The organism is Shewanella sp. QJM3NY_23, from assembly GCF_056173105.1.
Genome location: NZ_CM149657.1, coordinates 3,978,690 through 4,083,072 on the forward strand (window position 1 = coordinate 3,978,690; position 104,383 = coordinate 4,083,072).

Consider the following 104,383-nt stretch of genomic DNA (forward strand, 5'->3'; position numbering starts at 1 on the left):
GCGATATTGCGGCGCTGACCAATATTCGCGCGCCAGAGCAACTGCATGCCGATAGCCGCAGCCGTGGGGAATTAGTGATCAAAGCGTTAAACGAACCGAGCAGCATTACCCATAACTGGCTCAGTGAGCATCATCAACGCTACAACCCATTCAACCTATTGTTTGGCCGCCACAATCAACTCTATTGTTACCACAGCTTAGATAACAGCCTTAAGCAACTCACGCCCGGCTTTCATGCCATCAGTAATGGGGCCTTAGACGATATTTGGCCAAAAATGGCTAAAGGCACCCGCGCCTTGGAGCAACAACTGTCGCAAACAACGCCCCCCGATATCGATGCCCTGCTCGCCATTATGACCGACCAAAGCCAAGCTCAAGACAGCGAACTGCCACAAACAGGCATCGCATTAGAGTGGGAAAGACTGCTGTCGTCTATCTATATTAAACACCCAGAATATGGCACGCGCTCGACCTCGATTATCTTGCAAGATAACCAAGGCAATAGCGAGTTTATCGAGGTACGATACGATGGCAAGGGGCGCAACCTAGGGCGGCAGCGCTTTACCCTTAGCCCAGAGATAACCGCTTAATCAGAGGTATGATCATGGGTGATCACCCATTTATCATCAATTTTTTCGACTAACAGGGTAAACACACCGTTGGGCTGATCTTTTGCCCGCGTCAACTCCCAGCGCCCGACCACTAGGGCAGCATAGTTGCTGAGCATTTTGATCTCGTTAATGGTGAATTTTAGTGTGCCTAATGTCGCCTTGTCTGGGTAGTTTTTCTTATAGGCCGCTAATGTCTCTTCCCAGCCATAACGAAATTTATTACCCGAGACAAACCGCACCTTGTCATTGTGCCAATAACCCTGCATATACGCATCTAAGTCGGCGCGATTCCATGCGTCCTGCTGCTCGGTGATCACCTTGGTGATCTCATCCGTAGGCACTGCCTGCGCCGGAAAGACCAACAACAGTACCAGCATTAACCATCCATTTTTAACCATGATGTACTCCATCGGGAGAAATTAAGGTGTAGTATATAATAAACTACTGTAAGACATTATCAGTTAACCAAAAAAACACCCAACTGCATTATTAAAAGAGCTTAAATTATGCTGCAAACCCTGTGTAAAACACTACTCAAGTTAATGGGCTGGAAAATTGATGGCGCCTTACCGACCACGCCGCAATACATTGCCATTGTGGCGCCCCACACCAGTAACTGGGACTTTATTATCGGTGTATTGGCCCGTGGTGCTCTGGGACACAACATCCATTTCCTCGGAAAACATCAACTCTTTATTCCACCTTGGGGCTGGTTGTTCAAGGCCATTGGCGGCACGCCAGTGGATCGGCGCAAGAATAACAATCTAGTGGACGCCGTGGCGCAACTGTTTAAAGCCGATGCCCACTTTAAACTAGCCTTAGCGCCAGAAGGCACCCGTAGCCCTGTCACGCGCTGGAAAACAGGCTTCTACCATATTGCACTGGCAGCCGATGTCCCCATTGTCACGGTCGCATTGGATTTTGCCCATAAAACCGTGGTGATCCCACCCGCCATAAAAGTCAGTGGTGACATAGCACAAGAGATGGGCGCTATCTTAGATTTCTACCGCACCATCAAGGGACGCTACCCTAAAACCATTCCCGATTACAGCGCGCAAAAATAGCCACGGGCAGGTTTGCTAAAGCGGGTCGCACTGGTTATAGTGCGGCCACTGCCCATTTTATCTACTAGCTTTACTATGAGTTTTGATACCTGGTTACTGTACCTGTTTGCCGTCTTATTGATTGCCATTTCACCAGGCACCATGGCAGTACTCTCGATGAGCCACGGTATCCATTTCGGTAAAACCCGCAGCTTGGCGACGGCGCTAGGCAGCGTCAGTTCAGCGTTACTCTTGATGTTAGCCTCTGCAGCGGGGCTGGGGGCACTGTTAAGTGCCACAGAGCATGGTTTCGCGCTACTCAAATACTGCGGCGCCGCTTATCTGCTGTTTCTTGGCATCAAACTCATCATGACCAAAGCCAGCGCTCAAGGGCTAGATTTGCAATATATCAAAGGCAAAGGATCGCCTAAGCAAATGTTTAAAGAGGCATTTTTAGTGGGTATTAGTAACCCCAAAGATCTACTCTTCTTCGGCGCACTGTTTCCACAGTTTATCGACATCAATCAGCCCCAAATGCCACAACTGGCCATATTGGCGCTCACCTGGGCAGTGATAGATTTTAGCTTTGTGATGATCTATGCCAGCATGGCTAATATGCTGGCTCCCAAACTCAAATCCAGTAATCGACTGCATTGGTTCGATAGAGTCAGTGGCGGCGTGTTTCTTAGCCTCGCCGCCATTTTAGTCACTAGAGAGTGAGCTTGAGGACTGAGTCTGACTCCCCGTCACACCTTAAGGCTAATGCTCGACCTTCAAACTACGAATATCGGCACCTGTGGGTGATTGGAACGCTCGCAGATTGAATTGCGGTAGTACAGCATAAATATGATCGAATATATCCGCTTGAATATCTTCATAAATAGCCCAGCGGGTATCGTTGGTGAAAATGTAGATCTCTATCGGTAAGCCTTCGGTTGTTGGGGCTAATTGACGCACTAACAGCGTCATATCTTGATGCACTTTTGGATGCTTGTGCATATATTCCAGTAGATAAGCCCTAAACGTGCCCACATTGGTTAGATTACGGCTGTTAACTGGCATATCACCATCTTCGATATGGGCGTTAAATTCGGTAATTTCAGCCTCTTTACGAGCCAGATACTCTTTTAATAAATTAATTTTACCTAAGCGTTGCTTCTGCTCTTCACTGAGAAAGGCTATCGAGTCGATATCGATATTTACCGCACGTTTAATGCGTCGCCCACCCGACTCTTGCATGCCACGCCAGTTTTTAAAGGCATCAGACACCAGCGCATAAGCGGGGATCATAGTGAGTGTGCGGTCCCAGTTACGCACCTTAACCGTGGTTAATGACACCTCTTCGACCGCACCGTCGGCACCATATTTGTCCATCTGGATCCAATCACCAGGGCTTACCATACGGTTAGCGGCAAGTTGGATACCCGCAACAAAGCCTAAAATGGTGTCACGGAACACCAACATCACCAAACCGGTGGCAACACCTAAGCCGCTAAGGAAGTACACCGGAGACTGCTGGGCCAACACAGAGATAGAGATGATGATAGCCACAAAGAACATAAACAGCTTTAGCAGCTGCACAAAGCTCTTAATCGGTAAGCGGCGGCTGATAAGGTTTACATCGGCAATCTCATTGAGTGCATCCAGAGCACAATACACCCCGCGCACAAACAAAATAACAATAGCGACATCCAGCAGGCGGTCGGCCAAGCTGCTCAGCAGTGGATGCCCCACTAATGCCAGTGGCAGTAAGATACTTAAAATCAAGGTCGGAACCAGCAAGGCAAACTTTTCTAGCACCTGATGGCGCATAAAAATGTCATCCCAAGTAACCTTAGAGCGCTGGATCACCAGATTCATGGCCTGCACCACACCACGTTTGACAATCAGGTAACCGATTAGCGCGATCAGTACGCTCACTAGCAACATAATTCCGGTAGAGACGCCATCGGCTGGGGTATCAATACCAAAGTGAGCCAGCCATTGCGACACATGTACGCGTAGTTCTTGATCCAAAATATTTATCTCCTGAGGCGAAATGTCTCGCGCCGCTAAACCGTTAACATCGCCATATCAGTGGCGGGTCATCCATGCGTATCTGCTTACTAACAAAAGTATTACAAATACTTATTTTTAAAGCTGTTTTAATCCTATTGCTCGACTGTAATATAAAGCCGAACAACAATCCATTTCTACGCCATAAGAATTGCTGCCACGACAAAGCTGGCCTAGGTTGCTTATTAAAGCGAGATGACACACATTAGCCGATAATCGTAAACCTCAGCCCTGAAAACCTAAACTCGCGCAGTGGGTTACCCTATCTGAGGCATAAAAAACCTATGTTGCTTGATATGGTGTATAAATTTTCTCTCAGTTTGTCTATGCTAGCCTACTTGGTAACCCTATTGAATCGGTTTAACTCCATGTATAAAGCACTACCCTATTATGCCTATGCCGCCTTGGCCATGATGCTGATATCGCTATCGACGTTCGCTAAGGATATGGCGCCAGAGCCAGTAGCCATTGTCACCCTTGAAAATGGCGCTAGCGTCAAACTCAATGATGACTTTACTTGGGAATATGTGTTTCTAGAAAACCAACCCACAGCACAAGCCCCAAAAGATACGCCTACAAGCCCAGCACCAAATACGCCCGAGTTCAATGCAGCGGCACAAGGTGCAACAGTCGCAACCGTCACCACCGCCGAGGTCGCCAATAGCTTAACCAGTCGCGCCATCGAACAGTCAGACCTGCTTAAGTCTACGGCAAAAAATGGAGTTAAAATTAGCTACCTGAATAGCCAATGGGACAGTAAGGGGCGCTTAGGGCTTAACTTCGAGCTTAGCAGTACCAGCCCAGAAAGTTATGTGATGATCGAGCTAGAAATAGGCTTATTTGCCGACTCTGGCCAGCTACTCAAAAAGGAAACAGTTGAAGTGTGGCAGGCCATTTTCAGAATGCCCGAAACCTATCTTCGCAAAGGCCAAACCCGCAAGAGCGACACGTTTTGGATTGAAGGGGTAGATAAAGCTCAGTGGAGCAAGCAGTTACTAACACTCAAAATGAAAGAGATGGACTCACGCTAAGCCAGCTTATTCACGCTCACATTAACATCACAGGTCTAGTTATTGATGAGACCAAAGAGGCTCAATCATCCGTGATTGAGCCTCTTTGGTTAGCACTTCACATTAAGATGCGATACAGCAAGTCACTTACATCATGGTCTCGGGCATCTTAACCGCCACCATATGACCTCTAGCACAAAGAGTTCCGCCAGCAGACAGTGAAATATCGACCACCACTTTACGCGGCGTCACCTCTTTAATCACACCAACAAGCGCTAACTCTACGCCCATTGGTGTAGGTGCTAAGTAATCAATATTCAGCGCCGCGGTCACAAATCGCGGCGGCTCGGCATCCGCTTCACCCACCTGTAGCAAGGCGCGCTGAGCCGCAGCACTGGCACTGCCGGTACCATGGCAATCGATAAGCGAGGCAATAAGCCCACCATAAACAAACCCCGGAATAGCAGTATGAAAAGGCTCAGGCATGAAGTGGGCAACGGTATTTTCTCCTTGCCAATAGCTCTTCAATTGATGCCCCTGACTATTGTTACGACCACAGCCATAACAGTGGCTTAAATCATCAGGATAGGCATCCTGAAACGCGACTCCTTGCTGCATCTACACACGTCCTCTATCAATAATGGCGAGTCACCACGCTATATCGATTCGCCCCCTTGAACAATACCAACTTAAGGCTTAATCCCAACTATCTACTCTTACCCGCTCTGGCACTCACAAGTGCAGATGTTCAAAGAGTATGAAGGCGTATTGACTGCTTCCAACTAAACGCCATCCAATAAAAAAGGGCCATTAGGCCCTTTCTGCGACAACTAAAGCGATACCATTAAAAGCTTGGCATAGTGCCCGCTGGCAGGTAAGCATTGAAGCTTGCGGTCAATAGCAAGCCTGTCGCCGCTTCGATATCAGGGCCAAAGAAACGGTCTTTATCGTAGTAAGTGACTAACTCACGCAGTTCCGCCTTGGCTTTGGCTACCGCGACACTGGGCTGCAATGGCGCTCTGAAATCAAGTCCCTGCGCCGCAGCGAGTAACTCCACCGCCAACACACCACGGGTGTTCTCTGACATATCACGCAGACGACGGGCCGCAAACGTTGCCATCGATACATGATCTTCTTGGTTAGCCGACGTCGGTAAGCTGTCAACAGACGCCGGATGCGCGTAAGTCTTGTTCTCTGAAGCCAACGCCGCTGCTGTCACTTGCGCTATCATAAAGCCAGAGTTTACGCCGCCATTCTCAACGAGGAATGGCGGGAGTTTTGACAGGTTTGAGTCGATCAGCAGCGCAATACGGCGCTCGGCAATCGACCCAAGCTCAGCAATCGCTATCGCCAAGTTATCGGCAGCCATTGCCACAGGTTCGGCGTGGAAGTTACCGCCAGAGATAATGTCGCCGGTATCTTGGAACACTAACGGGTTATCGGTCACGCCATTAGCCTCAACCGCCAGCACATCGGCAGCATGTCGAATTTGGGTCAAACAGGCACCCAGTACCTGCGGCTGACAACGCAGAGAGTAAGGATCTTGCACCTTCTCACAGTTGACGTGATCTAGACTGATCTCCGACTCATCACCTAATAGATGACGGAAAATTGCTGCCGAATCGATCTGGCCTTTTTGGCCACGCGCCGCATGAATACGAGGATCGAACGGACTACGACTGCCCATTGCCGCTTCGACACTCATGGCACCAATCACCGAGCTAGCGGCAAATAGATCTTCTGCGTTAAACAACCCTTCCAGTGCTAATGCGGTCGACGCCTGTGTTCCATTAAGCAGCGCCAAGCCTTCTTTGGCCGCCAACTCAATGGGTTTAAGACCTGCGATTTCAAGACCTTCAGCAGCTGAAATCAGCTCACCACGATAACTCATCTTGCCTTCACCAAGCAGCGGCAGACACATGTGTGACAGTGGCGCTAAATCGCCTGATGCCCCCACAGAACCTTTCTCAGGCACACAGGGGTAAACTTCGGCATTGACCAAGGCGATAAGAAAGTTAATCACCTCAAGTCGGATACCCGAAAAACCACGGCTAAGGGAATTAATTTTGAGCACCATCATCAAGCGCACGGTCGCATCGCGCATAGGTTGGCCGGTACCCGCTGCATGAGACAGCACGATAGAACGCTGCAACAACTGCAGATCATCATTACCTATTTTGGTGTTGGCCAGCAGACCAAAACCTGTGTTGATACCATAGACAGTGCGACCTTCATCGACAACTTGCTGCACCAGACTGGCACTGGTATTGATATCGGCAATGGCACTTGGACACAGCTCAAGACTCACTTTACTGCGGCTAATTTCGCGCAGTTGTTCTAGGCTAAGGGTGCCCGGTTTTAATACTAAATGATGCATAAATACGCTCTCTTATTATTGTTATTATTTATTTGCTGTGGTGAGCATGGGCAGATCTAAGCCCTGCTCGGCGGCGCATTGCTTAGCAATATCGTAGCCGGCATCGGCATGACGCATCACCCCTGTTGCAGGGTCATTCCACAATACACGGCCTAAACGCACGGCGGCATCATCGCTACCATCAGCCACAATCACCACACCCGAGTGCTGACTAAAGCCCATGCCGACACCACCACCATGATGCAAGGAGACCCAAGTGGCGCCACTCGCTGTATTGAGCAATGCATTCATCAAGGGCCAATCCGATACCGCATCGCTGCCATCAAGCATAGATTCGGTTTCACGGTTAGGGCTGGCAACAGAGCCTGAATCTAAGTGATCGCGACCAATCACAATTGGCGCCGATAGCTCACCATTTTTAACCATCTCGTTGAACGCTAACGCTAAACGCGCACGGTCTTTTAATCCCACCCAACAGATGCGCGCAGGCAAACCTTGAAACGCAATGCGCTCGCGCGCCATATCCAGCCAGTTATGCAGCTGCGGGTTATCAGGAATAAGCTCTTTGACCTTGGCATCGGTTTTATAGATATCTTCTGGATCACCAGACAGTGCCGCCCAACGGAACGGGCCAATACCTTCACAAAACAGCGGACGCACATAGGCAGGCACGAAACCGGGGAAATCGAATGCGTTCGCTACGCCCTCTTCGAACGCCATCTGACGAATATTATTGCCGTAATCGGTCGTAGCAGCACCTGCCGCTTGCAGCGCTAACATGGCCTTAACTTGCACCGCCATCGATTGCTTAGCCGCTTTAACTACCGCAGCTTCATCTTTTTGACGCATCTTAGCAGCCTGTTCTAGCGTCCAGCCTTGGGGTAGATAGCCGTTAAGTGGGTCATGGGCAGAGGTTTGATCGGTCACCACATCAGGGGTAATGCCGCGCTCGACCAACTCGGCAAACACATCGGCAGCATTAGCAAGTAAGCCGACTGATACGGGAGTGCCCGCGTTGTTCGCTGCATCGATCATAGCTAACGCTTCATCTAGGTTAGTGGCCTTTTTATCTACGTAGCGGGTACGTAGGCGGAAATCGATACGCGTCTCATCAACCTCACAAGCCAGCACCGAATAGCCCGCCATGGTGCCTGCTAAAGGTTGGGCTCCGCCCATGCCGCCAAGGCCGCCAGTTAAGATCCACTTTCCCTTCGACTCACCGCCAAAGTGCTGCTTAGCCATAGCAACGAAGGTTTCATAGGTGCCCTGCACTATGCCTTGGGAGCCTATATAGATCCAAGACCCCGCGGTCATCTGGCCATACATAGCCAAACCTTTTTTATCTAGCTCGTTAAAGTGTTCCCAGTTAGCCCAATGCGGTACTAGATTTGAGTTGGCGATGATCACGCGAGGCGCGTTGCTGTGGGTCTTAAATACGCCCACTGGCTTACCAGACTGCACCAACAAGGTTTCATCATCTTCTAGCCGCTGCAGTACTTCGATGATCTTGTCATAACACTCCCAGTCACGCGCCGCTCGGCCAATGCCACCATAGACCACGAGGTCTTCTGGACGTTCGGCCACATCGGGATGCAGGTTGTTCATCAACATGCGCATCGGCGCCTCGGTAAGCCAACTCTTACAGCTTAATGTTGTGCCGTGGGGCGCGATAATGCGACGGCTTGGGTCGTGTCTATTGGTCATGGGTTTTCCTCAATTTGTGTTATCTCATCACTTAACGCGATTGTTATATTTAATATTTTTGGTGTTACGCTCATTTCATCAGGCAGGGGTTAACGGTTAAAGGTCAAATGACCACCTAAACGGAAACGACTACCGGGGTGGATAAGCCGCGCAAAACTCACCACACCTTGGCGTGACCAGGTGCGACGTAAGATCTGCAAGCAGGGCTCACTGCCTTCAATCTGCAATTGTTGTTGCTGTGACGGATTGGCAAGGATCGCCTCGATGGTGTGACGTGCCTCGGTCAAGGGCGCCACAAATGACAGGTACTCATGAGGCGTTTGCAAAGTGTAATCTTGCTCAAGGTAATCAGGCGCCAGTTGCGGATTAACATAGCGCTCCTCAATTTGCAGCGGCAACGCCTGCTCGCAGTGCACTAACAGCGAGTAAAACACAGGGCAACCCTCTTCGAGCCCCAAGGCTATCGCTGTCTGCGCTTGCGCCTGAATCTGTTTTAGTTCAAGTTGCTGCACGCTATAGCCATGACCGCGGTCTTTGATCTCATCGGCTATATTGCGAATCGCCAGCATCGACGACTGCGACTTTAGCCCAGCCACAAAAGTGCCTAGCCCTTGAGAGCGCTCGAGCACGCCCGATTCAGTGAGCTCTGTTAACGCCCGTCTGGCCGTCATGCGACTACACTCAAACAGCTCGGCTAACTGATTTTCAGACGGCACGCGGCTATGTTGTTGCCACTCACCGGTTTCAACCTTGGTCAGAATGAATTGTTTAATCTCAGCAAACTTAGGCGTAGCCATCTAAGCTCCTTAAGCTTATGGTGATGACCCCATCATCTTGATGCAGACTGTGATAGGGCAATATCACTTTAAAAGTGATTAAATTAACCGCTATAATCCTAGCTTGTATATACAAGCAAGCACAAGCTAGCTCACACAAATTAATGATCGCGACATGTTTAGGTCGCACCTTGAGGGAAATATTATGTCTTGGGATCAGGTTTGGATTGACGTCAACATTGCGACAATGGATCCAGATATTTCAGTGCCTTACGGTGCAATCACCGATGCGGCTCTGGCGGTAAAAGAGGGCAAAATTGCTTGGGTTGGCCCACGCAGTGAGTTGCCACAATTTGACGTATTGTCAACGCCAGTTTACAGAGGTAAAGGCGGCTGGCTGACCCCGGGCATTATCGATGCCCACACTCATTTAGTGTTCGCGGGTAATCGTGCCAATGAGTTTGAACTGCGCCTGCAAGGCGCCAGCTACGAAGAGATTGCGCGGGCGGGCGGCGGTATCATCTCGACAGTCAAAGCCTGCCGTGACGCATCAGAAGCCGAGTTATTTGACCTTGCAAGGCAACGTCTCAATGCCCTAGCTAAAGAGGGAGTAACCACGGTCGAGATAAAATCAGGCTATGGGCTGGATACCGACACCGAACTCAAACTGCTGCGCGTTGCTCGTGAGCTTGGCAAGCATCATCATGTGGATGTAAAAACCACGTTTTTAGGCGCCCATGCGATCCCGCCAGAGTATAAAAATAATAGCGACGCTTATGTGGATCTCGTTATCGACGAGATGCTACCCGCGGTGATAGCTGAAAACCTTGCCGATGCCGTCGATGTGTTTTGCGAAAATATCGCCTTTAGCCTAGCGCAAACGGAGCGCGTACTCAGCGCCGCCAAAGCGGCAGGGCTGGATATCAAGCTTCATGCCGAGCAGTTATCTAATTTAGGCGGCTCGGCTATGGCCGCCAAGCTGGGCGCTAAATCGGTGGATCATATCGAATACTTAGATGAAGCAGGTGTAAAAGCCCTCAGTGAAAGCGGTACCTGTGCCACCCTGCTCCCCGGCGCATACTACTTCCTGCGTGAAACCCAGATGCCCCCCATCGACTTGTTGCGCCAATATCAAGTGCCTATGGTGCTCGCCAGCGATTACAACCCCGGCTCATCACCGCTGTGTTCGAGCCTATTGATGCTCAACATGGGTTGCACCCTGTTCCGCTTAACGCCAGAAGAAGCCTTAGCCGGCATGACACGCAACGCCGCCAAGGCGCTGGGTATTGAAGAGAGTGTCGGCGTATTACGCGCTGGCATGCAAGCCGACTTCTGTCACTGGGATATCACCACCCCAGCCGCACTGGCCTATAGCTATGGGGTTAATGTGTGTAAGGATGTGGTAAAAAAAGGCCGATTAGTGCATCAATAGCCTTGGCTTAGCCTAAGCGATGAGGCTGACTCACCGTTTAGGTTTGTTTACCCCAAAGGGATTTGATACTTAACCTGCGAATTTAATTACCATAGTTTTATGGTGTTCAATTGCTTGCCGCAGGTGCAGTATAGGGACATACCAATGTCGTGATCACATGGACGTGAAGAACGACCTCATGCGCAGATACGGTCTCGACACGCGGTAAATATGTCCCTATACGCTCCACCAAAACATCCATGTTTTCGAGGGTCTCAGCCGTATCTACACCTCGTCATTCGTCTCTTCGATTTAACTTAATATATAATCCTATTGAGGGTAATATTATTTTTAATTAGAGAACTTCTGTTCAACTATGCCTGTAATCTTCGCTTCATATTCATGGTAGCTATCTAGATACTGTGAATCAATATGGTATAGATCGTTAACTCGAATCTTAATCACATGCCCATCTAATTCTTTTCTCTTACCATTGGATTTAAAAAACCGTTCAAACATATTAGGAGAGGTAATCCCCCCGAAAAATAACAGCTGTTAAAAGTAGAGTTTTCTCGTAAGTTAAACGCAGGAGGTTCTATATGAAAAAGTCGCGGTACACGGATAGTCAAATTATGACGATTTTGAAGCAAGCTGAAGCTGGTACGCCCGCACCTGAGCTTTGCCGAGAGCACGGTATGAGCAGTGCAACGTTTTATAAATGGCGTGCTAAATATGGGGGAATGGATGCATCACTCATGGCTCGGATGAAAGAGCTAGAAGATGAAAATAGGCGACTTAAAAAAATGTACGCAGAAGAGCGTCTTAAAGCTGAAATCATTCAGGAAGCTATGGCAAAAAAGTGGTAAAGCCCTGTGAGCGAAGAGAACTCGCTCAGTTTGCGGTGGCTAACCACAACATCAGTATTAGTAAGGCCTGCTCGGCTTTCTTTATCAGTGAGACATGCTTTCGTTATCAAGCAAAATTATCGGCGGAAAATACACAGATTTCAAATTGGCTAATTAAGCTGACCGAAGATGAAAGTGATTGGGGCTTCGGTCTGTGCTTCGATTATTTACGTAATGTAAAAGGCAAGCCATGGAATCATAAGCGAGTGTACCGAATTTACTGTGAGCTAGCGCTGAACCTGCGTATTCGTCCAAGACGTCGACTCAAACGAAATGCACCGGAACCACTAAAAGAGCCGATAAAACCTAACCAAGTATGGTCTGTCGACTTTATGCATGACCAGTTATCAGATGGTCGAAATTACCGATTATTTAATGTCATAGATGATTATCGGCGTGAAGCTTTAGTGATTGAACCAGGATTTTCACTTCCTGCTGTAAGGGTTATTAGAGCGCTAGAGCAGGTATTTGAGTATCGAGCTAAGCCAACAGTTATTCGCTGTGACAACGGCCCTGAGTTTATCAGTACTGAGTTTACAACGTGGGCTAAATGCCAGAATATTCGAATTGAATATATTCAACCAGGTAATCCACAACAAAACGCTTATATCGAACGACATAACAAAACAATTCGGTACAGTTGGCTCAGCAAGTACCTGTTCGAATCAATTAAAGAGGTGCAGGACTATGCAACTAAGTGGTTATGGTTTTACAATCATGAAAGACCACATAAAGCTAATAACGGCAGGCCACCACTGATGGCTGCCTAACTTCTATTTTTAATTGCAGTTAAAAATGGGAGGATTACCGAGACACACCCTCAAATGGCACAAACTTCACTTTCCCATCTTCATAAGAATCTGAAATTGCATCTGAATGAAGCTTCAAAGCTAAGCTTTTCTCATAAGGTTCTATATAAACAACTTTTACAATTCCCGCAGCAACAATATGTCTAGCACAATTGTGACAAGGATATGTTGTTGCGTATAAAGTCGTATTAATTGTTGATTCAGAAGTTAAACGAGATAAAGAAACAATCGCATCCATTTCAGCATGAATCGCTCGAGAGTATTCAATTAAGGATTTTATTTTTGTCTTAGATGAAATCTGCTCACTTAACTTGTTTGCTAACACTTGGTCACCAAGTTCATCAACCAATAATTCAGCGATTTCATTTTTCAAAATGGATTTATGCTTATCATTCGAACATTGCCCATGATGTACACACCTGAAATCACTTTTAGAGTTTGCGGTGTAAAGCCCCCCCTTAAATTCAGGAACATCATTACAACCTGTAGCTATAACTCTACCAGATTGATCAAGTATCGCAGCTCCAACTTGCCTAGACAAACATGCTGACTTGAGTGACGCGGAATAAGCAGCGTGCATGCCGACTTCTTCATTCGTAGGAGTAATACCATTCACACCGTGTACTAATTTGATAAATCTACTAACTGAATTTTCTAAGAATTGACTTTGATTATGTGTATTACGAATAAAAAAGTCTGCACTATAAAGAGTTTTTTCTACCTGCTGCCCATAATCAACATCCCCTTTTCTATCTCGCCGAATTAATTCATCGACATCTGATGGGGATATTTTTTCATCCTCAAGATTATTAACCCTTTCCTTTTCAGTTCTTATTAACCCAACTAAATAAAAATTTTTAGGATAAACTTTTCGTAAAAGGCCAACCTCTGCAGGATGCTTCAGTTGGTCAACAACATAAGCTACTTTTTTATCTGTTTTAGTTAACTCTCCGGATTCTAAACCACTACCAAAAACTTCATCTCTTGTTATGGAAATATCACTAATAACACATGCTGCCAGTATATCTGGATCATACTTTTGTCTAAGAGAATCACCTTCGTTTTGTAAAGTTCGATACCTCTCACTCCCCGCTAACTCTCTATGCTGAAGATCAGTTTTATCAATAATAATATCACTAACTCTAATGTGAATTACCTCATATCCGGAACTTCTTAAATTAGCACATAAAGTATTTTTTAAAGCTTTTACTCCCGAACCAATTGCACCGCATAAACCGATAATTAATTCTTGTGAACGTCTAGAGTCTATCGTGTCACTCACGTTATTTTGATCCCCCATACCAGCATTAATATTTCGTAGTTTTGGGGCATTAGAACCTTTAGACATAAAAAAATCCTCAAGAATTAGTTTTGATAATTCTTGAGGATTTTTCCAACTAAATCAATAGTATTTTATTCTACCAATTAAGTTTTTCTGCAGCTTTCAAGATATTTCTCTTAGCTTTCTGAGCTGAACTTGTCTTGGTTGCAAAATCAACAACTTTACTTGTTCCAGTATTCATAGGGGCAGGTTTTTTTTTATTTTTATAATCAACCATATAAGAAACCATAGGTATCCTCTCCAATCCCAAACCACTAGATAAAAAAGCGAAAAATCCGCGTAATTCTACCTAGTTTTTTCCATCCATCAAGCAAAGATAATGTAATAACTCGCTTTTATCTATTTTTTTTTTATTTTTTGAGAGTTAAAACAAAAAAACAAAAAACATTTAAAATCAAGTAAATAAAAAAACCACTACTACATATGGTACAAAAAAAACAAAAAAATCTATATAGTGTGCCTTATCATACAACTTAACTGAGGTGTAGGTATGCCTGAGGGTATCGAAAACAAGGATGTTTTCGTTAAGCGGCCATGGATGGCTTTACAGCGGCCCGAAGACATACCTACACATAAGCATTCGTACAATCACGACATTCGCATATCCCTAGTCAACACCCACGGCCAGAGATTGATAACAGCGAAGGCAAGCATAATAGATGGCAGAGCTAAAACGCTTACCTACTGATGACCAATAATTCAGCTAATTCCTAACTAGGGACGTAAAAGCTCAAGCCATTCATCGGCATAGGCCAAAATAAATTTATAGGAGTGATCATCTGACAGGGTGATTTTAATGGCATCTGTGGTCACGGGAATAAAGCCGCCACCCGTCGCTACGCATTTCTCGACTTTAGATACCGATTGTCTATCGAGCTTATAGGGACCTAAGCCAAACTCTGTGTTGTACGGTTCAAAATGGATATCACTTTCGGTGACCCAAAACTTACCATCTGCGCGTGCGACGCCATTTTGAATGGTGGCATTTGACGACTTGATTACGGCTTGTTGCATGGCTTCCCTCTCCATAGGAAAGATTAAAGTACAGCATCAAAACTATAAAGCTTGCTGGAAGAAATCAATCGGCCAATCCAAAAAAATTTCTTATTACTTAGTCGCTTTAGCTTTACAGCAACCACTACCTTGCTGAATCGGCGGACACTTCACTGTGCCGTAAGAGCAGAACACGCAGCAATCACCCGCAAGCGGCTTAAGTAGTTGGTGACAAGCGGTGCACTCATAGAAAAACTGACAGGCATCGGTTGGCATGGTTTCTTGTGCATGCTTACCACAATAAGGGCAGGTTATTTCAGAAACTAACTCTATTGGGCTTAGTATCGGGTTCATCATGCCTCCACCTTTTATAGCGTACATGCAGCTCACATATAGCTCACATCGGTGTCGATAAGGTAAAAATCTATTCTAGTAAACTAAATGGCTTAGTTAAGGTGATTCGAGCTGTGCTGGGCAGGTTTGCCTAGCGACTAAGCAGCCTCATTTGCCGCAGCGCTCGAGGCTAACTCATCATTACGATCTTGGATAAAATCTTCCATAAACCAGGCACAGAAGGTGTGGCGACCATCGACATCGGCCTTGCTGTAAATAGAGGAAGCCTGCTGGCGTACGGTTTTCTCTTTGGTTTGCCTCACCTCGGCAATCTCTTTAAAACTTAAGCCTTTTAACAAGAGAAAGGCAACCTGTTGCTCGCTCTTAGTGAACCCCCAGGTCGTAAACTGACTAGAGACTGCCTGGCTATATTCTTGCCGAGCGGAGCGCATCTGGCTGGTCATGTTATCTATCTGCTTATCGGCTTTGGCTAGGCGCTGGGCTAAGGTTTTCACCTGCCGCGAACGGCGCATCAAGTCATGACTTAAGTAAACGGTCGCGATGACAGTAAGCAACACTAAAATCCCCTCTTGAGCTATATGCCAAGCAGGGATATCAAGCTGAAAGTCGGCGACAATATCAAGCAATTTAAACAGCATGATTAGCACCAACAACACAATAATGACGACATCCTTTTTCATGGGAACTTCTACTCCATCAGCAAGATCAATGACACCTAATAAGTTGATTTGATATCACATCTATTTAGGCTCTATTTCGCTACGAGCTGTACAACTTTCAACCTACCAGCAGCATAATGAGGCCTATGATGATAACCAAGCGCCTTATCGACGCAATTTGGGCACCACAAGGAAAAACAAATAAAATCATAAAATTAACTTATGGGACATATGTACCATAAGCGTTTTTATGATACATCTCCCCCAAGACATCAGTGTACCAAGCCTTAGACTAACAGCACACTTTAAAAGCAAAGAAATCGCGTATGTCTGTTGTAAAGTCTTGTATCAAGATATGTCTGTTAAGCGTGTTAAGTTGCACGAGTATTCTCGGCCATGCGGCCACAGGCGACACCCCACCAGAGCGCCCATTGTCCCCTCTGCTCCAGTTAAGCCAAACCAGATTACAAGCGTCACAGCTCAATAGCACAGCGCTTAATGATGAGCGCGCACTTGAATTAAGTGCATCTTCTTGGCTAAGCGGCCTACCTAGCATCAGCTTGAGCCATTTGGGCAGCCTAGATAATGGTAACAGTTACGAGCAAGAAGTGTCGCTCAACTTACCCCTTAAATCACCGGGCCAACACGGAAGTGATAAACGCTTAACGCAGCTGAGCCAAGCGATTCAGAGCCAGCAATCAGCCTTACAAAGTTTGTACCTATCGGGATTACTCAGGCAAAGCCTGTGGGCGCATCGCATTGCCTCTGTAAAGTTTAAGCAGTTAGCGCGAAAAACAAACTTACTGCAAAAGTTACACGCCCAGCAAAAACTGCTTACCGATGTGGGCGAGTTACCGCTGGCGAATCTGCTACTGCTTGAGCGCGAGCTGGTTGATATTGAGCTTGAGCAAATTGATATTCAGCAGCAACAAGATGAAGCCCATGCCCTCTATCGCCAACTGACAGGACAAAATGAGGTTCCCACCCAGATAGCCGAAAGCCAGCACCCACTAGCCAATGGCAATTCAGATTTAGCCCAGCATCCTCTATGGCAACTGCAAACGTTACAACAGCAGCAACAGCTGTTGATCATCAAAAGCCAGCAAGCGGGTGAACAAGACCCTTGGACTGTGTCGCTTACGGCAAAAAACACGTCTGACGATCAAGTCGATGACCAGCAATTGGGGTTAGGTATTACAGTGCCACTGGGCTTTAGTTCGGCGCTGTCACAAGGTGAGCTATCACAATGGCAGCAAGCACACACAGAGCAAAATCTGGCTCGCGATCGCACCTACCTAGAGTTAACGACCCAAATCAACAAGCTCACCCAGCAGCAAGGTAATTTACAACAGCAACACGCCCTTTTAAGCCGTGGCTTGTCATTAAGCCGCACCATTACCGAAGAGCTCGCTAAAGTAAAAGACCAAGATCAGGTGAGCTACGAGATCTGGCTGCGCCGTTATGTGGACGCTCTCGATACTGAGTCACGCTTAACGCTCAACCAAGTGATGCAACAACAACTTCATTCTCAGCAACTGCAAGCCTTAGGAATTTCATTATGATCGCCAAGTATGGCGCAAGCCTGTTATGTTTATCTGCCTGCCTATCCACCAGCTTGGTACAAGCCGAATCGTTAGCCCTAGCGGCTTTAGGCAACTTAGAACTGAGCTATACCCAACCGCAAAAGGTCGCGAGCTATGAAGGTAGCCCACTACCGGCACAAGTTGACCGTTTACCGGGTAACGATTACTGGGTGAGCACCCCTGAAAATATCCAGCAGGTCACTTTCTTGGTCGGTCAGGGACAGATTGTCACCAAAGGACAAGAGATTGTCAGGTTAACAGGGCCAGAAGTGTTTCATTATCTTGCACAATTTGAGGCCACCAGCAGTCTGTATCAGTTGGCTAAGCAGCGCTATGACCGTAATAAGCCGCTATTAAAAAATGGCAGTATCAGCGCCGAAAAGTGGCGTGAGATCAGCCAAGATTACTTTAGCAGCCACCTCGAATTTGAGCATATGCAGCACTTTATGGAGATGGTGCACAGTAAAGATGCCACTACCGAGTCGTTAGTGATCAGCGCCCCCGTGGCCGGTATCGTTAAACTAAACACGCTCAACAGTCCCTATATGGCTGACTCACAGCTGTTTTCACTGGTGCCAGCAGACAGCATTCGTGTACAAGTTAATGTACCGATGAGCCAGTCGACGTCACTCTCGGCCATCAATATTAACCAGTGCCATATCGCCATCGATTCGATGTCAGCCATCGCCGACGGTGCATTTGTGGGCGCATGGTCAATGCCGGTACCAAAAGAGTGTAACCTGCTGTTAGGCCAACAAATCACTGTGATACCCGAGTATCAAAAAGCGGTATATTTACTGCCGAAAAACAGCGTATTTAGCTGGCAGCAAGAGACCCAAGTGTTTACTCAAACCGCAGAGACACTCACGGCCATCAATATCGATATATTAGGCTCAACCCCACAGCAATACATAGTCGCCAGCGACCTAGACTTGAGCCAAATCCAAGTGTTATCTCAGTCGGTTGCCGCAGTAAAAGGCATAATGCTCGGCCTAGGAGGCGAATAATATGCTGACCTCTGTGATCCGTTTTTCGCTGACTCAGCGCCTGTTTGTGCTGATTGTGGCGCTGATCTTAATGTTAGCCGGTGCTCGCGCCTGGTTTGCCATTCCGCTCGATGCTTTTCCCGATATCTCGCCGACCCAGGTCAAAATTATCCTCAAAGCGCCAGGCATGACGCCTGAGGAGATAGAAGCGCAGATCACAGTGCCCATTGAAACCGAGTTATTGGGTATTCCTAATCAGGCGATCTTACGTTCGACCACCAAATATGCCATCAGCGATATCACCCTAGATTTCACCGAAGGTACCGATATCTACTGGGCACGCCAACAGGTGAGCGAGCGCCTTGCCGCGGTATGGGACAGCTTTCCCGAAGGCGTCTCTGGCGGCGTAGCGCCTATGAGCACCCCGCTGAGCGAGATTTTTATGTTCTCGCTAGAAAATCCGAATCTGTCGCTGATGGAACGCCGACAACTGCTTGAGTGGGAAGTGCGTCCGCTACTGCGCACTGTGGCAGGCGTGGCCGATGTGAATATTCTGGGCGGATATGCTAAAAGCTTTAGCGTCAACCCCAATCCTGCGGCGATGGCAGCAGCTGGAGTCAGCTTTGCTGCCCTGCAGCAGGCGATTATCGATAACAACCATAATGAAGGTGCGGGTAAGCTTACCATAGGCACAGACACCATTATTGTGCGTGCCGAAGGGCGTATCGACGATATCGACGAGCTGGCACAACTGGTGATTAAGGCCGACGATGCCAAGGTTTATCGCCTACAGGATTTAGCCGATATTCAGATAGGTCACCTTGCCCGCTATGGCGCAGTGACCAAAGATGGTGAAGAAACGGCAGAAGCGCTGATCATCGCGCTAAAAGACACTAACACCGCCGACGTAGTCAACAATATCAAAGCTAAGCTGGAGCAGATCAGTGCCAGTTTGCCCGAAGGGAGCGAGATCAACACCTTCTATGATCGCGCCAACCTGATCAACACCGCTATCGATACCATTTCTAACGCACTGTTCGAGGCGGTCATTTTAGTGATTGTGTTGCTGGCGCTATTTTTAGGTAATGTGCGCGCCGCGCTTGTCGTGTCGCTATCTTTGCCACTTGCGGCTTTAATGACCTTCTTGATGATGGACTTTTTCAACCTATCAGCCAACCTAATGAGCTTAGGCGGCTTAGTGATCGCCATCGGTATGTTAGTCGACTCATCTGTGGTGGTGGTCGAAAACATGGTCAACCTTATCGCCACCAAACAGCGTTTACCTCGGCTGCACCTCATCTTTCGTGCCACCAAAGATGTGGCGATCCCAGTGGTGTCAGGAACGGTTATCGTGATGATCGTCTTCTCGCCGCTGCTCACTCTTACGGGGCTTGAAGGTAAACTCTTCACTCCAGTGGCTGTCACCATAGTGTTTGCCATGCTCTCGGCGCTGGTCTTGTCGCTCACAGTGATCCCGGTTATCGCCTCTTACTTAGTTAACGAAAAAGCGGCGCAGGAGCCCAAGGCGATCGAAAAGCTAAAAGCGGCTTATCTTGCCAGCCTTAAGAGCACGATTGCCTACCAAAAGCCCTTTATGATTGTCGCTTTTAGCTTACTCATCATCAGCCTAGGTCTGTTTAGTCTGGTGGGTAAAACCTTTATGCCAACCTTAGATGAGGGTGACATCATCTTACAGTTAGAAAAATCACCGTCGATTTCGCTCGAGGCCTCTATCAATATCGATAAACAGATAGAGCACACCCTGCTAGCCAAGGTGCCCGAGATCAAGCAGATGGTGGCCCGTACTGGTGCCGATGAGATAGGTTTGGACCCTATGGGGCTTAACGAGACCGATGTGTTTTTAGAGCTAGCGCCGCGCAGCGAGTGGCGCTTTGACACCAAAGAGCAACTTATTGATGCTATTCGCAGCGAACTACTCAATTACCCAGGGGTAAACTTTAACTTTACCCAGCCCATTCAGATGCGGGTATCTGAAATGCTGACCGGCAGCATTGGCGATGTGGCAATTAAGGTCTTTGGCAGTGATATCGACACACTTGGCCAGCTAACCGGTCAAATTGAGCAGTTAGTCAGCGCCACCAACGGCAGCATAGATGTCAAAATGTCGATGATTGAGGGCAGCCCCTTTATCAACCTGACCTTAGACAACGAATTGGCCCGAGGCTTCGGCATGAGCACCATGGAGTTTGCGCGCTACCTTAAGAGCCAGCTCGAGGGCGTTATCGTGACCGAAGTGCTGCAAGGTAAAAAACGCACTCCAGTGTTGATGGCCAATAATCAAAGCAGTTTAAGCAGCATTAATGAGTTGCAAAATCAGCTATTGGTGATGCCAGATCATTCGCTTAGACGCCTGACCGATGTGGCGACACTAAGTTACAAAGAGGGGCCCATTTTAATTGAACGCGAGCAAGGCGATCGCTTTTCGGTGATCACCACCAATGTACAAGGTCGCGATATTGTGAGCTTTGTCGAAGAACTGGACGCTAAAATCGCCGAACAGGTTAAACTTCCCAGCGGCTACAGCGTCAGCTTTGGTGGTGAGTTTGAAAACCAGCAACGTGCCACCAACAACTTATTACTGATGATCCCCATTGCAATCGCCTTGATCACCTTAATTTTATTTACCACCTTTGGCTCATTGGCAAAATCGGGCTTGATCCTCGCTAACGTGCCGTTTGCCATGATGGGCGGTATTGTCAGCCTGTATCTGTCGGGTGAATACCTGTCGGTACCCGCCTCGGTTGGCTTTATCGCGCTGCTGGGGGTGGCGGTGCTCAACGGGGTCGTGATGGTCAGTTATTATGAGCAAACCAAACACCAATTTAGCAGTCTGTTAGTGCGAGTAGAGCAAGGCGCAGCGCGGCGCTTACGCCCGATCTTGATGACGGCAACGACTGCTATGTTTGGCTTAATGCCATTAGTGTTTGCCTCTGGGCCCGGCGCTGAAATTCAAAAACCCTTAGCCATAGTGGTGATTGGTGGCTTGCTCACCTCGACGATCACCACCTTATACCTATTACCAATCCTCTATTACTGGCTGGAGAAACGTCAATGAGCCCGAAGCAGATGTTAGTGCTGATCGCCCAAAACGAGATAAAAGACGATATCGTTGATACCTTGATTGAACTCGATTTTTTATCCGGTTTTAGTTTGGGCAATATCTGCGGTTTTAGTCGCGAACACAGCCACTTTAATATTAAGGAGCAGGTGGAAGGCTATCGAGAGTTTTGTAAGTTTGAAATTATGCATCCCTGCGAGCAACAAGAAGCGCTATTGGCGGCTATTACCTTGGTATGCAAACACAATCCATGCCGCTACTGGATAATGCCCATAACGCACACGGGCACCCTGTGCTAAACCAAGCTCGCCGCCCACGTCAGCTTAACAAAGCCTGCGTGGGCGGCGAATCCCCAACTCACTAAACACTATGTGTTGCCAGCTTAGCGTTAACAACGCTTAAGGCTTAGCGCTACCTTGCTTGAGCAATAGCTCGGCCTTAGCCCCTAGGTACACATAAATCCCCAACCCCACCAGCAAACCAACCACAGCAAACATCATCCAGATAGCGGGTTGAACATATTTCATCTCACCCAACGATGCCTTAAACATGGTCAGCAAGGCCTCGATAGAAATAGCAATTAAGATGGTGGAGATAAAACGGGTGATGGTGCGCCGCGTCGAGCTATGACGGAAGATATCTTTGTGCATCAACACCTCCTCTTCCAATATAGTTTTGCCCAAATCAAATACCGCCAGCGCCAAGGTGATAAAGATAATAATGCCAAAGGGTTTAATTGAGCCACTGGGTACTCGCCCGTCAGCTAACAGCGAGGCAATGTCCACCGCAGCCATACTGATCAGCACCATCACCATAATAAACAGTCCCAGCACCAGGGCGCAGTAGACACTTTTAAATAAAGGGGTGGCCTTACGACGAGCACTATCGCCCATCATAAATTCGATCAATTGAGTCAGATTCACATCGACCACGATATAACCTTGCTCGCCGTTATCCCCAATTCGGTAGGAAGCCGACAAACATAATTTACCACTGGCATTCGACAAGTAAGGATGGGTGATATTCAGCGTCTGTAGTGGTTGCGCCTTTGAAAAATAAGGCCGATGGCTGCGGTTTAAGTTACGCCCCACGGGAATAGCCTGCACGACTCGATTAACAATGGCGACGTTATCACTGATCTGCACTCCATCGGCATCTAAGATATACAGCAACTCGATGAAGGGGTAGCTGTTGGCCATTTCGGCCATAGCCCGCACCCGCATCCCAGGGTCCGACAGCATCACAGGATCGCTAATCCCCACTAAAATCGACTCCAGCAGCTCTTTCACCAACTGCTCATGTTCATGGTATCGCTCTATTACACTCAAATAGCTCATGGCTGCCATAGGTTGCTCCAATAATGATCACAAGCAAGGCCTTTGCAACTATGACGCCAATGACAAAGCGTCGACCATAACCATATGCGATCGTCAGCGCCAACCCCCAACAGGGGCGCTAGGCAATGGGCGGCCAATCATCAGACCCAACCAATAAGGCAAGCTAATCACGCCGATACTACTCATCGAAACGCACCGACTGAGCTCGTGCGCACCAAAATAGAGCATGGTTAATAGATGCAGCCTCGCTGACCACTAAGAGAAAAATGAACAATTAACGCCGCGCACAGTTCAAAGGTTTTGTCGCTGCGAACTAAGTGGGTCAATGACTTACACTGCAAGCTAATTTTACCTCTTGGACTCGCAGCGCTGGCCAAATAAGCTAGCCAAATTGGGGAAATCAGCTTAGGATCGGGGTAGCTATTGAGGCGATTAATTTTAATGCAATGTGGAGTAAGCCAACATTATGGGTATTAGAGCCATAGTTGTAGATACCGCGGGTACAACAACCGATCTTAACTTTATTAAAGACATCCTTTTCTCTTATTCTGCGAAGGCGCTTCCCGATTTTATTAAAGAAAATCAAAACAATGTGTTAGTTGATAACTGCATTAGCGATGTAAAAGATATCGCCTTAGAACCAGAAGCATCTCTGGATCGTGTCGTCGAAATTTTACAGCAATGGATAGATGAAGACCGTAAAGCAACGCCACTAAAAACCCTGCAAGGCTTAATCTGGAAACAGGGTTACGATAAAGGCGAGTTTAAGGGCCATATATTCCCTGACTTTATCGACGCCATTAAGCAATTTAAAGCCGAAAACCTGCGCGTTTACAGCTTCTCCTCTGCCTCGGTAGATGCACAGAAATTGCTTTTTAGTCATAGTGATGGCGGCGATCTGACCGAATATTTCAATGGCCATTTCGACACTCGTACAGGCCATAAGCTCTTTAAGCAGGCCTATAGCAATATCATCAACACCATCAGCTTAAAACCCAAGCAAGTGCTGTTTATCTCTGACTTGTTAGAGGAGTTAAAAGCCGCCGAACAAGCGGGGCTTCGCACGGTACAGATGGTACGCGACACCACCCAGCGCACTGGTGAGTACCCACAAATCACCAGCTTTGCCGAGCTAAAACTGCAAGACTAAACAGTGATTTTACCCAGCAAAAGGCATCGTTAACGATGCCTTTTTTGATCCACTCACTCCCCCTTGTTGCTGACTAAACATGCTGTTATGCTCAATTAAACAAGCGTTTTAATTTGAGTCCCAATAACAGCAACAGGAAGTAAGCCAAGTGGAACAATTTATCAAACAGTACCCCATTCGCAGTCAAATCAATGTCGCCTGGGGAGAGATGGATGCCCTACAACACGTTAATAATGTCGTTTATTTCCGTTATTTCGAAACCGCTCGAATTAACTTCTTTAATCGCTTTTTTCCGCTCGATGAGATGTATAAATCGGGGGTTGGACCTGTGATCAGCGACAATAGCGCACGCTATAAGCGGCCGGTGACCTTTCCCGACACCTTGCATGTTGGTGTGAGCATTAGCGATATACAAAGCGATAGATTTACCATGCATTACCATATTTACAGCGAGCAACAACAAGCGATTACGACTACGGGATCTTCAGTCGCTGTGATGTTTAATTTTCATAGTCAAACTAAAGCCGAGCTAACCCCTGAGTTACTTGCCGTGTTGCGTGAGCACCAACAAGACGCATAACACAATCACAGGCGCCTCGGTCGCAGCGTTAGTTTCATTTTAACAAACTAAAGCCGAGCTCAAGTTAAGCGAGCCCCTGAGTTACTTGCTGTATTGCATGAACATCAACAAGCCGCATAACACAACCACAGGCGCCTCGGTCGCAGCGTTAGTTTCATTTTCACAAACTAAAGCCGAGCTCAAGTTAAGCGAGCCCCAGAGTTACTTGCCGTGTTGCGTGAGCACCAACAAGCCGCATAACACAACCACAGGCGCCTCGGTCGCAGCGTTAGTTTCATTTTCACAAACTAAAGCCGAGCTCAAGTTAAGCAAGCCCCTGAGTTACTTGCTGTATTGCATGAACATCAACAAGCCGCATAACACAACCACAGGCGCCTCGGTCGCAGCGTTAGTTTCATTTTCACAAACTAAAGCCGAGCTCAAGTTAAGCAAGCCCCTGAGTTACTTGCTGTATTGCATGAACATCAACAAGACACATAACACAACCACAGGCGCCTCGGTCGCGATGTTGATTAGGCGCCCCGCGTGTAAATGAGCCGTTTATGTTCATCCAATTTAATCAGTAATTCATGTATTGAGGCTAACAATATGGGCTAATACAAGGTGAAAATAGCGATAATAAGTTAGGTTAATGTCAAAACATTGCCCACACAATACTGGCCCATTTTAGCTATCAAGCATGACCAGATAATCGATATGCGGGGTTTATAACGGCTCGTTAAACAGCAATATCAAGCCACCACCACTTAAGCCACTGTTAATATTAAGTGTGATGCCTAAACCGATATTATCGACCCAAGCCGCCAGTGACGGGGTTTCGATTATCCAGCCAGCCCCCAGCTCATAGTAATAACGCGTGCCCATTGGGTCGACCACATCACCACTTAAGTCAACCCGCTTAGCCTGCAATACCAGTTCATTACGACGCGCCCATACATTGGGTAGCCCATAATGGAACACCAGTGTATTGCTAAAACGACTCACCTCGGGCGACACTGACTGCGCGCCATTATCGGTCAATACTGTGCGGCCATAAGCATAACGAAACGCGCTGATAAACTCCCATTTGTGGCCAAATAAGTCACTGGTGTACGTCAATTCAACATTGGGGTCGACCATCACCGCGCCATAACGGGTATTCACTATCACGCCATCCAACTGCGGCCGCTGAGCGGCCAAGATAGGGTCGCGATATTCTAAGTTATTTTCTAGCCACAACAGCTGCCCACCCACACCAAAAACCGCCTGCCAGCGAGGAGTGAGTCGATATTGCCAGCGGTACTCGGCCGCTAACAGATAGCTGGTATCTTCTAATGGGCTGACCAACGACTGATCATCAACACCCAAAATATCTTCTGTGGCGTTAACATAGGAGAGTCGCACCGCACTCGATACCTGCCAGTCGCGATTAAACTCACTGGGCTTGCTTTCCCAGGGCAGAGAATAGTTGCGCAACTGACTGCGCCGGCGCAGAGAATCGGCATCACCGGCATTAATATCGCCAATCCCCCCTAAATCGATAAATGCATTAGGATCGAAGTCGACAATACCTAAGGTGATCAAATTCGCATCGGTGAGCACAATTGCGCTAGTGACATCGCCTTTGACCTTGGTTTCGACAGCCTGTCGCAATGCATCCTCAACCGCCGATACAGGGAGACTCCATCCGATCAAAACCAAACCGAGCGCCGATAAATAACGCAACATAATGCCCCCAGTTAACCATCGATGAATCAATTGCACCTCGCTAACTCTAACGCCATATAACTTTCTATTGATGAGATATTGCTCTCAGGCTCATACTTAATGAACCTGCACCATGGTAAGAGATAGCATAACCTTAGATAAAGTAGCCGCTGTGCAGTGATGACATCTCAAACTTGTCCTTGATGTTATTAACAAGGCGAACTCACACACAAATAAACAGTGTATTTTACTTTTAATACAAAATGTTAAGTATTGATGGCAGCTATTTGAGATACCTTGGTTATCCTGAGTTCAGATTACATAGCCCGATCGCTAAATACAACCAAGGCTCCCATGAAAAGGGATCGCCCAGATTGATAAGCACAACACAGGCATCACAGCACTAAACGTGCTAACGTCAGCAGAGCCAAGATATCAAGGGAATACACATGAGCCAGTCAACCATTTTACATCAGGCCGACAAACAGAGATTTGTGATTTTAATCGATGACCAGCAAGCACTGCTTGAATACCAGATTGAGGACGATCATATCGATTTTAATCGCACTTACGTACCCGATGCATTGAGAGGGCGAGGACTAGCCGAACGTTTAGTGCGCCATGGGCTAAAGTGGGCCAAGGCACAACCACTCACCATCAGTGCCAGTTGCTGGTATGTACAAAAATTCTTGCGCTAACCTACTGATAATAAATCGCCGTCGTGACCGCATAACCCCAGCGCACTCCTTGCTCGCGACGGTCAAGTTAAATCGCTTAATCTCCGGTGCGCAGCGCTAAGGCCTGCTTGACCATATTGGGGATCGGCACGCTCTGATTTGCGCCATAATCATAATGTACTAAGGTGGTTTGCGCCTCTGCGGTCTTTTTCTCCGCCTGCCAACATTGCTGCGTCACCTCAAAACTACTGTTACCAATACGGCTCACCCACGTTTTGACCTCAACAGGCTGACCAAAGAAGGTGGGCGAGGTATAGGCAATGGTGAATCCCGCCACAATCAAGTTCCACTCATCAAGATTCAGGCTAGGATTAAACAAGCTAAAAATAGGCTCACGCCCCACCTCAAACCAAATGGGGATCACGGTATTGTTGATATGCCCCAAGCCATCGGTTTCATTGAAACGTGGGTTAAGGGTTGCGCTAAAAAATGTCTCAGCCACTGAAGTATCCTTGTAAAGGTACGCTTATTATTGTGCTGCTGACGTTAACTGAGAAGATTGAACGATGCAATATGAACTTTAGGCTTGAGGGCTTGAGGGCTTGAGGGCTTGAGGGCTTGAGTGCTTGAGTGCTTGAGTAAGATTATCACCTCAACCTTGCATCAAGCCCTCTTTCGCACAAAGTCTTTAGCTATTTACCGTACATGGCATTAATTTCGGTAGAGTATTTATGATAAATCATCTTACGGCGTAGTTTCATGGTGGGGGTAATAAGCCCTGCTTCCATAGAAAATGCCTCGGGTAACAGAGTAAACTTTTTGATCTGCTCAAACCCTGCCAACTCAACCTGCAAATGCCTTAAGCGTTGTTCAAAATGCTCAATTACATGACTATGACGCAACAGTTCAATAGGTGACTCATAATGCAATCCTTTGTCTTTGGCCCAAGCTTCGAGCGAGGCAAATGCCGGCACGATTAAGGCGGTCACATAGTTTTTAGCATCGGCAATAATGGCCACCTGTTCGATATAAGGACAACAGCCCACCTTACCTTCGACACGTTGCGGCGCAATATATTTACCATTTGAGGTTTTCATCAACTCTTTAATGCGATCGGTAATAAACAGATTACCTTGCTCGTCGATATAACCTGCGTCTCCGGTTTTTAACCAACCATCTTCAAAGCTGGCTTCAGTCTCTTGCGGGCGGTTGTAATAGCCACGCATCACAGTATCACCGCGAACTAAGATCTCATCATCTTTACCTAACTTGATCTCCACTTCAGGCAGCACCTTACCGTTGGAGCCCGCTAAGCGGTTGGCTAAGGTATTACAGGTAACGGTTGCCGTGGTTTCTGTCATGCCATAGCCACATAAAACAGGAATATCAATAGCATGGAAAAAGCTCGCCACCGTTTTGTCGAGTGCCGCGCCACCACAAGGCATAAACTTTAAGCGCCCACCCAGTACTTGCTGCAACTTGCTAAACACTAATTTGTGCGCCAGTTTATGCTGTAAACCTAACCACACCGTGCCTTTAGCGCGCCCTTGGCTGACTTCAAACTGACGCTCACCGACTGACATCGCCCACGCAAACAGTTTTTGCCTTGCCGCTGGCGCCTTCGCCACTTTATCTTGCACTGCGCTATAGACTTTTTCGAGGAAACGCGGCACCACACACAGGGTATGGGGCTTCACATCGGCAATGGCTTCTTTGACCATCATAGGGTTTTGCAGGTAAACGTTGTGACCGCCACGGCATAGCACGTAAAAGCTCCAGCCACGTTCAAATACATGACTTAATGGTAAAAATGCCAGCGACACATCCCCAGGAGTAAAAGGTAAGATGGCGTCATGTTGGCGGATAACCGAGGCGATATTTCGATAATCAAGCATCACCCCTTTAGGGTCGCCCGTGGTGCCAGAGGTATAGATAAGGGTTAATAGATCATCAAGAGAGGTCTGGCTCAGTCGCTGCAACAACTCGACTTCAATCGCGGGATCCACCACCGGATTGAGCAAGCTATCGAAATGATAGTGCGCTTGGTCAATCAGGGTCACATCTGAATCAAATACCACAATATGGGTCAGCGTGGCGCAGCGCTTGGTGAGCTCGCAAGCCATCAGGTATTGCGCCGCATCACCCACAAAAATCAGCTTTGCCTGCGCATCATCTATGATGTAAGCCGCCTGATCTATGGTGCTAGTGGGATATATAGGCACCACAACCGTTTTGGCTTTTAAGGCTCCCACATCGGCGCAAGTCCATTGTGGAGAATTTTGTGACAGGATAACGACTCTATCTTGTAGCGCTAAATCGAAACGGATCAGCGCCTTAGCTATAGCATCACTAATATTATCAAATGCAGACCAGCTGATCTGATGCCAAGGTGCTGCACTACCATAGCCCTCGAGCGCAATGGCATCGCCCCGTTTAAGGCTCTGCTCCTGGATCAGGCGTATTGGATGATATTGCTCGAGTGACATAAGTTTTATAACCTTTTTAGCGTACAGGTGTACCTCTTTTAGCGCATTTTACTTTAACCTTGCCTAAAAAATAAGAGCTTTTGCTCCAACACTGTTAATTGGCGCACAAAACGGTAGCAAATGACACATGACTCACCCACTGTGATTATATTATTTTTATTTTATTACAGTGAATTAGGTGTAAAAACCAGACTCATCAGACCTCTTATAGATAACATAATTTAATTGAGCTTCATTCCATAGGCTGGCTGCTATAACGAATCAGTCTGTTGACACAATGTCGTTCTCGCATTAGCCTTTCAGCAGCTTATTAACCTATTGATAAAAAACTGAATTAACATTGTCGCAATATGCGCATTCAAGGGATGAATATCATGCCACAAGCCAACATTATGCACACGGCAAGCGATAAGGAACGTCAGACTCAGTTAGCACTGTGGCTGTTACTGCCGCTGGCTGCCATGCTATTTTCTCTTACCAGCCATGCCGAGACAGAGGCCGCGCCCACCAACGACACTTGTTATGTCGACGGTCTGCCAGATAGGCTGCGCTGCGGCTTTGTCACAGTGCCTGAAAATTACGCTCACCCCGAAGGTCGGCAGCTCAACATCCATTACGCGGTACTGCCAGCAATAAAACCGAGCTTTACTAACGAAGCCTTGCTCGCCATTGCCGGCGGCCCAGGGCAATCGGCAATTGAAAACGCGCCGACGTTCGATCGCATGTTAAGTAAAGTCCGCCAGCAGCGCGATATTCTGCTGATAGACCAAAGAGGTACAGGGCAGTCCAACCTATTACAATGCGAGGGCGAAGGCTTTGAAGGGGCGTTATCACTCAACGAGGATGATTTAGATATTGCGAGCGAAACTCAAAAGTGCCTCGACGGACTCGATGCCGATGTCAGCCAATATGGCAGTGAAATAGCGTTAAAAGATTTCGAAGCAGTTCGAGCCCACTTAGGTTACGACAAACTCCATGTCTATGGCATTTCATACGGTACGCGTATGGCGCAACTGTACATGCGTCATTACCCGCAAGTCTTGGCCACGGTGACATTAGACGGCGTAGTGCCGATGCAGCAAAGTGTGTTGCATATTGGTGATGCGATAGACAGAGCCATCGGCTTACTGCTCGATGACTGCAGCAGTAATGCCTTATGCCATGGGCAGTTTGCCGACCTTGAACAAGACTTGCAGCAGGTGAATACGCGCCTCGCCCAAGCCCCAGTGAGTAGCCAAGTTCGCGACCCGTTAACCAACGAGCCGCTCACGCTTGTGATGACCCGCGCTAAGTTTATGGGGGCGCTGCGTATGGCCATGTACACCCCTAATATCAGAGCGCTACTGCCCCACGCGATTCATCAAGCCGCGCAAGATAACTTCCAAGCGATTATGGGCTTATATTCCCTAACGATAGACAGCACAGGCATTGCCGCTGGTATGCACTCATCTGTGGTATGTGGTGAAGATTGGCAGCGCTTTAACCAAATCGAGCGCCAGCAAGCCGAGCAGAGCTACTTCACCCGCGAAATGGTTAATGCATTTGATCTTTCCTGCCCAATTTGGAATGTACCCGCCGTTGACGCCGAGTTTTCAGACCCGATTGCCAGTAATATTCCCACCTTGGTGTTATCGGGACAGTTAGATCCCGCGACGCCTCCGAGCTGGGGCGAGATGGCGATGGCGCAACTGAGCAATGCCAAGCATTTTATCGCCCCCTATGCCACCCACGGAGTAGCCTACCAATCCTGTGGCAACGATCTCATCGCCCAGCTTGTCAGCAGCAACAGCCTTGATGACATATCCGATGAATGCCTAAGCAAAGATGTTAGCCGTAATTTTTATCTCAACGCGAATACTGTCGAAGCGCTCCCTGCAGCCAAACAAGCCCGTTCATCGACATCCCATACTAAGGCACAAGGAGTGCGTCATGATTAAAGTAGCTAATCTTTCTAAGTGTATTGGTGACGTGCAGGCACTTAACGACTTGAGTTTCGAAGCACTCGATGGCCAGATAACCGGACTACTCGGCCCCAACGGTGCAGGTAAAACCACCTGTTTGCGCACAGTATTTGGTTTACTCAAACCCGATAACGGCACCGCCGAAATTGACGGTATCGATGTGGCTAAGTTTCCGGTCAAAGCCAAGCAGCAACTGGGGTTATTTCCCGATCCCTTTGGCCTGTATGAACGCCTTACCCCCAGAGAATACGTGAGCTATTTTGCCGAGCTCAACGGGTTACCGCGTGCACAGGCCAAAGCAGCGGCGGCAAGCGTGCTCAACAAATTACATATGGATGATATTGCCGACCGCAAATGCAAAGGCTTTTCTCAGGGACAACGAATGAAAACCGCCCTAGCCCAGGCCATAGTGCACGAACCTACCAACATCATTCTCGATGAGCCTACCCGAGGCCTAGATGTGATGAGCACGCGAGTACTGCGCGATCTGCTAAAAGACCTTAAAGCGGCCGGCCACTGCGTGTTGTTTTCTAGCCATGTGATGCAAGAGGTTGCCGCTCTGTGCGATAGGGTGATAGTGATGGCACAAGGCAAGGTGGTTGCCATCGGCAGCCCAGAGCAGTTATGCCAACAAACAGGCAAGGCCTCATTAGAAGATGCCTTTATCGCATTAATCGGCACCGATGAGGGGATTGCAGCATGATCAGCACCATTATAGCCATGGTTCGAAAAGAGCTGATCGATGCCGCCCGCGATAAACGCTCGGTCATGGCCGGCCTCTATTATGCTATCGGCGCGCCGCTGATGATGTGCGGCATGTTTATGCTGCTGATAGGCCAAATAACCAGCCCCGAAGCACTTAATATTACCATCACCCATGGCGAACGCGCCCCCGATCTGGTTAAGTTTCTTGCCAGTAACGATATTAGCCAAGGCGATAAAGCCGAGCGCAAAGAGATAGAGCTGATAATTAGCCAAGATTATGCCAGCAATATGGCCAAAAGCCGCACGGCCGAATTAACCCTTATTGCCGATAATTCCAACGAAAAGTTGCAATCCTCTATTCGGCGCATTGAAAAAAGCTTGCAAGAATACAGCGCCGAAATGGGTAGCCTACGCCTAATAGCCAGGGGGATTGACCCTAAAGTGGTGCAGCCGATAAAAGTGACGGTAGAAGATCAAGCCACCAGCGATTCTAAAGGCGGCATGATCTTAGGTATTGCGATATTTATGATGGTGTATGCGGTATTTATCTCGGGCATGAACCTAGCCATCGACACCAGCGCTGGAGAGCGCGAACGCAACTCGCTGGCGTTGCTGCTGAGCCATCCGGTATCAACGCGTGATATAGTGCTCGCCAAGGTCGCCGCGGTCACCATATTTGCCATGCTGGGATTAGTGTTGACCTTACTCATCTCAAAAATTGCCTACGGCTTTGTACCTTGGCAAGAGCTGGGCTTTAGCGTCAATATCACCCCTGATTTTATTGGGTTAATGCTGGTTATCGGCCTGCCGATCGCGCTCATGGCCGCTTCATTGCAGTTATTTGTGTCATTTATGGCAAAGTCATTTAAAGAGGCGCAGTCTTACCTGACGATAGTGCTCATCGTGCCCATGATGCTGTCGATGGCAGCCAGTTACAACATAGCGCCAGACACCCTACAGTGGCTACCCGTGTCCGGGCAGATGCAGGCACTTATCGCCTTTATTAAAGGCAAAGAGATACCGCTAATGCAGCTGCTACTGTCGAGTGCTACAACCTTAGCCATCACCTTTGCCCTAATGCTGGGCATGGAGCGCTCCCTCAAGAGTGAAAAGATTGTCTTTGGCTTGTAACGCCAAAAGGCGCTGAATGCATAGGCTGTAAAGCGCTGGTCAAAGGTGCTTTACTGTTTAACACCGCGCTGAGTATTTGCCATTAAAAAGAGCGCCTAATATGCGCTCTTTTTACATCAGTAAAAGGTCGACTGATATGGCTTATTTAGCTTTGGGTCTAAATGGCTTAATCACAGCTTCATCACACTCTAAGAAAGGCCCATCCATCAAATCGATACAATAAGGGATAGCGGGGAATACCGCATCGAGGCATTCACGGATTGATTTTGGCTTGCCGGGTAAATTAACAATCAATGAGTCACCGCGCAGGCCAGCGGTTTGACGCGATAAAATGGCGGTGGGCACAAACTTTAATGATTCGGCGCGCATCAGCTCACCAAAACCAGGCATCATGCGATCGCACACCGCTTCGGTGGCTTCTGGCGTCACATCGCGCTTTGCAGGGCCTGTACCGCCAGTCGTGACGATAAGGCTACAATTTTGCTCATCGGCCATCTTAATTAAGGTCGCTTCAATCACATCCTGCTCGTCAGGGATCACCTCGTAAACCGGTTGCCACTCAGAGGTCAGGTATTGGTTTAGCACCTCAATAATGGCCTTACCAGAAATATCTTCATACACGCCCGCACTCGCTCGGTCACTTACGGTCACTATGCCAATTTTTGCTATTGCCATTACACTTTCCTCTTTTAGCGCAGTCGATTGAGAGAATGCTAACCACTCTCGTTTAGCCGCTAAAATAACACATTTTACCTTGAGCTTGGCATCTATCGCACCAAATTGAGACAGCGGATGTAAGCCTCTGTCCCGCTAAGCCTGACATAAGCTTGCTCTGCGCATGCTAAAGAGCAACAACACACTTAAGGGCATGATACGGTTGGAGTAAATGGAATGACGTAGCCTGATAATAGGCCTGTGACATAAAAATGAACCACCTGCGTAGGACAATACCTATGCACCTTAGCCAACGGTAATGTATTGACCGTCATCATAATAGACAAGGCAATTACGCCCATCAGCTTTGGCTTTATAAACGGCTTCTTCGGCTAATACCAATAGATGAGAAAAGTCGGTCATTTGCGCATTGGCGACCAGTAAGCCAAAACTTCCGGTCACCATTATCCCCATCGGCTTTAGCTGCTGTAGACGTTGGCGCACACTTTCAGCTTTCTCACGAGCCTCTGTCATGCCAGACTCCATCAAAATAATAAACTCTTCACCGCCCATCCGCGCCACCATATCCTCCTTGCGAAAGCTATCTTGCAGCAGCTTAGACACGGCCTGTAATATTTTGTCGCCAACATGGTGACCATTAAAGTCATTAATTTTTTTGAAGTTATCCAAATCTAACATCACCACAGACAGTTCTGTTTGGTGGCGAGCCATACTCGACAGACTCTGAGCTGCCCACTCGGCCAAGAAGTGACGATTGTAGAGACCGGTCAACTGATCGTGCAACGCCATAAACTGTAACTTGTCGCTATGCTGTTTTAATTGCAAATGAGTCGCGACTCGAGCACGGACAATCGCAGGGTGAATAGGCTTGTTAATGTAGTCGACGGCACCTAACGCTAAGCCTTTTTGCTCATTATCATCGGCATCTTTAGCGGTAACAAAAATAACCGGAATATGGGCCGTGTCGGTATCAGCCTTCAACTGCCGACACACCTCATAACCGTCCATATCGGGCATGTCTATCGTTAACAAAATCAAGTCGGGTTGCTGCTTAGCCAAAGCTAAACACTCTTGGCCGCTTGCTGCGGCCCAAATTTGATATTGCCCTTTTAAACATTGCCTCATGATGAGCACATTGGTTTTTACATCATCAACCACCAGCACAACAGAAAGCGCTTCCATACTTTCCCCTAGCTTTCATCAGTCAATTAGATACAACTATTCAAATGGATAGCCTCAATTTAACAGTGTAGCAGATGCGCAATCATTCAAAGACGAAGATAAAAAGCACAATTAAAACAATAAATAGTCAGAGCCCATATTACCCGACAGCAATCACCTTAAAATCAATTAAAATGGCACCAGAGACAAGTTGGGGTGAAAACCGTGTAAACTAGCCCCCTTGTTCACCGCTGCCAGCAAGATAGCCGTGTACAATACAAGATGATTATCGTGATGCAGCACAGGCTCGAGCATAATAAGCAGGCGATATCTATATCAATCACAGGAACGCCCCATGCCCAATATCGGCTCGCCGACTGATACCAGCTTTGACGATTTTATAGTCCCTAAGTGCGATGATGTGGTCACGATTTTATATCAAGATGATGATATCTTATTGATCAATAAGCCCAGTGGTTTACTGAGCTTGTCAGGCAAACATCCCCTTAACCAAGATTCAGTACACTACCGCTTAGTCCATGGTCAGGCAGGAGTTAGCCCAGCATTTCCAGAGGCCAAATTGCCACATCGATTAGACTTTGGCACATCAGGCATCATGGTTGTGGGGCTGCATGCAGAGTCGACCCGACACCTCAATAAACAGTTTCAAGCGCACACCATTCACAAACGCTACATGGCACTACTACAAGGTTGGGTTACAGATGATAATGGCCAGATCACCGCGCCAATAGCAAAAGATAGGGACCACTTTCCACGAGTCAAAATTTGCTCCACCACAGGCAAGCCGGCCATCAGTGAATACATTGTCTTACAGCGCCTTGAGCAGCCCTGTCGCACCTTAGTGCAATTTACCCCAGTTACCGGCCGTACGCATCAACTGCGAATACACAGCTTGACCATGGGCCACCCCATTCTTGGGTGCGATCTGTATAACAGCAGCCAAAGTGAACAACTGGCAGAGCGCTTACAATTACACGCCAGTGACCTGTATTTTGAGCATCCAACTCGTGGCGAAACCTACCATGGCCAATGCCCTTGCCCCTTTTAAACCGCTAAATGTTCCAATACCGCTAGGCCATAGCAGGCCTAGCTACAAGCTGATATCGCCCAAAATACCATTACACCGCAAGACCGGCGGCTACGCCGGATGACCATGCCCACTGGAAATTAAACCCACCGAGCCAGCCGCTGACGTCCATGACTTCACCGACAAAAAATAACCCTGCGACCTTTTTACTTTGCATATCTTTAGACGATAACTCGTCGGTATCGACACCGCCAAGGGTCACTTCAGCCGTGCGGTAACCTTCGGTCCCGTTCATCAACAATTCCCAGCGGTGCAAGTCGGCAACCACTTTATCACGCTGAGCATGCACCAATTGATTTAGTGCCATATTGAGTAACGCCTCATCGAATAACACCTCAATCAGACGTTTAGGTAACCACTGGCTTAAGGTATTGCGCAGGCTTTGTTTCGGGTGCAGCTCGAGTGCCTCAGACAAACCCTGCGCCGCATCCATGTGCGGTAACAGATTGATAGAAATGGTTTCGCCCGGCTTCCAGTAATTCGATATTTGCAACACAGCAGGCCCTGAAAGCCCCCGGTGGGTAAACAGCAACGCTTCACTAAATTGTGTGCCATCCTGAGCGGTAATGGTACATGGCACAGCGATGCCAGATAATGGCTCAAACTTTTGCTTTTGCTCACTGTGCCAAGTAAAAGGCACCAACCCTGCGCAGGTGGGGAGTACTTTAAGGCCAAACTGTTCGGCCAACTGATAGCCCAATGGCGTCGCGCCCAATTTAGGCATAGACAATCCGCCGGTGGCCACTACTAACGAGTCACAACTGTATTCGCCTTTAGAGGTGTGTAATACAAATAGGCCGCTGTCATTTTTGCTTACAGAGATGATGTCGGTGCGCAGCTGGATGCGCGCGCCTGCCCATTCACACTCGGTCAGTAGCATGGTGACTATCTCTTTAGCCGAATCGTTGCAAAATAGCTGACCATGATCGCGCTCATGGTATTCAATACCATGACGTTCAACTAGCTCAATAAAGTCTTGCGAGCGATAGCGAGCCAATGCCGATTTTACAAAATGCGGATTTCGGCAGATAAAGTTAGCGGGCTCAACCTTTTGATTGGTGAAATTGCAGCGCCCACCGCCACTGATCAGAATTTTACGTCCCGCCTGCTTAGCATTATCGATAACTAAGACATCACGACCTCGATATCCTGCAGTAGCCGCACACATAAGCCCCGCTGCGCCTGCGCCGATAATGATCACATCATGATGTTCCACTTAGATTACCTCTTACTTTGAGTCATGGTTACGAGTTGCATAGGGCAAATGCCAACAATGCATGAGACATTTTAGCCCCAATATCACTCCCTTCATTACCATCCATGCGTTTCGGGGATAAATACCGACTGCATAAAAAAGGGCGCTATTTTAGCACCCTTTTATTATTTAGTATCACACAGCCTAGGCTTTAATCGCTTTCTGCCGTCTCTGATTTTTTCTCTCTACCCAGTAAAGCTTTTGCCGCTTCGTGGGGAGTGCCGCCCTGATACAAGACGCGATAGACTTGCTCGGTAATCGGCATTTCAACCCCTAAGCGTTTCGCTAAGGTGTAGACCTCTTTCGTATTGCGGTAGCCTTCAACCACTTGGCCAATTTCAGCTTGCGCCGTGTCGACATCTTTACCTTGGCCTAATGCCAAGCCAAAGCGACGATTACGCGACTGGTTATCGGTACAAGTCAACACTAAGTCACCAAGGCCCGCCATCCCCATAAATGTTGAACCTTGGGCACCTATGGCTTCACCTAGACGCGTGAGCTCAACAAGCCCGCGCGTAATGAGTGCGGTTCGAGCGTTGGCGCCAAAACCGATACCGTCAGACATACCGGCGCTGATGGCGATCACGTTTTTAACCGCACCACCCAACTGCAACCCGATAAAGTCATCATTGGCGTAGACGCGCAAACGACTCGGGCTGTGAAGCAATTCGACCAGATCATTAGTAAAGGTGTCATCAGTGCCCGCCACCGAGATGGCAGTAGGCATGCCCGCAGCGAGTTCTTTAGCAAATGTAGGCCCAGACAACACCGCCAGCGGATATTGGTCACCGAGCACTTCGCGTGCGACTTCTTGTAGCAAGCGGCCTGTTTCAGGTTCTAAGCCTTTGGTCGCCCAAACAATACGCGCATCTTGGCGCAGTAAAGGTTTAGCCTGCTTCAACACTTGACCAAATACATGGCTTGGAACAACCACTAGCACATTGTTAGACGCGGCTAATGCCGTGGCTAAATCAGACTCGGGAATGAGTAAATCGGGTAATGCAATACCGGGCAAAAACGCTTCATTAGCGCGATCGCGCTTAAGGTTTTCGATATGCTCAGGGTCATGTCCCCAAAGCAATGTTTTATGACCGTTACTGGCTAAAGAAATAGCAAGGGCGGTGCCATAAGAGCCCGCCCCCAGTACCGTAATATCGGCAGTATTTTTCATGCGTGATTAAGCGTTCGCTTCTTCTGCAGCAGGAGCGGCTTCGGCTGCGGCTTGACGCTGTTGCACGTATTGTGCAAATAGCGCATCAAAGTTAACTGGTGCTAGGTTTAGCTGTGGGAAAGTACCACGAGCCACTAGGCTGCCAACGGTTTCACGCGCGTATGGAAATAGTACGTTAGGACAGTATGCACCTAGAGAGTGAGCCAGTTGCTGCTCTGTTAGGCCGCTGATAGCAAAAATACCGGCTTGCTGTACTTCACATAAGAAAGCTGTTTCTTCACCGTTTTTAGCAGTAACAGTTAGAGAAAGTACCACTTCATAAACGTCATCAGCCAATTTAGCGCTGCGAGTATCTAGATCTAGCTTAACTTCAGGGCTCCACTCTTTTTGAAAAACAGCTGGGCTATTTGGTGTTTCAAAAGAGATATCTTTAGTGTAAACACGTTGAATGTTGAACTGTGGACCCTGTTGTTCGTTGTTTGCTACTTCAGCCATAATTTCCTACCTAATCAATTTATGTGATCTTCCAAACAGAAGAATCATCTTTAGGGCTTTTGTTACTCGAGTCCCAATAAGACCTCAGCCACCATCCCGGTTTTAGTTTTCCTTGAGGGATTATTGAGTAATCCCTCAAGCCATTTTTTTAAGAGATGACACTCTAATCAAAGTTGCTTTAAAAAAGCAAACCTTGCATGGGGTTTATCGCTTACTTTTGACAACGGGTAAATTACTTTGTTGCCATTCGCTCATACCACCTTTGAGATTATATACAGACTCAAAACCTGCTTTTATCATCAACTGAGCCGCTTGCGCCGAGGTCATTCCTGCGTTGCATACCATTATAATGGGACTGGCTTTAGCGTTTTCAAGTGCACTTAACTGATTATTTTTAATTTCCGATAACGGGATGTTAACTGCATCAACAATATGACCTTTTTTGAACTCTTCTTTAGAGCGCACGTCGACAATTTTGGCGTTTTGTTTATTAATTAACAAGGTCGCTTGCTGATGATCGACGGTTTTCACCTTAGAAAGACTAGACTTAAAAACGCTCACTAAAAGCGCAACAAGTAAACCAATCCAAGCAAGGCTAAGCATGGGATTGGCTTTTAAAAATTCGATATATTCTTGCATAGTTTACGGCCTACTTCTGTGGCTGGAGGTTCTGTCAGGGCCAAGAGTATAACCGATTGTCACCGCAGATTGCAGCAAGTTGTTAACCCTTAACAGGCTGACAGATGGTGACAATCGCGCCATCGGTCCAATGTCCGATGACCGCTATCGGAGTAAATCGCTTTTTGATCGCCTGCGTACGTAGTAATATTTAACCAATTTCGAATTGTAATCTTTGTTTCTTAAACTTAAAGGTACCACCATGACGACACGCAAACGCCCTCTGGCACTGCTGATCCTTGATGGCTGGGGTTATCGTGAAGACACCCATAACAATGCGGTATATCACGCCAACACACCAGTGCTCGATAGACTTTATCAGCAATATCCAAACAGCTTAATTTCAGGCTCAGGCCTTGATGTCGGGCTACCCGATGGTCAAATGGGTAACTCTGAAGTGGGCCATATCAATATCGGCTCCGGCCGTGTGGTTTATCAAGAATTGACCCGTATCGGCAAGGCTATCGAAGACGGTGAGTTTGACACCAACCCAGCCCTCGTCGAAGCCGTAGATAAAGCCATCGCAGCCAATGGTGCTGTGCATATCATGGGGCTATTATCACCTGGTGGCGTGCACAGCCACGAGAATCACATCGAAGCTATGTGTAAGATGGCGGTTAAGCGCGGCGCAAAACATGTTTATTTACATGCTTTTCTCGATGGCCGCGACACCCCACCACGCAGCGCAAAATCGAGCCTTGCCCATTTCAATGAGCTGTTTAACACCTTAGGCACTGGCCGTATAGCCTCTATCATTGGTCGCTACTACGCCATGGACAGAGACAACCGCTGGGATAGAGTGTCTCAGGCTTATGAGTTGATCACTCAAGGTAAAGCACAATACCAGTTTGCAGATGCTGTCGATGCCTTGGCTGCCGCTTATGCGCGTGATGAAAATGATGAGTTTGTCGCCAGTTCGGCGATCACCGACGCGCAGGGGCAAGTGGCAACCCTTAACGACGACGATGCATTGATCTTCATGAATTTCCGCGCCGATCGTGCCCGCCAAATTACTCGCAGCTTTATCAATGCTGATTTTGATGGCTTTACCCGCGAGGTCATGCCTAAGGTCAACTTTGTCACCTTGACTGAATACGCCGCCGACATTAAGGCGCCTATCGCTTACCCCTCGGTAGACTTGGTCAATACCTTAGGTGAAGTGTTACAAAACAGCGGTAAAACCCAGTTACGTATATCTGAAACTGAAAAATATGCTCATGTCACCTTCTTCTTCAATGGCGGCAAAGAGGAACCATTTGAAGGTGAAGACCGTATTTTGGTGCAATCACCTAAAGTTGCCACCTATGATCTGCAGCCAGAGATGAACTCTGCCGAGTTAACCGATAAATTGGTCGCAGCCATTGAGTCAACGAAATATGACGTGATTATCTGTAACTACCCTAACGGCGACATGGTAGGCCATACGGGTAACTTTGAAGCCGCCGTTAAGGCCTGTGAGGCGGTAGATGCTTGTATTGGCCGCGTGGTCGAAGCCTTAGCTAAAGTGGATGGCGAGTGTTTAATTACTGCCGACCATGGTAATGCCGAACAGATGACCGACGAGCAAACCGGTCAAGCACATACCGCGCATACCAGCGAGTTAGTGCCATTTATCTATGTGGGCCGTCCGGCAACAATTGCCGGCAACGGAAGATTAAGCGATATAGCCCCAACCATGTTAACCTTGATGAATCAAACGGTTCCACCCGAGATGACAGGACGCTCCCTCATCACCCTAACAACCAACTAAGCGAGTAACGATTCATTGCTTAAGCGATACGGTTTTCATAAAGCCAGCATAATTGCTGGCTTTATCATGTTGTCTTTTACTGTGCAGGCTTCCGATCTGACACAGCGTCAATCGCAGCTAGAGGCGATACAAAAGCAGATCAGCAGCCAACAGTCGGCGCTCAAAGATACTAGCTCGCAGCATGAAAAACTGATCAAGCTGCTAAAAAAAGATGAGCAGGCTATCGCTGACGCGGCCAAAAAGGTCAATAACACTAAGGCCTCCTTGGCGACAACCGATAAACAACTCGCAGCGCTAGAATCTCGCCGAGTCACACTCGATAAACTGAAAAAAATTCAACAGCAAACCCTATCAAATCAGTTGGCCAGCGCCTACCTTGCAGGCAATCATGATTACACCAAAATGCTACTTAATCAGCAGAGCCCTGCAACCATAGAGCGCCTACTGGCTTACTACCAATACCTTAATAAGGCCCGCATCGACTCGATCAATAAGTTGCAGCAAACTATCACCGAATTAGACAGTGTCGAAGCAGAGCAAAAGCAGAAACAAATCCGCCTCAACCAACTGGTGCTCGAACAACAGCAGCAAGCCAAAAATCTAACTCAAGAGCAAGCACAACGGCAACAAACGCTCAAACAACTGCAGCGTACGCTTAACTCTCATGGTGCCAAACTTGAACAGTTACAAATTGAAGAAGCCAGTTTAAAGCGCGTGGTAGAACAAGCGCTAAAGGCGATGAAAGACAGCCCTGTAATGGAAGGGTTATCACGCCAACATAAGCTCAATTGGCCCACTCAAGGCCGCATTCGTTCAGGCTTTGGTAGCCAACGTTCCGGTGAAGTTAAATGGAAAGGGGTGATCGTCGCCGCTCCAGAAGGGCAATCAGTTAGTGCCATTGCTCCTGGTAAAGTGATCTATGCCGACTGGTTACGTGGCTTTGGTATGGTGATGGTAGTCGACCACGGTAAAGGCTATATGAGCCTATATGGTCATGCCCAAACCTTACTCAAAAATGCCGGTGATGCGGTCGACAAAGGTGAAACCATTGCCCTAGTTGGACGCTCGGGTGGACAAACCGAACCTGGCCTATACTTTGAGGTAAGGCACAAAGGGCAGGCTATCGATCCAGCACTCTATTGTAAGCGCTAGGACAACAGCAACCCTTTCATAGAGGGTTGTTTATGATTAAATTTATTCGTTACTTTGCCTGCGTTATCTTAGGATTAACTCTCGGCTTATCCATCACCCTATCAGGTACAGAGCACACAGGGCAGCATCAACCTAAACTCAATTATCCATTACTGATCGATGTAATCAGCACCGTAGAAAGCTACTATATCGACAAAATCCCCCAAGAAACCTTAATACAGGCGGCCGTTGATGGAGTATTTAACGCATTAGACTCTTATTCTAATTTTCTCGATTCTGAAGCCTTCTCTGACATCAGAAATGCCAATAGCGGAGAATATTTTGGCTTTGGTATCGAAATCGCTACCGAGGAGGATCAAGTCACCATTGTCAGCCCCTTCCCCCATTCTCCTGCTGCGGCGGCTGGCATATTACCTGGCGATAAGATAGTTAAAGTAAATGATCAAGCCATTGATCCCAGGCAGCTAGATAACGTGCTGCGGCAGATAAAACACCATAGCAAACATAATCTGGCAATCAACTTGTCATTACGGCGACAAAATCTAGATACTCTTGTTAATGTCACCCTGACCCCAACAATAATCGATGTTAACTCAGTTAGCGCCTCACTACTCGATGATGGTATTGGCTATATCAAACTCAGCAGCTTTCAAGATGATTCGACCAAAGATATGGTCAACCAACTCAATCAATGGCAAGACCTCCCCATGAGAGGGCTGATTTTAGATGTGCGTAACAACCCTGGTGGCTTACTGGATCAGGCGATAAAAATTGCCGACCTCTTTTTAGCTAAAGGGCGAATCGTATCGACTCGAGGACGATTTTTTGATGCCAATAGTGACTATTTTGCCTCGCCACAAAATATGTTTTCCAAACTGCCAATAGTCGTACTCATCAATAAAGGGTCGGCATCGGCATCGGAGGTCTTAGCTGCGGCTCTACAGGAAAACCAACGGGCAGTGTTAATCGGTGAAAAAAGCTTCGGAAAAGGCACTGTTCAAAGCCTGATCCCAACCCTTATCGATGGTCATGCCATCAAACTTACCATTGGCCATTACACAACTCCAAAAGGTAGAGATATCAATACCATTGGTATTGAACCTGATATAAATATCACTACAGATGCTATGACTGGGATAAAAAGTATGCCTATAATCGCTGAGCTATCGCCCCATGATGATATTGCTCAAGATCGGCTTATTAATTCAGCTGTCACATGGATAAAAACAAACAGTTAAATACCATGAAATCATAGTGCGCTTATTACTTTTATTGATCGTTACTTTTATTGCTAACTCGGCAAAATCAGCCCAAGTCTCTATCATCATTGACGATATTGGATATCGTCAAACCGATGAGGCCGTGCTATCCCTGCCAAGAGAGATCACCCTATCAGTACTGCCTAACACCCCGTTAGGCAAAAAAATTGCCATTGCCGCCCACCTCAAAGGTCACGAGATCATGCTGCATATTCCGATGCAGGCACTCAATGGCAAAAAGCTTGGCCCAGGGGGATTAACAAACGATATGGATGAGCGAACTTTTAAACAGACAATAGCGACCGCTTTTAGCAGTATTCCCCACGTAAAAGGGGTTAATAATCATATGGGCAGCTTGCTAACCCAGATGGATCAGCCCATGTTATGGCTAATGGAAAGCTTAAAAGAACAGGATAACTACTTTGTTGACAGTGTAACAACCCGCTACAGCAAGGCTGCTAATAATGCCAACAAACTCGGCATCCCACTACTAAGAAGGCAGCTGTTTCTTGATAATGATGTCAGCGAAAAAGCATTAGAAAACCAATTTCAACAGCTTATCCAATTAGCTAATAGCCAAGGAAGCTTGGTTGCAATTGCACATCCTTACCCAGAAACGATTCAATTTCTGCAACACAATTTGCGTAGACTACAACTGGAAGGTATTAGCCTAGTATCAACATCGGCGTTGCTTCCCTACCGCTTGGCACAGCAACCCGACATGAAATCAACCACAAGCTCTACACACTTAAGATAATTAATATAAGCCTTATAAAGCCCATATGTTAGCGGCTTTATAATTCTAATACAGGAATGGAAACGTCAGATAATAAGGCCTTTAACTCTTGGCGATTGCTCACAATATCAGCAAGTGTGTAACGGTCTAACACAGCAAGATAAGCAGTGACGGCTTCAGCCAATACGCCTTTTAATTGGCACGAGGGAGTAAAACGACAATAGGGCTTACTGCAATCTATTGGGGCTAAAGAGTTTTCTAAAGTCCTCACCAACTGACCAATATTGATATCTTCAGCAGGTTTCCCCAAGCGAAAGCCACCACTCTTACCACGAATGGTCTGCAAATAACCCTCTTTACCTAAATGATGCACAATCTTTGATACATGATTAGGTGAGAGATCAAACACCTCTGTAATTTCAGCAATCCTAAACAGTTGCTCCCTTTCTGGAGACAAGGCTAGGTACATCAAAGTGCGGATACCAAAATCTGTATAACGAGTTAACTGCATAAATAACCTTCTAGGATTGTGTCGCTGCTTCTAATGAAGTGATAAGCCAAAGGGCTTCTTCGTTTGTATTGCCGCAGACATCTTCCGTTGCCGCAAACCGAGCACACAGCTCAGGGCGCTCAGGCTGACCGAAAATTTGACAAAGATTATCATCATTGAGTTGGATACAACGCACACCAGCAGGCTTACCGTGAGGCATTCCTGGTATTGGGCTGGTTATAGAAGGCGCAATACAGCATGCACCACATCCTAAACGACAATTCATACGGCATTATACCTCTATTTACGTAGCATGTTAGTCATTAAGATCACAGTGCGATTCAGATAAAGATCGAAAAAGTAGTTGTTTAATGCAAGCATCCAGCGGCTTTTTAGCGAGAATAACTTGTAACCAAGCTGTAGAGCAAGGCACATAGATATACCGTATTGTGGAAATAACTAGACGAGATTTACGTGCCTACTCCACGGCAAGGCGATATATACAATGAGCCAGATATAGATAAGCCACATGCTAGTCATTTGAGTAGACTAACCATAAAGCAGGATGCTATATAGTCCCACACGCTAACCTTCTCCTATAGCATCCAAGGCATTAGATGGGAGCACGTCATGTATACAAAAGCAGTTAAACGAAAAAATCCCCAACACAAAGTGCTGGGGATTTATCGTTACTGTTTTGCCTTCACTTTTCTAAAAAGTGAAAACCAAAGTGGCGTCTGTTATGGTCAGCTTCGAGCTAGCTCTCCGCGTTCAGCTCCAGCATCAAGCTGCGCTTGATAAGCGCAGACGCTTCACCCTACTCTACATGGGTTTGAGCCTCACTACGTTCGGACTATTTACTTCCCCATGTTCGAGTGGTTATCTCCAGGCTAAAACGAAAAAAGCCCGTTGCATTAGCAACGGGCTTTATCGTATTAGGCGTCTGGAAATGACCTACTCTCACATGGGGAGACCCCACACTACCATCGGCGCGATTGCGTTTCACTTCTGAGTTCGGGATGGGATCAGGTGGTACCACAATGCTATGGTTTCCAGACAAATTTTTGCTATTACTTTCAGCTTTTTAAAAGCTAAAGGTAAAAAATCTAGAAAGCTGCTCTCGCCTCTGTATCTCAAGAAGCAAGAGAGTTTAAAATTGAGTCACACTAAATCAAGTGGCGGTATTCTTTCGCTAAGTATTCACTTAGTTAGAAACCCTTTTGGGTTGTATGGTTAAGCCTCACGGGTCATTAGTACAAGTTAGCTCAACGCCTCACAACGCTTACACACCTTGCCTATCAACGTAGTAGTCTCCTACGGCCCTTTAGAGGACTTAAAGTCCTAGGGATGACTCATCTTAGGGCTCGCTTCCCGCTTAGATGCTTTCAGCGGTTATCGATTCCGAACGTAGCTACCGGGCAATGCCATTGGCATGACAACCCGAACACCAGCGGTTCGTCCACTCCGGTCCTCTCGTACTAGGAGCAGCTCCCTTCAATCATCCAACGCCCACGGCAGATAGGGACCGAACTGTCTCACGACGTTCTGAACCCAGCTCGCGTACCACTTTAAATGGCGAACAGCCATACCCTTGGGACCGACTTCAGCCCCAGGATGTGATGAGCCGACATCGAGGTGCCAAACACCGCCGTCGATATGAACTCTTGGGCGGTATCAGCCTGTTATCCCCGGAGTACCTTTTATCCGTTGAGCGATGGCCCTTCCATTCAGAACCACCGGATCACTATGACCTGCTTTCGCACCTGCTCGACGTGTATGTCTCGCAGTTAAGCTGGCTTATGCCATTGCACTAACCGTACGATGTCCGACCGTACTTAGCCAACCTTCGTGCTCCTCCGTTACTCTTTGGGAGGAGACCGCCCCAGTCAAACTACCCACCAGGCACTGTCCTCAACCCCGATTCAGGGGCCAGAGTTAGAACATCAACACTACAAGGGTGGTATTTCAAGGTTGACTCCACAAGAACTGGCGTTCCTGCTTCAAAGTCTCCCACCTATCCTACACATGTAGGGTCAATGTTCAGTGCCAAGCTATAGTAAAGGTTCACGGGGTCTTTCCGTCTAGCCGCGGGTATACGGCATCTTCACCGCAATTTCAACTTCACTGAGTCTCGGCTGGAGACAGCGTGGCCATCATTACGCCATTCGTGCAGGTCGGAACTTACCCGACAAGGAATTTCGCTACCTTAGGACCGTTATAGTTACGGCCGCCGTTTACCGGGGCTTCGATCATGAGCTTCTCCGAAGATAACCCAATCAATTAACCTTCCGGCACCGGGCAGGCGTCACACCGTATACTTCCTCTTGCGAGTTTGCACAGTGCTGTGTTTTTGATAAACAGTTGCAGCCACCTGGTATCTGCGACTCCCGTCAGCTTAGAGAGCAAGTCTCATCACCAACAGGAGCGTACCTTCTCCCGAAGTTACGGTACCATTTTGCCTAGTTCCTTCAGCCGAGTTCTCTCAAGCGCCTTGGTATTCTCTACCCAACCACCTGTGTCGGTTTGGGGTACGATTCCTGCTAACCTGAAGCTTAGAAGATTTTCCTGGAAGCATGGCATCAACTACTTCAGTTCCGTAGAACCTCGTCGTCAACTCTCAGTGTATGTGCACCCGGATTTGCCTAAGTGCACCACCTACAGCCTTAAACGCGGACAACCAACGCCGCGCTAGCCTAGCCTTCTCCGTCTCTCCATCGCAGTTAGCAGAAGTACAGGAATATTAACCTGTTTCCCATCGACTACGCCTTTCGGCCTCGCCTTAGGGGTCGACTCACCCTGCCCTGATTAACATTGGACAGGAACCCTTGGTCTTTCGGCGTGGGGGTTTTTCACCCCCATTATCGTTACTCATGTCAGCATTCGCACTTCTGATACCTCCAGCGTGGGTTACCCCTTCACCTTCAACGGCTTACAGAACGCTCCTCTACCGCACTAGCGCAAGCGCTAGTACCCATAGCTTCGGTGTATTGCTTAGCCCCGTTAAATCTTCCGCGCAGGCCGACTCGACTAGTGAGCTATTACGCTTTCTTTAAATGATGGCTGCTTCTAAGCCAACATCCTAGCTGTCTAAGCCTTCCCACATCGTTTCCCACTTAGCAATAACTTTGGGACCTTAGCTGATGGTCTGGGTTGTTTCCCTTTTCACGACGGACGTTAGCACCCGCCGTGTGTCTCCCGAGTAGTACTCATTGGTATTCGGAGTTTGCAAAGGGTTGGTAAGTCGGGATGACCCCCTAGCCTTAACAGTGCTCTACCCCCAATGGTATTCGCTCGAGGCGCTACCTAAATAGCTTTCGAGGAGAACCAGATATCTCCCGGTTTGATTGGCCTTTCACCCCCAGCCACAAGTCATCACCGCATTTTTCAACATACGTGTGTTCGGTCCTCCAGTTGATGTTACTCAACCTTCAACCTGCCCATGGCTAGATCACCGGGTTTCGGGTCTACACCTTGCAACTAAACGCGCAGTTAACACTCGGTTTCCCTACGGCTCCGCTATTCGCTTAACCTCGCTACAAAATGTAAGTCGCTGACCCATTATACAAAAGGTACGCAGTCACGGTCTCAAGAACCGCTCCCACTGCTTGTACGTATACGGTTTCAGGTTCTATTTCACTCCCCTCACAGGGGTTCTTTTCGCCTTTCCCTCACGGTACTGGTTCACTATCGGTCAGTCAGGAGTATTTAGCCTTGGAGGATGGTCCCCCCATGTTCAGACAAGATGTCACGTGTCCCGTCCTACTCGTTTTCACGTAAAGTTAGTTTTCATGTACGGGGCTATCACCCTGTGCCGCTGTGCTTTCCAACACATTCCACTAACACCCTCTACGCTTAAGGGCTAATCCCCGTTCGCTCGCCGCTACTAGGGGAATCTCGGTTGATTTCTTTTCCTCCGGGTACTTAGATGTTTCAGTTCCCCGGGTTCGCCTCACAACACTATGTATTCATGTTGTGATACATGCTTATGCATGTGGGTTTCCCCATTCGGACATCGTTAGCTCAAATGCTTGTTACTAGCTCGCCAACGCTTTTCGCAAGTTACTACGTCCTTCATCGCCTCTGACTGCCAAGGCATCCACCGTATACGCTTAGTCACTTAACCATACAACCCAAATGAGTTTCACAAGGAAACAAACTTTATCAAGCGGGTAAGCTTGATGTTGTATCGCAACTAATGGTGTTTACTTTCGCCAAAAGAATACTCATGAATCATCATTACAATGACTCGGCACTTGATTTAAGTGTTTGAGAACTCAATTTTAATTTTCGCGTCAATGCTACAAATAATCACGTACAAGTACGTCACTATCCCTTTCACATTAACACTATCAGCTTTCCAAATTTTTAAAGAACAAGCATCGCCGTTAAGACGTGCCACCTGCTCTAACAAGAACAAGTTATCTGTGTGAACACTCAACAAACATTAAGTTAGTCGTATAGGTAAGGAGGTGATCCAGCCCCAGGTTCCCCTAGGGCTACCTTGTTACGACTTCACCCCAGTCATGAACCACACCGTGGTAAACGCCCTCCCGAAGGTTAAGCTATCTACTTCTGGTGCAGCCCACTCCCATGGTGTGACGGGCGGTGTGTACAAGGCCCGGGAACGTATTCACCGTGGCATTCTGATCCACGATTACTAGCGATTCCGACTTCATGGAGTCGAGTTGCAGACTCCAATCCGGACTACGACAAGCTTTGTGAGATTAGCTCCACCTCGCGGCTTTGCAACCCTCTGTACTTGCCATTGTAGCACGTGTGTAGCCCTACTCGTAAGGGCCATGATGACTTGACGTCGTCCCCACCTTCCTCCGGTTTATCACCGGCAGTCTCCCTAAAGTTCCCACCATTACGTGCTGGCAAATAAGGATAAGGGTTGCGCTCGTTGCGGGACTTAACCCAACATTTCACAACACGAGCTGACGACAGCCATGCAGCACCTGTCTCAGAGTTCCCGAAGGCACTAAGCTATCTCTAGCGAATTCTCTGGATGTCAAGAGTAGGTAAGGTTCTTCGCGTTGCATCGAATTAAACCACATGCTCCACCGCTTGTGCGGGCCCCCGTCAATTCATTTGAGTTTTAACCTTGCGGCCGTACTCCCCAGGCGGTCTACTTAATGCGTTAGCTTGGGAACCCAGTGTTCAAGACACCAAATTCCGAGTAGACATCGTTTACGGCGTGGACTACCAGGGTATCTAATCCTGTTTGCTCCCCACGCTTTCGTACCTGAGCGTCAGTCTTTGTCCAGGGGGCCGCCTTCGCCACCGGTATTCCTTCAGATCTCTACGCATTTCACCGCTACACCTGAAATTCTACCCCCCTCTACAAGACTCTAGTTTGCCAGTTCGAAATGCAATTCCCAGGTTGAGCCCGGGGCTTTCACATCTCGCTTAACAAACCGCCTGCGTACGCTTTACGCCCAGTAATTCCGATTAACGCTTGGACCCTCGTATTACCGCGGCTGCTGGCACGAAGTTAGCCGGTCCTTCTTCTGCGAGTAACGTCACACCTAAGCGCTATTAACGCTTAAGCTTTCCTCCTCGCTGAAAGTGCTTTACAACCCGAAGGCCTTCTTCACACACGCGGCATGGCTGCATCAGGCTTGCGCCCATTGTGCAATATTCCCCACTGCTGCCTCCCGTAGGAGTCTGGGCCGTGTCTCAGTCCCAGTGTGGCTGATCATCCTCTCAGAACAGCTAGGGATCGTCGCCTTGGTGAGCCATTACCTCACCAACTAGCTAATCCCACCTAGGTACATCCAATCGCAGAAGGCCCGAAGGTCCCCTCTTTTCCCCCGTAGGGCGTATGCGGTATTAGCAGTCGTTTCCAACTGTTATCCCCCTCGACTGGGCAGTTCCCTAGGCATTACTCACCCGTCCGCCGCTCGTCAGCAAAGAAAGCAAGCTTTCTTCCTGTTACCGCTCGACTTGCATGTGTTAGGCCTGCCGCCAGCGTTCAATCTGAGCCATGATCAAACTCTTCAATTAAAGTTTTGTTGTTTGACTTACGTCAAACGGCTCAACGAATTCTGTTCGAACTAATCTTGCGATTAATTCTTTGTACATATTGCTATGAACACTCATCACCTCTCGTGAGAGAAAGTGAAAGAATTGGTTGATTTAATTCTTTGATTGCCAACCCGAAGGTTAGGCAATTTCGATTAACTCAACACCTGTGAGTGTCCACACAGATTTCTTGTTCCATCTTGTTAAAGAGCGTTGCTAACATCAGAGCAATTAATGCGTTAAGTTAGCCGCCGTTGACGCTAGGTCGTTGGCTTAGGGATGCGTATTCTACACGTCCCGTTGTTGGCGTCAAGTGCTTATTTTAAGAAGTTTTCCAAGCGATGATTTCTTAAACAGAAGCCATCAGTCGAAGCCCTTAAAGCGCTTATCACCTGAGTTAATCTCCGAAGAGTTTAACTCGCCTCTCTTTGTTAAAAGAGAGGCTGACTTAGCTGCAAGTCCCGTACTACCTAGGTAGTTGGCCTGCTGTGCCGTGTCAGTGGATGCGCATTATAGGCAGTTCTCGGATGGGCGCAAGCGCTTTTTGAAAGAAAGTAACACTTTTACTATTGAGTGAATACTTATCAAACGATACGTATAAAAAAGGGGCTAGTTAGCCCCTTTCTTGTTTGTGTTCGTACACTTGTTGGCGGCTATTGGCCGAAGAATCGCGATTCTTGTGTAGCCTCTACCTTTTCACCGTCTAAGATAGTCGACACTTTAAAGTCAATTTTTATCATTGGGCGCGAAAGCTCAACAGGATCGACCGCAACACTGACTGGCAGAGTTAACACTTCGCCACCATTAATGGTGACCGTTTGCGGGCCATACCATTTGTAGTTGGGTAATCCCTCTACGCCCAACTGATACTCATGCGGCGCTTCGGTCTTATTGAGTATCTTTAATGTGAAGGTGTTTTCAATTAATCCTTGGTTGTTGACTCTAAATAGCTGATTACGATCACGGATAATATCAACACGAACAGGGGCAATGGTGGCACTGGCATAGACAAAGATAACGATCATGATGGCTAACACCGCACCGTAACCCACCAGCTTTGGTCTTAACACTTTCTCTTTTACCCCATCGAGTTTGTTTTCGGTGGTGTAAGCGATCAAGCCTTTTTGATATCCCATACGCTCCATGGTGTTATCGCAAGCATCAATACATGCTCCGCAGTTAATACATTCATATTGTAAACCGTTACGAATATCGATACCTGTCGGGCACACTTGAACGCATAAGTCACAATCGATGCAATCACCTAAACCTAGCTCTTTAGGGTCAGCTTTACGCGAGCGAGGACCTCGGGCTTCACCCCGTTTAGTGTCATAACCAACGATGTAGGTATTCTTATCGAACATGGCCGATTGAAAACGAGCGTAGGGACACATGTGGGTACACATGATTTCGCGCATCCAACCAGCATTACCATAAGTCGCTAAGGTAAAAAGCATGACCCAGAAGTAAACCCCGCCAGATGCGGTGCCACTGAATACCTCGGCATACACTTCTGTGGTGGGAACAAAATAGGAGACAAAGGTCATGGCTGTTAACAAGGACACTAGCAACCAAGCGAGGTGCTTTGCGGTTTTACGCCATACCTTATTAAAGCTCCATGGCATTTGGTCAAGCTTAATGCGCTTGTTACGTGCACCTTCAAGCTTTTCTTCAAACCAAATAAAGATAAAGGTCCATACCGTTTGTGGGCAGGTATAGCCACACCAGACTCGACCAAGATAGGTGGTCACAAAAAACAACCCAAAAGCGGCTATCATTAAGAGTGCGGCTAACAGGGTTAAATCTTGCGGCCAAATGGTCAACCCAAAGATGTGAAACTTTTGCTCACCTAGGTTAAACCATACCGCTTGCCTATTACCCCATGGGATCCAAGGTAATATAAGGAAGAACAATATTGCGACCCAACCTAGACGGCGGCGCAGCTGGGTCCAAAACCCTTGTATTGCTCTGACATAAATACGATTGCGGGGATTGAAGCGGTCGGACTTATTTACATCAGGCTGGTGAATTTTGATTCGCTCAACCTTCGAATAGTCCTTTTTATTTGATTCTGCGTTCATATTTAACAGCCTTACAGCTTTAATATTCCATGAAAACTGGCTTATTATACCTTTTCTATCACAAATTGTTCATCATGGTTGGAGAAATAATGAGAGGCTGGATTATTTTAGGCGCAGGTGCAGGGCTACTCTATTACCTTGCAACCGAAACCAATAAGCTCGATGAGCCAATGGCTCAAGCCGATGCGCTTATGCAAAAAGCTGAGCGAAAACTCGACTCAATGACAGGCACAAAAATTATTAAAGTCGATAATCATTTATCTCAGCTAAAGGCAGAGATCGCTAACCGACTCAACAAGGCGGAACAGGCCGCGTTAGAGGGTATTTTCGAATCAGAGCAATCTGTCATGGCCTATAAAGAACAATACTGCGGTGATAACGCCAGTCGTTTTACGATATTAAGCCGCGACAACCAATTATTCATATGCGATAAATTACGATAATTTCCCATTAGCGCCGATATCAATGCCGCGCCCTGCGCACGGTTTTTATATCCATAATTGACCTCTATAACGATTGAGCCTAGCCTTGGGCGATTCGTCTCAATTGACAATACAGACACAAGGTAATCCATATGACAGACCAAATTTCCGATATTTTTGACCCAAGCCTTTGGGAGCAAGTCAGCGGATTTGCATTTGAAGATATCACGTATCACAGGGCTAAAGAGCAAGGCACGGTACGTATTGCTATCAATCGCCCTGATTGCCTTAACTCATTTCGCCCTAAAACCGTTGATGAACTCTATACCGCCTTAGATCATGCGCGCCAATGGTCTGATGTTGGCTGCGTACTATTAACCGGTAACGGCCCATCGGCTAAAGGGCAGTACTCTTTTTGTGCCGGCGGCGATCAACGCATTCGTGGCAAAGATGGCTACAAATACGAAGGTGCTGAAGAGGGTAAGCCTGATATTGCTCGCATGGGACGCCTGCATATATTAGAAGTGCAACGGCTTATCCGCTTTATGCCCAAAGTGGTGATTGCGGTCGTTCCTGGTTGGGCGGTCGGCGGTGGTCATAGCCTACACGTGGTATGTGATCTCACTCTCGCGTCGAAGGAACACGCCATATTTAAGCAAACAGATCCCGATGTGGGCAGTTTCGATTCAGGTTACGGTAGCGCCTATCTTGCTAAGATGATTGGTCAAAAGCGAGCCCGTGAAATTTTCTTTTTAGGCTTTAATTACAGCGCCGATGAAGCGTTCGATATGGGCATGGTCAATCGCTCTGTGCCCCATGCAGAGCTGGAAATCGAAGCATTAAATTGGGGCAAAGAGATCAACTCGAAATCACCCACCGCCATGCGCATGCTCAAATACGGTTTTAACTTGCCCGATGATGGACTCGTCGGCCAACAACTGTTTGCCGGCGAAGCGACTCGCTTAGCCTATGGCACAGATGAAGCCATAGAAGGCAGAGATGCCTTTTTAGAGAAGCGTGAGCAAGACTTTTCTAAATTCCCTTGGCATTACTAATACCTCAAGTTATGCATACTAAAGGTAGCTAACCGTCAGGCTAGCCACCTCTATGATGTTTACTTAATCGCCTTTTACAATCATGACTATCGATACCTGCTTATTTACACCTCAAATGATAACGATTATCATTTGAGGTATCTAAGAGGAGGTCTATCATGGCTAAAACAATCACGTTCGCAATTTTGCATTTTGGTGTGGCATTTACCATTACCTACCTATTAACGGGTAGCTTAGTTATTGGTGGCGCGGTAGCCCTTATTGAGCCAGCGGTCAACACTGTGGTGTTTTACTTCCATGATAAGGTATGGCAACAGATAGAAAAGCGGCGCTCAATGCCTATATTAACCTAGGTTGTTGCGACACTGTCGCTGACTTAACAGTGCAACATAAGGCTCATGAATGAATCAACTCGCCTCATTGTATGAATAAAAGCAAAAGCCTCCTAAAAGGAGGCTTTTGCTATCAGTTAACCAATCACTATCGTGAGTCGATTTTATTACTCAACCGTGACCGACTTAGCTAGGTTACGTGGCTGATCCACATCGGTACCTTTAATCAGTGCCACATGATATGACAGTAACTGCAATGGAATGGTGTAGATCAGTGGCGCCATAAACTCATCACAATGAGGAATGGGGATCACCTTCATGGTGTCGTCTGACTCAAATTCAGCATCTTTGTCGGCAAACACATACATTAACCCACCACGGGCACGCACTTCTTCCACGTTTGACTTAAGCTTTTCCAGTAACTCGTTATTAGGCGCCACCACTATCACAGGCATATCGGCATCGATAAGCGCTAGCGGGCCATGCTTAAGCTCACCCGAGGCATAAGCTTCTGCATGAATATAAGAGATCTCTTTAAGCTTTAGCGCCCCTTCCATCGCGATGGGGTACTGATCGCCACGGCCTAAAAATAGTGCGTGATGCTTGTCGGCAAAGTCTTCCGCCAGTTCGGCAATGGCGTCATCTAAGCCCAGTGCTTGCTCCACTTTGGCAGGCATAGATTGTAGGCTCTGGGTGATTTTTGCCTGCATCTCGTCAGACATCCCATTATGACGACCAATCACAGCCGTTAACATCAGCAGTCCAGCTAATTGCACGGTAAAGGCTTTGGTTGACGCAACACCTATTTCGGCGCCCGCTTTCATCATGTAAGCCATATCAGATTCACGCACCAAAGATGAACCCGGCGCATTACAGATGGTCATGGTGGCTTTGTAACCCATCTCTTTAGCAAGACGCAGTGCAGCAAGCGTATCGGCAGTTTCACCCGATTGAGAGATAGTCACTAACAAGCTATTGGGGAACAGGTGAGATTTACGGTAACGGAACTCAGAGGCGATTTCGACGTTGCATGACACCCCCGCCCAATCTTCAAGCCAATAACGCGCCGCCATGCCGGCGTGATAACTGGTACCACAGGCGATGATCTGCACGTGTTTAATGTCTTTTAAAAACTCTGCAGCATTGTCGCCAAACGCCGAGTCCAATACCTGACCACCAGCAATACGACCTTCTAAGGTATGGGCAATCGCACGTGGCTGCTCATAAATCTCTTTAAGCATATAGTGACGGTATTCGCCTTTATCACCCGCATCATGAGTCACTTCAGACTCTTTCACTTCGCGCTCAACAGGATTACCGTCAATATCGAAAATTGAGACTTGGCGTCGAGTCACTTCGGCCACATCACCTTCTTCTAAGAAAGCAAAAGAGCGAGTCACAGGTAATAGTGCTAGCTGATCGGAGGCAACAAAGTTTTCGCCTAAGCCATAGCCAATCACCAACGGACTACCTGAACGCGCCACTATCATGCGCTCAGAATCACGACGGTCAATCACCACAGTGCCGTAAGCACCTTCTAACTGTTTTACCGTTGCCTGTACCGCTGCCAATAAGGTGTCGTGCGACTTAAGCTCGTGATGCACCAAGTGACAAATCACTTCGGTATCGGTATCAGAGGTAAATACGTAACCTAAGCCTTTTAGCATTTCACGCAGTTTATTGTGGTTTTCGATAATGCCGTTATGCACCACGGCAATATCGCCAGATGATTGATGTGGATGGGCATTACGCTCACTTGGCTCGCCATGGGTAGCCCAGCGAGTGTGGGCGATACCTGTGCCGCCCGCTAATGGCGTTTGCTCTAGCGCGCTAGAGAGCTCCTGTACTTTACCCACACGACGCGTACTTTTGAGCTCGCCATTGTGGATAACCGCCACACCAGCCGAGTCATAACCGCGGTATTCGAGACGACGTAACCCCTCGACCAAAATTTCTGCAACATCCCGTTGCGCTACTGCGCCAACAATTCCACACATAATGTTTTCCTACACGCTAATCTTAAGGTTTAAAAATAAAAGCTAGTTTGAGTAAGGCGCTAAGATCACTTCTACGCCTTGCTCGGTAATTTTTTTAACCACCGCGGTATCAATGCGGTCGTCTGTCACCAGCACGCTTATCTGTTGCCATGCCAGTTCTAAATTCGGTATTCGTTTGCCAATTTTATCTGAATCAACCATCACGATAACGTCGCGCGAGACTTCGGCCATCACTTTGCTCAGGCCCGTCAATTCATTAAAAGTGGTGGTGCCACGCTCGAGATCTATGCCGTCAGCGCCGATAAACAGTTGGTCAAAGTTATATGAACGTAATACCTGTTCGGCAACCTGTCCTTGAAAGGATTCAGAGTGCGGGGCCCAGGTGCCACCGGTCATCAATAATGTCGGTTCGTTTTCCAACTCATGTATGGCATTGGCCAATTGCAGCGCATTGGTCATCACCACTAAGCCACGCTTATCATTAAGCTGCTGCACTAAACCAGAGGTCGTACTGCCACTGTCAATAATGATGCGGTTATGATCTTTAATTAATTTAGCCGCTGCCGCGGCAATGGCTAATTTATTGGGTGCAACCTTGGCACTAAAATGCAAAGTAACTTCATCGGGAATGGCAACCGCGCCACCGTAACGGCGCAGTAAAAGACCGGTTTTTTCTAAAGCGGCTAAATCTTTACGAATGGTAACTTCAGAGGTATCGAAACGTAACGATAACTCATCAACGCTCACTTCACCTTGCTCATTGAGGATGGAGATAATGCTATGTCGACGCTGTTGAGTGTTGCGTTTATTCATAAAGGTGGCTGCTAAGTTTCGTTTCGAAAGCCGATTATAATGAAACGAAACTTTTTTGCCAGACTTGAAGCTTAAAAAATGGCAAATGCCTTAAATAGCAAAAAGCCTCTACCCGATAAGGCAGAGGCTTTTATATCACCACTATGAGCTTATTTTAAAATTTAGCTTCTAATGCTAGGCTGAAATGACGCCCTTCGCCAACCGTGACATCGGTATTAGTACCGCCAGCTAAATAGTCGGTATCGAATAGGTTTTTCACATTGAGTCGCACATTCATGTCGCTGCCAAAGATATCCATACTATAAGCCGCGCCCATATCAAAGCGTACGTAGCTATCTTTGCTGATGCTATTGCTGGTATTAGCAAAACGCTCACCCACATAGATAGCACCAAAGTTAAACGCTAGATCATCAGTCATTTCATAACGAGTCCAGACGTTTGCCGACCACTCAGGGGCATCAACAGGAGTCTTACCATTCAAGCTGTCAGCAGCTGGACGAACATACTCGGCATCAAGGTACATCATTGAACTGGTTACAAACCACTGCTCACTGACTTGACCCTGTGCTCCCATCTCAAAGCCTCTATGGCGCTGCTCGCCACTTTGGGTGGTAATGGTTTGCTTATCTGCACTAGAGATAACATCAAGCTCTTCGGTCACCGTGACGTTAGATACAGTGATATCAAATACGGCTCCCGTCAGTAGTAAGCTGCCATCAAATAGCTCCCACTTAGTTCCAATTTCGTATTGCTCACCATACTCAGGATTAAGGTTCATCTTATCGTTAACATCTTCGGCATCGTTAACCTGGCCTTGCGGTGTGAAGCTCTTAGAGTAGTTAACATAGATACTGCCATTATCCATTGGCGAGTAGATCACGCCAAATTTAGGCGACACAGCATAACTATTATTACCCGCACCCTCTTTTTTCTGCTCGTCATAACGCACACCTGCCAATACCTTCCAACTATCGTTAATGCTGATCAAGTCTTGGATATAGAAACCATAGTGTTTGTAATCACTCTCAGATTTGGTGCTGTCTCTGTGGTAATCCAGATCGGGACGAGCCAATGGTTGCCCAGGCATCACGACTTGGCCTTTAGCGCCAGAATCTTTTAACTGACCGTAATAGTAATCAAGCATATTGGCGCCGATTAAGAACTGATGTTCAAAACTGCCCGTGCTGAATTTACTCGTGATATCAACAAAGCCAGTTTTGTGCTGCCAATCGTCGTATCTATCAAATGGGCTTACTGTGTAGCCGTCTTGGAATGGGTTTTCAGAGCCCTTTGCTAAGCTAGGTGATGAGTCTAGGCGCTGACGATTAAACTGCTGGTCGTTATAACCGGCTTTAACTTTCCAATCATCATTGATGTGGTAAGTCAGTTCGGCGCCCAAGTTAGTAATAGTATTGTCGGTAAACGCCCACGGCATATCCCAGATAATGTCACGGCCACCAATCAACTCACCGTCACTGTTTAACCAACCACCACGATCAATACCGGTTTTATCTTGGGTATGATCATATTTGAGTGACAACAGAAGATCGTCGGTAATATCAAACTCTAGATTTAGGTAACCTAACCAACGATCACGCTCTTGATTAGTGTCATCCTGATAATCACGCCAGTATTGTGTATCTTGCTTAACCAACACAGTGCGATAGCGCATAGTTTGTGCTTCGTTTAAGCTACCGCCAGCATCGAGTTGTAAACGGGTAGAACCATACTCGTCAGTATCGAAACCAAGCTCAAGTAAAGATTCACCACTGGCTTTTTTGGTGACCATATTGATAAGTCCACCAGGACCAGACTGACCATATAGCATACTAGATGGTCCTTTTAAGACCTCAACCTGCTGTAATGTCTCGATGGGTTGCACATAGTGAGACCACTGTTGCTGGCCATTGATCAAATAACCAGAACCTGAAGATAACTCAAAACCACGAATATTAAACACTTGGCGGTTCCATTTCTCACTACCACCAGTGACACTGGAGTCATTCACCAATACCTCAGAAAGGTTAGTGGCGAGTTGCTCGTCAGTGACGAAATCAGGGATAACGGTAACTGACTGAGGGGTATCCATTAAGTCAATATCGCCACGCATAGCGCCAGAAGCTACACCCACTTTATAATCGTTAAAGGTACGTCCAGTAACCGTAATACGTTCTATGTTAGCATCGGCAGTAGTATTACCCGCTTCATCAGCCGAAACTGACACACTAGCTAATGCAGCTACAACCGCTAAACCTACACTCGAGTATTTAAACGCAGCGCCCTTCATTGACATAACAACCCCATAACTAAAAACGACAACAGAAAAAGTTGCGCTAAATATAAATGAGAATTGTTTTTATTTAAGTTTCTTTACATCTCTTTACATTGCAAAGTGAGCCAGTTCAATTTATAGCGCCTTAACGGTTAAATTTCATGCACCTCAATGAGCTAGCAATAAAAAAGCGACCCTGTAAGGTCGCTTAATTGTGGTACTCAACTCCAAACTTAATACCGGGTTTTACTTCTTTAGCTTAACGGGACGAGTCCAGCCGCTTAAGTGGCGCTGCTTGACGCGAGTAATGACCAACTCATCGGCCGCTACATCACGGGTTATGGTAGAACCGGCTCCGAGAGTCGCACCCTTGCCAATAGTTACTGGTGCGACAAGCTGAGTGTCACTGCCGACAAACACATTATCTTCAATCACAGTAAGATGTTTATTGGCGCCATCATAGTTACAGGTGATGGTACCCGCGCCAATGTTCACTCCCGCACCAATTTGCGCATCGCCAATATAGGCAAGATGCCCCGCTTTAGAGCCTTCACCTAACACGGCTTTTTTCATCTCTACGAAATTACCAATATGGGCATCACGTTTAAGTTCGGCGCCGGGGCGCAAACGCGCAAAAGGTCCTGCACTGGCTTTTTCGCCAACAATGGCATTTTCAACAATCGAATAAGGTTTGATTTCAGCGTTATCGGCAATGTCACAGTCAATTAAAATCGCGCCTGCGCCAATGATCACGTTATTACCTATGGTCACTTTACCTTGGAATATCACATTCACATCGACCATCACATCCATACCCACACTGACGTCGCCGCGAATATCGATACGCGCAGGATCTCTAAGATTTGCCCCTGCTAGCATCAGTTTTTCAGCGGCGCGGGCTTGATAAGCACGTTCAAGTTGGGCTAACTGTACGCGATTATTAGCGCCTTCAACTTCGATAGCGGACTCTGGTTGGGCTGTGGTAATCGCAACCCCATCGCGATGAGCCATAGCCACGATATCGGTAAGGTAGTATTCACCTTGCGCGTTATTCGATGATAATTGACCCAGCCATTCTTTTAACTGTTTACCTGGCGCAGCCATAATACCGGTATTCACCTCATTAATGGCTAACTGCTCGGCATTGGCATCTTTTTGCTCGACAATACCAACGACTTTACCCGCATCGCGCACTATACGGCCATAACCCATTGGATTAGGTAGGTTAACGGTTAAAATAGCTAGGCCATTCTCTTCACGAGCCGCTAACAGTGCATTAAGAGTCGATGCCTGAATCAAGGGCACATCACCGTATAAAATCAGCACGGTATCGTCATCATTAATATTGCCATTGGCTTGCGCTACAGCATGACCCGTTCCCAATTGCTCAGCTTGCAGCACCCAATTAAGTTGCTGCTCACCTAAGCTCGCTTGCAGCTTATCGGCACCATAGCCATAAACCAGCTGAATCGTATCGCTGCCCACGTTATGCGCGGTATCAATCACATGTTGCACCATACTTTTGTGGGCAATAGGGTGAAGAACTTTAGGGAGATCTGAGCGCATGCGGGTTCCCTTGCCTGCGGCCAAAATAACTACGTTCAGTGCCATGGGGTTATCCTTGAGCTAATGCTGGTTTAAATAATGAGGTCAATTTTTGTGGGGGTGATTTTAATGGATTGAGCATGTAAAAGCGACTGACTCCCCCATTAAAGCGTCGCTCATTTTCAGCAGCTAGAAAGTCACGCTTTTATCCGTGGTTAATACCCATTGAGCTAAATCATCCATAGTGGCAACCTGGCACCCTTCAATCACCACCAATTCGCTGAGCCCACGTGCCTGCATACAAGAACCACAAAATTTCACCTCCCCCCCCTGGGCGATAACGATCTCTAGCATCTGTTGCAAATTGTAGCCTTCACTGGGGTTCTGTTTAGGTAGTACCGCGGTGATCGCATCTGATAACAAGAATAACTTTACCTTTGCTGGTGGAGATTCTTGTTCATTGAGTTGTATCGCCAAACGTAATGCATTAAATAATCTCTCAGAGCCATAAGGGGCATCATTCACGATAATGAGAATCTGTTGCATCATAAAACCTCTTGCTAAAGTAGAAAGGGAAAAGAGTAACACTGATTAAATGCCAAAAGACTTAACTGGCTCACGTCCAAAAAAGATCCTTATTATTGTTGGTTTATTTTTAGAGACAAAAAAGGCGAAAACCTTTCGGTTTCCGCCTTTCATAATCAAACAATAACCTTATCTGGCAATGTTCTTTTTGATGGTTTCGACAACGCGAAGCTGAGCAACTGCTTGAGCTAACTCAACCTCTGCTGCTGCATAGTTAAAGTCTGCGCCAGCATTTGCCATATGGGCTTCTGCACGACGCTTAGCTTCAGCTGCTGCTTGCTCGTCAATCTCATCGGCACGCATAACGACGTCAGCCAATACTGAAATTGAAGAAGGTTGTACTTCCAGGATACCACCCGAAAGATAAAACACCTCTTCACTTCCATTTTGCTTGACGATGCGCGCCATGCCAGGTTTGATACTTGTTAGCAGAGCCGCGTGACCAGGCATAATACCTAGCTCGCCTTCTATTCCGGAAATTTGTAGCTGAGCTACTCGACCAGAAAATATATGATTCTCTGCGCTTACCATATCAAGCTGTACTGTCATGGCTGCCATCCGTTCTCCTTAAACTAAATCAAAGACCTAGTTATTTTTTGTTAGCTTTCTCAACAGCTTCGTCGATTGAGCCAACCATGTAGAACGCTTGCTCTGGAAGGTGATCGAATTCACCCTCTAGAATCCCCTTAAAGCCACGAATGGTGTCTTTAAGAGAAACGTACTTACCTGGAGAACCGGTGAATACTTCAGCAACGAAGAAAGGCTGTGAAAGATATTTTTCAATCTTACGAGCACGGAATACAGTCGTCTTATCTTCATCAGATAATTCATCCATACCGAGAATCGCAATGATATCTTTCAGCTCTTTGTAGCGCTGAAGTACGGTTTGAACACCGTTAGCAACATCGTAATGCTCTTGGCCAACAACCTGTGGATCTAGCTGACGAGAAGTCGAATCCAATGGGTCAACCGCTGGGTAAATACCCAGTGAAGCAATATTACGTGACAATACAACAGTCGCATCTAAGTGAGCGAAAGTTGTTGCTGGTGATGGATCCGTTAAGTCATCCGCAGGTACGTATACGGCTTGAACAGAGGTAATAGACCCTGTCTTAGTCGATGTAATACGCTCCTGAAGTACACCCATCTCTTCAGCCAATGTTGGCTGGTAACCTACTGCTGATGGCATACGGCCTAGCAGTGCAGATACTTCAGTACCCGCCAAGGTGTAACGATAGATGTTATCAACGAAGAAAAGAACGTCTTTACCTTCGTCACGGAACTTCTCGGCCATTGTTAGACCTGTCAGTGCCACACGTAGACGGTTTCCTGGAGGCTCGTTCATCTGACCATAAACCATGGCCACTTTATCGAGAACACCAGAATCTTCCATCTCGTAGTAGAAGTCGTTACCCTCACGAGTACGCTCACCTACACCGGCAAATACTGATAGACCAGAGTGTGCTTTAGCGATGTTGTTAATAAGTTCCATCATGTTAACGGTCTTACCAACACCAGCACCACCAAACAGACCAACTTTACCACCCTTAGCAAATGGACATACAAGGTCGATAACCTTGATACCCGTTTCTAAAAGTTCAGTGGTGCTTGATTGATCTTCATACGAAGGAGCTTCACGGTGGATCACATAGCGATCTTCTTCACCGATTGGGCCCGCTTCATCAACAGGCTCACCCAATACGTTCATAATACGGCCAAGGGTCGCAGACCCAACCGGAACAGTAATTGGTGAACCAGAGTTTACAACCTCTAGGCCACGACGCAGACCATCTGAAGAACCCATAGCGATGGTACGAACTACACCACCACCAAGTTGCTGCTGGACTTCCAGCACCAAGCCTTCACTTTTGATCTCTAGAGCGTCATATACCTGAGGTACGGCATCATGTGGAAACTCTACGTCCACAACCGCGCCAATTACTTGGACAACAGTACCTGTGCTCATGATTAATCCTCTAAAACTTGTATTCGTTACCTAGCCTAAACGGCGGCAGCACCTGAAACAATTTCCGACAACTCTTGCGTAATCGCAGCCTGACGGGCTTTGTTATAGACCAACTGCAAGTCATCAATAAGTTCACCAGCGTTGTCTGTTGCAGCTTTCATAGCAACCATACGGGCCGCTTGCTCAGATGCAATATTCTCAACAACACCTTGATAAACCTGAGATTCAACAAAACGAACCAACAAAGTATCTAACAATACTTTTGGATCTGGCTCATAGATATAATCCCACTGATGAGTAAACTCATCTTTTTCAGACTTAGGCAAAGGTAGCAGCTGCTCGATCACCGGGGTTTGCGTCATAGTATTTACAAACTTGTTGAATACTACGTACAAACGGTCCAGTTTGCCTTCGTTGTAAGCTTGTAGCATTACACGCACTGTTCCGATCAGGTCGGCTAGCTTTGGGGCATCGCCTAAACCTGAAGCAGAAGCAGACACCTGTCCGCCAAAGCTATTGAAGAATTGCGCACTACGTGCACCAATTGCACAGAATTCGACTTCTGCACCAGCTTCACGCTGCTTCTTTACGTCTGCGACAACCTTCTTGAAAAGGTTGACGTTCAGACCACCACAAAGACCACGGTCGGTTGACACCACAATGTAACCAACACGCTTAGCTTCTCGCACTTCCAAATATGGATGCTTATATTCGAGAGAACCTTGCGCCACGTGACCGATCACCTTACGCATATTTTCTGCATATGGACGGCTCGCTGCCATGCGTTCCTGCGCTCTGCGCATTTTGCTGGCTGCAACCATTTCCATCGCAGACGTGATCTTCTGAGTGTTTTTAACACTCGCGATCTTGGTTTTAATCTCTTTAGCGTTGGCCATCTTTACTCTCCAATTCTGGACCTGAGGTGCCTGAGGCACCTCTAAAATTTACCAGGTTTGGGTTTCGACGAACTTGTCCAAGCTAGCCTTCAACGCACCTTCGATATCGGCATTATAATCGCCAGTATCGTTGATGGTCTTCATTAGGTCAGCATGTTCACTGTTCATGTAAGAGAGCAAAGAAGCTTCGAAATCACCGATCTTTTTAAGCTCAACGGCCTTTAGGTAACCTTTTTCAGCTGCGAAAATAGACACAGACTGTTCAGCGATACTCATTGGAGCATATTGCTTTTGCTTCATTAGTTCGGTAACACGCTCACCATGCTCAAGTTGAGCACGAGTTGCATCGTCAAGATCAGATGCAAACTGTGAGAACGCTGCAAGCTCTCGATACTGTGCAAGAGCGGTACGGATACCACCAGACAGTTTCTTGATGATCTTAGTCTGCGCTGCACCACCAACACGAGAAACTGAGATACCTGGGTTAACCGCTGGACGTAGGCCCGAGTTAAATAGGTCGGTTTCAAGGAAGATCTGACCATCGGTAATCGAAATTACGTTAGTCGGTACGAATGCAGAAACGTCACCTGCTTGAGTTTCAATAATCGGCAGTGCGGTTAGAGAGCCAGTTTTGCCCTTAACTTCACCTTTAGTGAACTTCTCAACATACTCAACGTTTACACGTGAAGCACGTTCTAACAGACGAGAGTGAAGATAGAATACGTCACCTGGGTATGCTTCACGTCCTGGAGGACGCTTAAGCAGCAATGAGATCTGACGGTAAGCAACTGCTTGCTTAGACAGGTCATCATAGACGATTAGTGAGTCTTCACCGCGGTCACGGAAGTATTCACCCATGGTACAACCAGAGTATGGTGCCAAGTATTGCAGTGCAGCAGCTTCTGAAGCGGTTGCAACGACAACAATGGTGTTCGCCAAAGCGCCATGCTCTTCTAGCTTGCGTACTACGTTAGCGATTGTAGAGGCCTTTTGGCCTACGGCTACGTACACACACTTAATGCCAGAATTTTTTTGGTTGATGATGGCGTCGATCGCTAGAGCGGTTTTACCGATCTGACGGTCACCAATGATCAATTCACGTTGTCCACGACCGATAGGGATCATAGAGTCAACGGCTTTGTAACCAGTTTGCACTGGCTGATCAACTGATTTACGCTCAATTACACCAGGTGCAATTACTTCAACAGGTGAGAAACCATCGCTATCGATAGGTCCTTTACCGTCAATTGGCTCACCTAGAGTGTTGACTACACGGCCTAATAGACCACGGCCAACAGGTACTTCCAAAATACGGCCTGTTGTTTTAACTTTATCGCCTTCAGCCAAAGAGGCATAAGGCCCCATTACTACGGCACCGACAGAATCACGTTCTAAGTTCAACGCGATTGCAAAACGGTTGCCAGGCAGCTCGATCATTTCACCCTGCATCACGTCGGCTAGGCCGTGGATGCGGATGATGCCGTCACTTACTGCAACGATAGTACCTTCGTTGCGAGCTTCACTAACGACTTCGAACTGCTCGATCCGCTGTTTAATCAGATCGCTGATTTCAGTGGAATTCAGTTGCATGCTCAAACTCCCAATTACGACTGCAGCGTATCAGACAGACGCGAAATTTTTCCGCGAACCGAGCCGTCAATGACTAAGTCTCCTGCCGTGATAATTACACCAGCAATAAGGCTGGTATCTATGCTGCAATTCAGCTTAACTTTGCGTGCTAGACGTTTCTCTAGAGAAGCGCTCAGCTCTTGTAGTTGCTCAGAGGTTAGCTCTGTAGCTGAAACAATGTCTGCTTCAACTTCATTAGCATACTCACGTTGCATCTCAACAAATTGTTGAGCAACAGCTGGTAGCGCAACTAAACGACCGTTTTCAGCCATTACCTTTAACAGATTCTGAGCTTGCTCATTGATCTGCTCACCACAAACTCCAATAAAGAGTTCAGCAAGCTTACTGCTGGCTAAAGAGCCAGACAATAAAGGCTGCATGGTTTCGTTTTCACTCACCAATGCGGCAAAGTTCAGCATTTCTGCCCAACTCTCTACTGCTTTCTGTTCAAGAGCGAAATCAAAAGCTGCCTTTGCGTAAGGACGAGCGATGGTGGTTATTTCAGCCATAACTCAAGCTCCTTATTTAAAGTTCAGCAACAAGTTTATTAACTATGTCACTGTGTGCGGCTTCATCAATCGAACGTTCAAGAATCTTTTCTGCGCCAGCAATAGCTAATACAGCTACTTGCTTACGTAGTTCTTCTTTCACGCGATTACGTTCGTTTTCAATTTCGGCATGACCCTGAGCAATGATTTTCGCTCGCTCGGTATCAGCTTCAACTTTTGCTTCATCAACGATCTGAGCTTTGCGTTTATTCGCTTGCTCAATAATTTCGTTTGCTGTTGCTTTAGCGTCTTTTAGTTGCTCTGTGGCTTTCACCTGAGCTAACTCTAAATCTTTTGCAGCACGTCCTGCATCAGCTAGACCATCAGCAATTTTCTTCTGGCGTTCTTCGATAGCGTTCATCAATGGCGGCCATACAAACTTCATGCAAAACCACACAAAGAGAAGAAAAGAAATCGCTTGGCCTAGCAGGGTAGCGTTAATACTCATAACGACAACTCCTTTCTAAGGGGACGATTAGCCAGCTAATTGATCTAAGAACGGGTTAGCGAATACGAAGAACAATGCAACACCAACTGCAATCATTGAGATCGCATCAAGTAGACCAGCTACAATGAACATTTTAATTTGAAGTGCAGGAGCAAGCTCTGGTTGACGAGCAGAAGCTTCTAGGAATTTACCACCTAGAATAGCAAAGCCAATACCAGTACCTAGCGCTGCTAAGCCAATCATAATTGCGACAGCTATTGCTGTAAAACTAATTACAGTTTCCATTTTATCTCCGGTAAATATCTAATTTTAATAAATTAATGGTCTTCATGTGCCATGCTTAGATATACAATCGTAAGCATCATAAAGATAAACGCCTGTAGGGTAATAACCAAAATATGGAAAATTGCCCAAGGCACTGATAAAACAAACTGCGCCCACCAAGGCATCAGCGCTATCAGAATAAAGATCAACTCACCTGCATACAGGTTACCAAACAGACGAAGCGATAATGAAATCGGCTTCGCAATCAAGGTGACTGTTTCCAAAATAAAGTTAACTGGAATCAGTGCCCAATGATTGAAAGGCTGCATAGTCAGTTCTTTAGTGAACCCACCAACACCTTTAACCTTGATACTGTAAAAAACAATTAACGCAAATACACTTAGAGCTAAGCCCAGAGTAATATTCAAGTCAGTTGTAGGTACAATTTTTAGGTAAGGTACGCCTAATAATCTGTTTGCGGCCTCAGGAACAAAGTCAATAGGGACTAAGTCCATTAAGTTCATCAGGAAAACCCAGACAAAAATAGTAAGACTTAATGGTGCGATAACTGCATTTTTCCCATGAAATGAGTCTTTTACAATTTTATCTACACCTTCCACGCAGATTTCAACGAAACATTGAAGCTTGCCTGGAACACCAATTGTTGCCTTGCGTCCTACTTTGTAGAATAACCACAAAAATAGAACCCCTAGACCAACTGAAAACAAAAGTGAGTCAATGTGCCAAGTCCAAAATCCCGCATCTTGACATGCATAGTTAAAAGCAATTCCACCATCGGCGGAACACATTTTCGCATTAGTCAGGTGATGCTGGATATAGTCGGAAGCCGTTATAGTTAACGTATCATCCCCAGTTGTCGCCATGATTAATCCCACTTAATTTTGTTTGAGGTATAAAGGGGCTGTCCACGGTACGATTAACACAAGTAGATAACTGACGAATAACGGCATAAATGACGCTTTCATCAAACCAAATGCTAGTGAAAAAAACACAATGGTTAACAGCAACTTTACCGCTTCCCCCAGGAAAAAAGAACGTACGACTTTTCCTGATGCTTGCGCTCCCACATGGGAGAAAGCAAGGGTTGCGAACACAAAATTAGGAAGTACAGCAATAGCGCCACCTGCCAAAGCAGATAAACCATACTGTTCCCCCCACATAGCGAAAAAGAAAATAGAAACACATCCAGTCATCGCAGCCTGTAGTAAAACTAATTTATAAGCTGACCACCGGCCACGATGTGCTAAAACCTTGCTCAATTTGCCTTCTCCGCATTCATACTTTTTGTTTCTATATACGGATTATAAATATCCGCACAAACCCGAGGTACAAAAAGCTTGCGAAAGTATACCTTTTCGGTCATTCAAAGCAAGTTTAAGGTAGGGAAAATCGAGACTTTTCGCGTGATCTACTCCAAAAGTCTAAAAGAGGCAGATTAACAGATATCACAAAATTACATAATATTGCGTTAACTTGTAATAATTAGCGGATTTTTCCAATAATACCATCTAATTCAGCCAAGTTTTGATAGTTAATTACCATTTTACCTTTACCCTTTTTATTATGGGTAATAGAAACTTTGGCACCTAATTTTTCAATTAACTGACTCTCTAAACGGGCAACATCATGATCTTTTGCTGGTTTATCGACGATTTCAGGTGGATTTAAGGTTTTATTAATTAATCGTTCAGTTTCTCGAACAGTTAACTCTTTAGCGTTCACTAATCTAGCCAGTGTAGTCTGCTCTTCACCAGTGACAGCAAGTAACGCTCTGGCGTGGCCCATATCGATATCACCATGCTCTAACATGCGTTTTACTGGCTCATTTAAACCATTCAAACGTAATAAATTAGATACAGTGGTCCGCGACTTTCCTACAGCATCGGCAGTTTGTTGATGGGTGAGATCAAATTCTTCAATTAAACGGTTTAATGCAATTGCTTCTTCCATCGCATTAAGATCTTCACGCTGGATATTCTCAATTAATGCAATCACGACAGCCGACTCATCGGGCACCTGTTTTATGATACAAGGCACTTTATCTAAGTTAGCTAACTGTGACGCACGCCAGCGACGTTCGCCGGCAATAATCTCATATCCTTGATCAGAAATACGGCGCACTACGATGGGCTGAATAATACCTTGATTACGAATCGATTCTGCAAGTTCGTCCAACGCTTCGGGAGACATATCTTTACGAGGCTGATACTTACCCGGTTGCAGTAAGTCAACGGCAATCATCTTCAGCTCTTCATGGCTGTCACTGCTGGTATCTTTGGAAGCCATATTGTTAGCCGCTGCATGGCTAGTGCTTAATAGCGCATCTAATCCTTTGCCTAAGCCACGTTTTTTCGGTGTCATCAATTTTTCCTTAAGCTTGCTCTAACTGAGAATGTTGCTCTGCACGTCTAATAATTTCACCAGCTAGCGCCAAATAAGCCTTAGCACCCGCACTAGACTTATCGTAATACATGGCGGGAGCACCAAAACTGGGGGCTTCGGCCAGTCTCACATTACGTGGGATCACTGTGCGATACACTTTATCGCCAAAATGCTGTTTAAGTTGATCAGATACATCATTTGATAATCGATTACGCGGATCGTACATGGTGCGTAAGATCCCTTCGATAGACAGCCCCGGATTAACCATAGCGGCTAGCTTACTGATGGTGTCCATGAGTGCAGTTAAACCTTCGAGGGCGTAATATTCACACTGCATAGGCACAAGCACTGAATCGGCTGCCGACATGGCATTGACCGTCAACATGTTGAGCGAGGGTGGGCAGTCGATAAAGATAAAGTCGTAATCATCTTTGATAGGCGCAAGTGCATTTCTAAGACGAATTTCGCGGGCAAAAAACTCCATCAACTTAATTTCGGCAGCGGTCACGTCACCATTACCGGCGATCAGATCGTATTTACCCGTTGTGTCGCGATACACTATGTCATCGAAACTTTTTTCTTCAACGAGCAGCTCATAGGCGGTATTTTCGACACTGTATTTGTCGACACCGCTACCCATAGTTGCGTTACCTTGAGGATCAAGATCGATAAGCAAAACTTTGCGCTTAGTGGCAGCCAAAGATGCAGCTAAATTCACACAAGTTGTTGTTTTCCCGACACCACCTTTCTGGTTGGCCACGGCTATCACTTTACCCACAATATCATCCTGTCTATCTTGTTAGCTGGTTTAGGGTCAGTTTATTCTGCTATCAAATTGCTTGAACTGATTAAATAATGCAACTGTCATCGACCTCGAGCCTAGGGGTTTTTAACCACTCTGAGCAAATGACGCTGCTCATCGAGACGAGGTACTTTTAATTCGAATACATGGGTAACGCTATAGCCTTCAGGTAGTTGTGCCATTTCGTCATCACTTAATTGGCCTTTTAGCGCGTAAAAACAGCCAGTATCTTTCGGTAAATGGTGACACCAATGCAACATATCCTGAATAGAGGCAAATGCGCGGCTTAATACGCCATCAAACTTTTCTTCAGGTTTATAGGCTTCAACACGACTTTCTACCGAGCTTATATTACCGATAGAAAGCTCAAATTGAACCTGTTTCTGAAATCGAATTCGCTTGCCCAAACTATCAAGCAGTACAAAGGTTTTATCGGGATTCATAATCGCCAGCGGAATACCGGGCAATCCTGGGCCAGTGCCCACATCAATAAAGCGCTCTCCAACAAGATGTTTGCTTGCCGCTAAGCTGTCCATGATGTGACGGATCAGCATCTGCTCGGGTTCTCTCACCGACGTTAGATTGTAGGCTTTATTCCATTTAGCCAACATGGCAACAAAGTCGAGCAGCTGTTGTTTTTGCTCTGGCGTTGCCGTCATCTCGATTTCGGCAAGGTAAGTATCTAATTGGGCTGATAACACAGACGTATCCTCGATAAACAATGGGATATTATGAAGCGGACGAGCCTAGATGGGAAGCACCAAGGCTTACCATCTAGACTTATATCAATCAACAGCTTGGTTTTATGCGCTCTTTCTGAGCAAACCACGTTTTTTAAGATGGACCAACAAAATAGAGATCGCGGCAGGTGTGATACCAGAAATACGCGACGCTTGGCCGACGGTTTCAGGTTTATGATCGTTTAATTTGGCGATCACTTCGTTAGATAAACCGGGCACTTCTTGATAATCAAGATCCAACGGTAGACGAGTCTTTTCATGGCGAATCGCTTTATCAATCTCATCTTGTTGGCGTTGAATATAACCAGAGTATTTCACCTGAATTTGTACTTGTTCAGCAGCTCGTTGATCTTCAATAGCTGGGCCAAAACCTTCAATACTCATCAACTTAGGATAATCTAACTCTGGGCGACGTAATAAATCTTCAAAGGTCGCTTCACGCGTAATTGGCGTATTGAGGTGTGGATTTAACGCATCAACCAAAGGTGAATTAGGGTGGATCCACTGGCTGCGTAAACGCTGAAGCTCTAGTTCAATGGCTTCACGTTTAGTATTAAATTTAGCCCAGCGGTTATCGTCAACCAATCCCAGTTCACGACCTTTTTCGGTTAAGCGCAGATCGGCATTGTCTTCACGCAGCAATAAACGGTATTCCGCGCGGCTGGTAAACATGCGGTAGGGTTCTTTAGTCCCTAGGGTTGATAGATCATCAACCAGAACACCAAGATAGGCTTCATCACGACGTGGACACCAAGACTCTTTACCTTGCACCTGAAGTGATGCATTCATGCCTGCAAGTAAGCCCTGCGCACCAGCCTCTTCGTAACCAGTGGTGCCATTAATTTGGCCAGCAAAGAAGAGTCCGCTTATCGCTTTAGTTTCGAGTGAGTTTTTAAGATCGCGAGGATCAAAATAATCATATTCGATAGCATAGCCAGGGCGAATAATTTGCGCATTTTCCATGCCTTGGATCGAACGAACCAGGTTTAACTGCACATCAAAAGGTAAACTGGTTGAGATACCATTAGGGTAGATCTCGTTAGTATTAAGCCCTTCTGGCTCAATAAAAATTTGATGTGAGGTCTTGTCTGCAAAGCGATTGATCTTATCTTCAATCGATGGGCAATAACGCGGACCAATACCTTCAATAACGCCTGAATACATTGGGCTTCTGTCGAGCCCACCACGAATAATATCGTGGGTACGCTCGTTAGTATGGGTCACATAGCAAGAGACCTGACGAGGATGATCTTTTACATCGCCGATAAACGACATTACTGGTAATGGATCATCACCTTTTTGCTCACTCATCAAGTCAAAATTAATGGTGTTAGCATCGATACGTGGTGGTGTACCGGTTTTTAAACGTCCTACACGGATAGGCAGTTCTTGTAATCGCTGCGCCAAAGAGATCGATGGCGGATCGCCAGCGCGTCCTCCGCTGTAGTTTTCTAAGCCAATATGTATTTTACCGCTTAGGAAGGTTCCAGCAGTTAACACTACCGCTGGTGCTTCAAATGCTAAGCCCATCTGTGTAACAACCCCTACAACGCGATCATTTTCAACAACGAGATCATCTACCGCTTGTTGAAATAAACGTAGGTTAGGTTGGTTTTGTAAAATCTGTTGGATCTTAGCCCGATAAAGGGCCCTGTCAGCTTGGGCTCTGGTGGCTCTAACTGCGGGGCCTTTGCTTGAATTTAGGGTTCTAAATTGAATACCGGCATGGTCTGTCGCTATGGCCATAGCGCCACCTAAGGCGTCAATTTCTTTAACTAAATGGCCTTTACCAATCCCACCAATTGCTGGATTACAGGACATTTGTCCCAAGGTATCAATGTTGTGGGTCAACAATAATGTTTTTGACCCCATCCTAGCAGATGCCAATGCAGCTTCGGTTCCGGCATGACCGCCACCAACAACAATTACATCAAACCGTTCATGAAAATGCATCACAGTACCTTAAATAAAACCTGTATCGAAATTGAAAGTAGATTGATATTCGCTACCGACAAACGAACCATCGAGTAGCCGAGCATTTTAGCACCTGGAAGGCATTTGGTGAAAGATCAATTTAGCCCTTTCGATCTCAAGTGGATCTGCTTAATAGATCTTAAGATCTTTATATAGATCCTTTATTATGTTTACTATTAGGATCGCACTTTTCGGTGGATAACTCTAATTCACCTTTAATATCAATAGATAGCGTCATTCTGATCCTGTGATCTGATCGCGATCTAACTGGCGTAAGCTTGGGGATAGATCGCCTACTTATCCACAAGGGTGATCTTTGGTCATCGAGGTCAGTGAATAATACAGAGTTAGATCATGATCAAATAATAGGTTATCCACATATTTATCATTTAAGATCGTAATACGTGGATAAGTGTGATCTAATCTGTGGGCTATTACTAGAGTTATACGGATATGGGATCGTTAGAGATGATCTTGCCAAGTGCTTAACCAAGCCTGAGCTGGCTCTTCAGGGATAGGATCGTATTGCACATCGATCTGGATCTTATCCACATAGACTTGTGCTCCGCAATTTTCGATCGCTTCAATTAATTTTTCAGGCCCTTGGCAAAAAGTGTCGTAGCTGGAGTCGCCAATGGCACACAAAGCATATTTGGTTCGACTAAGATCGGGGTTTTTGGCCACTATTTCTTCGTAAAAAGGCTGAATATTGTCAGGTAGATCGCCTGCACCATGGGTTGATGACACGATTAACCATAGGCATTTAGGGTCAAGATCGCTCAGTTCTGGGGTTAAATGTACTTGAGTTTGGTGATCTAAAGCCTCTAATTGTGCCGCTAATTCATCAGCAACATACTCGGCACTGCCCAGTGTTGTACCGACAATCAGTTCTATTTTCGCCATTATTTTTCCTATATTGAGTCACAAGATGATTAAGCTTTATGCCGCATTAACCGATTAAAATCGAGTTAATGTCAATCTAAGCCATTATGGCATCATAAGTGAAAAGCCTATTTAGATCTTGTAGGTAAGCACGTTATAACGATAAATAAACGCCATACCGCATAATGTGATGGCGGTATCTGCTAGCCAGTTTTAAAGCGGTTTTTGGGCATAGAGCAAATAGTTTACGTCGGGTTGGCGGCTGGTTTTCCATTGGTTGAAAAATGGATTAAAGCGCATTCCTTCCACTTTTATGGTGGTTAATCCGTGGCGCGATATCATGTTATCTATCTCTTGTGGCTTCACAAAATGACGCCAATCATGAGTGCCCTTGGGTAGGTACCCCATGACATACTCAGCCCCGATAATGGCGATAAGATAGGATTTTATCGTGCGATTGAGGGTCGCCATCACCAATAATCCTCCTGGTTTTAACAGCTGAAAACACACATCGATTAACTGGCGTTGGTCGTCGACATGTTCAATTACTTCGGTATTTAAAATCACATCATATTGGAGTGATTTATTCAGTAAATCATCGGCTAAGCAATGTAGATACTCGACTTTGATCGACCAACTTTTAGCATGCCGTTGTGCCAATAACACATTATGGGCGCTGGCATCGATACCGGTTACATCAGCCCCCTGACTGGCTAACGGTTCGCATAGTAGGCCTACACCACAACCAATATCCAAGATCGACAAACCTTCGAAGCAGACGTCTTGAGTTAAATCTCGTTGATAATGACCTGCTATGGCATCTTCTATGGCGGTTAAGCGAGTCTGATTAAAGGCTAATACGTGCTTAAATTTACCTTTAGGATCGCGCCACTCCTGCGCTAGAGCATCAAATTTGGCGATTTCAGCTTGTTGGTCGAGCATCTTGGGTCTATTGCTCAGCTGGCTTTTATCTAACATAAAGATCCATTTCTATTTGCAGGTTATTTGATTATATACGTACAAAACGGTGACGATAGTTCACCTAAATCAGTGCACATATTACTTGTCGGAGCCATCATTAATTTTAGGCTAAAGGAAGGTTAGTCATGGCATCAAGTCGGTGTTTTTCAAGGTAGTTGGCACTCTTTACTTAAATTTTAAGCTGCATTTCTTGTTTCAGTTTCAGACTCTTTTTTTGGGTTCAACACTACCTCACCGATAACGTCACAGTTCCTTATACCGTTTGGCCAGCGTTTAGGGTTTCTTGATCTTGCCTCTTCTAGTACCTCCTTACGCTTAGATAAAATCGCTTTATCTTGCATCGCATGTCGCTCACTCGGTGATACAAAATTGAGCTTACTGTGCTTATGTTTGGTATTGTACCAAGTCACAAACTCTTCTACCCATTCCCGTGCCTCGGTGATGTTTTTAAAGCCAGAGCTAGGCCATTCCGGCCGATACTTTAAGGTTCTGAATAATGCTTCGGAGTAAGGATTGTCATTGCTTACGCTTGGTCTACTTAACGAAGCGGTAACACCTAACTCTTCAAGCTTGGCTTTCATCGTCAATGACTTCATCGGAGCACCGTTATCAGAGTGCAGTACTAACGGTTTTTTGAAGCATTGCTCACGTAGCATATTGCGCTGCATTAACTCGGCCGCTAGCTCACCACATTCTCGGTCATGGACTTCATAACCCACTATCTTACGGCTATAAATATCCTCAAACATATACAGATAATAAAAGCGCCCTTTGATGACCGAGGCTAAATAAGTAATATCCCAAGACCATACTTTGTTTGGCCCATCTGCAACGTAAGCATCTGGTTTGCTTCTTTTTGTTACGCCTTGGCTTCGCCCACGCCGATTTAATTGTTCATTGGCTTTTAACACTCGATAAAAACTCGACTCTGAAGCGATATAGACCCCCTCATCAAGCAGTGTCGGCACGATTTGTGAGGGAGGTAGGCTTGCAAACCTTACCTCATTAGAGGTTGCCAATATCTGCTCTTGCTCATCATCATTAAGCTTGTTAGCAGGCGCCCGTCTTACTGCCGTAGGCCTTAAATCTGCCTGCACTTTTCCTGCTCGATACCAGCGGCGATACGTCCGTTTACTTAACTCTGCTTCAGCGCAAGCTTTGTAAAGACGCGCACCGTGGGCATAAGCTTCTTGTATTAAATCCACCAGTGTTATGCGCTTAGGCAAAGGCGTTAACTCTCCTCGCTGTCGTCCTCCCAAAGCGCATTGAGCTTTTTTCTAAGCACCAGTAAAGCCGCAGCTTCAGCGAGTGCCTTCTCCTTATAACGTAATTCTCGTTGCAGGGATTTTATTTCTGCCTTGTCTGATTTGGCTTGCTGCTTAATCGTTTTAGCTTGAACTTCACTCGTCTTAAAACCACCTAAACAATCTTGTTTCCACTGCTGAACTTGTTCTCGAAACAAGCCTTTTTCTCGGCAATATTGGCTGATTTCAGTTTCTGACATTGGTGCTGTTTCAATGAGAACTGCAAACTTAGCTTCAGCTGACCAATCATTACTGGTTAATGTTTTACCTGGCACAGGGCGACCCTCTTTTTTGGCTTTATCTCGCCAATGATACAGGGTTTGGTAGGAGATCCCCTCACTGCGAGCCACTTCCGTGACCGTCATATTGTGGGGAGGTAATAATTTCTTTAAGACAGCGTCTTTACGTTCAGGTGAATATCGTGCCATTGAGCTCTCATTGACCGCCCCCTTTATTTAATTATTGGATGATTTTAAGGGGTGACAACAATCCTGACACAGGGGGAAGTGACGAATGGTATAGCGCTGCAGATTTATCAATCATTAACAGTGTAGTAAAAGAGGCAAGCGCTGGGCGATCAGTGGTAGCTGTTTACAGGGGAAAGAGTGGGGTGGTTAAGTCGTTTATTTTAGGGCTATGACTTAATGGCTAAGCATTATTGAGTGTTAGTGATAACTAGTTATTGATCACTCAGAATGAGGCGGCTTTACTTTATTAGTCAGTGTCAAAGTGTGGTTTAAACAACACTGGGTAATTAGCAGGTAAAAGGCGTACGTTTGTCGGCGGCTTACTGTTCATAAGCTTATATTTAGTAGGCTTATATTAGTTAGTACAGCAGCCAACAACGCGTTAAAGCTGGGTTAACTAATACTTTTAACCTGTGATACCAAAAGCCAAATGGCTAAAGCAAAAAAGATGATCCCCATAAACTTATTTTGATTTTGTCTAAATTTATCGTTATTAAGTAATGACTTACCTAATGTACCCACCATAGCGACCAATAATAGATTAAATAGTAATCCCATCACATTGAGTAATAGACCTAAGACTAACATTTGCTGGCCAGAGCTCGTGGCTAGCTGAGTCGAGACAAATTGCGGTAAAAACAATACAAAAAAGATCAAAGCTTTAGGATTGAGCAGATTGCTCATCACTGCACGTCGGTACAGTTGTTTAGCAATATTATCTTGTTGCTCAATTTGCGGGGCATCGGCTGCACTGCTGCGAATACAATCCCATCCCATCTTCAATAAGTAGGCGGCACCTAATATACGAAGTAGTTCTAAAGCTAATGGATTAACCGCTATGAGTGCAGAAACGCCCATTGCCGCCAGCAATGTCAAAATAAGCCCCGATGTGGCATTACCAAAGCTGGCATAAACCCCCACCTTTTTACCATAGCTTAGGCTAGAACTGGCGATTAATAGCATGTCAGGGCCAGGGATCAGCAGCAGCGCAATTACAGTGGTTAAATAGAGTGGTAGTAGGTTGAGATCAATCATCAAAAATGGACTGCTTAAGGTTAAAGACTAAAACAAGGCGCGGATTTTACAGCGATCGATTAGAAATGAAAGTGACAAGGGATTTAAATTCATAAATCACTGGCAGGGCAGGTTTACGATGGTGGAATTAACTGCGTATTTTTAGTTGAGCTTCACAGTTTAATATTAGTGGCTATTTTGAAATGGATCTCATTAGTGGCTAATGCCTGAAAGCTGGTGAGCTGAGCAATACTATTTCTACTGTGCATTTTACTCAAGGCTAAACAGGTTTGCGCTGTGGATATTATGAGTCAAAGTCTAAGTGGTATTTATCCCTAAGCTAAATATAAAGCCATTATATAAAATATCATCTTGAATCAATTTCTTATGTGATATATTCACTAGCACTTTGATTGTTAGTCTTGGGGCATATCTGGCTATGGAACAGGTCGGGATTTACGAAAAGCTTATTACTCAACTCATTGAGCAGCGCTTAGATAAGGACATATTTTTTGTTGGGGAAAGGAAGCTAGAAGTTGCTGAGGCAAGTGTTTGGCTCTCACGTTTTTTGACTAAAGTCATTGAATATGTGATTAATTCTGTTCCCGCAGATGAAAACCAAGTTATCAATCAAATCAGTTTGGCTAATCGGTTAGTGATGTGGCTCAAAGAGCACATTAACGATGATGATTTTATTGATGAAAATCTCATCGATAGCCAAGGTCGGATACTCACGGCTCTCTTTAACAAGCAAAATCCTATTGCAACTGATTTACCTAAATATACGGCCGCCATATTTCCATTAACAGGGCTCACTCAGAGTGAGCTTTTTTGTGGTAGTAATGCGGGATTATCGCTTGAAAGTGAGCTTAAACGTGAGATCCGCTCATCAGATAAAATCTATTGGCTGGTGTCATTTATCAAGTGGGCGGGTATTCGTATCTTCAAAAATGAACTTGAGGAATTTACACGCAGTGGTAAAGAGTTACGTATCATCACGACATCTTATATGGGCGCGACTGATGCTAAGGCCGTCGAGTTTCTAGCCAGTTTACCCAATAGCCAAGTAAAATTAAGTTACAACACTAAACGCGAAAGGCTGCATGCAAAGTCCTATTTATTTCTACGAAATACGGGTTTTCATACTGGTTATATCGGTTCTTCAAATTTATCGCATTCTGCATTGACCAGCGGGCTTGAGTGGAACCTTAAGATCACCACCCAAGAAATTCCCCACATTATTGATAAATCACTCAGCACTTTTGAAACTTACTGGGAATCGAACGAATTTGAGCTTTTTAGCGGTGATGCGAACAGTAAAGAAAAGTTAAACAATGCGCTCAAAGAAGCGAAAGGCTGTGGCACTGAATCGAGCTCATTTCATTTTGACATTAAGCCGTTTGCGCATCAGCGAGAAATCCTCGAACAGCTTGCAGTAGAACGAAGCGTTCATGGCCGTTTTAAAAATCTTATTGTCGCGGCGACAGGCACGGGCAAGACTATTATATCTGCGTTCGATTTCGCGCGATTTTATAAACGGTATCCAGAAGCTAATTTTCTATTTGTTGCTCATAGGCAAGAAATTTTACAGCAAGCCCTCAGCGCTTATCGCGGCGTGTTAAAGAATAATCAATTTGGCGAGCTATGGGTGGCAGAGCATAAACCAAATAGTTACAAACACTTATTTGCATCAATCCAAAGCTTGAATCTGCAACTTGATAACCTGCCATTAGCGGCTGATTTTTATGATTATATTGTGATTGATGAAGTCCATCATGTTGCTGCGAGCAGTTATCGTGGACTCTTAGCTCATTTTGAATCTAAGGTTTTACTGGGGCTTACGGCTACACCAGAGCGTCATGATGGTGTCGATATTTTGGCTGACTTTTGCGGTGTCATTGCCGCTGAAATACGTTTACCCGAAGCTATTAATCAACGGCATTTATGTCCATTTCAATATTTTGCGATCGATGATGAGACCGATCTTCGCAAGTTAAATTGGAGTCGTGGTCGTTATGATGTCGCTGAGCTGAGCAATTTATACACTCACAATGAACAACGCGTGACGCGCATTATTCGCAGCCTAGTTGAAACTGTAACAGATATAAATAATATCAAGGCGTTAGCCTTTTGTGTAACCAAGGAACACGCCGAATACATGGCGAAGAAGTTCAATTTGGCGGGGATCAGCGCCGATGTGCTGACCAGTGATAATCGTTCTGAACGCCAACAAAAGCGGCAGAGCTTAGTTAGTGGCAAATTATCTATTTTGTGTGTGGTGGATATTTTCAACGAAGGTGTCGATATTCCAGAGGTCGATACCTTGTTATTTTTACGGCCAACGGAAAGCTTGACTATATTCCTGCAACAACTTGGCCGTGGTTTGCGTCTCACCGATGATAAACAGTGTTGCACCATATTAGATTTTGTCGGAAATTCACGCGATGAATATGATTTTTCACAGAAGTTTAGAGCGTTAGTCGGTAAAACCAATCAGTCGATTAAAGATGAAATTCTGAATGACTTTCCGCATCTACCGCTAGGGTGCCGAATTGAACTTGAGGAGAAAGCGCAGTCGATGATTTTGCGTAATATTAGCCGCGCAACGCTCAATTCCAATCGATTAACCAGTCTAATGGCAAACTTTAAACATCAAACTGACCTGCCGCTCACGTTAGGCTACTTTTTACTCATGAACCCGCAAGTGAGTCTTGAAGACATTTATCGCATAAAGATTAATGGCCAAAGTGGATGGACCTTATTAGTCGAGGCCGTTCAGGGGAATAAGATTACAGAACCTGCAGTTCAGCCCGATTTAGCTAAAGCTTATTATCGCGCGATTAACTTCCACTTACTCAGTTGCACGTCATTATCCTATTTAAAGTTTATCAAACAGTTATGCGAAAATGATTTTCTCTTTGACGGACTAGATCCTATTCAAAATCAGTTTGCTTTGATGTGCCACTACAACTTTTGGGATAAATCAGGTACGGCTTTAAACGTTAACAGTTTAGCGGCTAGCTTGCTGATGCTACGCAATAAACCGTTACAGGAAGAATTGTTGGCAGTATTGGCGATACTGATCAACCGGGTACACCATCAAGAAATGGATTTGGAATTACTCCAACCCACAGCGTTGAAAGTGCACTCTCGTTATACTCGTGAGCAAATTTTAGCAGCAATTGGTGCAAGCACATTTGTAGCTAAATCGCCATCAAGAGAAGGTGTGCTTGCTATTAATGACCAAAATCTTGAATGCTTATTTGTAACGTTAAACAAATCAGAGAAGCAGTTTTCACCGACAACCATGTATCACGACTATGCCATTAGCGAACATCTATTCCACTGGCAATCGCAAAATAGCGCACGGCCAGAACGTGGTCGAGGCCAGAGTTATATTGAGCAACAAAAGCTAAGGAAAACCATACTGTTGTTTGTTCGAGAGCAGTCAAAAGACGAAAATGGCCGCACTATGGGATTCGTGAATTTTGGCAAAGTACATTATGTCAGCTATAGCGGTTCACAACCGATGAATATCACATGGCGATTAGAGCATCCAATACCTGATGTAATGTGGCATGACGCCGCTAAGTTATCTGTTGGCTAGCAAAGAGCCTCTGCTTATCAATTAATCAATCAAAGCATAAATCCAAATTCCATTTTATTGCAGATAGTTATAGGGAGTTGCAAAGGCTAAGATGTTACGGTAATCCTCCCATTTTTAACTGCAATTAAAAATAGAAGTTAGGCAGCCATCAGTGGTGGCCTGCCGTTATTAGCTTTATGTGGTCTTTCATGATTGTAAAACCATAACCACTTAGTTGCATAGTCCTGCACCTCTTTAATTGATTCGAACAGGTACTTGCTGAGCCAACTGTACCGAATTGTTTTGTTATGTCGTTCGATATAAGCGTTTTGTTGTGGATTACCTGGTTGAATATATTCAATTCGAATATTCTGGCATTTAGCCCACGTTGTAAACTCAGTACTGATAAACTCAGGGCCGTTGTCACAGCGAATAACTGTTGGCTTAGCTCGATACTCAAATACCTGCTCTAGCGCTCTAATAACCCTTACAGCAGGAAGTGAAAATCCTGGTTCAATCACTAAAGCTTCACGCCGATAATCATCTATGACATTAAATAATCGGTAATTTCGACCATCTGATAACTGGTCATGCATAAAGTCGACAGACCATACTTGGTTAGGTTTTATCGGCTCTTTTAGTGGTTCCGGTGCATTTCGTTTGAGTCGACGTCTTGGACGAATACGCAGGTTCAGCGCTAGCTCACAGTAAATTCGGTACACTCGCTTATGATTCCATGGCTTGCCTTTTACATTACGTAAATAATCGAAGCACAGACCGAAGCCCCAATCACTTTCATCTTCGGTCAGCTTAATTAGCCAATTTGAAATCTGTGTATTTTCCGCCGATAATTTTGCTTGATAACGAAAGCATGTCTCACTGATAAAGAAAGCCGAGCAGGCCTTACTAATACTGATGTTGTGGTTAGCCACCGCAAACTGAGCGAGTTCTCTTCGCTCACAGGGCTTTACCACTTTTTTGCCATAGCTTCCTGAATGATTTCAGCTTTAAGACGCTCTTCTGCGTACATTTTTTTGAGTCGCCTATTTTCATCTTCTAGCTCTTTCATCCGAGCCATGAGTGATGCATCCATTCCCCCATATTTAGCACGCCATTTATAAAACGTTGCACTGCTCATACCGTGCTCTCGGCAAAGCTCAGGTGCGGGCGTACCAGCTTCAGCTTGCTTCAAAATCGTCATAATTTGACTATCCGTGTACCGCGACTTTTTCATATAGAACCTCCTGCGTTTAACTTACGAGAAAACTCTACTTTTAACAGCTGTTATTTTTCGGGGGGATTACCATTCAGAGTTATTTTATTCGTAACCTTTAGATTCTAAGGTCCTATGGTTGCTTGCGGTAATATTCTCTTCAATATTGGTAAACAAATGAAATCAAAAAAAGAATGTCTAGCAAAACTCAATTATTTTAGAGAAACATTTTGGTTTAGTCTCGGCGCTTATGGCTTAGCGACTAAAGAACCTACCGCAGAAATAATTGCGCAACATAAGATTGAATTGGCAGGTGATCAGATATATGTATTAGCTGAAAATGAAAAGGGGCCTGAGTTTTGGCTTAAATATTCAGTTGAATTCTCCCAAGCTCTTTCCGATGGTTCAGCTAAAACATTTGTCAGGCAAACCTTCTTGATGATGCTACTTGAGTCATTTGAGGCATCTAAAAAGTATGCTCAATCTAATGGGCAACTCGACTCCTTCAAACGGCAGGAATGGTATCCGTTTGCTAGACACCTAAGGAATGCCATTGGCCATAGCGAAGTGTGGAGTATAGGTAATAACCCTAAGGATCTCCCTACTACCTTCAGGAACAAAACCATTGATGCTAGTCTTGATGGCCAACCTCTTGGTGAATTTATTGATTGGGTATATGGATTGCAACTACACGCGAGTTTTACTAACTGGGTCTATCTCGAATCGATAGAGCGATAAATACCAAATAATTATTTATGCCCAAAGTAAGTTATGACTGACAGAAGGTACATTAATAGGGGCCTGATTTTGGAATACTTTCCTAATGAAGGAAAGCGCAAAACCAGATTCCATTGTTGTTTTTGACATCCTATTCAGGATGGCTAGCCCATCCATATGAATATCACAATCATCCAGCTCTGCGGCTTACCGCGGGCTGCTTTTACAAGGCATCTTTCGCCAAGAGCTGCATGTTTAGAGAACCTGTTGTCAAACCTGCTCTGTCAAACCGGTAGCGCATATAAGCCGATATATCGTCCTCGTGAGAGGAGACTATCAACTGGCAATGCTTGAGTTCGCAACGGAGTAGGTCAGTCAAGGAGGCCACATTGATTTCATCCAGGGATTGCGACGGATCATCAATCAAGATGAGAGGTACGGTAGCATAGACCTTATTGAGGGAGAGGAAGAAGGCAAGGCTGAGGGCTGACACCTGGCCAGAACTCATGGACATGACTGCGTCGTGTTCAGACTTCTCGGCAGTCAGAAATCTCAACTGTGTACCTTCGCGGCTCTCGATAAACAGGCCGAGACCTCGCTGGTAATTTTGGATCAGTCGGCCACTGTAAATGTGGAATATGAGTTCAATAGCCGAAATTGTCTGGTCGGCATACCTTTGCTCTGTCTCCTTCAGGGTGTCGCGGAGCTTTTTGATTTTATCTTGTGCTTTTTGGGCCGCTAGGGTTTCTTTTTCGATAAGTTTAAGATCGGAAATACAGGTTTGAAGCCTGACATTTTGAGCCTCGTTAGCTTTAATCGATATGTACTGCTCTTTATCCCTCAAGTCTTCAGGCGTGATTATGTAGAAGTCCTGTAGGTCTCTGAAGGCGCTGTTTGTTGTTTCTCGCCAGTCCTCCGGCAGCGCTAAAGCATCAGCTTCAATCTGTTTTTTATTCCTTAGAATCGTTTTGAGCTTTTCAAGTCGCTCATTTGCTACGTCATCACTTTCCGTAAATGAGTTAGTAAATTGAATATTGTCGCTTTTCAGCTTCTCCATTAGCTGGGTTATTGCTGGGAGCCGAAGCTTAATTTTGGTCAGCTCTGCATGAAGATTTGGTTCAAATGTAGGCTTGAGAACTTTCAAGCTGTCTTGGATATGGGTGTCGATGAGCTTCAGCTCAGCGTCCATAGCAGCTATAAGGTTAACTAAGTCCTTACCGTCCTTGCTTAGTGATTCAGAGATTTGCTTGGTTCTTGCTTCAATGGCATCCACCATTGATTTATGATTTTCCCAGTCCATGCCACAGAGAGGGCACAACTGCTCATCGGCATAGGACTTCTTATGTTCATCAATCAGCTGCCTTTTCAGGCGTTCCAATTCGGCTATGATGTCCGCATTGGCGCTGCTTTTTTTGCGTAGACTGTCTCGGGATTCAATTTGTAACTCAAACCATTCAAGGCGCCCATCCGCCCAGCTTGGGAGTGTTTGGGCTTCTTCGACCTTGATCATCGAGGCTCCGCGCTTGATGATGGCCGCTGAACGCTCCAATTCATCAATCCTCTTCTTGATTGCTTCAAGCCCATCAAGCTTGTCAAGGTCTTTACCGAACTGAGCTAAGCTTCTCAGAGATTCTTCGTTACGTTCGATATCGGCATCGATTGCCTCGTTGTGAACCCTATTTTTTATCGTGGCTTTAAGTGGCAGAAGCGCGATAATCTTGCGAACAGATTCCTGGTAGGCAGTATGGTCTGCTGCTGAATAGGTTGAGAACAGAATCTCCTTGTCCCATATTGGTTGGACATCAGTTGTTGAGAGTTTTTTGTACTCAACGATCCCAGTATCTGCCTGCAAGGCTCCCCTTAGAGTGGCTATCTCTTCATTAAGCGATGCAGCTTTTGCCGTACGTTCAGGATTTTTGATGTATTTTGTGAGTTTACTATATATGGTGTTGCAGCTTTTTATCTCAGCTTCGATATCGCTGATATTGAAGAGATTTCCTAGTTTATCCTTACGTTTGTCTACCCGAGTGTGTAATAGCCGGTTTTGTCCTTGCTCCAGATAGTTCAGGAAGGAGAAGTTTTCCCTGAAATCTTTTCCGAAAACTTCGTCAAGGAAATTGTCGGCAATCTGATTACTCTGCGTAAAGTCAGACGACTCAAACCTTGGCAATTTGTAAAGCTTAAAGTTTTCGTACTTGTCCGCACGATTGTTTGCCGGATTTTTGAATATCTTAACTGGACAATACCTGGCCAAAACGAGTTTACGATCATCATCAGTAAATTCAATTTTAATACAGAAGTCTTTATCACCGGAGCGACTGTTCCAGAATAGATTATCTGTGTAATCTCTCTTTTTCTCTGTTAATAATGTCTTGAATAGGTTTTGTATTCGACTAATCTGACCGGTGAGCAGCAGCTCGATGGCGTCGAAGATGCTTGTTTTCCCATAACCGTTAGGGCCGTCCAGAGTAAGTAAGGACGACTCGCCAAGATCCAAGTAGATATGCTTGAATGCTTTGAAGCTAGAAACTTCAATCTTGGATATTTTCCACTTCATAGCTAATCATTTCCTTAATCATTTCGTCGGCGTTTTCGTCTGTAACTTTCTGGATAGTCGAATATGTATCGTTCAGACCAGCTTCCGCAACGGCTTCAATTGCTTGCAGCCTCAAGGGAACGAGATTTCCTTGATGACTAGGTAGCTCCAAAAAAGGAAGCTTGATAAAGGTCTTCGCTGCGAAGCTGTATTGCGTGGGGGCAAGAGGGTTTTCTTTGTAATTAAGAAATTCCCTTTTGTCAGAAATCATATCCACCAGTTTTTCGTAGGTAAAATCAGTGATAGCACTTTCTTCCGCAACACTGTAATAGAGGACATACTTTTTATAAAAATGCGGATCTTCTTCGATTGCGAAGATCTCCTCTTCTTGATCCTTGAATTCGGCCAGAACATTAAGGCGATGAATACAAATTAAATCGCAGTTTTTCTTGAAGCTTGGATTTCTGAGAAATTCCTCAGGAGCAAGGCGATTGATTCGGCTATTTAGCTCGGCTGGGTCAAGAAGGCTGTCTAAAGTATGTACGATTGCGAATCTAATGGCAGACCCAGACTCGCGAACATAAAAACTTGTGGTGTCGAGTTCTCGCTTACTCACAAAGCCATGGGCAATAAGTGCTTCATCAATGAGTTGTTTTATCATTCAATCGCCCCTCTGCGTCATCTTTTGTCATTACGCTAATGCATAGCGATTTGGTGATATTGCTTTCAAGCTTTTCAGTGGCTGGCTTGTTATCGAAATCATCTGAGTTTGTGAATCTTGTATTAAAGATGAATGAGGTTTCCGCTTTGCTGGCGATTAGATGGTTGTACTCAAAAAGTAGTCTCAGCAGATCCCCGTTGTTCTTCATCTCTCTGATCATGTCAGACTCACACTCTTCGCTTTCATCCACATCGAGAGCGGTAGGTACGTAGAACCGATTTTCGCTGTCAAGGTAGTGCGGGAGATGTTTGAATATGGGCTCGACCGAAATAGTCTGAATAAGCTTGGTGTATCGTCTGATGTCATTCGTCTGAACACCTTGGAACCGCTCGGATGGTTTCATCATCTGGCATAGGGTTTTTAATTCGTTGATGGGCATTTCGTGAATGTGTTCACACAAACGCCTAGCTCTCTCATAAGCGACGTCATTCATTGTTGGTAGCGCCTGGTCCAGTCTTTCTTCTAGATGAGTTTGGAGCCTAGCCTTTAATTCAACTGCATAGTAATCCCTATCCTGATAGGGATTTTTTGTCAAAAGGTCCTCTAAGATTTTTGTGGCCTTGATACGCCCCTCGTATGCGGCTTTATTTTCTGAAAGACCGTCTACTTGATTTAACTTATGGTTATGTATTGCCTTCGTGCTTATTTTTTCTGACAGCAAGCAATAGTTAAAATTAATAAGGTTATCGTTGAAGGTGATGGACTGTTTCTCACATATTTTTTTAATGAGTTCTTTGGTCAGCCCTTCAATTTCACCCAGTCCACAATGAAAGTTGTCTCCGTAACGGTAGAATTTCACTATTTCTCCGCTAGCGCCTTTGTGATCATTGGTATTGTCTAGCTTTACGGATACGTGAAAGTAACGGGACGTCCCTTTTATTTTGTCGTATTCGATTAAAGTGGACTGCTCTAGCGCCTTGGTGTAGCCACTGTGATAATTACTAATCTTGGCTTTAACTTGATGAGCAGAGTGTAGCTTTCCGGCCATATAAATAGCGAAGTCGTCGCTACTGTCTAGCTGAAGCTCGAAATCCAAGTCACCATCGTGAATAAGTTTAAGTGAATGATATAGAGCAACTTTCCCTTGATAAACGAAGCCGCTCCACGAAGATATTGCGCTAGCTGGGTATTTTTCATCTTCTTGACTCACATGAACTCCTTGCTACTAATGTGACGGAGTCATATTACTGTATTTATGGGGGGCTGTACTTTATTTGGCGAACATATTCTGCATTTTTCGGCCATTATCAAGAATATAGTCAGAATAGCTACATAATCAGTAGACACTTTCGAACCTTTCTTTGCACAAACTCAGCTTATGCGATGCTTGCGGTTTAGATCCCCAACTCTAACAAATAAGAATAGCTGTCGCGAAGCGGCTTCGTTCAACAAGGTTTTGTCCAAAAACAAGTTGACCAGTCATAATTTTTATTGGCCACTAGAGTCAATTCCCAGTGTTTTACTGGCTTTTATTTTGAAATAGACGTTTAACATACATATTTTTTTTAAAAGCAATTTATACAGAGTTACATAAGCAACAACACATACAGCATATATCGCTAAACTTGTATCCTCCTAATCCCTGAACAGGAACCACGAGTGTTAGTGTGGCTTTGTTAGAACAGGGCTTTAAAGTGGCTCATCAGGCGTTTACTAAGCAGGCATTCGAGTTGGCGGATGTGGTGTCTGACGCACCGTGTTTCAGTGATTATCGCCAATTACATGGTTTATATCCACAAGCTAAATTTGTTTACTTAGACCGGGCGCTAGATGCTTGGGTGCCATCGATGCAGATGTTACTTAGTCGAATGTTGGTGCACCTTGATGATAAAACGGGGCGGTTTCATCCCATTTTAAAGCGCAGTTTTAATCACAGTTTTTCGATTAATCGGGTGGATGATCCTATGTGTGCGATGCATTTGGTTGATTGTTATCATAATCATAAAAAACAAGTTTTTGATTACTTTAGCGAGCAAGCTAACTTTATTAGTATTGATATTAGTGATGCTGACAGTTTGGCAAAGCTTATGACATTTTTATCGGTTGAACCTTTGAACGGCGCGCTATCTTGCGATCTGAAACCATCTTCCCACTCAAATTTGCCTCATTTAAACTTTCCTCATTTAAATAAGGGGCGAAATGTCGCCAGTTGGGATGAATATAAACATCCTAATAAAATCAGTACTAATGCAGTAGGTCCCGATAAACGTAAGTTTTTCAGTTACAAATTGGGTTAACTTATCTTGAACATCACATAACTACAGTGGAATAAACGAGGAGGTGAAGTTTCACGTGGAACTTCAGCGCCCTAGTGGCTATTAACCAAAGGCTTTGAATTGCACAATTCATAGGCAGTAACAACTGAGTCTGTTTTTATACATGGCATCTTACCCACCATGCTCATCAAACCCGCGCTAGCGTAAGCTGTTCTCTAGACTTTGGTTATTTAGACTTCAAAATATCACGATTGCCCATGTTAACTCCCGCTATCGAGCTCACTTTCGACGTTTTTACCACCTTGATGCCGCCATGTTTATCTATAGTTGCTGCGTGTGTTATCGCTCGCAGTGGGTGTTGGTCATAGCCTACTCGGTTTATCTTCATGTTAATTGAGTCATTACTGCCTAAAGGGCTGATTGATTTCGATCTAAATTATTTAGGCTAATACTGGGTTAATTAGATTGGTGCTGATTGGCGTGCATTTGTTAGGTCTAAATATTGGATCGAGTGCTGGGGAAGCAGAGTTATTGCTTGTTGGTTGGTATGCTGAAAAAGCGTGAAAATCTAGTATAAAAAAGCGAGTAGAATGGTTGACATCGACTAATCAGTCGATCTGCGCTGCGATCTGGCTTATTTTTAGCGATATATTTTGAGTATAACTTTTTTACTGAGATCTGAAATTTACTAAGCTAATCAAAATCCACAAAAAAATATCGATGTATTTTTTCTTTAAAAAACAGATCCTTAATGCTTTCCACTTTATGTTGATTAACTTTAGATCCCCCGTGGATTACTTGTTGATATCTCTGTTGATTAAATTGATCTCGATCTGAGTGTTTATGCACCAAAGCGTGACAAGATCTTTAAATGATCGCCACTTTTTTGTTTGATTTTTGAGCGGGTATAGCGCCAATGTCACGGCTGAATTGGAAGTAAGATTGAACGTCAATTTTGGTGCGTTTGAAAACCATTTTGGTGCCTCTGCTTTAAAGCGCTGCAGGTCTACCTATATAAAGACTTTTTTGTTTATTTTTTAGATATCGATATTTTATGAATATTCTTTTACTTTTAATCGGTTTTTAGTATAGAAAGTTGTTGTGATTGATATTGTTAGTTTTATATTTTGGGTTATCTTGATTTTTTAGATGTTAACTTGGTTATTTTGGTTTTATTGCTATTAGACAAGTGGTTTAACATTGTGATGTCTTTCAAAAAAAACGATATATATCAGTTGTTTCATACATTTTTGTTGTATTATGCCGCCTCAACTCAAGGGTAAGAGTTAATTAAAATTTATAAAAGGTATTTTTTCCTCAAGTATTTTTTAAATGGCACTTCCTTGGTATTTCATCTTAAAAGGAATTGTCTTGTGAAAAACCCTCTCATTTTTGCATTATTCTGTGCTCCTCTATTTACTGGTTGCGTCTCTACATCTGATAAATCGGCTGCCACGCTTGACCGAGAACAAGCTGTATCTGAACTAACTGTCAAAATGGATAATTTAGGATATGAGCCTGTTACTATTCAACCTGGTGTTGATGAGTTTCTTAATATGGCAGCGGCTGTATTAGAACGTCAACGTAATGTGATTGGTGAGTATAGAAAGCAAACTGAAAACTATAAAGATGTACAAGCTTTTTTATATGCTTACAAAGACGCTACTCCTGAAGAGCTGCAGCTAGCGATTGATCAGTTTGATGCTGGAGCGGCTAGTGAGGATGAAAAAATTGGCCACAAAATTACTGCTTATACCAAGGCTAATGAAAATGTTTACGATCAAAACATTCAGTTAGCTGGAACGTTAACGGTAGAAATCGCTAAATCTGCATACATTTTATCCGAGAATAGTACTGCGGTTGCCAAAGCGACGGCAGCCCATCTTACTGGTTCTGTTTTTAAATCTTTGAGTTTCGACGAAAAGAAAGAAGAAGATCCAAACGACCTTGGTACAGCGTTATTAAAAGCAAAGGACCAGTTAGAATTAGCATTAGAAGCTAATGAAATCATTGATTTAGAGCTTGCAACCATCGATGCTGTTAAACAACTTCAGCAAGAGCAGGAAGCTAAAAGCTAATGATTAAAAGCCTATTTGCCTTTTGTTGGGCAATTGCTTTTAGTTCTTCTGTATATGCTTGGCCTGAATGGGTTACTCATTCAGGCCAACATGATGATTTTATTGTTGGTGTCGGGGTAGGCAGCGATCGTATCTCTGCCAGAGATGCAGCCCTAAGTGAAATAGTGGCACAATTAAGTGTTGATTATAGTGTTGAGCAAACTCAAACATTAACCACTAATAACAGCCATACAGAAAGCAATTTTAAGCAATCTAGTCAAATGAATAGCCTGCCTTTTACTTTAGAAGGTGTTCAGGAGTTAGAGGCCGCGAAATCTCAAAATGAAACGGCTTTACTGCTTGGGATCAAAAAATCCACTCTAGTAGCAAACTTAGAAAATGAGTTGGCTATTTTGTCTCGTTTATCAAGTTCACCGTCACAACCTAGCCAAAAGTTTATTTGGGCGCTTCATTATGGTGAAACGTTCGACATGGCGAATAAACGTTTACGAGTACTTCAGTTACTTGACGGTGAACATACGGCTTTATCTCTTCAACTTGAGTCATTAATGGCTGAGAGGCGCAAAGCGCTCGATGCGGTTTCTTGTCAAGTGATTGCTAGCCATGAATTAGCTGAGATTAAATCTGCGTTGAGCAGTTCACTTCCCCAAAGTGGTAATACTCGGTTGTTAGTGAAAACTAATCTGAAGTGGAAGCAAGCCAATCGCGGTTCACAGCGTTTGGCACAAGCTAATCTGCTGCTCACTATTACCGAAGCTCAATCACCATTTAGAGTATTGCATCAGCGTCATCTTGTTGCTGAAGGTAAGGGGGCTGGCTCTGCAATCGCTAAATCAATGGCACTACAAGGGCTGGAGACACAAGTACAAGCCCCTATTAGTAAATGGATGTTCGATAATTAGGATTTGTTATGAAATTAATAAAACACGTTTCTCTCTCTTTACTCACGCTTGCTATGTTGGCTGGGTGTCAGAGTAAGCCAGCTCAACAGACTCAGATGTCACAAGTCAGTAATCGAGCTTCAAATGCAGAGGTCGCCAAAAGCGCTTACGATTTTAATGATAACGATATCCGTGTGCCGTCTTACTTTGACACTCAAGGTTTAGATCGTTGCAGTTTTGATGTGAATAATGAAAACGATGGTTGCCCTCTGAAAAAGCCTGTCGTACGTATGTATTTTGATGTAGCCAAAGTGAGTGGTGAAGGTGAAGGTGTTAACGCATTAAGAGCATTTGAAGATCAACAGCTGTTAATGATGCTTGAGAATCAGTTTGCGGGGATTAATCGTTTTCGCATTGTGACGCGTGATGATGATGTCGTATCGCAAGAGCAGCAAATATACTTAGATCAACAAGGTGCTAAAGCATTAGCGGAAAAGGTTAGCTCTCAGCAGGTACTTAAGCCTGATTATATTGTTAAATTAGACTCGCTGCGCACGGTAAAAAATGAAGGCAGTATTACCAGTTGGATGGATTACACCTTAGAGCTGACGAGTGCAGTGCTAAATCCTTATACTCGCGAAAAACTATCTCACCCTAATCTAGGTAAAATTCGAGTTAAGTCAGAAGATGTTCGTGAGCGGTCTGAGCTTAAATATGTCATGGCAAGTAACCGCTATGTCAGTGGTTTTAGGTATTTTGATAGTGCCCACGTAAATGCGGTAATTAATGATATGGCATCGCGTGGCATAGATATTCTTCTTACTCGAATGTTGACTGAAATGCCTGCAACGACACAAGTTATGGGGATTAAGGGTAATCAATTAAGTTTAGATCGTGGTCAAAATGCTGGCGTGTTACCTAATGAAACCATGATAGTGTTTAGCTATGAGGCCGGTTTTGTCGAACCTATCGGTGTGGCAAATGTGACACCTTCTGCAAATAGTGCTATCGGTGAGATTATTCGTTGGAAAGACAATGATCTAGCTGACTCTATTAAGAAAACAGCTGAAAAAGGCATTTATCGTCCTAGCGCTGATATGAAAGTGTTTGCCGTGTCTGTAGGCACTCCTCAGGGATTTTTGGAGAAGCGTACATGAGAACAATAGGGTTAAGTTTATTAGCCTTATTATCCACACCATTGGCGGCTGAGGTGAAGGTCTTAGCCGATGCAACAATGCAAACCACAGCATGTGCCTATGGTCGTGGCAGTGTGGCTATATCAAGTGCAAAAAACCAAGCCGCCGCAGAGCTGGCAGCCTTTATTCAAGGTAATAAAAGTTTAGCGGTTACTGACAGCTCACAGGTTATGGATGCTTCATTAAATGAGCAATCTGCCAGTCTATATGAGCAACAACGAAGCTATATGCTCGAAGGACTGAGCATGCAAGCCCTTCCTCTGACAACCTCCTCTCCCACCCTTAGTGGCAATGATACGTGTGTGACCGTGAGTTTGTCTTTGCAGGATTTAGCACTACAAGAATCTCAAGATTGGGAAGAGGATTCTCACAATGTCAGTGTTACCGTTTCCGGTGAGGGGTGGCCTAAAAATGGCCAAACAGCACGTTATCATGCCGAAATGGATGCCTTACAAAGAGCGGTTTCACAAGTGGTTGGTGTCTGGTTAACTCAGCAACATAGTCAGTCATCACAATTAAACTTGCAGGTGCTCAATGATGATGAAACCACTCAAATGCAAGAGCTTATTGGGCAACAGTTATCTAGCCATAGTGAAGGGCTAGTAAAAGAGTGGCAAACCTTAGATAGTCATCCTATTGCCAATAATGGCCTACAGGTCACTCTGCATGCGGTTGTCGAGAAGTCACCTTTGGTACAACAAGCATCACAACTCTTAGCGGTTATTGGCTCGCCACGGGTTAAAGTGATTGCGCCTGAACCTCTAAAAACTGAGCTAACCCTCTGGCTTGGTGAGCAAGGTATTGAAGTTTCGCCAGTGGCTAGCTTAGTGGTATTAGCCACTTCGGAGTTTGCTGAAATAGGCGCTACCAACCGTTTACACCTCAATGTCAATGTTCAAGATTTAAGCGGCAATATCTATGGCCATTGGCAGAATAATCCTGCGCTATTGGCTTTACCTAGCGGCCAACGAGTAGAGCAAGATTTAATGGCGGTTCATCTGGCTCATGAGCAGCAAACTCAAGCGTTGGCGCAAGCGTTACAAAAAGCCTTTACCCAGGTTGTTGCTCGCGGCGGTTTGGTGAGACAGGTTTGGCTACCCCAATCGAAAATAAAACAACCAGAAAAGCTTCAGGCCCTATTGAGTACCTTAGGTGGTGTATCGGATGTATCCATTGATAAGAAAGGTAGCAATATTGTCGCCAGTCTTCGCTTCAAGGGGCCAACAGGCGAGCTTGCTGACGCAGTACATCAAGCGTTAACCACAACAGGCAGCGGATTATCTGCCATTAGTATCGAAAATGATTTTACTCTTAGATATAGGTAAGGAAACTATTTTGAAATTAAACCTATTTACACTGGCCCTCGCGCTATCTATGCCTGTTATGGCAAGTGATGACTTTGATTTGACCGACATGATGCCTGCCAGACCTGGGGCTGACCTAGCGAACACTGAGCAAGTGGTAATAAAAGGCGATGCTGTTGTTGGTGATAACGCCAATTTAGCTGTAGCTGTAGCGCATCAAGCACTGATTGAAAATGATGAAGATGGCGTGAAAATGATCCAAGTTGGCAGTGGTACCGGGATCTTATCTATCGGCAGCATTAGCTATACCACTTACGATAATATCAATGCGACGTTACTGTCTAAACGTGGGGCTTATAACCAAGCTTATCTCATAGCGAAAAAGCAGTTGGTCGAAAATATGAAAGGGGTAGAGCACCAGTGCAGCAATTTGGTCTCTACCAGTATGGATGTCATAGATACCGGTGCCGATAGTGCAGCTAACACGCAAACGGCGATGATGGAAAATTGTAAGGAGTCGGTTTCTGGCTCACTTGCTGGATTTGTCACTTTTGATGTGTATGACAATGTAGCGGCGAAAAATGTTCGCGTAAGTTTAATATCTACCCCTAAAACCCGCGATCAGGTGCGTACTAAACATGGGGCTGTGGCAGTAACAACGGATCCTAATAGCATTTTTAAGCAAGTGATCACCGATATCCGTGAAGGCGTTTTACCGCCAGTTGGTGCCAAAATACTTACCCACGCCGATACAGGTGAAGTTATTGTTATGGGCTATGGGTCTGCGATTATTCGACAAAATAAAAATAAGACCATAGCCGATAAATTACGCAGCACGGCAAAGTCACAGTCACAAACTCGGGCGCGCTCAGCCTTGCTAGCAACGATGCAAGGGGAGCAGGTTTATTGGCAGGGCAGCTTTGATGAAAAGCAGATGGAAGGCGCTAAACAGTTCCAATATGACGACCCGTCGATGCAAGATCCCCAGCAGGTGAAAGTGCTCGACAATGATCGTGAGACTTTTATTAATCAACTTAAGAGTTCAGATGATTATTCGACGCTAGCCAAAGGTAAGTTACCCGCAGGAGTTAGTGTTAAAAGTTTTAGCAGTACAGATGGATACTGGCAATACAGTGTTGCTGTATATGCTCCGAGCCTTGAAGCAACTGCTAGACAAGCCAACAAAGAGATGCAGTCTGGTGGCACAAGCTTAAATGCGAGTAGCAGTGCTGGGCATAAAATACATGCTGTGGGTGGGGTTAATAACAAGGCCGCTAACCCACAAGCTGCATCAGGTAAGGTGTCGAGTAGCGAGGAACTCTGATGCTGTCGATATTTCTGGCAGCCTCTGTTTTCTCTGGCGCTATTGTCACCGAGTCATCGGGAATCGTCAGAGAAAAGAGTCCCTTTTTTATCAGTGAGGCGAGCGATGGCGGTGCACAGGTTATCGCGCTAAAAGCGCTTTCCAGTGGTGCCGAGCAAGCGGCTTGTCGACGTGCACTGACTTTGCCTAAGCGAGCTGAAATTCGGGCCGAATTAATGACCTTAACCTCGCAAACGATTCCTCCGCCATTAAGTTTTATCGATGCCAGTATTACTAACTATCGACAGACAAAACAAAAAGATGGTTTGTATTGTGTTGGTGATATCAGCGTGGTTGATCCGCAATATAACCAAGCGGGATTAGCGTTAATCACCGCATGGTGGGCGTTAGATAATAGTGATATCGAGCTATTACGTGCAATGTTAAAGGTCGCTTTACAGCATGAACGAACTCAAGCTGACGCAGTCGCATTAATTGCCAGCCAAACAGATTTTGAATCTGGCTTAGCTTATCTCGATAAACATTTAGATGCTGAAAACTTATCATTCAGCGAGGCCAAAATAGCGGTTGCCAAAATCTGGTTAGAAGCTGAAAAGTTTGCTGCGGTTAGCGAGTTAATGGCGACCTGCGAAGCGCCGCTTTGTCAGCAGTTGTTGATTAAGGCTCAAGAGGCGGTGCGGCAAATCAACATTGAGCAAGCTAATGATTTAGAAGACTATTTTTAGTTGGTTCATCTTTTAAAAATAAATTAGATAGAAGCTAAGGGATAACAAGGATACCCGTATGAGTGTTCAAAATATTTTAAAAAGCAACAATGGGGTTATTGACGGTAAGCCGCAAAAGAAGGGCTTCTTTGCTAGGTTAACGTCTGGCTTTGTATTACTCATGGTTGTATTAATGGGCCTTGGTAACTGGGCCGATACTAAACAATTACTTACGGAAGCTTATCAAGCGTTTATCACTCATTTTACCCATCAGGTAGAGAATAATAGAGTCGCTTCATTAGATATTGGTAACTACCTGCAGTTTGCTCAAAAAAGTGTGGGCATGCCGCAGGTAATTAAAGCTTCTAGTTTAGATCCTAGTATTGAGTATCGTTATTATAAAGATCCTAAGTATCTACTGACATTGATGAATAAAGATCAGCGCATCGTCGCGATCGTATTACATAGCCTACAGCATGATAATCCCTTGCTTGGGGATTTTACCCCTCAGGTACCTTTTACTGAAAGCTTACTCAAAACGAATACCATTACAGATATTACGTCTGATTCAAATATATTTTTCTATGATAATCAAAATGTTACTTATTTTTTACAATCTAGAGAGCTAGGCCCACAAGGAATGTTTTTAAACTTGTTGGCTGGCTTTACTGAATATGAACAGGTTCAACCCAATGCATTCTCTATGTTAACCGAACTGGATCAAGCGACATTAGAGGGGAATACCGCAGAGGTTGGTGCTCTGACTCAAAAGTTAGCCGCTTATACCGCTAACTTTTATGCGATTTCTGAATTATCGCCTGAATACATTGCTGATTCACTACTGACTAAGTATGAATTTAATGCTTACTTCTAAGGATATCGTCATGCGTAAACTCATACTGCCAATAATATTGTTTCCCTCTTTGGTGCTGGCTACTGACGCTTCTTTTGAAGAGTTTAAAAAAGGTTGGCAGCAACAAAAGCAAGATTATGTTCAGCAACAACAGCAGGAATATACTGCATTTAGAGAGAAATACTTAGCCGATTATGACCATTTTCGTGGTCAATTACTGCAAAACTGGGCCGTTCCGGTGCAGAGTTCAATAGAGCAAGAGGTTGTTTATAGTGATGATTTACAAAGCCGAATAATTGTTGATGAGCAAGCACAAACACTGACAATCGAACAGTTAAATGAAGAGACCTCTTCTAAGCCAGGACTTGCTGTTACCGACTTGCTTGATGATATCAACACGGCGCCAGTGCTCAAGGTGTTGATCGATAATGATGATGCATTACAAGAGTTACAGCAAACTCCTGCCGTCATTACACCTCAGCCAAAAGTAGTGGCGAGTCAGCCAGTGTTAAAACAACAAATTGTGCTGCAGCATGAGCAACTGCTAAATAGTGTGGATACCGATGAAGCCATCTCGGAATCTGATGCTAAAGTAAAAAAACAACAGCTCGAACAGCAACAGCAACTCAGAGTTGAAAATCTTGAAAAGCAGGTTGAGCAAGTTAATAAACAAGATGTTAAGTATAAAAAAATAAAGTCATATACGATTGCTCTGCCTGAAGATTATCTGTTGAGAAAGGCATCTCCTTATCTAGAATCATTCAATAAACAGGCTGACAAACAGCGGCAAGAGGTCGCACTATTGCTGGCTATTTCTCATGCTGAATCATCGTTTAATCCTGAGGCTAAGTCCCATATTCCCGCTTTTGGGCTTATGCAGATTGTTCCTGGGTCGGCTGGTATGGATGTGGCGAATAAGTTACTGCAAAAGTCGACTGCACCGACAGCAAGTGAGCTTTATCATGCCGATACCAATATCCTTTATGGAGCAGGGTACCTTTCAATATTATCTGAGCGTTATTTAAAAGGTGTTACCGATCCTACAAGCCGTAAATACTGCACCATTGCCGCATATAATACAGGTGCTGGTAACGTGGCAAAGGCCTTTAATGGTGGTAATAATCGTAATATTAATCAGGCATTAGGAAAAATTAATGCAATGTCTAGTGAGCAGGTTTATCAAACCTTGATGCAACGCTTACCTTATGCTGAAACCAAGAAGTACCTTAAGAAAGTTCGTAAGTTAGAAGAGCAGTATCACGCCAAATTACCCACATGGAATGGAAATAGCAAAATATGATGAAAAAATACTTAACCGTAGCCAGCGCTTTGATCTTAGGTGCATGTAGTAGTACTCAAGCACCACAGTCTACGCCGCTAGCAGAGAATGATAGTGTGCCGAGTTGGGTTTTGATGCCGACTCATGCTACTGGATTAGCCTCTGCTAGTTGTGTGCTGTGGAGCGGTAATATGGCAGCTAGTCGCGCGCAAGCCATTGCTAATGCGAGAGCCGATTTGGCAACACAAATTAATACTAAAGCTATGGTGATGGATAAACTGGTTAACCAGCAAACCCAAGAAAATGAAGCCAGTATGACCAGCTCGAGCTTTGCTCAAGTAAGTAAGCAGATTGCTGAGCAAAGCTTAGTGGGGGCATTACCAAAAGAGGTCGCATTTGCCCGCATCGATGATAAAAAACAATTGTGTGTCTTGGTGGTGATGGAAAATACCAAGCCATTATTCGACAAGTTGATCCAAGAGTCGGGTAAGACGTTAAACCCTAATGATGAAGCTGTGCTTTACTCTGAGTTTAAAACCCAAAGAGCGAAGCAAGAATTAGAGGCTGAGTTGTCTACATCTAAAAAGCTATAAATCAATATTAATAAAAAGATGAGCCAATGCTCATCTTTTTATTTAATAACAGCAATTAAATGTTGTTTTTACATTTTAGTCAGTCATTAATCTAGCCCAGCGTAATCCAGCTAGGCATCACTTCCCGATACAGAAAGAGCCGAATATTTTACCCAGGAGATCATCTGAGGTGAATTTACCCGTGATTTCAGATAGGGCCATTTGGCACATCCGCAGCTCTTCAGCTAGCAGTTCACCTGCTTGATAAACCTCTAACTGCTCTTTGCCCAGTAATAAGTGACTACTGGCAAGCTCTAAGGCTTCTAAATGGCGCCTACGGGCGATAAAGCCACCTTCAAGGTTGCTTTGGTAGCCCATAAGAGATTTAAGGTGTGCTTTAAGCTCTTCGACGCCTAAGCCGGTTTTTGCCGATAGACGAAAGACTTTATAACCCTGTTCTTGGCTGGTCTCTAATGGTTCGCCAGTCAGGTCGGCTTTATTACGTATGACGGTGACGCCAAGGTTTTTGGGGAGGCGATCAATAAAGTCTGGCCAAATATCGTGGGGATCGACTGCATCGGTGGTAGTGCCATCGACCATAAATAGCACTTGGTCGGCACTTTCTATTTCGGCCCAGGCTCTCTCGATACCTATTTGCTCTACCGTATCTGTAGTGTCACGTAGGCCTGCGGTGTCGATAATGTGCAGCGGCATACCATCAAGGTGAATGTGCTCGCGTAATACGTCACGGGTGGTGCCGGCTATTTCGGTAACGATAGCCGATTCTTTACCGGCTAATGCGTTCAGTAGACTCGATTTGCCTGCGTTCGGGCGACCCGCAATAACGACTTTCATCCCTTCGCGAATAATAGCGCCTTGTTTGGCACTCGATTGCACCGAGTCGAGTTTGTCGATAATACGGTTGAGCGAGGCGGCAATTTTGCCGTCAGAGAGAAAGTCGACCTCTTCATCGGGGAAGTCGATAGCGGCTTCAACGTATAAACGTAAGTTAGTCACCTGATCGACCAGATCATGTACCTGGGTGGAAAATTCACCCTGCATCGAATTGAGGGCGCTTTTGGCGGCTTGTTCGCTGGTGGCGTCAATCAGATCGGCAATGGCTTCGGCTTGGGTCAGATCCAGTTTGTCGTTCATAAACGCTTGCTCGCTGAATTCCCCTGGTTTAGCAATACGTACGCCGCCCACTTCCATGACGCGCTTGATCAGCATATCCAGTACGATTTGGCCGCCATGGCCTTGTAGCTCGAGTACATCTTCGCCGGTAAATGAGTTGGGCCCCTTAAAGAAGAGGGCAATGCCTTGGTCTATCACGTCCCCATTAGCATCTTTAAAGTCACAGTAATCGGCATAGCGGACTTTAGGGATATGCCCTAACACGGCCATTGCCACTTTGCTGGCGTTGTCGCCCGAGATACGTATGATCCCCACGCCGCCGCGTCCGGGAGCGGTTGCCTGTGCCACGATAGTATCTGTTGTCATTACTGTGTTTCCTAAATTGATGGTAAATGGCAAAAATATGCGTTTATATAAAACAAAAAAGCGGTCAATACTTAGTATCCGACCGCTTTTTTTTGTTGGAACTAAAAGGTTATTTTAACCCTTTTTTCTCCAAACCAGCATAGATGATCTTCTGCTGAGTAATCGCAACAATGTTACCGACTAACCAGTAAAGTACAAGACCGGCTGGGAACCATAAGAAGAATACGGTAAATACCACTGGCATCCATTGCATCATCTTCTGTTGCATTGGGTCCATAGTTGGCGCCATTGGCTGCATCTTCTGCATTAAGAACATTGAGATACCCATTAGGATTGGCATCACATAGTAAGGATCTTGTACCGAAAGGTCGGTGATCCATAGCATAAAGGGTGCATGACGCAACTCAACGCTTTCTAACAGTACCCAGTAAAGGGCAATGAAAATCGGCATCTGTAGCAAGATAGGCAGACAGCCACCCATAGGGTTTACTTTCTCTTTCTTGTACAGTTCCATCATCGCCTGACCCATCTTTTGACGGTCATCACCGAAGCGCTCTTTCATCTCAGCTAGCTTAGGCTGCAGGTTACGCATCTTCGCCATTGAGGTGTATTGTGCTTTGGTTAGTGGGTACAGCAGGCCACGAACGGTTAAGGTGATAAGGATAATCGCTAAGCCCCAGTTACCTACAAATGATTGGAAGATCATCAGTAGTTTGTAAATAGGTACTGCCAACCACCATAGGAAACCATAATCGACCACTAGGTTAAGTGATTCAGATATTTCCGATAATGCCGCTTGGTCTTTAGGACCAACATAGAATTGCGCACCAATGGTTTGGCTGCTACCTGGGGCAATATCATACACTGCACCACGGAAACCAATATTGGCTAATCCGCCTGCGCTAATGCTAGAAAAAATCGTGTTTTGGTCGTTTGCTGGTGGAACCCATGCAGAAACGAAGTAGTGCTGCAGCATTGCAGCCCAGCCACCTAGGGTTTTCTTGTCTAGGTTTTTGTCAGCCATATCTTCGAAGCTGTATTTCTCGTAACGTGTATCTTGAGTCGAGAATGCAGCACCGCGATAAGTTGGCATCATCATGCTACTTTCGCTTTCTTTGATACTGTGCTTGATTTGGCCATACATCTGCACCTGTAGCTGTTCGCTGGAGGTGTTGTTGATACGGTAATCTACATCGATGTTGAATTTACCACGATGCAACACAAACACTTTGGTGTAAGTCACACCATTGTCAGCCACATAAGTCAGTGGTACTTCAAGTGTTTCTTGGCCATCGGCCATAGTGTATTGCTGTGCTTGGCTTGAATAGTGGGCACGGCCTTTAACGCTGCTATCGATACCGTCACGACCAATTAGGCCGCTTTGCGCGATATAGTAGATGTCGTTAGTTTGCTCGAGCAAAACGAAAGGTTCGTCTTTATCGAGTTCAAGTTTATGCGCCACTAATGCCGAATAAACGATATCACCACCGACTGGGTTGATTTTTAATATCAGCTGGTCTGTGGTGACAGTAATGAGTTCTTTAGATGCAACGACTGCTTCTGGAAGTGCAGCATCGGCATCAGGAACATCACTACTGTGTGAATCTGCGACAGTAGTTGACGCGGCCACTGATGATTCAGTAGCAACGGGTTGCGGGTTTTTGTCTGTTTGCCATTGCTGCCACAGCAAAAAGCTGACAAAAAGCAGACCGATAAGCAATATATTGCGTTGAGATTCCATAGCCTATTTATTACACCTGTTATTTTTTGGAGGGACGGGGTCTTCACCGCCCGGATGTAAAGGGTGACATTTTAATACGCGTTTCCCTGCAAACCAACTCCCTTTCACAAATCCATGCAAATGAATGGCTTCAATGGCGTAAGTTGAACATGTGGGGTGAAAACGGCACTTTGGCCCTAGTATAGGGCTGATAAAGATTTGATAGCCACGAATTAACGTAGTGGCTAGCCATTGTAACGGCGACTGAGTTTGCGCCATAACTTCTCTACCAGTTTGTGGAGTGCTGCATTATCCATATCCAGTACGCCATTTCTTACCAAAACGACGATATCAAGCGGGGGTAACTCGTGCTGATGCAAACGAAAATTATCGCGGATTATACGTTTAATTCTGTTGCGTTGATTAGCTCTCTTTACATAACGTTTAGCAACGGTTAATCCAATACGTGGATGTTGCTCTGAGTTAGGTATAGCAAGTAAGGTAATTTCAGCCGAAGAAGCTTTGATAGGATTTGAGAATACAGATTTGAATTGCGCGGGAGTTAACAAACGTAACTCCCGCGTAAAGGTATAGCTGGTCACTTGCATTTCTACTGATTAAGCAGAAAGACGAGCGCGACCTTTTGCACGGCGACGTGCGATAACCTTACGGCCACCGACAGTAGCCATACGAGCGCGGAAGCCGTGAGAACGCTTGCGCTTCAGGTTGCTAGGTTGAAAAGTACGTTTACTCATTATGGCAATCCGTCTTTGTTAGGTGAATAAACCTGACTTCTACAAATTTAGAAGTAAGGGCAAAAAAGAGGCCGAATTGTAATCACTTTAGCGATGCCCGTCAACAAGCAAAACCAACAAGTGTACAAAATCTTCCTTTTACACTTCTGAGCAAGTTGGTTAAATACACACTCTAGTGTGGATAACTCTGTGAATGAACACTACATCTTGTGGATCCTAGGTTCATTTACTTGATCGAAGACCGCCAATTATAGATCGATCTGGATCGCTTAATAAAGCTGACTTTACTGGTTTATATAAATAAATTGATCGGCTGCGATCGATCTGGATCAGTGCAAAAAAGTCAAGTTGATCTTACTGGGGATAAATCTATTTAAAGGATAGCGATCCTTGTGATCTCACTATAGAATACACCCCTTTGTATGATCTTTTGGGGATAAGTAC

91 protein-coding genes, 3 rRNA genes and 1 pseudogene (1 of these 95 running past the window's edge) are annotated in these 104,383 nt (G+C 45.6%); 37 read left to right on the top strand and 58 right to left on the bottom strand.

Features of this window, described 5'->3' with window-relative positions; all coding sequences use genetic code 11:
• Positions 1-590 carry the 3' portion of an NRDE family protein gene (locus AC0VXX_RS17590; RefSeq protein WP_475515327.1) on the top strand. Its footprint begins 181 nt before the window's first position, so only the last 590 of its 771 coding nucleotides appear in the window; its start codon lies beyond the left edge, outside the window; it ends in the stop codon at positions 588-590.
• Here the strand turns inward: AC0VXX_RS17590 and AC0VXX_RS17595 are convergent.
• On the bottom strand, positions 587-1,009 hold the full coding sequence (locus AC0VXX_RS17595; RefSeq protein WP_475515328.1) for a YybH family protein: 423 nt from the start codon (positions 1,007-1,009) through the stop codon (positions 587-589). The two genes, AC0VXX_RS17590 and AC0VXX_RS17595, sit on opposite strands and share 4 nt — an antisense overlap.
• Positions 1,010-1,117: 108 nt before the next feature.
• On the opposite strand from AC0VXX_RS17595, the gene AC0VXX_RS17600 reads away from it, so the two are divergent.
• On the top strand, positions 1,118-1,675 hold the full coding sequence (locus AC0VXX_RS17600) for a lysophospholipid acyltransferase family protein (RefSeq protein ID WP_475515329.1): 558 nt from the start codon (positions 1,118-1,120) through the stop codon (positions 1,673-1,675).
• 75 nt (positions 1,676-1,750) lie between these two features.
• Positions 1,751-2,374 (top strand): LysE family translocator, encoded by a 624-nt coding sequence (locus AC0VXX_RS17605; protein WP_475515330.1) that lies wholly within the window; start codon positions 1,751-1,753, stop codon positions 2,372-2,374.
• A gap of 39 nt (positions 2,375-2,413) precedes the next feature.
• Here the strand turns inward: AC0VXX_RS17605 and AC0VXX_RS17610 are convergent, their stop codons facing one another.
• Entirely contained in the window at positions 2,414-3,670 is a 1,257-nt protein-coding gene (locus tag AC0VXX_RS17610) for a mechanosensitive ion channel family protein (protein WP_475515331.1), read from the bottom strand.
• 407 nt (positions 3,671-4,077) lie between these two features.
• Here AC0VXX_RS17610 and AC0VXX_RS17615 point away from each other — a divergent pair, with 407 nt between their 5' ends.
• Positions 4,078-4,740, top strand: coding sequence for a DUF3157 family protein (locus AC0VXX_RS17615; protein ID WP_475515332.1), 663 nt, complete (start codon positions 4,078-4,080; stop codon positions 4,738-4,740).
• Between the two features lie 126 nt (positions 4,741-4,866).
• On the opposite strand, the gene AC0VXX_RS17620 is transcribed toward AC0VXX_RS17615, so the two are convergent.
• From AC0VXX_RS17620 to hutC, 4 genes are all read right to left on the bottom strand, one after another.
• The gene (locus tag AC0VXX_RS17620) at positions 4,867-5,337 is read right to left on the bottom strand and encodes a PaaI family thioesterase (protein WP_475515333.1); all 471 of its coding nucleotides are present in this window, start codon (positions 5,335-5,337) and stop codon (positions 4,867-4,869) included.
• Between the two features lie 226 nt (positions 5,338-5,563).
• A complete protein-coding gene (gene hutH, locus AC0VXX_RS17625) occupies positions 5,564-7,096 on the bottom strand; it encodes a histidine ammonia-lyase (protein ID WP_475515334.1) in 1,533 nt (510 codons plus the stop codon).
• Between the two features lie 24 nt (positions 7,097-7,120).
• Entirely contained in the window at positions 7,121-8,800 is a 1,680-nt protein-coding gene (gene hutU / locus AC0VXX_RS17630) for a urocanate hydratase (RefSeq protein ID WP_475515335.1), read from the bottom strand.
• A gap of 89 nt (positions 8,801-8,889) precedes the next feature.
• Positions 8,890-9,597, bottom strand: a complete 708-nt coding sequence (gene hutC / locus AC0VXX_RS17635; protein WP_475515336.1) for a histidine utilization repressor — start codon at positions 9,595-9,597, stop codon at positions 8,890-8,892.
• 184 nt (positions 9,598-9,781) lie between these two features.
• On the opposite strand from hutC, the gene hutI reads away from it, so the two are divergent.
• A complete protein-coding gene (hutI, locus tag AC0VXX_RS17640; RefSeq protein WP_475515337.1) occupies positions 9,782-11,008 on the top strand; it encodes an imidazolonepropionase in 1,227 nt (408 codons plus the stop codon).
• A 578-nt stretch (positions 11,009-11,586) separates the two neighbouring features.
• Positions 11,587-12,662, top strand: a protein-coding gene (locus AC0VXX_RS17645; protein WP_475514310.1) for an IS3 family transposase whose coding sequence is annotated in 2 segments (ribosomal slippage) — positions 11,587-11,839 and positions 11,839-12,662 — 1,077 coding nt in all. Because the reading frame shifts where the segments join, the coding sequence is not laid out codon by codon here.
• Between the two features lie 34 nt (positions 12,663-12,696).
• On the opposite strand, the gene AC0VXX_RS17650 is transcribed toward AC0VXX_RS17645, so the two are convergent.
• The 5 genes from AC0VXX_RS17650 to AC0VXX_RS17670 all read right to left on the bottom strand — a co-directional run bounded on the left by AC0VXX_RS17650 (position 12,697) and on the right by AC0VXX_RS17670 (position 16,070).
• Positions 12,697-14,049: an anti-phage dCTP deaminase gene (locus AC0VXX_RS17650; RefSeq protein ID WP_475515338.1), complete on the bottom strand. Its 1,353-nt coding sequence runs from the start codon at positions 14,047-14,049 to the stop codon at positions 12,697-12,699.
• A gap of 70 nt (positions 14,050-14,119) precedes the next feature.
• Positions 14,120-14,272, bottom strand: coding sequence for a hypothetical protein (locus AC0VXX_RS17655; RefSeq protein WP_475515339.1), 153 nt, complete (start codon positions 14,270-14,272; stop codon positions 14,120-14,122).
• A gap of 485 nt (positions 14,273-14,757) precedes the next feature.
• Positions 14,758-15,057 carry a hypothetical protein gene (locus tag AC0VXX_RS17660; protein WP_475515340.1) on the bottom strand — a complete coding sequence of 100 codons (300 nt, stop codon included), beginning with the start codon at positions 15,055-15,057 and terminating at the stop codon, positions 14,758-14,760.
• A 93-nt stretch (positions 15,058-15,150) separates the two neighbouring features.
• Entirely contained in the window at positions 15,151-15,393 is a 243-nt protein-coding gene (locus AC0VXX_RS17665) for a GDCCVxC domain-containing (seleno)protein (protein ID WP_475515341.1), read from the bottom strand.
• A 134-nt stretch (positions 15,394-15,527) separates the two neighbouring features.
• Positions 15,528-16,070: a helix-turn-helix transcriptional regulator gene (locus AC0VXX_RS17670; RefSeq protein ID WP_475515342.1), complete on the bottom strand. Its 543-nt coding sequence runs from the start codon at positions 16,068-16,070 to the stop codon at positions 15,528-15,530.
• 305 nt (positions 16,071-16,375) lie between these two features.
• Between AC0VXX_RS17670 and AC0VXX_RS17675 the strand changes: the two genes are divergently transcribed.
• The 4 genes from AC0VXX_RS17675 to AC0VXX_RS17690 are packed head-to-tail and all read left to right on the top strand — an operon-like array spanning position 16,376 to position 21,996.
• Positions 16,376-17,611, top strand: a complete 1,236-nt coding sequence (locus AC0VXX_RS17675; protein WP_475515343.1) for a metal transporter — start codon at positions 16,376-16,378, stop codon at positions 17,609-17,611.
• The gene (locus AC0VXX_RS17680; protein WP_475515344.1) at positions 17,608-18,639 is read left to right on the top strand and encodes an efflux RND transporter periplasmic adaptor subunit; all 1,032 of its coding nucleotides are present in this window, start codon (positions 17,608-17,610) and stop codon (positions 18,637-18,639) included. The genes AC0VXX_RS17675 and AC0VXX_RS17680 overlap by 4 nt, the downstream gene beginning before the upstream one ends.
• A gap of 1 nt (position 18,640) precedes the next feature.
• Positions 18,641-21,694, top strand: a complete 3,054-nt coding sequence (locus tag AC0VXX_RS17685; RefSeq protein WP_475515345.1) for an efflux RND transporter permease subunit — start codon at positions 18,641-18,643, stop codon at positions 21,692-21,694.
• Positions 21,691-21,996 (top strand): DUF3240 family protein, encoded by a 306-nt coding sequence (locus AC0VXX_RS17690; RefSeq protein WP_475515346.1) that lies wholly within the window; start codon positions 21,691-21,693, stop codon positions 21,994-21,996. Before AC0VXX_RS17685 ends, AC0VXX_RS17690 begins: the two co-directional genes overlap by 4 nt.
• A gap of 99 nt (positions 21,997-22,095) precedes the next feature.
• Here AC0VXX_RS17690 and AC0VXX_RS17695 read toward each other — a convergent pair whose 3' ends face one another.
• Positions 22,096-23,043 (bottom strand): PDC sensor domain-containing protein, encoded by a 948-nt coding sequence (locus tag AC0VXX_RS17695; protein ID WP_110456891.1) that lies wholly within the window; start codon positions 23,041-23,043, stop codon positions 22,096-22,098.
• Between the two features lie 457 nt (positions 23,044-23,500).
• Here AC0VXX_RS17695 and mtnC point away from each other — a divergent pair, with 457 nt between their 5' ends.
• The 3 genes from mtnC (at position 23,501) to AC0VXX_RS17710 (ending at position 25,299) form a co-directional block, all read left to right on the top strand.
• The gene (mtnC, locus tag AC0VXX_RS17700; RefSeq protein WP_475515347.1) at positions 23,501-24,184 is read left to right on the top strand and encodes an acireductone synthase; all 684 of its coding nucleotides are present in this window, start codon (positions 23,501-23,503) and stop codon (positions 24,182-24,184) included.
• Between the two features lie 148 nt (positions 24,185-24,332).
• Positions 24,333-24,764: an acyl-CoA thioesterase gene (locus tag AC0VXX_RS17705; RefSeq protein ID WP_475515348.1), complete on the top strand. Its 432-nt coding sequence runs from the start codon at positions 24,333-24,335 to the stop codon at positions 24,762-24,764.
• A gap of 97 nt (positions 24,765-24,861) precedes the next feature.
• The gene (locus AC0VXX_RS17710) at positions 24,862-25,299 is read left to right on the top strand and encodes a hypothetical protein (protein WP_475515349.1); all 438 of its coding nucleotides are present in this window, start codon (positions 24,862-24,864) and stop codon (positions 25,297-25,299) included.
• A gap of 170 nt (positions 25,300-25,469) precedes the next feature.
• Here AC0VXX_RS17710 and AC0VXX_RS17715 read toward each other — a convergent pair whose 3' ends face one another.
• Entirely contained in the window at positions 25,470-26,471 is a 1,002-nt protein-coding gene (locus AC0VXX_RS17715) for a Solitary outer membrane autotransporter beta-barrel domain (RefSeq protein ID WP_475515350.1), read from the bottom strand.
• A 428-nt stretch (positions 26,472-26,899) separates the two neighbouring features.
• On the opposite strand from AC0VXX_RS17715, the gene AC0VXX_RS17720 reads away from it, so the two are divergent.
• On the top strand, positions 26,900-27,148 hold the full coding sequence (locus tag AC0VXX_RS17720) for a GNAT family N-acetyltransferase (protein WP_475515351.1): 249 nt from the start codon (positions 26,900-26,902) through the stop codon (positions 27,146-27,148).
• A 76-nt stretch (positions 27,149-27,224) separates the two neighbouring features.
• Here the strand turns inward: AC0VXX_RS17720 and AC0VXX_RS17725 are convergent, their stop codons facing one another.
• Together AC0VXX_RS17725 and AC0VXX_RS17730 are read right to left on the bottom strand one after the other, a co-directional pair.
• Positions 27,225-27,629: an acyl-CoA thioesterase gene (locus AC0VXX_RS17725; RefSeq protein WP_475515352.1), complete on the bottom strand. Its 405-nt coding sequence runs from the start codon at positions 27,627-27,629 to the stop codon at positions 27,225-27,227.
• A gap of 190 nt (positions 27,630-27,819) precedes the next feature.
• Entirely contained in the window at positions 27,820-29,613 is a 1,794-nt protein-coding gene (locus tag AC0VXX_RS17730) for an AMP-dependent synthetase/ligase (protein ID WP_475515353.1), read from the bottom strand.
• A gap of 374 nt (positions 29,614-29,987) precedes the next feature.
• On the opposite strand from AC0VXX_RS17730, the gene AC0VXX_RS17735 reads away from it, so the two are divergent.
• The 3 genes from AC0VXX_RS17735 to AC0VXX_RS17745 are packed head-to-tail and all read left to right on the top strand — an operon-like array spanning position 29,988 to position 33,410.
• Positions 29,988-31,550 (top strand): alpha/beta hydrolase, encoded by a 1,563-nt coding sequence (locus AC0VXX_RS17735; protein WP_475515355.1) that lies wholly within the window; start codon positions 29,988-29,990, stop codon positions 31,548-31,550.
• Positions 31,543-32,277, top strand: a complete 735-nt coding sequence (locus AC0VXX_RS17740; protein WP_475515356.1) for an ABC transporter ATP-binding protein — start codon at positions 31,543-31,545, stop codon at positions 32,275-32,277. Before AC0VXX_RS17735 ends, AC0VXX_RS17740 begins: the two co-directional genes overlap by 8 nt.
• Positions 32,277-33,410, top strand: coding sequence for an ABC transporter permease (locus AC0VXX_RS17745; RefSeq protein ID WP_475517069.1), 1,134 nt, complete (start codon positions 32,277-32,279; stop codon positions 33,408-33,410). The genes AC0VXX_RS17740 and AC0VXX_RS17745 overlap by 1 nt, the downstream gene beginning before the upstream one ends.
• A gap of 141 nt (positions 33,411-33,551) precedes the next feature.
• Here the strand turns inward: AC0VXX_RS17745 and mog are convergent, their stop codons facing one another.
• Positions 33,552-34,085 (bottom strand): molybdopterin adenylyltransferase, encoded by a 534-nt coding sequence (gene mog, locus AC0VXX_RS17750; RefSeq protein WP_475515357.1) that lies wholly within the window; start codon positions 34,083-34,085, stop codon positions 33,552-33,554.
• Positions 34,086-34,370: 285 nt separating this feature from the next.
• Entirely contained in the window at positions 34,371-35,267 is an 897-nt protein-coding gene (locus AC0VXX_RS17755) for a GGDEF domain-containing response regulator (RefSeq protein WP_475515358.1), read from the bottom strand.
• Between the two features lie 334 nt (positions 35,268-35,601).
• Here AC0VXX_RS17755 and AC0VXX_RS17760 point away from each other — a divergent pair, with 334 nt between their 5' ends.
• Positions 35,602-36,315 (top strand): RluA family pseudouridine synthase, encoded by a 714-nt coding sequence (locus AC0VXX_RS17760; protein WP_475515359.1) that lies wholly within the window; start codon positions 35,602-35,604, stop codon positions 36,313-36,315.
• Positions 36,316-36,385: 70 nt separating this feature from the next.
• Here AC0VXX_RS17760 and AC0VXX_RS17765 read toward each other — a convergent pair whose 3' ends face one another.
• The 4 genes from AC0VXX_RS17765 to AC0VXX_RS17780 all read right to left on the bottom strand — a co-directional run bounded on the left by AC0VXX_RS17765 (position 36,386) and on the right by AC0VXX_RS17780 (position 39,914).
• The gene (locus AC0VXX_RS17765; RefSeq protein WP_475515360.1) at positions 36,386-37,570 is read right to left on the bottom strand and encodes a BaiN/RdsA family NAD(P)/FAD-dependent oxidoreductase; all 1,185 of its coding nucleotides are present in this window, start codon (positions 37,568-37,570) and stop codon (positions 36,386-36,388) included.
• Between the two features lie 190 nt (positions 37,571-37,760).
• Positions 37,761-38,780, bottom strand: coding sequence for an NAD(P)H-dependent glycerol-3-phosphate dehydrogenase (gene gpsA / locus AC0VXX_RS17770; protein ID WP_475515361.1), 1,020 nt, complete (start codon positions 38,778-38,780; stop codon positions 37,761-37,763).
• A gap of 6 nt (positions 38,781-38,786) precedes the next feature.
• Entirely contained in the window at positions 38,787-39,275 is a 489-nt protein-coding gene (secB, locus tag AC0VXX_RS17775) for a protein-export chaperone SecB (protein WP_475515362.1), read from the bottom strand.
• Between the two features lie 204 nt (positions 39,276-39,479).
• Positions 39,480-39,914, bottom strand: coding sequence for a rhodanese-like domain-containing protein (locus AC0VXX_RS17780; protein WP_475515363.1), 435 nt, complete (start codon positions 39,912-39,914; stop codon positions 39,480-39,482).
• A 241-nt stretch (positions 39,915-40,155) separates the two neighbouring features.
• Here AC0VXX_RS17780 and gpmM point away from each other — a divergent pair, with 241 nt between their 5' ends.
• The 4 genes from gpmM to AC0VXX_RS17800 all read left to right on the top strand — a co-directional run bounded on the left by gpmM (position 40,156) and on the right by AC0VXX_RS17800 (position 44,871).
• Positions 40,156-41,703 (top strand): 2,3-bisphosphoglycerate-independent phosphoglycerate mutase, encoded by a 1,548-nt coding sequence (gpmM, locus tag AC0VXX_RS17785; protein ID WP_475515364.1) that lies wholly within the window; start codon positions 40,156-40,158, stop codon positions 41,701-41,703.
• A gap of 66 nt (positions 41,704-41,769) precedes the next feature.
• Positions 41,770-42,855 carry a murein hydrolase activator EnvC family protein gene (locus tag AC0VXX_RS17790; RefSeq protein WP_475515365.1) on the top strand — a complete coding sequence of 362 codons (1,086 nt, stop codon included), beginning with the start codon at positions 41,770-41,772 and terminating at the stop codon, positions 42,853-42,855.
• Between the two features lie 32 nt (positions 42,856-42,887).
• On the top strand, positions 42,888-44,093 hold the full coding sequence (locus tag AC0VXX_RS17795) for a S41 family peptidase (RefSeq protein ID WP_475515366.1): 1,206 nt from the start codon (positions 42,888-42,890) through the stop codon (positions 44,091-44,093).
• Between the two features lie 16 nt (positions 44,094-44,109).
• Complete coding sequence (locus AC0VXX_RS17800) at positions 44,110-44,871, top strand: divergent polysaccharide deacetylase family protein (RefSeq protein WP_475515367.1); 762 nt, start codon at positions 44,110-44,112, stop codon at positions 44,869-44,871.
• A 37-nt stretch (positions 44,872-44,908) separates the two neighbouring features.
• On the opposite strand, the gene AC0VXX_RS17805 is transcribed toward AC0VXX_RS17800, so the two are convergent.
• From AC0VXX_RS17805 to ccoG, 6 genes are all read right to left on the bottom strand, one after another.
• A complete protein-coding gene (locus tag AC0VXX_RS17805) occupies positions 44,909-45,361 on the bottom strand; it encodes an Rrf2 family transcriptional regulator (RefSeq protein WP_475515368.1) in 453 nt (150 codons plus the stop codon).
• A 10-nt stretch (positions 45,362-45,371) separates the two neighbouring features.
• Positions 45,372-45,626: a YkgJ family cysteine cluster protein gene (locus AC0VXX_RS17810; protein WP_475515369.1), complete on the bottom strand. Its 255-nt coding sequence runs from the start codon at positions 45,624-45,626 to the stop codon at positions 45,372-45,374.
• Positions 45,627-46,281: 655 nt separating this feature from the next.
• Positions 46,282-46,397, bottom strand: a 5S ribosomal RNA gene (rrf, locus tag AC0VXX_RS17815).
• A gap of 172 nt (positions 46,398-46,569) precedes the next feature.
• Positions 46,570-49,463, bottom strand: a 23S ribosomal RNA gene (locus AC0VXX_RS17820).
• A 339-nt stretch (positions 49,464-49,802) separates the two neighbouring features.
• A 16S ribosomal RNA gene (locus AC0VXX_RS17825) occupies positions 49,803-51,346 on the bottom strand.
• Together the 16S, 23S and 5S rRNA genes form the textbook arrangement of a ribosomal RNA operon.
• Positions 51,347-52,017: 671 nt before the next feature.
• A complete protein-coding gene (ccoG, locus tag AC0VXX_RS17830) occupies positions 52,018-53,445 on the bottom strand; it encodes a cytochrome c oxidase accessory protein CcoG (protein WP_475515370.1) in 1,428 nt (475 codons plus the stop codon).
• An 89-nt stretch (positions 53,446-53,534) separates the two neighbouring features.
• On the opposite strand from ccoG, the gene AC0VXX_RS17835 reads away from it, so the two are divergent.
• From AC0VXX_RS17835 to AC0VXX_RS17845, 3 genes are all read left to right on the top strand, one after another.
• The gene (locus AC0VXX_RS17835; protein WP_475515371.1) at positions 53,535-53,888 is read left to right on the top strand and encodes a hypothetical protein; all 354 of its coding nucleotides are present in this window, start codon (positions 53,535-53,537) and stop codon (positions 53,886-53,888) included.
• A 131-nt stretch (positions 53,889-54,019) separates the two neighbouring features.
• Complete coding sequence (locus AC0VXX_RS17840) at positions 54,020-54,922, top strand: 1,4-dihydroxy-2-naphthoyl-CoA synthase (protein ID WP_475515372.1); 903 nt, start codon at positions 54,020-54,022, stop codon at positions 54,920-54,922.
• Between the two features lie 158 nt (positions 54,923-55,080).
• On the top strand, positions 55,081-55,275 hold the full coding sequence (locus AC0VXX_RS17845) for a DUF2061 domain-containing protein (RefSeq protein WP_475515373.1): 195 nt from the start codon (positions 55,081-55,083) through the stop codon (positions 55,273-55,275).
• 146 nt (positions 55,276-55,421) lie between these two features.
• Here AC0VXX_RS17845 and glmS read toward each other — a convergent pair whose 3' ends face one another.
• From glmS to AC0VXX_RS17955, 22 genes are all read right to left on the bottom strand, one after another.
• Positions 55,422-57,251 carry a glutamine--fructose-6-phosphate transaminase (isomerizing) gene (gene glmS, locus AC0VXX_RS17850; RefSeq protein WP_475515374.1) on the bottom strand — a complete coding sequence of 610 codons (1,830 nt, stop codon included), beginning with the start codon at positions 57,249-57,251 and terminating at the stop codon, positions 55,422-55,424.
• Positions 57,252-57,293: 42 nt separating this feature from the next.
• Entirely contained in the window at positions 57,294-58,064 is a 771-nt protein-coding gene (locus AC0VXX_RS17855) for a DeoR/GlpR family DNA-binding transcription regulator (protein ID WP_475515375.1), read from the bottom strand.
• 154 nt (positions 58,065-58,218) lie between these two features.
• On the bottom strand, positions 58,219-60,357 hold the full coding sequence (locus tag AC0VXX_RS17860; protein ID WP_475515376.1) for a TonB-dependent receptor: 2,139 nt from the start codon (positions 60,355-60,357) through the stop codon (positions 58,219-58,221).
• Between the two features lie 225 nt (positions 60,358-60,582).
• On the bottom strand, positions 60,583-61,947 hold the full coding sequence (glmU, locus tag AC0VXX_RS17865) for a bifunctional UDP-N-acetylglucosamine diphosphorylase/glucosamine-1-phosphate N-acetyltransferase GlmU (RefSeq protein ID WP_475515377.1): 1,365 nt from the start codon (positions 61,945-61,947) through the stop codon (positions 60,583-60,585).
• A gap of 123 nt (positions 61,948-62,070) precedes the next feature.
• Positions 62,071-62,430: a DsrE/DsrF/TusD sulfur relay family protein gene (locus AC0VXX_RS17870; RefSeq protein WP_346252972.1), complete on the bottom strand. Its 360-nt coding sequence runs from the start codon at positions 62,428-62,430 to the stop codon at positions 62,071-62,073.
• A gap of 165 nt (positions 62,431-62,595) precedes the next feature.
• Complete coding sequence (locus tag AC0VXX_RS17875) at positions 62,596-63,024, bottom strand: F0F1 ATP synthase subunit epsilon (protein ID WP_119978629.1); 429 nt, start codon at positions 63,022-63,024, stop codon at positions 62,596-62,598.
• Between the two features lie 31 nt (positions 63,025-63,055).
• Positions 63,056-64,432 carry a F0F1 ATP synthase subunit beta gene (atpD, locus tag AC0VXX_RS17880; RefSeq protein ID WP_110458826.1) on the bottom strand — a complete coding sequence of 459 codons (1,377 nt, stop codon included), beginning with the start codon at positions 64,430-64,432 and terminating at the stop codon, positions 63,056-63,058.
• 35 nt (positions 64,433-64,467) lie between these two features.
• Positions 64,468-65,328 (bottom strand): F0F1 ATP synthase subunit gamma, encoded by an 861-nt coding sequence (gene atpG / locus AC0VXX_RS17885; protein ID WP_475515378.1) that lies wholly within the window; start codon positions 65,326-65,328, stop codon positions 64,468-64,470.
• A 48-nt stretch (positions 65,329-65,376) separates the two neighbouring features.
• Positions 65,377-66,918, bottom strand: a complete 1,542-nt coding sequence (gene atpA, locus AC0VXX_RS17890) for a F0F1 ATP synthase subunit alpha (RefSeq protein ID WP_475515379.1) — start codon at positions 66,916-66,918, stop codon at positions 65,377-65,379.
• Positions 66,919-66,932: 14 nt separating this feature from the next.
• The gene (gene atpH, locus AC0VXX_RS17895; RefSeq protein ID WP_110458823.1) at positions 66,933-67,466 is read right to left on the bottom strand and encodes a F0F1 ATP synthase subunit delta; all 534 of its coding nucleotides are present in this window, start codon (positions 67,464-67,466) and stop codon (positions 66,933-66,935) included.
• Between the two features lie 16 nt (positions 67,467-67,482).
• Positions 67,483-67,953 (bottom strand): F0F1 ATP synthase subunit B, encoded by a 471-nt coding sequence (gene atpF, locus AC0VXX_RS17900; protein WP_475515380.1) that lies wholly within the window; start codon positions 67,951-67,953, stop codon positions 67,483-67,485.
• Positions 67,954-67,980: 27 nt separating this feature from the next.
• Positions 67,981-68,238 carry a F0F1 ATP synthase subunit C gene (gene atpE / locus AC0VXX_RS17905; RefSeq protein ID WP_110458821.1) on the bottom strand — a complete coding sequence of 86 codons (258 nt, stop codon included), beginning with the start codon at positions 68,236-68,238 and terminating at the stop codon, positions 67,981-67,983.
• 32 nt (positions 68,239-68,270) lie between these two features.
• Positions 68,271-69,101 (bottom strand): F0F1 ATP synthase subunit A, encoded by an 831-nt coding sequence (atpB, locus tag AC0VXX_RS17910; RefSeq protein ID WP_110458820.1) that lies wholly within the window; start codon positions 69,099-69,101, stop codon positions 68,271-68,273.
• A gap of 12 nt (positions 69,102-69,113) precedes the next feature.
• Positions 69,114-69,497 carry an ATP synthase subunit I gene (locus AC0VXX_RS17915; RefSeq protein WP_110458819.1) on the bottom strand — a complete coding sequence of 128 codons (384 nt, stop codon included), beginning with the start codon at positions 69,495-69,497 and terminating at the stop codon, positions 69,114-69,116.
• Positions 69,498-69,720: 223 nt separating this feature from the next.
• The gene (locus AC0VXX_RS17920) at positions 69,721-70,599 is read right to left on the bottom strand and encodes a ParB/RepB/Spo0J family partition protein (protein WP_475515381.1); all 879 of its coding nucleotides are present in this window, start codon (positions 70,597-70,599) and stop codon (positions 69,721-69,723) included.
• A 10-nt stretch (positions 70,600-70,609) separates the two neighbouring features.
• Positions 70,610-71,398, bottom strand: a complete 789-nt coding sequence (locus tag AC0VXX_RS17925; RefSeq protein WP_110458817.1) for a ParA family protein — start codon at positions 71,396-71,398, stop codon at positions 70,610-70,612.
• A 101-nt stretch (positions 71,399-71,499) separates the two neighbouring features.
• On the bottom strand, positions 71,500-72,123 hold the full coding sequence (rsmG, locus tag AC0VXX_RS17930) for a 16S rRNA (guanine(527)-N(7))-methyltransferase RsmG (RefSeq protein ID WP_475515382.1): 624 nt from the start codon (positions 72,121-72,123) through the stop codon (positions 71,500-71,502).
• A gap of 102 nt (positions 72,124-72,225) precedes the next feature.
• A complete protein-coding gene (gene mnmG, locus AC0VXX_RS17935; protein WP_475515383.1) occupies positions 72,226-74,115 on the bottom strand; it encodes a tRNA uridine-5-carboxymethylaminomethyl(34) synthesis enzyme MnmG in 1,890 nt (629 codons plus the stop codon).
• Positions 74,116-74,598: 483 nt separating this feature from the next.
• Positions 74,599-75,039 (bottom strand): FMN-binding protein MioC, encoded by a 441-nt coding sequence (gene mioC / locus AC0VXX_RS17940; RefSeq protein WP_119978634.1) that lies wholly within the window; start codon positions 75,037-75,039, stop codon positions 74,599-74,601.
• A 192-nt stretch (positions 75,040-75,231) separates the two neighbouring features.
• A complete protein-coding gene (gene ubiG, locus AC0VXX_RS17945) occupies positions 75,232-75,996 on the bottom strand; it encodes a bifunctional 2-polyprenyl-6-hydroxyphenol methylase/3-demethylubiquinol 3-O-methyltransferase UbiG (protein ID WP_475515384.1) in 765 nt (254 codons plus the stop codon).
• A 179-nt stretch (positions 75,997-76,175) separates the two neighbouring features.
• Positions 76,176-77,731, bottom strand: a protein-coding gene (locus tag AC0VXX_RS17950) for an IS3 family transposase (RefSeq protein WP_475514016.1) whose coding sequence is annotated in 2 segments (ribosomal slippage) — positions 76,176-77,278 and positions 77,278-77,731 — 1,557 coding nt in all. Because the reading frame shifts where the segments join, the coding sequence is not laid out codon by codon here.
• Between the two features lie 432 nt (positions 77,732-78,163).
• Positions 78,164-78,805, bottom strand: a complete 642-nt coding sequence (locus tag AC0VXX_RS17955; protein WP_475515385.1) for a LysE family translocator — start codon at positions 78,803-78,805, stop codon at positions 78,164-78,166.
• A gap of 418 nt (positions 78,806-79,223) precedes the next feature.
• Between AC0VXX_RS17955 and AC0VXX_RS17960 the strand changes: the two genes are divergently transcribed.
• Positions 79,224-82,391 carry a DUF3427 domain-containing protein gene (locus AC0VXX_RS17960; RefSeq protein ID WP_475515386.1) on the top strand — a complete coding sequence of 1,056 codons (3,168 nt, stop codon included), beginning with the start codon at positions 79,224-79,226 and terminating at the stop codon, positions 82,389-82,391.
• 137 nt (positions 82,392-82,528) lie between these two features.
• Here AC0VXX_RS17960 and AC0VXX_RS17965 read toward each other — a convergent pair.
• A protein-coding gene (locus AC0VXX_RS17965) for an IS3 family transposase (RefSeq protein WP_475514310.1) occupies positions 82,529-83,604 on the bottom strand; the annotation gives its coding sequence in 2 pieces (ribosomal slippage) (positions 82,529-83,352 and positions 83,352-83,604; 1,077 coding nt in all).
• 156 nt (positions 83,605-83,760) lie between these two features.
• Between AC0VXX_RS17965 and AC0VXX_RS17970 the strand changes: the two genes are divergently transcribed.
• Positions 83,761-84,321 carry a hypothetical protein gene (locus AC0VXX_RS17970; RefSeq protein ID WP_475515387.1) on the top strand — a complete coding sequence of 187 codons (561 nt, stop codon included), beginning with the start codon at positions 83,761-83,763 and terminating at the stop codon, positions 84,319-84,321.
• 202 nt (positions 84,322-84,523) lie between these two features.
• Here the strand turns inward: AC0VXX_RS17970 and AC0VXX_RS17975 are convergent, their stop codons facing one another.
• The 3 genes from AC0VXX_RS17975 to AC0VXX_RS17985 are packed head-to-tail and all read right to left on the bottom strand — an operon-like array spanning position 84,524 to position 88,707.
• Complete coding sequence (locus AC0VXX_RS17975) at positions 84,524-86,857, bottom strand: AAA family ATPase (RefSeq protein WP_475515388.1); 2,334 nt, start codon at positions 86,855-86,857, stop codon at positions 84,524-84,526.
• Complete coding sequence (locus AC0VXX_RS17980; protein ID WP_475515389.1) at positions 86,832-87,497, bottom strand: ABC-three component system middle component 1; 666 nt, start codon at positions 87,495-87,497, stop codon at positions 86,832-86,834. The genes AC0VXX_RS17975 and AC0VXX_RS17980 overlap by 26 nt, the downstream gene beginning before the upstream one ends.
• Positions 87,478-88,707: an ABC-three component system protein gene (locus tag AC0VXX_RS17985; protein WP_475515390.1), complete on the bottom strand. Its 1,230-nt coding sequence runs from the start codon at positions 88,705-88,707 to the stop codon at positions 87,478-87,480. Before AC0VXX_RS17985 ends, AC0VXX_RS17980 begins: the two co-directional genes overlap by 20 nt.
• Positions 88,708-89,143: 436 nt before the next feature.
• On the opposite strand from AC0VXX_RS17985, the pseudogene AC0VXX_RS17990 reads away from it, so the two are divergent.
• The 10 genes and pseudogenes from AC0VXX_RS17990 to AC0VXX_RS18035 form a co-directional block, all read left to right on the top strand.
• A pseudogene (locus AC0VXX_RS17990) lies at positions 89,144-89,794 on the top strand (sulfotransferase); the annotation flags it as partial.
• Positions 89,795-91,146: 1,352 nt separating this feature from the next.
• Positions 91,147-91,851: a hypothetical protein gene (locus AC0VXX_RS17995; protein ID WP_475515391.1), complete on the top strand. Its 705-nt coding sequence runs from the start codon at positions 91,147-91,149 to the stop codon at positions 91,849-91,851.
• A complete protein-coding gene (locus tag AC0VXX_RS18000) occupies positions 91,851-92,753 on the top strand; it encodes an LPP20 family lipoprotein (protein ID WP_475515392.1) in 903 nt (300 codons plus the stop codon). Before AC0VXX_RS17995 ends, AC0VXX_RS18000 begins: the two co-directional genes overlap by 1 nt.
• Positions 92,754-92,761: 8 nt before the next feature.
• Positions 92,762-93,889: a hypothetical protein gene (locus AC0VXX_RS18005; protein ID WP_475515393.1), complete on the top strand. Its 1,128-nt coding sequence runs from the start codon at positions 92,762-92,764 to the stop codon at positions 93,887-93,889.
• Positions 93,886-95,253, top strand: a complete 1,368-nt coding sequence (locus AC0VXX_RS18010; RefSeq protein ID WP_475515394.1) for a hypothetical protein — start codon at positions 93,886-93,888, stop codon at positions 95,251-95,253. The genes AC0VXX_RS18005 and AC0VXX_RS18010 overlap by 4 nt, the downstream gene beginning before the upstream one ends.
• A gap of 10 nt (positions 95,254-95,263) precedes the next feature.
• Positions 95,264-96,556, top strand: a complete 1,293-nt coding sequence (locus tag AC0VXX_RS18015; protein ID WP_475515395.1) for a hypothetical protein — start codon at positions 95,264-95,266, stop codon at positions 96,554-96,556.
• Positions 96,556-97,281: a hypothetical protein gene (locus tag AC0VXX_RS18020; RefSeq protein WP_475515396.1), complete on the top strand. Its 726-nt coding sequence runs from the start codon at positions 96,556-96,558 to the stop codon at positions 97,279-97,281. The genes AC0VXX_RS18015 and AC0VXX_RS18020 overlap by 1 nt, the downstream gene beginning before the upstream one ends.
• A gap of 58 nt (positions 97,282-97,339) precedes the next feature.
• Positions 97,340-98,134, top strand: coding sequence for an ETEC_3214 domain-containing protein (locus tag AC0VXX_RS18025; RefSeq protein WP_475515397.1), 795 nt, complete (start codon positions 97,340-97,342; stop codon positions 98,132-98,134).
• A 10-nt stretch (positions 98,135-98,144) separates the two neighbouring features.
• Positions 98,145-99,413, top strand: a complete 1,269-nt coding sequence (locus AC0VXX_RS18030; protein WP_475515398.1) for a transglycosylase SLT domain-containing protein — start codon at positions 98,145-98,147, stop codon at positions 99,411-99,413.
• Positions 99,410-99,985 (top strand): hypothetical protein, encoded by a 576-nt coding sequence (locus AC0VXX_RS18035; RefSeq protein WP_475515399.1) that lies wholly within the window; start codon positions 99,410-99,412, stop codon positions 99,983-99,985. Before AC0VXX_RS18030 ends, AC0VXX_RS18035 begins: the two co-directional genes overlap by 4 nt.
• 117 nt (positions 99,986-100,102) lie before the next feature.
• Here the strand turns inward: AC0VXX_RS18035 and mnmE are convergent, their stop codons facing one another.
• From mnmE to rpmH, 5 genes are all read right to left on the bottom strand, one after another.
• A complete protein-coding gene (gene mnmE / locus AC0VXX_RS18040) occupies positions 100,103-101,464 on the bottom strand; it encodes a tRNA uridine-5-carboxymethylaminomethyl(34) synthesis GTPase MnmE (RefSeq protein ID WP_475515400.1) in 1,362 nt (453 codons plus the stop codon).
• Between the two features lie 109 nt (positions 101,465-101,573).
• A complete protein-coding gene (yidC, locus tag AC0VXX_RS18045; RefSeq protein WP_475515401.1) occupies positions 101,574-103,205 on the bottom strand; it encodes a membrane protein insertase YidC in 1,632 nt (543 codons plus the stop codon).
• A gap of 3 nt (positions 103,206-103,208) precedes the next feature.
• A complete protein-coding gene (gene yidD / locus AC0VXX_RS18050) occupies positions 103,209-103,463 on the bottom strand; it encodes a membrane protein insertion efficiency factor YidD (protein WP_475515402.1) in 255 nt (84 codons plus the stop codon).
• The gene (gene rnpA / locus AC0VXX_RS18055; RefSeq protein ID WP_475517070.1) at positions 103,430-103,786 is read right to left on the bottom strand and encodes a ribonuclease P protein component; all 357 of its coding nucleotides are present in this window, start codon (positions 103,784-103,786) and stop codon (positions 103,430-103,432) included. Before rnpA ends, yidD begins: the two co-directional genes overlap by 34 nt.
• A gap of 15 nt (positions 103,787-103,801) precedes the next feature.
• Positions 103,802-103,939, bottom strand: coding sequence for a 50S ribosomal protein L34 (rpmH, locus tag AC0VXX_RS18060; protein ID WP_011867659.1), 138 nt, complete (start codon positions 103,937-103,939; stop codon positions 103,802-103,804).
• Between the last annotated feature and the right edge of the window lie 444 nt (positions 103,940-104,383).

Excerpts from the sequence above, each read along its gene's own strand:
- AC0VXX_RS17595 (WP_475515328.1), bottom strand. The coding sequence starts at position 1,009 with ATGGTTAAAAATGGATGGTTAATGCTGGTACTGTTGTTGGTCTTTCCG.
- AC0VXX_RS17600 (WP_475515329.1), top strand. The coding sequence starts at position 1,118 with ATGCTGCAAACCCTGTGTAAAACACTACTCAAGTTAATGGGCTGGAAA.
- AC0VXX_RS17605 (WP_475515330.1), top strand. The coding sequence starts at position 1,751 with ATGAGTTTTGATACCTGGTTACTGTACCTGTTTGCCGTCTTATTGATT.
- AC0VXX_RS17615 (WP_475515332.1), top strand. The coding sequence starts at position 4,078 with ATGTATAAAGCACTACCCTATTATGCCTATGCCGCCTTGGCCATGATG.
- AC0VXX_RS17620 (WP_475515333.1), bottom strand. The coding sequence starts at position 5,337 with ATGCAGCAAGGAGTCGCGTTTCAGGATGCCTATCCTGATGATTTAAGC.
- hutH (WP_475515334.1), bottom strand. The coding sequence starts at position 7,096 with ATGCATCATTTAGTATTAAAACCGGGCACCCTTAGCCTAGAACAACTG.
- hutU (WP_475515335.1), bottom strand. The coding sequence starts at position 8,800 with ATGACCAATAGACACGACCCAAGCCGTCGCATTATCGCGCCCCACGGC.
- hutC (WP_475515336.1), bottom strand. The coding sequence starts at position 9,597 with ATGGCTACGCCTAAGTTTGCTGAGATTAAACAATTCATTCTGACCAAG.
- hutI (WP_475515337.1), top strand. The coding sequence starts at position 9,782 with ATGTCTTGGGATCAGGTTTGGATTGACGTCAACATTGCGACAATGGAT.
- AC0VXX_RS17650 (WP_475515338.1), bottom strand. The coding sequence starts at position 14,049 with ATGTCTAAAGGTTCTAATGCCCCAAAACTACGAAATATTAATGCTGGT.
- AC0VXX_RS17655 (WP_475515339.1), bottom strand. The coding sequence starts at position 14,272 with ATGGTTTCTTATATGGTTGATTATAAAAATAAAAAAAAACCTGCCCCT.
- AC0VXX_RS17660 (WP_475515340.1), bottom strand. The coding sequence starts at position 15,057 with ATGCAACAAGCCGTAATCAAGTCGTCAAATGCCACCATTCAAAATGGC.
- AC0VXX_RS17665 (WP_475515341.1), bottom strand. The coding sequence starts at position 15,393 with ATGATGAACCCGATACTAAGCCCAATAGAGTTAGTTTCTGAAATAACC.
- AC0VXX_RS17670 (WP_475515342.1), bottom strand. The coding sequence starts at position 16,070 with ATGAAAAAGGATGTCGTCATTATTGTGTTGTTGGTGCTAATCATGCTG.
- AC0VXX_RS17675 (WP_475515343.1), top strand. The coding sequence starts at position 16,376 with ATGTCTGTTGTAAAGTCTTGTATCAAGATATGTCTGTTAAGCGTGTTA.
- AC0VXX_RS17680 (WP_475515344.1), top strand. The coding sequence starts at position 17,608 with ATGATCGCCAAGTATGGCGCAAGCCTGTTATGTTTATCTGCCTGCCTA.
- AC0VXX_RS17685 (WP_475515345.1), top strand. The coding sequence starts at position 18,641 with ATGCTGACCTCTGTGATCCGTTTTTCGCTGACTCAGCGCCTGTTTGTG.
- AC0VXX_RS17690 (WP_475515346.1), top strand. The coding sequence starts at position 21,691 with ATGAGCCCGAAGCAGATGTTAGTGCTGATCGCCCAAAACGAGATAAAA.
- AC0VXX_RS17695 (WP_110456891.1), bottom strand. The coding sequence starts at position 23,043 with ATGGCAGCCATGAGCTATTTGAGTGTAATAGAGCGATACCATGAACAT.
- mtnC (WP_475515347.1), top strand. The coding sequence starts at position 23,501 with ATGGGTATTAGAGCCATAGTTGTAGATACCGCGGGTACAACAACCGAT.
- AC0VXX_RS17710 (WP_475515349.1), top strand. The coding sequence starts at position 24,862 with ATGAACATCAACAAGCCGCATAACACAACCACAGGCGCCTCGGTCGCA.
- AC0VXX_RS17715 (WP_475515350.1), bottom strand. The coding sequence starts at position 26,471 with ATGTTGCGTTATTTATCGGCGCTCGGTTTGGTTTTGATCGGATGGAGT.
- AC0VXX_RS17720 (WP_475515351.1), top strand. The coding sequence starts at position 26,900 with ATGAGCCAGTCAACCATTTTACATCAGGCCGACAAACAGAGATTTGTG.
- AC0VXX_RS17730 (WP_475515353.1), bottom strand. The coding sequence starts at position 29,613 with ATGTCACTCGAGCAATATCATCCAATACGCCTGATCCAGGAGCAGAGC.
- AC0VXX_RS17735 (WP_475515355.1), top strand. The coding sequence starts at position 29,988 with ATGCCACAAGCCAACATTATGCACACGGCAAGCGATAAGGAACGTCAG.
- AC0VXX_RS17740 (WP_475515356.1), top strand. The coding sequence starts at position 31,543 with ATGATTAAAGTAGCTAATCTTTCTAAGTGTATTGGTGACGTGCAGGCA.
- mog (WP_475515357.1), bottom strand. The coding sequence starts at position 34,085 with ATGGCAATAGCAAAAATTGGCATAGTGACCGTAAGTGACCGAGCGAGT.
- AC0VXX_RS17755 (WP_475515358.1), bottom strand. The coding sequence starts at position 35,267 with ATGGAAGCGCTTTCTGTTGTGCTGGTGGTTGATGATGTAAAAACCAAT.
- AC0VXX_RS17760 (WP_475515359.1), top strand. The coding sequence starts at position 35,602 with ATGCCCAATATCGGCTCGCCGACTGATACCAGCTTTGACGATTTTATA.
- gpsA (WP_475515361.1), bottom strand. The coding sequence starts at position 38,780 with ATGAAAAATACTGCCGATATTACGGTACTGGGGGCGGGCTCTTATGGC.
- secB (WP_475515362.1), bottom strand. The coding sequence starts at position 39,275 with ATGGCTGAAGTAGCAAACAACGAACAACAGGGTCCACAGTTCAACATT.
- AC0VXX_RS17780 (WP_475515363.1), bottom strand. The coding sequence starts at position 39,914 with ATGCAAGAATATATCGAATTTTTAAAAGCCAATCCCATGCTTAGCCTT.
- gpmM (WP_475515364.1), top strand. The coding sequence starts at position 40,156 with ATGACGACACGCAAACGCCCTCTGGCACTGCTGATCCTTGATGGCTGG.
- AC0VXX_RS17790 (WP_475515365.1), top strand. The coding sequence starts at position 41,770 with ATGTTGTCTTTTACTGTGCAGGCTTCCGATCTGACACAGCGTCAATCG.
- AC0VXX_RS17795 (WP_475515366.1), top strand. The coding sequence starts at position 42,888 with ATGATTAAATTTATTCGTTACTTTGCCTGCGTTATCTTAGGATTAACT.
- AC0VXX_RS17805 (WP_475515368.1), bottom strand. The coding sequence starts at position 45,361 with ATGCAGTTAACTCGTTATACAGATTTTGGTATCCGCACTTTGATGTAC.
- AC0VXX_RS17810 (WP_475515369.1), bottom strand. The coding sequence starts at position 45,626 with ATGAATTGTCGTTTAGGATGTGGTGCATGCTGTATTGCGCCTTCTATA.
- ccoG (WP_475515370.1), bottom strand. The coding sequence starts at position 53,445 with ATGAACGCAGAATCAAATAAAAAGGACTATTCGAAGGTTGAGCGAATC.
- AC0VXX_RS17835 (WP_475515371.1), top strand. The coding sequence starts at position 53,535 with ATGAGAGGCTGGATTATTTTAGGCGCAGGTGCAGGGCTACTCTATTAC.
- AC0VXX_RS17840 (WP_475515372.1), top strand. The coding sequence starts at position 54,020 with ATGACAGACCAAATTTCCGATATTTTTGACCCAAGCCTTTGGGAGCAA.
- AC0VXX_RS17845 (WP_475515373.1), top strand. The coding sequence starts at position 55,081 with ATGGCTAAAACAATCACGTTCGCAATTTTGCATTTTGGTGTGGCATTT.
- glmS (WP_475515374.1), bottom strand. The coding sequence starts at position 57,251 with ATGTGTGGAATTGTTGGCGCAGTAGCGCAACGGGATGTTGCAGAAATT.
- AC0VXX_RS17855 (WP_475515375.1), bottom strand. The coding sequence starts at position 58,064 with ATGAATAAACGCAACACTCAACAGCGTCGACATAGCATTATCTCCATC.
- AC0VXX_RS17860 (WP_475515376.1), bottom strand. The coding sequence starts at position 60,357 with ATGTCAATGAAGGGCGCTGCGTTTAAATACTCGAGTGTAGGTTTAGCG.
- glmU (WP_475515377.1), bottom strand. The coding sequence starts at position 61,947 with ATGGCACTGAACGTAGTTATTTTGGCCGCAGGCAAGGGAACCCGCATG.
- AC0VXX_RS17870 (WP_346252972.1), bottom strand. The coding sequence starts at position 62,430 with ATGATGCAACAGATTCTCATTATCGTGAATGATGCCCCTTATGGCTCT.
- AC0VXX_RS17875 (WP_119978629.1), bottom strand. The coding sequence starts at position 63,024 with ATGGCAGCCATGACAGTACAGCTTGATATGGTAAGCGCAGAGAATCAT.
- atpD (WP_110458826.1), bottom strand. The coding sequence starts at position 64,432 with ATGAGCACAGGTACTGTTGTCCAAGTAATTGGCGCGGTTGTGGACGTA.
- atpG (WP_475515378.1), bottom strand. The coding sequence starts at position 65,328 with ATGGCCAACGCTAAAGAGATTAAAACCAAGATCGCGAGTGTTAAAAAC.
- atpA (WP_475515379.1), bottom strand. The coding sequence starts at position 66,918 with ATGCAACTGAATTCCACTGAAATCAGCGATCTGATTAAACAGCGGATC.
- atpH (WP_110458823.1), bottom strand. The coding sequence starts at position 67,466 with ATGGCTGAAATAACCACCATCGCTCGTCCTTACGCAAAGGCAGCTTTT.
- atpF (WP_475515380.1), bottom strand. The coding sequence starts at position 67,953 with ATGAGTATTAACGCTACCCTGCTAGGCCAAGCGATTTCTTTTCTTCTC.
- atpE (WP_110458821.1), bottom strand. The coding sequence starts at position 68,238 with ATGGAAACTGTAATTAGTTTTACAGCAATAGCTGTCGCAATTATGATT.
- atpB (WP_110458820.1), bottom strand. The coding sequence starts at position 69,101 with ATGGCGACAACTGGGGATGATACGTTAACTATAACGGCTTCCGACTAT.
- AC0VXX_RS17920 (WP_475515381.1), bottom strand. The coding sequence starts at position 70,599 with ATGACACCGAAAAAACGTGGCTTAGGCAAAGGATTAGATGCGCTATTA.
- mnmG (WP_475515383.1), bottom strand. The coding sequence starts at position 74,115 with ATGCATTTTCATGAACGGTTTGATGTAATTGTTGTTGGTGGCGGTCAT.
- mioC (WP_119978634.1), bottom strand. The coding sequence starts at position 75,039 with ATGGCGAAAATAGAACTGATTGTCGGTACAACACTGGGCAGTGCCGAG.
- ubiG (WP_475515384.1), bottom strand. The coding sequence starts at position 75,996 with ATGTTAGATAAAAGCCAGCTGAGCAATAGACCCAAGATGCTCGACCAA.
- AC0VXX_RS17955 (WP_475515385.1), bottom strand. The coding sequence starts at position 78,805 with ATGATTGATCTCAACCTACTACCACTCTATTTAACCACTGTAATTGCG.
- AC0VXX_RS17960 (WP_475515386.1), top strand. The coding sequence starts at position 79,224 with ATGGAACAGGTCGGGATTTACGAAAAGCTTATTACTCAACTCATTGAG.
- AC0VXX_RS17970 (WP_475515387.1), top strand. The coding sequence starts at position 83,761 with ATGAAATCAAAAAAAGAATGTCTAGCAAAACTCAATTATTTTAGAGAA.
- AC0VXX_RS17975 (WP_475515388.1), bottom strand. The coding sequence starts at position 86,857 with ATGAAGTGGAAAATATCCAAGATTGAAGTTTCTAGCTTCAAAGCATTC.
- AC0VXX_RS17980 (WP_475515389.1), bottom strand. The coding sequence starts at position 87,497 with ATGATAAAACAACTCATTGATGAAGCACTTATTGCCCATGGCTTTGTG.
- AC0VXX_RS18000 (WP_475515392.1), top strand. The coding sequence starts at position 91,851 with ATGATTAAAAGCCTATTTGCCTTTTGTTGGGCAATTGCTTTTAGTTCT.
- AC0VXX_RS18005 (WP_475515393.1), top strand. The coding sequence starts at position 92,762 with ATGAAATTAATAAAACACGTTTCTCTCTCTTTACTCACGCTTGCTATG.
- AC0VXX_RS18010 (WP_475515394.1), top strand. The coding sequence starts at position 93,886 with ATGAGAACAATAGGGTTAAGTTTATTAGCCTTATTATCCACACCATTG.
- AC0VXX_RS18020 (WP_475515396.1), top strand. The coding sequence starts at position 96,556 with ATGCTGTCGATATTTCTGGCAGCCTCTGTTTTCTCTGGCGCTATTGTC.
- AC0VXX_RS18025 (WP_475515397.1), top strand. The coding sequence starts at position 97,340 with ATGAGTGTTCAAAATATTTTAAAAAGCAACAATGGGGTTATTGACGGT.
- AC0VXX_RS18030 (WP_475515398.1), top strand. The coding sequence starts at position 98,145 with ATGCGTAAACTCATACTGCCAATAATATTGTTTCCCTCTTTGGTGCTG.
- AC0VXX_RS18035 (WP_475515399.1), top strand. The coding sequence starts at position 99,410 with ATGATGAAAAAATACTTAACCGTAGCCAGCGCTTTGATCTTAGGTGCA.
- mnmE (WP_475515400.1), bottom strand. The coding sequence starts at position 101,464 with ATGACAACAGATACTATCGTGGCACAGGCAACCGCTCCCGGACGCGGC.
- yidC (WP_475515401.1), bottom strand. The coding sequence starts at position 103,205 with ATGGAATCTCAACGCAATATATTGCTTATCGGTCTGCTTTTTGTCAGC.
- yidD (WP_475515402.1), bottom strand. The coding sequence starts at position 103,463 with ATGGCGCAAACTCAGTCGCCGTTACAATGGCTAGCCACTACGTTAATT.
- rpmH (WP_011867659.1), bottom strand. The coding sequence starts at position 103,939 with ATGAGTAAACGTACTTTTCAACCTAGCAACCTGAAGCGCAAGCGTTCT.